The organism is Pyxidicoccus sp. MSG2 (genome assembly GCF_026626705.1).
Classification (GTDB): Bacteria; Myxococcota; Myxococcia; order Myxococcales; family Myxococcaceae; genus Myxococcus.
In genome coordinates, this window is record NZ_JAPNKC010000001.1 from 3214431 (window position 1) to 3329522 (window position 115092).

The following is a 115092-nucleotide window of genomic DNA, read 5'->3' on the forward strand; positions in this document are numbered from 1 at the left end:
CGCGGCGCGCAGCACGGCGTACTGGCTCGGGTTCAACGTCGGCTCCGAGCTCGTCACGCGGCGCTACCCGGAGCGCTCGCTGTTCCTGCGCTACGAGGACTTCATCGCCGAGCCGGCCGCCACCGTGGACAGCCTGCTGTCGCTCATCGGCGTGGAGCACTCGAAGAACCCGGTGCACGTGCGCACCGTCAACCTGGGGAAGAACCACACCGTCACCGGCAACCCGGACCGCTTCCTCAGCGGGCCCACGCTGCTCCGGGCCGGGGATGACACGTGGCGCAAGGAATTGTCCACGAGGGCGAAGGCCGTGGCCTCCGCGCTGGCGTGGCCGCTGATGGGGCGCTACCGCTATGGTCGCGCGTCGTCCCCATCGCTGCACGTCGTGCACCCCGAGCCGTCAGTGAACGCCGCAGACTCCAGGAGTGACACCTTTGGAACTGGGACTGGCCAATAAAGTCGCCCTCATCGCCGGCGGTTCGAGCGGGCTGGGGCTGGCCGTGGCGGAGGAGTTGGTGAAGGAAGGGGCCCACGTCGCCATCGGCGCGCGGGACGCGGAGAAGCTCGCCCGCGCGGAAGCGAGCCTCAAGGCGCTGTCGCGCGGCGGGAAGGTGCTCGCCACCCCCGTGGACCTGAAGGACCATGGCGCCGCGAAGGCGTGGGTGGAGGACGTCGCCAGCAAGCTGGGCGGCATCCACATCACCGTGACGAACAGCGCCGGGCCGCCGCCGGGACCGGCGACGAACTTCAGCATCCAGGCGTACCAGGACGCGATGAACGTGGTGACGCTGCCCGCCATCAACCTGGCCCTGGCGGCGCTGCCGTACATGAAGGCCGCACACTGGGGACGCCTGCTGCTCATCACCTCCGAGACGGTGGTGCGTCCGGTGGCCCGCTTCGCCCTCTCCGGCATGTCGCGCATGGGGCTCGTCGGCTTCGCGTCCGCGCTGGTGCAGGAGCTGGGCGACTGCGGCGTCACCGTCAACGTGCTGGCTCCGGGCTACACGCGCACGCCTCCGGTGGAGCGCTCCGCCGGGGCGGACGTGGAGGCCGGCCTGCGCGCCATGGCCGCGCACATCCCCATGCGCCGGGTGGGCCGGGCGGACGAGTTCGCCGCCGCGGCGGCCTTCCTCGCGAGCGAGCGCGCCTCGTTCATCACCGGCACGGTGCAGCTGGTGGATGGCGGCGCGAGTGTGATCGGATGAGCGCCACCTCGCAGCCGCACGGTGGGCGCCCCCCGTTGGTGGTGAAGATTGGCGGGGCCGCGGGCGTGGACCTCGACAACGTCTGCGCGGACGTGGCCGAGCTGGCCCGGCGCGGCGAGCGCGTCGTCGTGGTGAATGGCGGCTCGGAGGCGGGGGATGGGCTGCTCAAGGCCCTGTCCATGGAGCGCCCCGAGGCGATGACGGCGTCCGGCAACGTGGTGCGGCTCACCAACGCGGCCACCCTGCGCGTGCTGACGATGGCGTGGGTGGGTGACGTGAACAAGCGCGCCGTCGTGGCACTGCTGACGAAGGGCGTGTCCGGCCTGGGGCTGTGCGGCGCGGACGGGCGCGTGCTGCTCGCGCGGCGCCGGCCTCCCCTGAAGGTTCAGGACGGTGAGCGCACGCGCATCGACCGGGAGCACCTGGCCGGCGAAATCACCGAGGTGAACACGCGACTGCTCGGCCTGCTGCTGGAGCAGGGGCACGTGCCCGTCGTCTGCCCTCCGGCGGTGACGGAGGACGGGACGCTGGTGAATGTGGACGCGGACCAGGCCGCCGCGTCCGTCGCCACGGCGCTCGGAGCGCGGGCGCTGGTGATGCTCTCCAACGTGCCGGGGCTGCTGGAGGACCCGAAGAACCCGGCGACGCTGGTGCGCTGGAGTGATGACCTCGGGCGGGCCATGGAGCTGGCGGGCGGGCGCATGCGCTACAAGATGGAGGCGGCGCGGCGGGCGCTGACGGGCGGCGTGCCCGTCGTCCACGTGAGCGCGTCGCGCAATCCCCGGCCGGTGCTGTCCGCGCTGACGGGCGAGGCCGGCACGAAGCTCACCCTTCCCCAGGCGGTGGTCGATGCGGGCGCGTGAGCAGAGCCCGGACCTGCTCCGGTGGATGGTGGAACAGTACAGCCCCAGCCACCACGAGCAGGCCTTCTCGCGCGCGCTGGCGGGCCGCCTGGAGCAGCGCGGCTGGAGTGCCCACGTGGACGAGGTGGGCAACACGATTGCGAGCCTCGGTGACGGGGACACGTGCATCGCGCTGCTCGGCCACATCGACACGGTGCCTGGCGAGGTGCCCGTGCGGCTGGAGGGCTCACGCCTCTTCGGCCGTGGCGCCGTGGACGCGAAGGGGGCGCTCGGCGCCTTCATCGAGGCCGTCGAGTTGCTGGATGCGCAGGAGCGCGCCGGCAAGCGCTTCCTGCTGCTGGGCTGCGTGGAGGAGGAGGTCGCGATTACACGCGGCGCGCTGCACCTGCGCGAGCACTACCGGCCGGACTTCGTCGTCAACGGCGAGCCGAGCGGCGCGCATGCCGTCACGGTGGGCTACAAGGGGCTCACGCGTCTGGAATTGGAGCACCGCGCGAGCCGGCGTCACACGGCGAGCCGTGACTACCGTGCACCAGCCGAGCACGTCATCGAGGCGTGGAACGCGCTGCGCCGCCGCTGCGATGGGTGGAACGAAGGGCGCACCCTCTTCGAGCAGGACCTGCCGTCGCTGACGTCATTCCACACGGGCACGGAGGAAGCGGAGGAGTGGGCCAAGGCCAGCGTGAGCATCCGCACCGGACCGTCGTGCGAGAGAGACGCGCTGCTCGCGAGCCTGGCCGGAGTGCCGGACGTGAATGTGCATACCCTGTCGAGCAAGGGCGCGGTCAGCGCGGGGCAGAATGACGCCCTCACCCGGGCCTTCAAGCAGGCCCTGCGCGAGCGCGGCGTGCGTCCGACGTTGCGGCTGAAGACGGGCACGTCCGACTGGAACACGGTGGCGTCGGCGTGGCAGGTGCCCATCGTGGCCTACGGCCCCGGGGACTCCGCGCTGGACCACACGCCGAACGAGCACATCGACCTGGCGGAGTACGAGGAGGGCATCGCCGTGCTGTCGCGCGTGCTCGCCCTGCTGCCCACGAAAGACGGGACGCCGGGCTGAAGGCGCGCGTCCCGGCAGGCCTCACGTCTCCGGGACGCCCACCTCGCGAGGGCGCTGCGCGCGCAGCCCGACCACCACCACCAGGAACAGCACCGCGGCGGTCGCGGTGACGGGCCGCACGCCCAGCCGGTCCGCGAGCGCGCCCTGCATCCACACGCCCAGCGAGTAGCCGACGTTGAGCAGCACCGCGCCGAGGCCGCTCACCCGCGCCGCCATCCCGCGGGGAGCACGCTCCTGGCAACGGGTGCTCAGCCCGGCGATGGCCACCATGTACACCGCGCCCAGCACCAGGATGGCGGCCATCGCCAGGGGCAGCGTGGGGGACAGCCAGTACAGCGCCGCCGCCGGGCCCAGCACCAGCAGGGTGGTATCGAGCAGCCGCTGCCGGCCCCATCGCTCCGCCAGCGAGCCCACCATCACCGACGCCAGGAGCGCGCCCACGCCCTGCATGGACACGAGCACCGACGCCGCCGTGGCGTCCTGGCCGAACACCTTCAGCGCGAACACCGGGACCAGGGAGATGAACGGCGTTATCAGCGCCGCCATGGTGAACATGGCCACCATGGCAAGCCACAGGGCCGAGTCCCGCCGCGACACCCGAACCCCTTCCGCGATGTCCGCCCACAGCCCCCGAGAAGGAATGGTGGAGGCTGGACGGGCTTGCGGGCGCACCGTCATCACCGCCCAGAGCACCGCGAAGAAGGTCACCGCGTTGAACGCGAGCACCCAGCCCACTCCGCCCACTGCGAGCAGCGGTGCCGCCAGCATGGGCCCGAGGATGCGCCCCAGGTTGAACTGGGTCGACGTGAGGCTCATCGCACTGTGCAGGTCTTCAGACGGCACCAGCCCGGCAATCAGCGCCGTGTAGGCCGGCATGGACAGCACGTGCACGCACCCGTTGAAGAAGGAGATGACCGCCACCGCCAGCACGGAGAGGTGGCCGGTGAAGGCGAGCGTCGCCAGCGTGCCGGCCAGCACCGCCTGCGCCAGAGCGCACAGCGCGATGAAGATGCGGCGGTCGAACCGGTCCGCGATGGCGCCCCCCAGCGGCGAGAGCACCACGGAGGGCAGGTACGTCAGCGCGGCGATGCCGCCCGTCCACTCGGCCTTGCCCGTCACCGCCGTGACGTACACGCCGAGCGCGACGACCTCCATCCACGCGCCGATGTTGGAGACCAGCGCTCCACTCCACACGGCGACGAAGTCACGGTGCCCGAAGGCGCGGAACGAAGGCAGGCTCGACAGGCGGCGGGCAGTCACGAGAAGCACGTTCTACCAGGGATGACGGTACGGAATGAGTCCCTGGAGGGCGCCGCGAATCGCGTGAGGGACGATAGGCTCCCACAGGACTTCACCTCATGAGGGAGCAGCGCCATGCGCTCGTACACCTACGTGGCACTCCTGCTCCTGCTGTCAGCCTGCGCTGCCTCTACGCCGGCCCCAAGAGCGCTGGCGGTCAGGTCCCCGAGGCTCGCCAACCTCCAGAGAGCCGCGGCGCTACCCTGGAAGGACGAGGGGCGGTGCGTCGCCCAACAGGCTTCCCATTCATGGTCCCTGGTGGTGGAACGGTGCTTTCACGCGCTCGACACCCGGAAGATTCGCTTTCGCGATACCGAACGACGCTGCCCCGTGGCTTCCACGGACGCCGCCAGTCTGGAGATGTTGGTCGGCATCTGCCTCCTGACGCAGCCAGAGCTGGTCGTGGGCGCGGTGGTCATCATCGGCGCGGTGGTGGTGGCGGTGGCTATCGCGGAAGCACTGGATGCGTACGAACTGAGCGGTAGCCATCCCGAGGACGTGAGGCCCGTGGCTGAAACAGGGCCCGCCCCGCGAGAGCCAATGGCGGAGCGGCGGCCCAGACCGGAGCCATCAGGGCAGGAAGGGTTGCCCCCGGTGCCCCCCATGCCACCGGGGCGAGAGCGCAACGCGGATTGCACGCCCCAGCCCGTTCGACACCTGGGCGGCGATGCCCTGCACAATCAGTGCGCCGACAGGGTTCCGTGGAATGGCTTCCCAGGCTCGGATGTGCTCGTCAATGGGAAGCGCTTCGACGCGCTGCAAGTGCGCGCACGCGTACTGTGGGAGGTCAAGACCGACAATTTCGACACGTTCACACCCGCCCTTCAGAGAATTGTGATTCGAAACCAGGTTCCGGAGCTGCGACACGAGCGCAAGCTTGCAAACGCATGTGGCTTCGACTTCCTGGTCGGCGTGCGAAGTGCAGCGCACAAAACCGCGCTGGAAGAAGCGGATCGCAACTTGAACATCGTCGTCATGGACTGGTGCTGAAATGACAGCCATACCGAGATCGCTCATCCTCATCGTCTACGCGCCCGCGCTGGCAGCCAAAGATGAGCGCATTCCTGCAGTCGCCCGTGGGTTGGAATGTGCGCTACGGGGCTTGCGCTTGGAGTGGACCATTACTGACGAGGGGAAGATCATCCCGTTGCCGCGGCACGACTCGTGGATCGCCGAGGCAGGAGCACGAGAGATGCTCCCGATGCTCTGCAACGACGACGAAAATTACCTGGTGACGCTGTCTGGGTGGGAACAACCCGCAGGTATCTCTTCAGGTGGAAGGCCCCTGTTCGAATTTCATGCGGAACTGCCGCTAGAGGCCGCCGTCATCTCAGCGGCAATGGATGTACTGGAGGGCATTGGGGAGGGTGCGCGCGCCTTCTGGGGGCATGCTTCGCCGAATCTCCTGGCACAGGAGTTCGCACGGCAGACGCGTCACTCACCAAGCGACCCGGACGTTACGGAGCGGGGACTGCCCTCCATCAAGCTCTCCGAGGACATCCCCTCCCCCGAGCTTCCGCATTACCTCGGATGGCTCAACTACTGGTCGGCCGCCGCCGCACGGGCCATCCATTTCCCGGACCCGGCGCGCGATGCGGACCTGCTCTCACGGTCGCGGCGAACCGCGACGGGCGGGTGGGTGGTGCGGCTCACGGACGCGCCGCTCGACCTCGACAACCCCGCCCACCTCGACACGCTCAAGCGGGCCTACGAGCGCTTCCCGGAGATTGGCGGACGCGCGACGCCTTGAGCGGAACCAGCGCGCCTCAGACGCCCGACAGCTCCGACTTCGGCTGGCGCGTCATCAGGTCCACCACCGCGCTCTTCGCGTTCTTCCCCTCGTAGGCAATCAGGTACACCTGATGGCAGATGGGCAGCTCCACGCCCAGCTTGACCTCCAAATCCCTCGCGCTCTTCGCCGTCTTCACGCCCTCGGCCACTTCCTTCATCTCCGCGAGGATGTCCGGCAGCTTGCGGCCCTTGCCCAACTCCATGCCCACGTGCCGGTTGCGGCTCAGCTCGCCCGTGCACGTCAGCACCAGGTCCCCCATGCCGGACAGGCCGGAGAGCGTCAGCGGGTTGGCGCCCCTGCGCACCGCCAGGCGCGTAATCTCCGCCAGCCCCCGGGTGATGATGGCCGCGCGCGCGTTGTGGCCCATGCCCAACCCGTCCGCCATGCCCGCCGCAATCGCGATGACATTCTTCAGCGCGCCGCCGTACTGCACGCCCACCACGTCCGTGGACGTGTAGCTGCGGAACGTCTCCGTCTGCAGCGCCTTCTGGCAGCGCACCGCCACCTTGTCCCAGTGGGATGCAATCGTCACCACCGTGGGCATCCGCCTCGCCAGCTCCTTGGCGAAGCTGGGCCCGGAGAGCACCGCGATGTACGGCTGGAACTCCTCCGGAAGGCAGTCCTCCAGCAGCTCCGTCATCGTCAGCAGCGTCTCGTTCTCGATGCCCTTCGCCACCGTGATGATGGGCACGTGGCGCGGCAGGTACGGCTTCGCCTTCGCCACCACCTCGCGCGTCGCATGGCTGGGCGTGGCGAGCACCACCAACTCCGAGCCAGCGAGCGCCTCCTCGAGGCTGTTCGTGGCCCGCACCCGCTCCGAGATGGGGATGCCCTTCAGGTAGGTGGAGTTCTCGTGCTTCGTGTTGATGGCGTCCACCACGGAGGGCTCACGGCCCCACAGCCGCACCTCGTCGCAGTTGACCGCGAGCACGTTCGCCAGGGCCGTACCGAAGGAGCCGGAGCCGATGACACTGCCACGCATGCAGAACCTCGCTGGAGGGGGAGGCAGCCGGGGCGCCTCTAGAGACCGGTGACGATTCCGACGGAAATCACGGGCATGAAGTCCGCGTCGTCGGGGCGGGTGCGCACGTCTCCACCCACCGTCACAGAGTAGGACGTTTTCTCGGTCAGGGGCACTTCGGCACCGAAGCGGATGGGGAAGGCGTTGCCCGACACCACTGAAGGCGGCAGCCCGCCCAGTGGCGTGCGCTGAATCGGCTCGGTGTCCAGGGAGAGGTGGTAGCGCACGTCCAGGAACAGCCGCGACGCTTTCGCGCCCGTCCGCAGGCTGGCCACGAGGCCGGGCTGCACGTTCCAGTTGCGCCGTCCGCTCAGGTAGCGCGCGCCCTTCAACTCCACGCTCGCCGACCGGAGGAAGAAGGCATGGCTCCCCTCCACCACCAGCCCCAGGCTCCAGCGAGGGCCCCCATCCAGCACCATCCACCGCCCGCCCAGCCGCACCTCGTTCATCATCCCGTAGAGGCTGTCCACGCCGACCAGCGCATCCACGCGGGGAAGCACGCCGTAGGCCACCCGGGCGGACAGCGTGGGGAAGCCCAGCGAGAAGCTCGCGCCCAGGCCGCCCTTCCCCATCGTGCGCGCGCCCAGCACGCTCACGAGGTTGTTGATGGGCTGCGACTGCACCTGCGCACGGCGGGGACGGCCCGACGGCCTTCGCGACGGCGAGGCCACGGCGGCGTCGTCCACCGGCACCAGGGGCGGCACCTCCGGCAGCTTCGGCAGCGCCGCCGCGTCCTTCCCCTCCGGCACCGCCGTGGCGCCGGGGAAGTCCTCCCACGAGGCATCGTCCGGAGTGCTGTTGCGCCGGGGGGCCTCCACCTCGCCGGGCACCGCCCAGGACTCGTCCGCGGGCGGGTTGCGCGCGGGCGGCGCCACGGGGGACTGCGCCAGGGCGGGCACGGCCGGGACGAGCAACAGCAGGGACAGGAGGCGGGCGGGGACCATGGAAGCGGGCGGCAGCTTAGTCCACGGCGCCGGATGACACGAGCGAAGCCCGCCCGCTCCCCCGCCCGGCGGGAGAGCCGTCCGGAAGCAGGCACCCGCGCTCGGGAAACGTGGCCGCGCGGGCCCGGCTCCGGTCTACATTCCGCGCCGCGCACGGCGTGCGCCAGGGAGAGACCACGGGATGAGGGCAGGAGGGCGCGCGGCACTGGTGCTGGCACTGACGGTGGGCGCGTGTCGCTCCCGGAGCCCGGATGTCACCTCGGCGCCCGACGCGGGTGCCGGCATCAGGGCCCAGGCCGCGGACCTCCCGCTCCCGGGCTGTGACGTGCTGATGCCCTCCGACGTGCGGGACCTGATGCTCCCCGGCTTCACCATGAAGGAGGAGCGCGCGTGCCCGACGTGCGGGCCGCTGTGCACCTTCCGCTCCACGTCCGAGGCGGACACCTCCGCGTCGGTGGCCTGGGACTGCAACCCCCGCCACACGCAGGCGGACGTGAAGGCGCTGATGGCCCCCACCCTGCGGGCCGGCGGCGAGGAGGTCCCCGCGCTGGGCCGCGCCGCCGTCCGCCGCGCTCCCGCGCAGGGCATGCTCCAGGTGATGACGTGGGACGACGACACGCCCTGCGCCCTCGTCGTCACCTGGCTGGGCGCGGACGCGGACCGGGCCCTCGACGTCGCGCGCTCCGCCCTCGTCGCCACGACGCCGGGCGTGCTCGCCACGCCTCCGGCCCCGGTCGACGCCGGCGAGCCCTGAAACGACAGCGGGGGCCGGCCCCGCATGGCGCGGAAGCGGCCCCCGTTCCGAACATGCCCTCACGGGCCCCGCGCGCTCACAGCGTGCGCAGGTACTCCACGAGGTCGTCGACCTCCGCGTCGCTGAGCTGCGCCGTGGAGCCGTGCCGGTTCGTGTCACGCCCCTGCACCAGGCGGTCCTTCAGCGTCAGCGCGCTGCCGTCGTGCAGGTACGGCGCCGTGCGCGCCAGGCCCAGCAGGGACGGGGTGTTGAGGCCCACCTTGCGCACCTGCGCGTCATCCTGGATGGGGCCGTTGGTGATGAAGGTGCCCACGTCGGCCTGCTTGTTGTTCGTGAGCGTCTCGCCCTCGTGGCAGCTGTCGCAGGAGGCCTTCTTGAAGACGAGCGCGCCGCGGGCCTGCGCGTCGGTGAGGGCCTCGCGCTTGTGCGGGTTGTCCGGCGCGGGGATGACGTCGATGAAGGACGACAGCTGCGACACCATGACGCTGTCCAGCGCCGTGCCGCCCATGCGCCGGCGCACCGTGGCGTCCAGGAAGTCACGCAGCGTGGAGAACTCGCCGCTCCAGTGGAACGGGCCCGTCTTCGTCACCTTGCGGCCCGCGAGGCTGGGCGTCTGGCGCGGGCCGTCCGGGAAGCCCCACACGTGGCCGTCCTCGCGGCCGTCCAGGTGGCAGGACGCGCAGGACGCGCTCACCGAGGCGCTCGTCATGCGCGAGTCCAGCGCCGAGTAGAAGAGCTTGCGGCCGGCGACGGCCTGGGGCTCCAGCACGTCACCCACCAGCGCCAGCGGCGTCCCTTCCGCGCGCACGTTGGCCACACCCGAGGAGCCGTCGCTCACCAGCGTCGTCACCGTGTGGTCGAACGCGTTGTGGACGAACGCCTTGCGCCCGTCGCGCGTCATGGCGATGCCGCTGGGCCCGGAGCCGACGCGCACCAGCTGGCGCACGCTGCTGCCGGTGAAGTTCACGATGTCCGGCCCCGAGCGACGGTCCATGGGGATGATGGCCACGTTGTCCGTCTCGCGGTTCACCACGAAGACCCACAGCCCGGACGGGTCCACCACCGCCGCCACCGGGCCCTGGATGGCGTGCGTGGGCTCCGGGCTGACGATGGTGGACGGCGGGAAGTCCGGCGACTGCTCCGGGGGTGGGCGGCACTGGTCCAGGTCATCCACCACCGGCCTGCCGTCCTCGGTGTCGAAGGTGACGATGCCCGGGGCCACCACGCCGGCCGAGCTGCACGGGCTGCCGCCACCATAGAGCGAGCCATCACCGCCCCCGGGGTTGCCCGTCATGGGCCCGCCGATGGGGTCCTCGCGCGCCCACAGCACCGGCGCCAGCGCGCGCTCGCCGTTCGGCGTCAGCACCACGTCCGACATGCCGCGGGGCCGGAAGCGGATGTTCATCAGCGCCACGTCCGGCATGGGGGCATCCGACGAGCCGGAGCCGCCGCCATTGCTGGAGGAGTCGCTGACGTTGGCGCGCGCGTACAGGTCCGTGCGCTCGTGCTGCACGCGGGGCCGGCCGGAGTCAGCCAGGTCCACCGTCACCAAATCACTGTGCCGGAAGAGGCTGACGAGCGCGCGCTTGCCGTTGTCCACCAGCGCGATGCCGCGCGGCTCCTCGCCCACCGGCAGCTCCCAGCGGACCGTCAGGGAGCGCGTGTCCACGGCCATCAGCGTGCCGTGCTCGCTGGAGTCCAGCGCGGTGCTGTTCACCACGTACAGCGTGTCCCCGCCCGGGGCGACGGCCAGGCCCATGGGCTCCACGCCCACGGAGATGCGCGCCGCCTCGTTCCAGTCACCCCGGCGGATGACGGACACGCTGCGCTCGGCGCGGTTGGAGACGTAGACGGTGTCGTCCGGACCCACCACCACGCGCTCGGGGCCGCGGCCCACCTTCACCTCGCCCACCTTCTCGTTGCTCCCGGTGTCCACCACCGACAGCACGCCGTTGTCGGCGTCCACCACGTACAGGAAGGCGTCATCGCGGCTGAGCGCCACCGAGCCCGACGCGTTGTTCCACGTCGCCTCGGCCTGGCGGTCACCACACGCCGTCAGCCCCAGCATCGAAGCCAGCACCGCGGCAAGAACGTGCCGTCTCATCGGGAAGGTCCTCCTCACAAGCGCCCGGCCCCGTCACCCACGGCCCGAGCCAGACTCCGAGCGCCTGCGACATGTAGCGGTGGAAATGACGGCCGGCCCTGGTCGCTCGCCTCCCCCGCGGGCCCGCATGCTTGCACCAGAAGGCCCCGGAAGTCGATGTCTTACACACCCCGGGTGTGGGTGTTGGACAGTCTCCGGGCGGGCGTTCCCCTTGAAACGTCGCGAGCGTGTCAGCCCGGGTGGGAGTAAAGGAGGGGGGTCGTGTCGCGCTCTCCCCCCGTCATCCTCAACTTCCGGCGCACGTTCGCCCTGCTCATCGTCCTGGTGGTGGTGCCATCCGCCGGCCTGTCCGGCTTCGGCGTGGTGGCCATCATCAACGAGCGCGCCGCGGTGGAGAAGCGCCTGGAGTCCGCCTGGCGCGGCACGCTGGAGTCGCTGTCCTCCGAGCTGCCCAGGGCGCTGGCGTCCGCCCATCTGGAAGAGGAGGGAGGCGCGCTGCGCCTCGTCATGCCGGACGGGCGGGTGGTGTCCGAGCCGGACGGCACCTTCCAGGTGGAGGGCGGCCGCGTGCACACCAGCGACCCGCAACTGGTGGAGGCCTTCAACGCCGTGCTCCCGGAGACGGGCGCGGTGCCCACCGAGCCCACCGCCTTCTCCCTGTCCGCCGGGGGGCGCGCGGTGCTCGTGGCCGCCGCGCGCAAGGGCGACGTGGTGCGCGGCGTGCGCCTGTCGGTGCGGGCGCTGGAGTCACTGCTGGCCGAGCAGGTGGACCCCCGCGCGGTGTCCGGCGAGCCGGTGCGCTTCACGCTGCAGCCCGTGCCGCGCGAGGTCAACGAGGGCGGGCTGATGGGCCGGCTGGTGTCGGAGGTGGCGCAGGCCCGCGCCAGCGCCCTGGGCCCGGTGGGGCTCGCCGAGCGCGTGCTGCCCTCGCCGCTCCAGGACTTCCGGCTGGTGGTGCTGCCCACCGGCGAGGACCCGGTGGCGCGCGCCTCCACGCGCAACCGCGTGCTGTACGGCGTGCTGCTGGGCCTCTTCTACCTGACGCTCACCTTTGGCGTCGTCTACACCGGCCGCGCCCTCTACCGCGAAGCGCAGCTGTCCCGGATGAAGACGGACTTCGTGTCGCTGGTGAGCCACGAGCTGCGCACGCCGCTCACCTCCATCCGCATGTTCATCGAAACGCTCGCCCTGGGGCGGCTGAAGGACCCGGCGCAGATGCAGGAGGTGCTCACCCTGCTGACGCGCGAGACGGAGCGCCTGTCCATCTTCATCGAGCGCGTGCTGGACTGGGCGCGCATCGAAGGGGGCCGCAAGGTGTACCAGCGCGCGCCCCTGCCGGTGACGGACCTGGTGGAGTCGGCCGTGGCGGCCTTCCGCGCCCAGCGGCTGGAGGGCGGCGTGGACCTGAAGGTGGACGTGCAGGACGGCCTGCCGCGGCTGGACGTGGACAAGGACGCGATGGCCGGGGCCCTGCTCAACCTCCTGCAGAATGCCTACAAGTACAGCGGCCCCGAAGACAGGCGCGTCGTCCTCTCCGTGCGTGGGGGACACCGGCACGTGGACCTTTCCGTGGAGGACAACGGCGTGGGGATTGCCCCGAAAGAGCGCAAGCGCATCTTCGAGCGCTTCTACCGCGTGGATAACCTGCTGACACGGCGCACGGAGGGCAGCGGACTGGGGCTGGCCATCGCCCGGCGCATCGTCGAGGCTCACGGTGGACGCATCGGCGTGCACAGCGAGCTCGGCAAGGGCAGCCGGTTCACCATCCACCTGCCGGTGGGGAAGGCATGACGGAGACGACTCGGCGCATCCTGGTGGTGGAGGACGACCTGTCCATCCTCGCCGGCCTGTCCATGAACCTGCGCTTCGAGGGCTACGAGGTCCTCCAGGCCCAGGACGGGCGCACCGGGCTGGCGCGCGCGCTGGACGAAGCACCGGACCTGGTGGTGCTGGACCTCATGCTCCCGGAGCTCAACGGCTTCGAGCTCCTCAAGGAGCTGCGCCAGCGCGGCCGCGACACGCCCGTGGTGGTGCTGTCCGCCAAGGGCATGGAGACGGACAAGATTCTGGGCCTCAACCTGGGCGCGGACGACTACGTGGTGAAGCCGTTCGGCCTCCAGGAATTGCTGGCCCGCATCAAGGCCGTGCTGCGCCGGCGCTACCCCACCGCGGGCGCGGCGCCGCCGCCAGTGACGTTCGGCGACGTGAGCGTGGACATGGCCGCGCGCACGGTGGCCCGCAACGGCACGCCCGTGGAGCTGACGGCGCAGGAGTTCAAGCTGCTGGCCCACTTCCTCGGCCACCCGGGGCGCACCTTCACCCGTGACGAATTGCTGTCCGGCGCGTGGGGCTACCACTACGAGGGCAGCGCGCGCACCGTGGACAACTTCATGCGCCAGCTCCGCCTGAAGTTCGAGCCGGACCCCGAGGAGCCCCGCCACTTCCTCACCGTGCGCGGCCTGGGCTACCGCTTCGAGCGCTGAAGCGGCCTTCCGAGCCCGCTCAGGGGGGCCCGGCGATGCCGATGTGCCGCGAGTCCTCCAGGTCGAAGGGCTTGCCGTCGAAGCGGCCGTAGCGCTCGCGCGGGACGAGGCCCGCGGCGTTGAGGGCGGTGTCCAACTCCTCCGGGGAGAAGTGCCGCAGCTTGAGGCGGCGGATGGGGCTGGAGCCTCCGGGCTGCTTGCGCTCGCGCAGGTGCAGGGCGAACAGCGGGCGGCGCGGCTCCAGGCCGGCACCGGGCTCCTCGTCGTCGCGCGGGAGCACCGGCTCGCGGGGCGTGTTGAGCACGTCGTAGACGAAGGTGCCCCCGGGGGCCAGGTGGAAGCGCACCGTGGCCAGGAAGGCCTCCAGGTCATCATTGCCCGGCATCAGCCCCAGCGCGTGCTGCGGGGCCAGCACCAGCGGGAAGCGGTCCGGCAGGCGCAGGGAGCGCAGGTCCATCACCTGGAAGCGGGCGCGGTTGGACACCTCCGCGGACTCCGAGGCCCGGCGCTCCTCGGCGGAGCGAATCATCACCTCCGACGGGTCCACGCCCACGGTGGTGAAGCCGTGCTCGGCCAGGGCCCACACCACGCGGCCATTGGCGGCGCCCAGCACCAACACGGGCCCGCCATGCTCGCTTGCCTGCCGGGTGTAGAAGAGGAGGTCCGGCTCCTGCCCTACCAGTGAAAGCGGCGTCCGGCCCCGCGCGTCGTTTCCACCCATTCTCCCAGGAACTAGCACGTTTCCAGGGCTCTTCGGGACAGCCACGTGCACACGCTGGGAACCGCGTTGCCCACCGCCTGTCCGGGAGCGGACGGTGGCCCCCCTCCCAGGGACAGGCCGCGCTGGCACCCCGCTTGCGATGCGTCGGCGTGGACGCGGCTGCCCGTCATGGGACGGGGCCGGTTTCCTACGTAGGGGTGGGTGGCGGATATGACGCGCGGATGGCGTTGGGCGGGCGCGCTCTTCATGGCGGGCGCGATGTGGACGGCGGTGGGCTGCGACTCCAAGGGCACCGACGAGTCGGAGCGGGGCAACCCTGGGATGGACGACGCCCATCCCCCGGACGAGCGACCGGGAGACCCGCCGCCGACGCCGGACCCGCTCCCGGACGCCGGTGGGGTGCCGGACAGCGGCACGGTGGACCCGGAGCCCGACGCGGGCACTCCGCCTCCGGACGGGGGCATCCAGACTCCGCCGGATGGGGGGATTGAGCAGCCTCCCCCGGATGGTGGGACGACGCCTCCGCCCGATGGGGGAACAACGCCTCCGCCGGGCAAGAAGGTGGAGATTCCGCCCCTGCCCCCGCCGCAGCCGGGCTGGAGGTTCTACGGCGTGGAGCAGGGCGGCCCGCAGAAGGTGTACGGCGTCACGGCCGACGAGGGCGGCAACGTCTGGGTGGCCGGCGGCGAGGAGGGCCTGTTCCTGCTGAAGCCGGGCTCCGAGCGGCTGCAGCACTTCGGCCTGGAGGATGGCCTGCGGCCCTATGGCTTCATGCCGGACGGCAGCACGCCTCCGGGACCCAAGTACCTCAAGGTCATCTCCGTGTCCGGCGGCCCCGCGGGCACCGTCTTCGTGGGCTACGAGGGCATGCCCGGCACGGGCTCGAACCACTGCGAGAGCAACTGGGACGGCCCCAGCCCGGACCCGGCCCGCTACAAGAGCGGTGACGCGGACAAGGTGACGCTGCAGCGGGACGGCACGCTGAGCGTGGTCCACTACGACATCTTCTCCGGCCCCGGCGTGGTGCGCGACGAACAGCGTGGGCGAGAGAAGCTCTGCAACGTCCTTCGCATCCGCTACGACAAGAACACCCAGAGCGTCTGGTTCGGCGGCAACCACGGCTTCGCGCGCGGCGAGGCCGAGTTCAAGGGCGCGCCCATGTGCAACGGGCAGCTCGGCTGCTCGGGCGTGCTGGAGCACGTGCACCCGCACATCAATGCGCTCAACTCGCAGGGCAACGTGATTCTCCTCACTGACGCGTACTACGGCGTCGGCCTGGACCCCAACGGTGACGTCTGGTTTGGAGGCTCGGACCGCAGCACGCGCTTCCTCTACGGGACGAACAGCGGCAACTTCTGGCACGCCCAGACGGGCACGGAGAACAACGCCGCCAACAAGCTCGACCTCTGGCCGGACGCCAGGCCCGAGTACTCCAAGCCGAACGAGCGCGTGACGGACGGTGTCTCCGGCATGACGGTGGCGCGAGACGGCACGGTGTGGGCGAGCTCGTTCGGCAACGGCCTCGCGCACCTCGACTCGAGCGGCAACGTGACACGGCGCATGGGCAGGGAATCGGGCCTGGTGGACAAGCACCTGTCCGCCATCGCCACGGACCCGCTGGACGGCAGCATCTGGGTGGGCGCGTTCTGGGGCGGTGGCATCTCCCGTCTGAAGGGGGGAGAGGTCACCAACTACGGCCCGAACGTGTTCGGCGACAAGTACAGCATGCTGCGCATCACCGACATCCAGGTGGACCGCTCCGGCGGCAAGCGCCGCATGCTCGTGGGCTTCATCGACTATGAGGACGCCAGGCGCCCCACGTGGGTGGCGGGCGGCATCGGCATCTACTCGGGTGACTGACCCCACCCGAGTAGCCTGAAGGCACGGCGGCCGTCCTCTCTCACCGGGGGACGGCCGCCGTCTTCTTTCACGGCGCCCTACTTCGCCAGCGCCTTGTACTTGTCGAACAGGGCCTGCTGGCGGCTGGTGAGCGGCACCTGCTTCCCGGCCAGCCACATGCCCACCGGACGCGAGGACGACTCCAGCGGGTCACCGTTCCACAGCACCAGGTCCGCGGGGGCACCGGGCGCGATGCGGCCACCGTCGAGGCCGAACGCCTCCGCCACGTCCTGCGTCACCGCGCGCAGCGCGTCCGTGTGCGGCAGGCCCCACGCCACCGCGTTGCCCGCCTCCTGCGCCAGCGTGCGCACCATGGGGGGCTCGCCCAGCACGGAGATGAGCACCTTCACCCCGGCCGCGCGCAGAAGCGCCGCCGAGTCCAGCCGGCTGCTCAGCCGGTCGAAGTCCGCCGGCAGGTTCTGCGTCGGCTGGAGAATCACGGACACCTTCGCCGCCGCCAGCTCCCCGGCCACCATCCACGCCTCGCTGCCCCCGGCGATGATGGGCTTCAACCCGTACTCCTTCGACAGCGCCAGCGCCGCGCGGATGTCCGACACGCGGTCGGCCTTCACCACCACCGGCAGCCTTCCGGCCAGCACCGGCTGCAGGGCCTCCAAATCCAGGCGGCTCGCCGCCACGTCACGCATGCGGCGCTGCTCGAAGTCCGCCTTGCGCCGGCCGTACTCGCGCGCGTCGAACAGCAACTCACGCACCCGCTCCAGCACCAGCGCCCGCGAGCCGGACACCGCCTCCCGGCCCGCCCGGCCCAGGTTGAGGTGCATGGCCAGCGGCGTCTGGCGGACGGTGCCGTCCGTCGTGACGAAGGCGCTCTGCCCCGACACCAGCCCGCCCTTCGGCGCCGACACCGCGCCGGTGACACCGCCCAGCCGCGCCACCGGGAAGACGGCCGACGCGCTGTTGAGACTGTCCACCGCCTGGAGCGCCGCGCGCACGTCCTGCTTCGCCGCGTCCCCGCGCAGCACGTCGTCCTGTGTCGTCTCCTCCGCGCTCACCTCCACCAACCCCAACTCCGTCAGCGGGTCGATGAGCCCTGGCGTGAGCAGCCGTCCCTTCCCTTCCACCACCGCGCAGCCCCCGGGCACCGCCCCGGCCTGCAGGCCGCGCACCTTCCCGTCCGCCACCACCACCGTGGCGCCCTTCACCCACGCGGTGCCGGTGAAGGCCGTCACGCCCTGGAACACGGTGCACGCCTCCTTCGCCAGCGGCAGCGGCGTGGCGCACGCGCGGTCCTTCCCCGCGTCGCAGCGCGAGTCCAGGCCCAGGTCCTCCAGGGACGGCGTGGGCGCGGCGCTGGCCACCAACCTCGCGGCGTTGGCGACGCTGTCACCCACCTCGAAGTCGCTCGGCTCCACCGCGCCGGTGGCCGCGTCATAGGTGACGACGCCGTCGGACCACACGCGCTGCGCCCGCGCGTAGACGCTCAGCGGGTGCCCCTTCCACAGCACCACGTCCGCCATCTTCCCCGGCTCCAGCGAGCCGGTGACGCCCTCCACGCCCATCATCCACGCGGCGTTGAGCGTCACCCAGCGCAGCGCCTCCTCTTCGGCGACGGGGATGCCGGACTCGCGCGCCCGCCACATCGCCTTGCCCGCCTCCTGGTTCAGCCGCTGGATTCCGTACTCGGAATCGGAGTGGATGACGGCCTTGCCGCCCGCCTGCGACACCAGCGCGGCGTTCTCCGGAATGCCGTCCCACGCCTCCAGCTTGAAGCCCCACCAGTCCGCCCACGTGGCCACGCCCACGTTCTTCTCCGCGAGCCTGTCGCGCAGCTTGTAGGCCTCCAGCGCGTGGTGGAAGGCGCGAATCTGGTAGCCCGCTTCGTCCGCCACCTGGAGCATCACCGCCATCTCGTCCGCGCGGTAGCAGTGGTTCTGCACCAGGATGTTGCCGCGCATCACCTCGGCCAGCGTCTCCAGCTTCAAGTCGCGCAGCGGCTCGGGGCCCGCCTCGTCCGGCTTCTTCTCCTTCTTCGTGCGCCAGTCCTCCCACTTGTTCATGTACTCGCGCGCCTGCGCGAAGGCCTGCCGGTAGCCGGCCACGTTGCCCATGCGCGTGGCGGGCGCCATCTTCTTCGCCTCGCCGTAGACACGCCGCGGGTTCTCTCCGCAAGCCATCTTCAGGACGTCTTTCGCTCCCGGAAAGCGCATCTCCGCCGCCGAGCGGCCGAAGTGCAGCTTCGCCGGGTAGCCCCGCCCGCCAATCAGGTTGGCGCTGCCCGGCAGCACCAGCAGCGAGGTGATGCCGCCCGCCGCCGCGCGCCGCAGGCCCGGGTCCTGCGGCCAGAAGGCGTGCTCCGCGGACACCTCGGCCGTCACCGGCGCGGTGGCCTCGTTTCCATCGTCGTTTGAGAAGCTGGAAGGCGTGGCGTACACGCCCAGGTGGCTGTGCGCGTCGATGATGCCGGGTGTCACGTACAGGCCGGTGCCGTCCACCTCCTCTGCCCCCGGGGGCGAGGCCACATCCGCATTACGACCCACCGCGGCAAGCTTCCCGTCCACGAAGGCCACCGCGCCGTCTTCAATCGCCGGCCCGCTGGCGGGCATCACCGTGGCGTGCCGCACCACCACCGCGCTCGGCTGCTTCCAGACGCGGGAGGGCGCGGGGGCCGGAGCGGGCGTTTCCGAGGGGGGAGGCGCTTCGGGGACGGTGGCGCAGGCGGTGGCCAGCGCCAGCAGCAGGAGGGGGGTGCGCATGGGGTGGTCCTCGTAGCAGTTCACCCCGGGTCCGGCCACGCCTGGCTGCTCGCTCATCGGGCACTGCCCCCGAGGACAAAGTCACCATGCGTCGCGAAGCCGTCTACAATCCCCCGCCAGTCATGCCCGTCCTTCCGCCAGCCCCCATCCCCACCCACACCGTCGTCGGCGCCCGGGCCCAAGGGGAGCGGCTGTCCGCTCAGCACTTCCACCTCGTGCTTCTCGACACCGAGCGTGCCGGCACCGTCTTCCCCCTCGCCAACGAGCACCTCAGCGTGGGGAAGGCGCCGGACAACGACGTCGTCATCGACCACCCCACGGTGAGCCGCAACCACCTGGTGGTCCGCCGCCAGGGTGACCGCTTCCTCGTGCAGGACCTCGGCTCCACCAACGGCACCTTCCTCGACGGCGCCCAGGTGCGCGAGGCGTACCTGCGCCCCGGCGCCCTGCTGGAGGTGGGCGACGTGCGCCTGCGCTTCAGCCCGCAGGTGTCACCCGTCCAGGTCGAACCCACCGCCGAGGACCGCCTTGGGGACCTGGTGGGCCGCAGCCTGCCCATGCGGCAGATCTTCGCCCTGCTCCAGCGCATCGCCCCCACCGACTCCACCGTGCTGCTGGTGGGCGAGACGGGCTCCGGCAAGGGCGCCGCCGCCAAAGCCATCCACAAGCTCAGCCCCCGCTCCCCCGGGCCGCTCGTCGTCTTCGACTGCGCCAGCGTGTCCGACTCCCTCATCGAGAGCGAGCTGTTCGGCCACGAGAAGGGCGCCTTCACCGGCGCCGTCGGCCAGCGCATCGGCTGCCTGGAGCGCGCCAACGGCGGCACCCTCTTCCTGGACGAAATCGACGACCTGGCGCTGGACCTCCAGCCCAAGCTGCTGCGCGCCATCGAAGACCGCGAGTTCCGCCGGCTGGGCTCGTCCTCGCCCATCTCCTTCGACGCGCGCATCATCGTCGCCAGCAAGAAGGACCTGTGGGCGGAGACGCAGGCGGGCCGCTTCCGCGAGGACCTCTACTTCCGCCTCTCCGTCTTCACCTTCAGCCTGCCCGCCCTGAGAGACCGCAAGGAGGACATCCCCCTGCTGGTGGACGCCTTCGCGGGCGAGGGGCTGTGGACGCGGCTGCCGGAGAAGATTCGCGAGCAGTTCACCGGACACACCTGGCCGGGCAACGTGCGCGAATTGCGCAACGCGCTGGAGCGCGCGCGGCACATGGTGGACATCCCCGAGCTGGCCGGGGACACCCTGCTGCGCGAGTTCACCCGCGAGACTCCCGCCGCCGCCGGTGACTTCCTCCCGGTGGAATTCACGGGGCCCTTCAAGGTCTGCAAGGACGAGCTGATTCGCGCCTTCGAGCGCGAGTACCTCACCCGCCTGCTGGGCCGCGCCCGGGGCAACATCGCCCGCGCCGCCCGCGAGGCGGAGCTGGACCGCAAGCACCTGTACTCGCTGCTCCACAAGTACGGGCTGGTGCAGAGCGAGGGGGACTGAAGTCCCCTGGCGTCAGCGCGGCGCGCAGGCCGGGTCCAACAGCTCCGGCCGGTACTCGAAGTGCATCGTGTCGTAGTGGTACCAGCGCCCGCCCCAGATGAAGCCCTCCGCCTCGAAGGCCTCCACCACGGACGGGGGCACGGCGTTGCGCCATTTCAGCGGCGCCTTCGGTTGCTGCCACTCCCAGTAGTGCGCGCGCGCCGGGTTCAGGTCGATGGACACGCCGAAGGAGTGCGCGCTCCGCCGCTGCGTGTTGGCGATGGTGCGCCAGTTGAAGGTGCCGCCCAGGTTCGTGAGGAAGGGCTTCAGCGACGCGTCCTTCGCGAGCAGTGCCTCCAGCCGCACCCCCACGCGTTGGAAGGCGGGCGCCACCTTGCGGTGGACCTTCAGCCGCTGGCCGAGGATGCGGATGGGCACCACGTCCACCTCCGCCGCGGACGCGCCATAGGTGGCGTGGAAGAGCGGGTCGAAGCGGATGCGGCCCGGGTCGTCGTCTTCGCGCGTCACCGGGCGGAGCGGGCCGGTGCGGTAGGGAATGAAGAGCGTGTCCTCCAGGTCGGGGGACTCGAGCTTTCGCGCGAAGGACTTCGCCTGCCCGTCGTCGAACGGGTACGTGCGGCCGTCGGGGAGGCGGAAGCCCCAGCCGGACTCCAGCCGCACCGGCACCACGGCGGGGTACCACTTCGCCACGCACGCCAGCGACGCGGGCGGCGGGGCCGCTGTCGCGACGCCCGCCTCCGGGGACGCCGCGAGCAGCAACGCGATTGCAAAGCACACACTCACGCCACCCTCCCGTCATGCACGGGCAAATGCATCACAGCGGACGCAGTCACGAAGAGCGCGTGACAGCCGTGGAACACGTGGCATGTTGGCGCCGCACTCGCAGTCATGCCAACCCCTTGAGGAGGTTTCACGATGAAGCGTCCTTCCCCCTGGCTCGCCGTGCTGTGCGCGGGATTCATCTCCATGCACGCGACGGGCTGCTTCGGCCAGTTCAAGCTCACGCAGAACATCTGGCAGTTCAACAAGGGCATCTCCAGCCAGAAGTTCGTGCAGTGGCTGATGTTCCTCGTGCTCGTCATCGTCCCCGTCTACGAGATTGGCGCGCTCATCGACGCGCTCATCATCAACAGCATCGAGTTCTGGTCCGGCAGCAACCCCATGAGCAGCGCCGACGGCGCCGATGACGGCACGCGCGTCGTGAAGCTCAGCCCCACCGACACGCTGCGCATGTCGCGCGACGCAGAGACGGGCGTCATGCGCCTCGAGCTGGACCGCGAGGGCCAGGAGCCGGTGGTGCGCTTCTTCGAGCCGCTCGAGGACGGCATGGCGGCCCGCGACGAGGCCGGCAACCTGCTCGTCCAGGCCCGTGCGGCGGCCGACGGCGCGGTGGCCGTGACGGACGCGGCCGGCACCACCCTCACCGTCCACGCCAGCGAGGCGATGCAGCTCGCCCGCCGCGTGTACGAAGAGGGCGGCGCGGCGGCCCTCGCGAAGCACGCCGTGGAGCAGACCGCCGTGTCCCGCGGCCTCGCGCTCAACGCCTGCGTGGCCCCGTAGCCACTCCGGCAGCGCCCTGTTCGGAAATGTCGGGACTTTTCGCGGCGGGCGGTCTCAACCGGTGAACGCACCAGTCGGGATGCACGTCATAGTGGCGTGCATCCGGGGAGGTGTCCGGTGCAGAGGCGAGGCAAGCTCGGCAGGATGAGTGCAGAGGACTGGCTGGCGGTGCGGCGCTCGGTAGCTGCCGGGCAGACGCTGGAGGGGGCAGCGCGGGCGGCAGGGGTGAGTGAGCGCACGCTGCAGCGGCTGCGCCCTGGGGCGGGCAGCATGATGCAGAGGGCCCACGTGCGTTCCGCTTTGCGGCTGTCGGTGCAGGAGCGCGAGGAAATCTCGCGGGGGCTGCGGGCGGGCGACTCGCTGCGTGCCATCGCGAGGCGCCTGGGCCGGGCGGCCTCCACGCTCAGCCGTGAAGTGGCCCGTACCGGTGGGCGCAAGCGCTACCGGGCGTGGCGCGGCGAGCGGGGCGCAACGCACCGGGCACGGCGTCCCAAGCACACGAAGCTGCAGGAGTACCCACGGCTGCGCCAGGAGGTGGAGCGGCGGCTGGAGGAGTGCTGGAGTCCTCAGCAGGTTGCCGCCAGTCTCAAGCGAGACTTCCCGCACTGCCCCGAGCTGCACGTGTCCCACGAAACCCTTTACCGCAGCCTCTACGTCCAGACGCGCGGCGCCCTGCGCAAGGAGCTCACCGCGTGTCTGCGCACGGGCCGCACCCAGCGCCGGCCCCAGGGGCGCACGGACCTACGCGGCCAGTTGCCGGACAAGCTGATGCTGAGCGCGCGTCCACCCGAAGTCGAAGACAGGGCCGTGCCAGGCCATTGGGAGGGTGACCTCATCCTCGGTAAGCAAGGCAAGTCCGCGGTGGGCACGCTGGTGGAGCGCCACAGCCGCTACGTCATGCTGCTGCACCTGCCCGAGGGCCGCACCGCGGGCCACGTGCGCCAGGCCCTCACCCACAAGATTGGCCAGCTGCCTGACGCCCTGCGCCGCAGCCTCACCTGGGACCAGGGCAAGGAGATGTCCGAGCACGTGCGCTTCACCCTCGACACCGCCGTGCAAGTCTACTTCTGCGACCCGCACAGCCCCTGGCAGCGCGGCAGCAACGAGAACACCAACGGCCTGCTGCGCCAGTACATGCCCAAGGGCATGGACTTGAGCCACCTCTGCGCGCAGCAACTCGATGCTATCGCCGCCCAACTCAACAGCCGCCCGCGCCAGACACTCGACTGGCACACCCCGCCGAGGTATTCGCCCGAGCCGTTGCGATGACCGGTTGAGACCGCCCGCCAAAACCCCCGACATTTCCGAACAGCACGCCCCCGCCCCTGTTCTCGGGCCCGGAGGCTTCGCGCCGGCCCCGGTCCGCTCCCTTCGGGTGGCGGACAGGTGGAATGAAGCGTCTTTCCGCGCCCATCGGCTGCCGGGCGAGCTGTCTGTGAGCCGGCCCGCCGCCGCAGCCGAGGTGTCCTCCGAGACGAGCTTCCCGCGCCGGGTCCGGGCCCGCCGCCCGGGGTGGTTCCTGCCCCGTCCCCTCGGAGGCGCCTGATTTCAGCCGAGCACGGCCCGCCTGCTACCGTGCGGGCCATGTCGGCGCTGGTGCTCGGTGGTTCGGCGGTCGTCCCGTCGCTGTTGCTCTTCTGGTACGTCTACGCGCGGGACAAGCGGCCCGAGCCGCATGCCCTGCTGTTCAAGACCTTCCTCCTCGGCGCCGTCATCTGCGCGCCCGTGCTGCCCACGGCATTGGCACTCCAGAAGCTCGGCGCGCCCTTCGCCGACGGCGTCTGGGGCGCCGCGATGGTGCGGGCCTTCCTCGGCGCCGCCATCCCCGAGGAGCTCTTCAAGTTCCTCGTGCTGTACCTCTACGTCTGGCGCAAGCCCGCCTTCGACGAGCCGCTGGACGGCGTGGTGTATGGCGCTACCGCCTCGCTCGGCTTCGCCACGCTGGAGAACATCCTCTACGTGGGCGAGCACGGCCTGGGCGTGGCCGTCCTGCGCGCCCTCACCGCCGTGCCGGGCCATGCCTTCACCGGCGTGGTGATGGGCGCCTTCGTCGGCCGCGCGCGGCTCGCCCCGGAGGAGCAGCGCCTGGGCTTCCTGGCCTCGGGACTGGGTTGGGCCACCCTGCTGCACGGCTTCTACGACCTGTTCCTGATGACGGGCACGGGCTTCGCCGTGCTCTCGCTCGGCGTGCTCGCCATCGAGGTGCAGTGGGGCCGCAAGCTCTACCGTGCCCTGCAGACGGAGCAGCTCGCCCTCATGTCCGCGCCCGCGGGGCTGCTCGCGGCGGAGGGCGGACTGATGATGCAGGGGCCGGGTGGCCCGGTGTCCACCGCGAGCGTCGTCGTGATGGGCCCACCCTCCTGGTCGCCTCCGGCCGGACGGCCCGCGGAGCCCCCGCGCACGGTGGGCTCATGGCTGAAGCTCATCTTCGGCGGCCTGGGCCTGACGGCGAGCAGTCTGTGGCTGCTCGTCGTCATCGCCGTCCTGTTCGAAGAGAAGCTCGAGGACGCGGCGAGCTACGTCGCCTGGGGCATGCTGGCGGCCTTCTCCGTCGCCTTCACGCTTCTCTTCCTGTGGCTGTTCCGCTCGGGGCTGCGAGGACCGGAAGCCCGCCCCGAGCGGTAGGCCCTGGACGTCACGGAGGCGGAACGCCCGCGTCGAGCAACTCGCCCGGCTCCGGACCGAAGCTGGCATCCGTCGCCACCGCGTTGAACGCGCCCTCCAGGTTGCGGCCCGCGCCGAAGCCCTCGCCCTTCTGGAAGGACATGGAGAAGTCCCCGCGCGTGGCCTCGCCCGGGTTGCCGCCCGTGTCCAACTGGAGGTCGCCGTTCTCCACCGGCGCGAAGGCGCGCGCGGGCTCGCCCGCGTTGAGGTGCACCACCGTGGCGCGCGCCAGCCCCGAGGGTGTGGTGCCCGCCAGGTCCACCTTCGCACCGGGCCGCAGGTCGAGCCCCTCGGTGACCACCGTGAGGCGCGCCACCAGGTCCACGTCCAGCTCGTTGTTGCGGTAGTAACTCACCTGCAACGCCTCGGCGTTGCGCAGCACCTCCACGCGGGAGATGTCCCCCAGCGGGAAGAGCTCGGACACGCTGCCGGACAGCGAGTTGTCCTCCAGCCCGCAGCCCACCAGGCCCGCGCCGGACGCGAGGCCCGCGAGCCCGAAGGCCACCAGTGCTCGCGCCGCCCGGCTCATTTCTCCACCGCGAGCTTCAGGGTGCCGTTGTCCGCCGCCACCACGGGCGCCCGGTAGAGAATCACGCGCTTGCCGTTGGACAGGTACGCCAGCTTGGGAGACCAGCCGCCGCCCGCGTCCACCAGCGTCTCGCGCCAGATGCCGGAGATGCGCGTGGACACCACCAGCTCGTCGTCGTTCGGGTTGCAGCCCGTGTCGTTGCGACCCGACTCCAGCGCGCAGTTGTAGAAGGCGATGGACGGCTCGTGATTCACGGGGTCGAACGCCAGCGACGGGTACCAGCCCCCGGTGCCGGAGTTGAACACGGGGTCCGGCGAGGACCAGTCCCCGGCCACCGTGCACTTCGAGGCGGAGGTACCGTCGCACTCGATGTAGGTCAGCTTGTCGCCAATCTTCTCCAGCGTGGCGACGCCGAAGCCCACCGTCGCGTCGTACGCCACCGAGGGGCCCATCTGCGTGTTGCTCACCGCCTGCACGCGCGTCGGCGTGGACCAGGTGGTGCCGTCCGCGTTGCGCCGCTGGAACATGACGTCCGTCCCGCTGGCCAGCGCGGACTCGGGGGCCTTGTCGTAGATGATGGCCGGCTGCGTGCCCGCCATGAGGAGCTGGATGTGGCCGCCAAAGCCGAGCTTGTTGTCACCCGACGGCGCCACCATGCGCGGCTGCCACGCCGTGGGGCCACCCACGGCCATCTCCACGTCGCTCGACTCCCAGTCCTGGCGCCCGAAGTTGCCCTGGTGCCCGTCCCGGTAGGCAACCAGCGCCTGGCTGCCGGAGAAGACGATGGAGGGATTGAGCCCCACGAGGAAGCCGCTGTCGCTCACCGGGTTGCCCGCCGCCGCCTGGTTGGAGCGCGTCACGGGGATGCGCTCCGTCCAGGTGCCGTTGGCGGCGCGGTACGCCACCGCCAGGTCGCTCTGGTACCAGAACGTCGAGTCGTCGCGGCCACCGCCCAGGTACGTCACCGCCGGCTGCCCGTCCGCGCCGAAGGCCACGGACACGCCGTACACGCGCTGCACCTTGGCCACCACCTCCGCGGCCTTCAGCGAGCCGCCGTCGAACTCGCGGTAGCGCAGCTCGAAGTCGGGCGCGTTCTGCGTCTGGGTGCCCAGCTTGACGAAGTACGCCATGCCGATGCGGTCCTCGGGGCCCACCGCCATGGCGATGGAGGAAATCTGGTGGAACTCGCTCGGGTCCGAGTCCACCACCAGCCGGGTGAAGGGCGAGTTGGCGTTGGGGTCATCCGGCGGCTTGTTGCCCGCGTCCGGGTTGCCCGGATTGTCCTTGCCGCACCCCACCAGCGCGAGTGCCGTTCCCAATACCCAGGCGTGCCGTTTCATGTGCTTCTCCTTGCGTTGTCGGCCCTGTGCGTCGTTGCCCGCATCCTACGTCAGCGGCGCGTCCTGGGGAGCAGCCGAGCAGGTCTCATCTTCGCGGCGATACACGGGGGGCTGGGTTAGACTCGGCGTCCCATGCCCCGCGCACATTCCCCCCGGAACCGCCTGTCCCGGCGCTCCTTCATCCAGCGACTTTCCTTCCTCGGCGGTGGCGTGGTGCTGCTCGGCCCCGCCTGCAAGCGCTCCGAGGAAAAGGCCAAGGCACCGCCCGCGGACCCGGGGCCCCTTGGCGCCACCGTCAACGGCCGGGCGCTTCGCACCTTCTCGGCATTCGAGTACGCCGCGGTGGCCGCCGCCTGCGAGCGCATCCTTCCGCGTGACGAGGACGCGGGTGCGCTGGACGCGGACGTGCCCGTCTACATCGACCGCATCCTCCAGACACCGGCGCTGGAGACGATACGCGACGACTTCCTCACCGGCGTGGCCGCGCTGGAGCGCCGCGCGCAGCGCATGTTCCAGAAGGGCTTCTCCACCCTCACGCCCGAGCAACAGGACGAGTTGCTCGCCCTCTTCCGGGACAGCCCGCCGAAGAGCGGCGAGGCGCACTTCTTCGAGCTGCTCACCGTCATGACGCTGGAGGGCTACCTCGGGGACCCGTCCTACGGCGGCAACAAGGGGAAGGTGGGCTGGAGGCTGATGGGGTTCGACGCCGTGGGCACCGTGGCCATGGCCCCCCCGGAGGGCCATGACGGCCCGAAGTGCCTGCGCGAGTGCGGGCTCCCCCACGGAGGCGCCCACAAATGAGCCTGCCCGAGGTCGACGTCTGCATCATCGGCAGCGGCGCGGGCGGCGCGCCCATGGCGCTGGAGTTGGGCCGCGCGGGCTTCAAGGTGGTGGTGCTGGAGAAGGGCCGCCACTACCAGCCGAAGGACTTCGTCCACGACGAAATCCTGAACAGCCGCCGCAATTTCTTCATGCCGCTGCCGTGGGAGGAGCCGCACCTGGTGCGGCACGGCGCGCAGAGCCGCTACGAGCGCTCCAACGTCGCGTGGACGGCCAACTGCGTGGGCGGCGGCACCGTGCACATGAGCGGCTTCTTCTACCGGCTCAAGCCGGTGGACTTCCGGCTGCGCTCCACGCTGGGCGCGGTGTCGGGCAGCACGCTGGCGGACTGGCCCATCTCCTACGAGGAGCTGGCGCCCTTCTACGACAAGGCCGAGGCCGAGCTGGGCGTGTCCGGAGAGGCCGTGCCCCACCCCTTCGCGGAGCCGCGCTCGGGGCCCTACCCGCTGCCCCCACTGGACGTGCACCCGGTGGCGTCGGAAATCGACAAGGCCTGCAAGGCCATGGGCTGGCACTCGCTGCCCACCGCGCGCGGCATCATCAGCCGGCCGTACCGGGGCCGCGCGCAGTGCTCCTACTGCTCGCTGTGCGGAAGCTACGGCTGCGAGACGGGCGCCAAGAGCGGCACCAACGCCAGCCTCATCCCCGCCGCGCTGGCCACCGGCAACGTGGACCTGCGCCCCGGCTGCATGGCTCGCACCGTGGAGGTGGACAAGCAGGGTCGCGCGAAGAGCGTCATCTACCTGGATGAGAATGGCGAGGTCCAGGAGCAGCCCGCCAAGGTGGTGGTGGTGTCCTGCACCGCGGTGGAGAGCGCGCGCCTGTTGCTCAACTCCACCTCCGGCCGCTTCCCGCGCGGACTGGCCAATGGCAGCGGGCTGGTGGGGAAGAACCTTCTCTTCAGCTCCTTCGGCGAGTCGTTCGCGACGTTCCGCGTGTCCAAGCAGGGCGAGGCGCGGCCGTGGCTGAAGGACCCGGCGCCCTTCGTCAACCGCAGCGTGCAGGACTTCTACCTCCTGCCCGACAGCCGCTTCGGCTTCCGCAAGGGCGGCACGCTGGGCTTCATGTGGGCGCACCCCAATCCCATCCATGCGGCGGTGGAATTGGCTGGCGACGGGAAGAGCGCGCTCTTCGGCAAGGCGCTGAAGGACAAGATGCGGGAGTACCGTGACTCGCGCATCCTCCAGTTCGAGGTCTACGCGGAGTGGCTCCCCACGTCCGGCACCTACGTGAGCGTGTCCGACGACACGAAGGACAAGTACGGCATCCCCGTGGCGGCCATCACCGTGGAGCGCCACCCCATGGACTTCGCCGCCACGCGCTTCCTGGTGGAGCGCGGCGAAGAGGTGCTGCTGCGGCTGGACCCGGATGACGTGCAGCGCAAGGGCGTCATGGGCGAGACGACGATTCTGCAGCATGGCACCTGCCGCTTCGGCAACGACGCGGCGGCCTCGGTGCTGGACAAGAACTGCCGCGCGCACGAGGTGCCCAACCTCTACGTGGTGGACGGCAGCTTCATGCCCACCGGCGGCAGCGTGCCGTCCACGCTCACCATCGCCGCCAACAGCTTCCGCGTCGCGCACCACCTGGTGCGCGCGATGAAGGGCTGAGCCAGAGCGCGCTACCGGTTGCGAAGGGGCAGCACGTCCACCTTCACGATGTAGCGCGCCTGCATGTCGGACTCGAACTCGATGAGGTGGTCCCCCACACCGGTGAGGTCCGCCTCGCGGGTGAATTCACCGAACTTTTCCATGGTGTCGAGCACCGCGCGCCCGTCTGCCGCCTGGCGCGTGCGCGCGCGGCAGCCCTCCTCGTGGAAGAGGACCACTGTCTCCTCGCCCGAGGACGTCACGTCCTCCAGGTAGAAGCGCACCTTGACGGTGGCGGCCTCCGGCACCTGGACGATGAATTGTCCGCGGCCGGGGAAGCGGCCCTCCGCATAGCTCTCCGTGCCGAGGATGCAACCGGCCACGCGGCTGCACACGGGCCAGGACGCGTCACACGTGTCCTTCACACGCGGGCCGATGAAGTCCTCGCGCGAGCCCCCACACGCTCCCAGGAACACCGCGAAGAGCAGCATCGCGGCCACCTGTGCGTTGCGCTGAAACACTGTTACAAACGACATCATCATCTGACCCTCAATCCGAGGAGTGGACGTCCATGCAACTGCGTACCCGGTGGCTCCCCATATTCTTCTTCGCCCTGGCCGGCTGTGGAAACGAGACGGAGATTCCCAAGGAGCCGACGCTCTTCACCGACCGCGACGAGATGGCCTTCAATCGCGAGTTCGGCAGCGGCACCTTCGTCGGGCAGACGGGCTTCAACTCGCTCGTCCTGGAGAACCGCGGCGAGGGGACGCTGCAGATTACCGGCATCACCGTGTCCGCGCCGTCGCAGTTCAAGGTGACGCTCCCGGAGGGCCTCACCGCCGAAACCCCGCTCGCACTGGAGACGTACAAGCGCGCCTTCGTGCAGGTGGAGTTCCGGCCCACGGACAACATCGAGTACACGGGCACGCTCACCATCAAGTCCAACTCGGCCAACACGCCGGAGAAGGTCATCACCCTCAACGGCCTGGGCGTGGACCCCTGAGTCGGGGCGGGGCTCCCGCCCTCCGGGCGGGAGCTTCCATCCCCCTGGCGGGGGCGTCCAACCCCCTGCCGGGGGCGTCCAACCCCCTGCCGGGGGCTTGGGCTCCCGCCGTACCGCCACCGCGCTCATGGCTGGCGGGTGAAGACGCAGCCCCCGCTCCAGCCCATGGGTGCCGCGCCTCCGTCCGGCAGCGTCGTGCCGCCATCCTGCGTCGGCGCCGGGCAGGACACGCTGGCCCCACCGTCCACCGAGTAGCTCTGGGGGTAGGCGCCGTAGCCGGTGCGCAGCGTGTAGTTGACGCGCTCGTAGTCCAGGCGCTCGGACGCGGACACGTCCACCCGCATGGTGCCACCGTGGATGAAGCGCCGCTCCAGGCAGCCGCACGCGTACGGCGCCAGGGTGACGACGGTGGAGCCCGGACGCTCCTCCAGGGTGTATTGCGGTTGCAGGCTGCTCGAAGACGCGCCGCTCGGCGTGTGCCAGGCGCGCAGTGCGTCCGCGCGGTAGCCCAGCGTCAGCGAGCCGTTGCGGCTGCCCGTCGTCACCGGCGAGCAGCCGCCGACGCCGGCGTCCGCCGCGTCGCCGTCGCAGAAGGTGAGGTCCAGCGCCAGGCCGTGCGGCGTGCCACCGTCCGCCAGCTTCGCCACCTCCCACTGCACCAGCCACGCGCGGTCCTCGGGGGCCGCCACGGTGGGGAGCTGGAACTGGTACGAGTCCACGTCCGAGGGCACCGCGTCGTAGTCCGCCGGCCCGCGCACCCCCAGGCCGCTGAGCCGGTCATCGCCGCTGCGCAGCCGGCCATAGCCGGTTGACAGCTGGCCCGTCACGGAGAACTCGGCGGTGTCCGGCGGGGCCGGGTAGGCGGTGGTGGACGCCAGCGTGCGGGCCACCGGCACCTCCACGCCGCCGGTGTAGCGCGACAGCTCGTCCGCGTCCTCCACATCCCACGCCACGTCCACCCGGTAGTCGCGGTCATCCGCCCAGTTGGTGCCGTCGTCCTGGACGACGAGGTAGTACGTGACGGCGGCGGTGTGCGCGGGCACCGGAATGACGCCGCGGAAGTTGCTCAGGTTGGTGAAGCGCGGGTTGGCCGCCGCCTCCTCGCGGTACGAGTGCGTGCACATGGGCGCCGGCAAATCGCCGCGGGTGCAGTAGCCCTCCACCAGCTGCCGCGCGTCCGGGTTCTCCCCGTAGCCCTTGGGGCAGGCGGTGACGTCGCTGAGGCACGCGGTGCGCCACTCGCTGATGTTGGCGCCCTTGTTCACCAGGGTGAACACCTGCACCAGCCGGTCCGCCGTGTCCGGCAGCGGCGGGAAGCGCCCGCCCGTGCCCAGCGGCACCACGCGGTAGCTCAGCACCGTGGGCACGCTGGAGGCGGGCAGCCGCACCGAGTACCAGTCGCGGTCCGGCACATAGCCCAGGCGTCCGGTGAAGGACGTCGTCGCCTGGGGCGTGCCCGGCGAGGCGCTCTCCAGGCTGCGCGCCGTGGCGCCCTGCACGGTGTCGTTGCCGGTGCCGGTGCGGTCCTGCACGTCATCCTCGTCCATGACGCGCACCTCCACCTCGTAGCGCTGGTTCAGGTCGCCCTGGGCGGTCTCCTTGTCGTTGAGGCCGCGGTAGCCCTTCACCACCAGCATCCACGTGCCCGCGAGCTTCACCTTGCGCGCCGTGGCCAGTTCGCCGCCGCGCACCTGGGGCGGCACCTGGCCCTCGTCCTCCTTCTCCGCGAAGCCCGGGCGGCGCAGCTCGTAGGACAGGCGCCAGTTGGGGACGAACTCCTGGTTGGGCGCGACGATGCGCACGTACGCCACCTTCCCCACCGCGAGGTCGAAGGTGTAGTGGTCCACGTCGTTGTCCGTGGCGAGGTAGCCCGTCATCGTGCCCACCTGCTGGGCGCCTTCGGGGGCCAGCGCCAGCGGGGTGGGCGTGGCCTGGGTGTCGTTGGGCTCGTGCGTGTCCGGGTTGGTGGCAATCTCCACCTTCAGCCGGTACGGGCTCTTCGCGTCGTAGTTGGGCCGAGAGACCACGTCCGGCGAGTCCTGCACCAGCACCAGCAGCGTCTTGCTCTTCAAGTCATTGCGCAGCGGCAGCACCATGTCCACCGGACGCGGCGCGCCCTGGCCGTGCTTGTCCTCCTTCTTCACCAGCGCCGAGTCGCTCCCGTTGGGCAGCGTCTCCAGCACGGTGATGGACAGGTTCACCGCGGTGCTGGACGCGAGGTACGCGCCATTGACGTTGAGCAGGGTGCGCGCGCTGGTGTCAGCGGGAAGGACGATGCGGTACCAGTCCTGGTCTCCCGCCTTCGTCTCGCCCGCCTGCACGAGGAAGCGGTCCAGCGCCACCCCCGGCTTCAGCTCGCACTCGGCCAGCGTCAGCGCCTCCTCGCGGCTGTTGCAGAGGTCCTCCACGGGGTTGGTGCCCGCGTCCGTGTCCCCCTCGCCACCTCCGGACGAGCAGGCAACGAGGGCGAGCAGCGCGAGCGGAAGCAGTCGGACGTGGGTGGGCATGGCGTGGGTTCTCAAGGCGTGGGGGGCGACGCGGTGACCCGGCCGGGGCAGCCGTCGACGAAGTACTCGGGCTCCACGTGGATGACGCCGTCAGCGGGCGACTTGATGCCGCCCACCGGGTAGCGCACCGTGTCCACGCGGTAGGTGCGGACGAGGGTCCGCGCGGTGGGGTCGTCCGCGGGCACCATGGCCACGGACAGGGAGATGTCGTTGAAGCCCGCCCCGCGCACCACCACGCCCGCGTCGTCCGCGGCGGCGATGGTCGGCGCCAGGAGGACGTTGTCCACGCGCAGCTTGTAGCACTGGCGGCCCAGCGCATCCGGGGGCCCGTCCGCCTCGAAGGAGTACCGGTAGCCGTCCACCGACAGGCTCGCCGTGTCCACCTCGAGCGGGCGCGTGTGCAGGCGCAGCTCGGCGCGGCTCGTCAGCCCGTCGTTGTCCGGGTCCTCGTCCAAATCATTGCTGGCGCCCTGGGTGCCGCCGCGCCACTCCACGCCGTCCGGCACGCCGTCGCGGTCGCTGTCGGCCAGGTTGGCGTTGGTGCCGATGAACTGCTCGTCACAGTCCAGCAGCCGGTCGCAGTCCGTGTCCTCCGGGCGCAGCAGCGGCGGGCAGCCCTTGTCCAGCCCGCCGCCGTCCGGCAGCGCAATCTGGGTGGGGTTGAAGTCCACGCCACGGTCCCGGAAGTACACCTCCACGCCGTCGCTGAAGCCGTCCCCGTCCGTGTCCATGAGGTTGGGGTTGGTGCCCACCTCGGCCTCGCGCGCGTCCGTCAGGCCGTCGCCGTCCGTGTCCCCCACGTCCACCGGGCTGCCCGGAGGCGCGGAGAAGTTGGAGGCCACCACCTCCTTCACGATGAAGGAGCGGCGCACCTGGCCGAAGGTGAAGTCCAGGAAGTTGATGGGCTCGTTGTTGCGGAAGTCGCGGAAGTTGCCGCCGCCCAGCGTGGCCATCTGCTCCAATCGGTCCGCGTTCTGGTTGATGATGAGCAGCGGGCAGCCGCCGTCCCCGGCGATGTCACACGACGACACCGGCTGGGTGGGCAGGAAGACGTGCACGGTGTTGACGCGCACCTCCTCCACCAGGTCCCTGAGCTGGCGGATGCGCACCACCGCGTCACCCTGGATGAGCTCGTCGTCCTGGTCGTTGGTGGGCTTGCCGTCCGACAGGAAGATGACGGAGTAGCGCGCCTGCGCCAGCGCCTGGGAGCCGCCCGGCTCCAACCGGCTGCGGGCGATGTCCGTGTTGATGAGCGAGTAGATGTCCGACAGCGGCTTGACGAAGTCCGTCGAGTCGCGGTTCGGCGAGTTGTCCGGGTTGCGGAAGGTGAGCAGCTGCTCGGTGAGACGGCGGCGGGTCGCGTCGTCCATCGTGGACACCTGCACGAAGCCGTCCTGCGGCGGGTTGCCCGGCGTCTGGGTGAGGAAGGCCGTGGTGCTGCCCGCGAAGAGCATCACCGCGATGGAGACCTCGGGGTCCCTCGGCAGGTTCTCAATCAGCTGCACCAGCGCGGTGGCGCGCGTACCGTCCGGGTCGCTCACGCGCATGGACTGCGAGGCGTCCATGGCGACGACGAGCTTGATGGGGCGCACCACCTCGTTGCTGCCCACCGTGCAGAAGCGGCCGTCGAAGGACACGGCCCGGTCCACCGGGACTTCCGCATCGCGGCGCGGGTCGTACAGGTAGCTGTCCGTACAGGCCACCACCACCGCGAGCGCGGTCAGGCCGCACGCCAGCACGCGTCCGGCGCGGCTCACGGGTTGCCCCCCTGCGCGCCCGCGGGCGGAGTTCCGACACAGTCGTTCTGGTTGTTCCACGGGTTGCTCAGCTGGTCGGGACGGCGGAAGTTGGCGTCCGTGAAGGACAGCTCGGGGCCGGCGGGGACGCGCACGCTGGGCGGCGCGTACTGGGCCCAGGCGCAGGCGGCGCGCCACACGCCGTAGTCGGTGGAGACGCCGCTCTCCGGCGCCTCGGCGAACCACACCTTGAAGAGGTTGTGGCCCTGCTTCGCGCCCGCGCGGTCCGGCGGGGTGACGAGCTGCAGGTTGGACACGGTGAAGTCGTAGCAGATGCTGCCGTCCTGCCGGACCTCGGCGATGCGCGTCTCGTACTGGTAGCCGTAGCGCTCGTAGAAGGCGCGGTCCCGATTGGTGGGGTCCGTGCCCGCGCGCAGCTCCACGTCGTCCGGCAGCCCGTCTCCGTCCGTGTCCAGGCCCGACACGCTGGGCTCCAGCGGGTCCAGGCCCCAGCGCGCCTCCATGCGGTCCGGAGCGCCGTCGCCGTCGCTGTCCACGATGCCGGTGCGCGTGTGCAGATAGTCCTCGGCGAACTGCGACAGGCCGTCACCGTCCGTGTCGCGGCACACGCAGTTGCGGGTGAGCGGGGAGGCCGGGTCGCAGCCGCGCGCGTCCAGATCATTGCTCGCGCGGAAGCCCTGGTCCTCGCGGCGGAACTCGAAGCCGTCGTCCAGGCAGTCGCCGTCGCTGTCGGAGAGGAAGGTGTTGGTCTTCAGCGTGAAGGAGTTGTCCTCCGAGTCCGGCACGCCGTCCCCGTCGCTGTCCAGCACCCGCCCATCGTCACCACCCGGGCCGGAGCTGAGCGCCTCCACCACCAGCGACTTCATCACGTTGCGCGAGGCGAACGACGAGTAGTCCAGCGCGCCCAGGCCCAGGTTGGAGATTTCCGCCGTGTCGTTGAACTCCTGGTACACGCCGTTGCCCATCTCCGCGAAGCGCTTGAGCAGCCACGAGGCAATCTTCTTCGCGGCCTCCGGGTACTGGGCCTGCGGCACGCCCGGGTAGATGCCGTAGATTTCCTGGCAGATGGGGCCGCAGGCGCGCACCGCCTCCTGGTTGAAGAGCAGCACCGTGTGCATGCGCACGTCGCCCACGTTGTACTGGTCCTTCAGCTCCATCAGCCGGCGCACGTAGCTGAACAGCTGGTAGTTCTGGTTGCGGTCCGTGCCCACCTCGAAGCCATCAATGGCGTCGGTGGTGCTGGTGGCGTTGCAGAAGTCGACGATGGAATCCGCCCACGTCAGGTCCGGGTTGTCCGGGTTGGCGTAGACGCTGAGGTTGTCGGTGGCGGAGCAGCGCGGGTACGGGGTGCCGTCGGTGAGGAAGACGACGACGTAGCGCGTGCGCGGCAGCAGCTCCGGGTTGGACTGCGCCACCGCGTTGATGTCGCTGGCGATGACGCTGTACGCGTAGGACAGGGCGCCCTGGTAGTCGGTGCCCTTGCCCAGCTGGCTCTGCAGGCCGTCGATGTAGCTGTCGATGTTGTTGTCCGGCCGCGCGAAGCGGCTGCCCACCGTGGTGGGCGGCCACACGTTGCGCACGTTCGTCTCGAACGGGGCGACGGACACCTGCACGTTGCCGCCCTGGGCGTTGACCTGGCGGAACTGCTGCACCAGGCGCTTGAGGGCGCGCACGCGCGCGGGCTCGGTGACGCCCGGCGGGATGACGGCCTGCACCTCCGCGCGCTGGCAGAAGCCACTGTCCAGCTGCGCGCCCGGCGGGTCGGAGATGCACATGCTGCCCGACTCGTCGATGACGACGACCACCTTCACCGGGAAGCCGGAGGGGTTGGGCGGGCGGGTACACACCCGCCCCTGGAGCGTCAGCCGGTCATCGAGGTTGGACTGCACTTCCGCACGCGGCTCGAGCAGCGAGTCGGTGCAGGAGATGAGGCCAGCGGCCAGGAGGCCCGCCGCGAACAGCGGGAAACGAACGAGGCGGCGCATGCGGAACGGTCCTCCTGGCATGGGACTGTGAGTCTACTGCTGACGACGACGGCGGCGCATCAGCACGCTGAGCAGCGCGGCGCCCAGCGCGGTGATGCTGAAGCCCGCGGGCACCGAGCTGCAGTTGGGGCCGTCGCCCGAGCCCTTGCCCACCTTGATGATGAGGTTGGAGGTGGAGACGCGCTGGTCCGGGAAGACGCGGTCGGAGAAGGCCAGGCGCGCCGTCACCTGCAGCTCGTACTCGCCCTCCGCGTCCGGCGTGAAGGTCGGCACGCTGCCGTCCACGTAGGTGTACTGCCAGTCACGGCTGAGCGTCACGGCGCCCTGCGGGTTCTCCACCACCGCGTCGGAGCCCGAGGGGCGCTTGGTCACCGTCCACTTGTACTCCATGGCCGCGCCGTTGCGGTTGGCGAACAGCGGCGGGCGCAGGGCCGTGCCGGTCTCCTCCACCGCCATGGTCTTTCCACCGCTGACGGTGAAGGGCGCCTTCGGGTCCAGGCAGTCATCCGGGCGGCCCTCGTCCAGCACCAGGCAGTAGCGCGTGTCGCACGCGTCGCCGGAGCCGTCGCGGTCATCGTCGAGCTGCTCGCGGTTGGAGACGGCCACGCAGTTGTCCTGCGCGTTGAGGATGCTGTCGTTGTCGATGTCCGCGTCGCACGCGTCGCCCTGGTTGTCCGCGTCCGCGTCCGCCTGGTCCGGGTTGGCCAGGCCGGGGCAGTTGTCGCCGTTGTCGGAGATGTTGTCGCCGTCCGCGTCCACGCGGCACTGGCTGCCGTCCGTGGGCATCACCTGGCTGGGGTTGGAGATGCGCGGGCAGTTGTCCTGGCCGTCGGCGACGCCGTCGTTGTCGTCGTCGAGGTCGCAGACGTCACCGGCGCCGTCGGAGTCCAGGTCGCTCTGGTCCTTGTTGGGCACCAGCGCGCAGTTGTCCTTCGCGTTCTCGATGGTGTCGTCGTCCTGGTCGGCGTCGCAGTCGTCGCCCTTGCCGTCGCCGTCCGCGTCGCGCTGCTGGAAGTTGGAGAGCGCCGAGCAGTTGTCGCACGCGTTGCCCACCGCGTCGCCGTCCTCGTCCGTCTGGTCGCGGTTGGAGACGAAGGGGCAGTTGTCACGGTCGTCCGCCTTGCCGTCGCCGTCGGCGTCGTCCGTGTAGGCGAGCGTGTCGCCGTCATCCGTGTAGTTCACCCAGACGGAGCAGCCGCACCCACAGCCACACCCACCGCCCTCCTCCTGGGGCTTGCCGCAGCTATCGCCGAGGCACTCCGGATTGTCGGGGTTGTTGTTGGACTGCGCCTGAGCCGAGGACCCCAGGAAGAGGAAGGCCCCGAGCGTGAGAGCCGATGCAATGCGAACGAGTGACATGGTGACTCCTTTCAGCCCGTTGCTCCTAGCAAGGAGCGATCCGTAGCCAACACTCGGGCGAAACCCTGGAGAATCAAGTGGTTGGGGATGGGACGAGGATCCAGGCCGGGGGAGTGTGGGGGGTACTCCCCATTGAAGACGTGGGGCGGACTCCACACCAGGGGGATGGATCAGGTTCCGAGGATGAAGTCGTTGGGGTCGAGGGCGACGGTGCCCGCGGGGGTGCGGCCCGCCTCCTCGCTGTACTGGATGGGCTGGATGAAGAGCGAGCCGATGCCGGCACCGCGGGGGTCATTGTCCCGGCCGGCCTGGAGGTAGAGGTACACCTCGTTGGTGCCCGCTTTGATGACCTCGCCCGGGATGAAGGGGTGGGGCCGCTCGCGGGTGGGGACGACGGTGATGTTCTCCGCGCGCGTGGCGTAGCAGGTGCGGCCGTCGGCGGAGGGCTCGGACTGCACCAGGTTGTAGCCGTAGCCACGCTCGACGTGGAAGTCGAGGTCGGCGCTGAGCGGGTCGCCGTGCGCCTCCACCTCCGCGACGTTGGTGATGCCGTCGCGGTCCGAGTCCAGCAAGTCCTCGGGGACGAGCGGGTTGGTCATGGACAGGAGCTCCACCAGGTCCGGCAGCGCGTCCCCGTCCGTGTCGCCGATGCACGGGTCCGTGCCGAGCACGCGCTCCTCGCAGGTGTTGAGCCGGTCTCCGTCCTCGTCGAGGGACAGGTTGCAGCCGTTGATGACATTCGGCACGAGCGGGTCCAGGCCCATGCGGACCTCCAGGCCGTCCATCAACCCGTCCTGGTCCGAGTCCAGCACGAGCGCGTCCGTGCCGAGCGCGTCCTCGTCCCCGTCCGGCAGGCCGTCCCCGTCGCTGTCGGGGAGCACCTGGCCGGCGCGCACCACCACATTGCGGTTGAAGGCGATGAAGCGCTTGAGCTTGAGGGAGTTGGCCCGGGCGGCGTACTTGATGCTGGTGAGGGCGCCGGGCAGGCCGGCGAAGTCCACTTCGATGGGCTCGGTGCCCCCGGCGCTGGCGATGGCGGCCACCAGCTGGCGGGTGAGCGGGTCCGGCGCGGTGCCGCGCACGTAGATGGGCTGCACCACCACCTCGCCCGCGCCGAACTGCTCGGCCAGCGCCTTGATTTCGCCGGTGACGGCCGTCAGCTCGCAGCTGCCGCAGGAGGCGTCACAGGCGTCCCGCGACGGGGAGCCGGCGGGGCCACAGGTGGCCGTGGTGGACAGGGCGAGGCAGCGCGAGTCGAGCCCCACGCCGAAGTCGTCGTTGTCGCGAGCGCGGGCGCACGTCCTGTCCCCGGTGCGGACGATGACCACCACCATGTAACGCGTGCGGGCCACCTCGCCCCGGCAGGACGTCTGCATGTCGCCGGACAGCAGCGTCTTGGCGAGCCGCAGGGAGGCGCGGACACTCACCGGCCCCGACTCCTGGTACGACGCGTAGCGAGGCAGCGTGGCCTGGAACTCCGAGGCGTCGGAGAAGCCGCCCAGCAGGCCGGTGGCCACCGTGTGGTAGGCCACCAGCCCGAACTTCACGAAGGGGCCGGAGAAGCGGCTCGTCAGCGTGGACAGGCCGTCCGTGGCGTAGCCCACCATCTCCGCCTCCACGCCATCCCCTCCTTCAATGGCGAAGAGCACCTTGGTGGGAAAGGCGTCACCACCCGCGAGGGGCACGCAGACGTTGCCGGAGAAGCTGGCGCGGTCCTTTCCATGGGGGCCCCGGCCGTCCAGGGCATACAGGCCCGCGTCGGAGCACGACAGCAACAGCACGGGAACGAGGAGCCAGGCGGAACGCGAGAGGGCGCGCATCTGTCGGATTGTACACCGCAGTTCCCCGAACCGGCGCAAGTCACACCGACTCAGGTCACGGATTCAGGGTGAGAGTGGCACAGCGAGAGCCAAGATTTCGGCCCGCCGTGGAACATCCGTGCCGGGCTGGTTGCTCGCCTGGCACCGAAGGTGGATGGACGTGAGACATGTTTCACAGCGTCAGGAGGAACGCGAGCAGGTCATCACGCTCCTCCGGCGTGAGCGCCTGCGCGTCGCCATGCTTCGGCCCGGACGTCTCCAGCACCGCGCGCAGCGGGAAGCGCGTGCCCACCACCAGCCGGTCGTCCTTCACCGCGTAGCCCGCGGTGGCGCTCGTCAGCATGGGCCACACGTCCCAGGTGCCCACGAGTGACGGTGGCGCCGCGCCGGGCACCAGCGTCTGCTGCTCCAGCCGCAGCGGCAGCGCGATGGGCGTGCCCACGTCGAGGTATTTCCCGCGCGTCGCCGGGTCCTGGTCCAGCGTGTAGAGCGGCGCGGGGTGGCACTCCACACAGCGGCCCTTCCCCTCGAACAGCTCGCGCCCGTGCGCGGGCTTCCCCGTGCGGCCGTCCGGCAGCTCCACCGTCTCCAGTGGCGCGCCGTCCTCGCCACGGTAGGGGTTGGGCGGCGTGGTCATCAGCGCGTTGAAGAGGGTGAGTGCCTCCACCTCGTCGGGAGACGGGTCCGGGTTATGGAAGCGGTTGCGCGCGCCCACGAAGCTCGCCGTATCCGCGAGGCTGTGCTGGCTGGCCGGCGTGAAATACGGGGGCGTATCGCGGCTGCCCAGCACCGTGGTGGAGCGATAGATGCGATTGGGATGTGTCTTCTCGTAGAAGACGCCGCCGGTGTGCCCATCGATGTGGCAGCCGTCACAGGTGATGCCGGTGCGCCCCAGGTCCACGTAATAGAGGACCTGGCCCAGGCGGCGCTTGGCCTGCGCGCGCCCCGGCACCACCGGAAGCTGGCGCACCACGCGGGCCCGGCCTGCTCGCGCCTCGCGCACGTCCACCACCGCCACCGTCCGCGTGAAGCGGTTGAGCACGTAGAGCGTGTGCCCGTCCGGCGACAGCGCCAGCGAGCGCGGGCCGGAGTGGAGCTCCTCCCCTGCCCGTCCCTTCGTCCCGAAGTCCGCGGCCGGGCGGATGCGCGGCGTGCCGTCCGGCGGCGCCATCGCCACCTCCTGCAGCACCGCCCCGCGCGCCACCTGCTCCGCGCCCGCCAGTGCCCGCGCCTCCAGCACCCGCACCCGGCCGACCCCCACATCCGCCGCGTAGAGCAGGCCCGCGGCGTCATCCAGCGCCAGCCCCTCCGTCACACCCGCGCCGAAGCCCCGGTGCCGCACGTAGCCGCCCGTCGCCGGGTCCACCACCGCCACGCCGCTGTTGGCGCTCACCTCCATGCGCTTCGGGTTGGGGCCCACGTTGGGCCCCAGGCTGGCCATGAAGAGGCGACCGAGCCGCTCGCTCGCCACCAGCGCGCGCGGTGCCTTGCCGCCCATCACCTGCGCGCGGAACGGCTCCGTGTGGCCGCCCAGAATCGACACGCCCGGCCCCGGCACCACCGTGGCCACGGACGCACCGTCCTCCTGCCGCAGCAACTCCAACTGTCCCGTCTGGAGGCTGCCCACCGCGAGCAGGTCCTTCCATCGCGCCAGCGCACGGGGGTTGGGGTCCACCGCCGTGGACCAGCGCGTCTTCCCGTCGGCGAGCGACAGCGCGTGGACGCGGTCCTTCACGTGCTCCGCGATGAAGGCCACCCCGCGCGCGCCATCCACCTCCAGCCCGTGGGCGCCGAGCGGCGCGGGCAGCACCCTCGGCGCGCTCCCCGGCGAGTCCAGCGCGTACAATCTCAACTCCGGCTGGAAACGGTACACCACGCCCAGCCACGGCCGGCCCGCCGCATCCTTGAAGGTCGCGAGCGCGGAGGGCCCGTCGCCGGTGGCGAGCGGCTCCACGCGGCCCGACTCCACGTCGAGGGCGAACACCGTGTCCGTGGGCGACGAGGCGAGGAACAGCGTGCGCCCATCCGGAGACAGCGCCATCGCCGTGAGGTCCGCGAAGGCCGCGTCGTTCACCACGGTGAGGCGCGCGGAGCCCTCGGTGCTCGAGTCCCCCGCCAGCCGCGCCTCCACCACCACCTGGGGCACGTCCTCCGGCAGCGTCAGGCCCGACGGCAGGCGGGCGTAGGCGTGGCCCGCGTCCACCACCACCAGCGGCAGCTCGCGAGACAGCGGCGGGCCCAGCACCAGCCGCAGCCCGGGCACGAGCCGCTCACCATATATGGAAAGAGGCTGAGACGTCTCATTGCTGGTGAGGCGGGGCCCCACGGACACGAGCCGTGGGCCTGGAGCGGATTGCGCGGGCGTCGTGGCGACGGGGGCCGCCTTCTCCTCCGAGCCCTGGCGCAGCACCACCAGGCCCGCCGCGGCCAGCACCGCCGCGAGCGCTCCCCACCTTCGAGCCATGCGTGTCACGTGACCTCCTCGCGGCAGCATCCTTCATCCCCTGTCACACCGCGATGACTTCGAGCCCTGCCTGCTCGGCAGGACTCCCACTTCGGGGGCGGAAAATCACGCTCTCTCACGCCATCTTTCCAGCGAGCCGGCAACATCCGGGCCGTTTCGTGGAGCACGCGCCCCACATGGGGGGGAGTGCCCCCCACACATATGTGTGCTCGCATTCCTCACGGCCCCGGAGTGTGCGTTGACAGCTCGGTACACGCATCGCTTAACCTGTTGATGATGCGACGCTTCCTCCTCTGCATGGCCGTCGCCCAGCTCCTCGGAATCGGCACGATGCTCACCCCGAGTGACTCCTGGGCCCAGGGCCGCGGCCGTACGGCGCGCCCTGCGAAATCGAAGTCCAGCAAGAAGGCCAACAACAAGGCCCCGCCGAAGATTGAAACAAAGGGCTCCGCCGTGACGGATCCGGTGACGGGCGAGCCCGAGGCCAGCGCCTCGGCCGCACCGCCCCAGCGCGGACCCGCGCGCATCGACTTCGATGACCGGCTCATCCAGGGACAGACGAACAAGTCCGGAGCCGTCTATCTCTATGACCGCAAGGAGCTGAAGACGCGGTCGATGATCCGCGAGCGCGAGAGCTTCCGGTCCGAGACGCTCTCCACGGTGTACGACCAGTAGGGAAGCACCGCCCACCAGCCCTTGAAGGGAGCGTCACCGTTGAGCGGCCAGCCCAGCGTCCTGCAAGTCGTCATCCTCCGCGACGGCCTCCTCGTGGGGACGGAAGTCTTCGTCCCTGGTACCTACTCGCTCGGCTCGGACCCCGCGTCCGACCTGCGCCTGGATGACCCGTCCGTGGAGCCGCGCCATGCGCTGCTCTACTTCCAGAACGGACGCGCGGCCATCCAGGACGCGGGCTCCACCATCGGCCTCTTCGTCAACGGCCATCGCGTCTCCGCGTGTGAAATCCGCTCCGTGGACGAGGTGCTCTGCGGCCCCTTCGTCCTCAAGACTCGCGTGCTGGCCCAGAGGCCACAGGAAGCCAAGCCCCAGCCGCCGCCAGAGCTCGCTTCGCTGCTCGGCGCCGCGCAGCCTCCTCCTCCGGCCGTGGCCCCTGTCGCGGCGCAGCAGCAGCCTTCGCCCGTGCGACAGCTCCGCCCGGCGACGCAGGTGACCCCGCCCCAGCAGCCGCTCGCCACCACCGTCCCCGCCGTGCGCGCCGTGCCGCAAGCGCCCCAGCAGGCCCAGCCGCAGCTCCGGCCGGTGCCGCCGCAGCAGCCTCCCGCCGCGCGCATGGGCAGCGCCGCGGTGACGCAGGCCGCGTACCCGCCGCCCGCGGCCGTGCAGGCCGCCGCGCCCGCCATCGTCCCCATGCCGGCGCCGCCGCAGCAGGTCGTCTCGCCCATGCCGGTTCCGGGGGCGCACGCGCCGTGGCCCTCGCAGCAGCAGGCCCCCGTGGCCGTGCCGGCCGGCACGCTGCCCTCGGTGCGCCGCCGCGCCACGCAGGACCCACAGCCGAGCGTCAACCCGGGCATCCTGCTCGCGGACGACCTGATGGCGGACGTCGCGCTCGACGGCTTCCCGGAGCCTTCCGGCCCGCTGCTCCAGGAGCAGCGCGTGGCCACGCGGCCCACGCACGCGCCGAAGCTGGCCCCGGGCAAGGGCGCGGCCCAGCTCTACCTGGAGCTGTACTGGGGCGCCATCCGCCGCGACGCGCGCCGCTTCGCCCCGGACAAGAAGAAGCCGGTGCAGGCCTCGCTGGACCTCCCGGAGGCCATGCCCCTGTGGGGCTTCACGCTGCCGGAGACGGGCGCGCCCTTCACGCTGGCCGAGACGCTCAACGGCTCCTTCCGCCTCTTCGTGCCCCCGGGCACCGAGGTGGAGAAGAGCGGCAATGACGGCCGCTTCGCTCCCGTCACCGGCGCCGCGCTCGAGTCCGACGGCAGCCGCCGCTTCCTCACCCTGCGCGAGGGCACCGCCGCGCGGCTGACGCAGGGCCACATGTCGCTGGTGGCCTACGCCGCGCCCAAGCCCGAGCGCGTCTTCGTCAACCCGCTGCGCGGCATGCCGTGGCTGGCGCTGGCGAGCTTCGTCCTGTTCATCGGCGCCTTCGCGTCCTTCATCGTCCTCAAGCCGGAGAGCCCGGAGACGGCGGACTTCACGCAGAAGAACCTGCCGCCCGTGGCCCTGCGCCTCATCGCCCCCGAGCCGAAGAAGAAGGAGGAGGCGAAGAAGAAGCTGGAGGCCATCAAGCAGAAGGCGCCCAAGCCGGTGAAGGAGAAGGTGGCGGAGAAGGCCCCGCCCAAGCCGGTGGAGAAGACGCCCCCGCCGCCGCCCAACAAGGCCGTGGCCGCCGCGTCGGAGAACAAGGCGCTCAAGGCGCTGGCGAAGCTGTCCGCCGCCGGCCCCGCCACCAACGACTTGCTCGCCGCCGTGGACAAGCTGGGCAGTGGCCCTGGCAGCAAGAACGTGAAGAACAGCAACTACAAGCTGTCCGGCCTCATCGGGAAGGCGCCCATCGCCAACGCGGGCCTGGGCACCTTCGGCCTGGGCGGCGGCGGCAAGGGCGGCGGCGCCACGCTGGGCGCGGAGCTGCTTCGCGGCAAGGGCGGCGGCGGCATCGGCGCGCTGGGCGTGGGCGGCGTGGGCAAGGGCAAGGTGGGCGGCACCGTCACCCGCGCCACGGCCCGCAGCATCGCCTCCACCCAGGGCACCGTGGACCGCGAGGCGGTGGCCCGCGTCATCAACAGCCACCTCAACGAGGTGCACGGCTGCTACGAGCGCGCCCTGCTGAAGCAGCCCGGCCTGGCCGGCAAGGTGGTGCTGGAGTGGACCATCGGCGCCGCGGGCCGCGTCGTCGCCGCGAAGACCAAGTCCTCCACGCTCAGCAACGCCGCCGTCGAGGCCTGCATCCTCTCCAGCCTCAAGTCATGGACCTTCCCCGCCCCCAAGGGCGGCGTCGTCATCATCACCTATCCATTCCTCTTCAACTCGGTCGGCTACTGACGCGGGCACCCCCTTCCCGCGTCCGTTCCCTCCAACCTCCAGGAAGCCCCACCGTGCGATACGCCCTGCTCATCCTCCTGTTCCTGGCGCCCGGCCTCGCCCGCGCGCAGGCCGAGGCGCTGGAGAACCCCGGCGCCGTTTCCGCCATCCAGGAGCGTCAGTACCGGATGCACCACGAGCTCCTGCTCGGCGTCGGTGTGCTGCCGGATGACGCCTTCTACAAGGGGCTCGTCGGCACCGTCTCCTACACGTACCACTTCAGCGACACCTTCGCGTGGCAGGTGGGCCGCGGCACGTACAGCTACAACGTGCAGACGGCGCTGCGCACCCAGCTGGAGCGCGACTTCGAGGTGGCCCCCACGGCCTCCGCCTACGAGGAGCAGGTCCAGTGGATGGTGGGCTCGGACCTGATGTGGAGCCCGCTGTACGGGAAGATGGCCGTCCTCAACAACAAGGTGCTGCACTTCGAGGCCTTCCTGCTCGGCGGCGGCTCCGTGGTGAAGATCAACCGCGCGGACGGCTTCCGCCCCGCAGCCAACGTCGGACTCGGCCTGCGCCTCTTCAAGGGCGACACCGTGTCCTTCCGCCTCGACGTGACGAACAACGTCGTCTTCACCGGCACCCGCAACATCAACAACGTCCTCTCGGTCCAGCTCGGCACCGCGTTCAACTTCGGCGCCACGGAATGAATCCCCGCTCACTCGTCGCCGCGCTCGCCAGCGCCGCGCTCCTCGTGTCCCCGGCACCCGCCGCCGCGCAGTCCAGCGGCGCCGCGCTGCCCATGCCCCCGCCTCCCTCCGGTGCCCAGCGCCCGGCCGGCGGCACTGCTCCGTCCGCTCCCGCGGCCAGCGGCAAGCCCGCTGGCGCGCAGGCGGCCCCACCCGCTCCCGCGCCCGCCGCCAACAACGGCAAGCCGGCGGCAACTCCCGCCGAGGGCGACAAGCCCGCCGCGGAAGGCGAGGCCGCGCCGAAGACGCCGGACGCCGCCGCCGAGGCCGCGCCCGCCGCGCCGAAGAAGGTGGAAAACGCCGTCTTCGACAAGGCGCTGCAGGACTACTTCGACGGCGACCCGCGCGCCGCCGCCGGGCCGCTGTACGCCTGGCTGCAGCAGGCGCCCAAGACGGACGAGAACTACGCCTGGGGGCAGTACTTCCTCGCGCGCAGCCTCATCGACCTGGGCCTGTCGCACGCGGGCGCCACGTACCTGTCGCGCATCGCCCGCGAGCGCACCAACCCCAACGTGATTCCCCGCGCGCTGGACTCGCTCAAGCAGCTCACCGACCGGCCGCACGACGAGGTGATGATCGACGAGCAGGTCTTCGGCGCGCTGGACCTGGGCTTCCTCCCGGAAGAGACGGGTGCATACGCCCACTACCAGCAGGGCCTGGTGGACCTGCGCGTGGGCAACGAGCGCTGGGCCAACACGCACTTCGCCAAGCTGGCGGAGACCAGCGCCGAGGCGAGCCGCGCGAAGTTCGCGCTGCTCGTCACCCGCCTCAAGTCGGTGAAGGAGCCCTCCGAGGAGCTCATCGCCGACTTCCTCGGCCTGTCCAAGGACGAGAAGCTCACCCGCGAGGCGCGCAACGAGGCGGCGCTCGCGGTGGCCCGCCTGCGCTACGAGCGCAAGGACTACACGGGCGCGCTGGAGGCGTACAACCTCGTGAAGCTGCCCGAGCTGGACCCGGGCCGCGCCAGCCTCTACCTGGAAGAGGCGTGGACCCGCTACAAGCTGGGCGAGCTGCGCGCGTCCATGGGCATCCTCACCACGCTGGACGCCCCCGTCTTCCGCGACGAGTTCCTCCCGGACAAGTACCTCCTGCGCGCGCTCATCTACCGCGACCTCTGCCACTACCTGCCCGCCAAGCGCGCCGCCAAGGAGCTGACGCGCCGCTTCGCGGACTCGCTGGAGTCCGTGCGCAACCGCGAGGACCTCACCCAGGACGCGCGCCTGCGCCGCGCGGCCGACGCCCACGGCGGCACCCAGCGCGCCGCGCGCTTCATGGAGCTGCTGGAATCGGAGAGTGAGCGCCTGGGCCGCTACGCCGGCAGCTTCGGCGACCAGCTCTTCGCCCACCTCGTCAAGATGTATGCCTTGTCCCGTGCCGAGGCGGTCCGCGTCCACGACGCGCGGCTGGCCGAGGCGGTGCGGCAGGAGGCGGACACGCTGCTGCGCGCCGCCGAGCAGGTGCGCCTGATGGAGTACGAAGTGGGCCTGAAGCTGTATGAACGCGTGAAGAAGGGCGCGAAGGTGGTGCCGCCGGAGGACGCCCAGGAGATGTCCCCCGAGCAGGTCGCCTTCCGCTTCAGCGGGGAGTACTGGAACGACGAGCTGAAGTCGTACCGGGTCCGCATCGAGAGCCGCTGCATCGAGGAGACCCCATGACCGGCCACCTGACCGGCCTGATTGCCGCCGCCCTGCTGGCGGCCGCCCCTGGAGCGCCCGGACGTTTGGGCCCCAACGCCAACCCCATCGTCTCCAAGGCGAAGGAGCGCGACGAGCTCGTCGCCAAGCTCAAGCGCGACATCTTCAAGGTGGACCGCTCCATCGGCGAGACGGAGAAGCTCATCTCCAAGAGCCGCAATGCGCCGTACCTGCCGGACCTCCAGTTCCGGCTGGCCGAGCTGTACGTGGAGAAGAGCCGCTACGTGTACTACCTCCAGGCCGAGACGCGGCCCGAGGGTGCGTCGGGCGCCATCGTCTCTCCCGAGACGCGGCTGATGAAGCAGAAGGCCGTGCAGATGTACTACCGGCTGCTGCGCGAGTACCCGGACTTCAAGGACGGCGACCAGGTGACGTTCTACCTGGCGCACGAGCAGCGCGAGCTGGGCCAGTTCGACGAGATGCTCAAGACGCTCGGCGACCTGACGCGCAAGTTCCCCAACAGCCCGCTGCGGCTGGAGGCGGAGCAGATTCTGGGCGACCACTTCTTCGACAAGGCGGACCTCGTCGAGGCGGAGAAGCACTACCAGGCGATTCTCGAGGCGCCGCCCTCTCCCGTGCACGACCTGGCCCGCTACAAGCTGGGCTGGATTCGCGTCAACCAGGCCAAGCACGCGGAGGCGGTGACGTTCTTCGAGGCCGCCGCCGCCAGCGCGCCGCTGCCGGGCGTGGACGCGAAGAAGGCGCTCAACGTCAAGCGCGAGGCGCTGCTGGACCTCGTCTACAGCTACACCGAGGCCCGCCCGGCCAAGGGCGCGCTCAACTACTTCGAGAAGCTCAGCGACAGCCGCGCCACCTACGCGCTCGCGCTGGACAAGCTGGGCAACCGCTACTTCATCAAGCAGCAGTACGAGTGGGCCATCCCCGCGCTGCGCAAGCTGATGGAAATCCAGCACGACCCCGAGCTGGACATGGAGCGCGGCCAGAAGCTCTATGACGCCATCAAGGCGTCCAAGGGCAAGGTGCTCCCGGAGCCGGAGGACCTGCGCTTCCTCGTGCGCGCCGCGGTGGAGAGCAAGACGGACCCGGAGCTGCCCGACGCGGACCGCAAGAAGCACCTGGTGGAGCTGGAGGAGATGGCGCGAGACCTCTCCACCCAGCTGCACCTGGCCGCGCAGAAGAAGGAGGAGAAGGACCTCTACCTGCGCACGGCCGCGGCCTACGAGGCGTATCTCAGCCTCTTCAGGCCCGAGCAGTACGTGCGGCCCATCATGAAGAACCGCGCCGACGCGCTCTTCTCCGCCAACGCCTTCCCGGAGGCCGCGCGCCAGTTCGAGGAGCTGGCCCGCTACGAGTCCAAGGCGAAGGACGCCAAGGGCGAGGAGGAGGCCCTCAACGCGGCGCTGCTCGCGCACTTCGCGACGCTCAAGCCGGAGGAGGCACAGAAGCGCAACGCCTTCGAGGTGGCGGACGCACGCCAGGCCATGAAGCTGTTGGGCGCGCGGTTCGTGTCGAGCTACCCGCAGAGCGCCAACGCGCTGAACGTGAAGTTCAACATCGCCCGCGCCTACTACGAGGACGGCGAGTACCCGAAGGCGGCGGAGCTCTTCACCGCCTTCGCGCTGACGCACCCGCAGCACAAGGAGGCCGCCGTCGCCGGCAACCTCGCGCTGGACAGCCTGCGGCAGCAGAACGACTTCAAGGGCCTGGAGGAGACGGGCAAGAAGTTCCTCGCCGCGCCACTGCCGCAGAACTTCCGCGCGGACGTGCAGAAGATTCTCACCGAGAGCAAGGCCGAGGCGCTCGACGAGCTGGCGCTGCAGAGCGCCCAGGAGACGGGCGACGTCATCTCGGGCCTCGTGAAGGTCGCGGACCAGAACAAGAACACCGACATCGGCGAGAAGGCGCTGTACGGCGCCTTCACCGCGGCGCGCGAGAAGCGCGACATGCAGGCCGAGCGCGAGCTGGGCGCGAAGCTGGCGCAGGACTACCCGAAGAGCCAGTACCTGTCGGACGTGCTCCTCACGCTGGGCCGGCACGCGGCGGAGTCCGCGGCGTTCGGCGAGGCGGCGAGCTGGTTCGAGCAGGTGGGCCAGAAGCTCGGCGGAGACTTCGCCGCGGTGGACGGCTGGCTGGCCGGCGCTCGGCTGCGTTTGGCGCTGGGCGAGTACAAGGAAGCGGCGCGCAACCTGGAGGCCGCGTCCGAAGTGGCGGGCGCGCGCAAGGCCGAGGTGCTGGTGCTGCTGGCCGAGGCGCGGCTGAAGCAGAAGGACTACACCCGCGCGAAGACGGCGGCGGACGCCGCGCTGAAGCTGGACGGCACCAGCGCGGGCGCCGCGGCGGTGCTGGCCGAGGTGCAGGCGGCCACCGCGCCCACGGCCCCGGCCGACGCGCTCATCGCCAGCCTCACCAAGGCCGTGCAGGGCCCCAACGGGCAGACGGAAGAGGCCGCCAAGGGCCTGTGGTACCTCGGCGAGGTCCTCTACCGCGGCTACAAGGACCTGCCCGCGGACAAGGTGGAGGAGAAGGTCGCCGCGCTGCAGAGCCTGGAGGGCATCTACACGCAGGCCGCGCAGCTGGGCTACCCGGAGTGGGCGGTGGCCTCGCTGTGGAAGCTGGCGCTCGCGTACGGCCACATCGCCGACGTGGTGGAGGCGACGCCGGTGCCGGCGGGCCTGTCCGCCGCGGAGACGCAGCAGTTCCAGGCCGCGGTGAAGGAGCAGGTGGCGCCGCTGAAGCAGCGCTCGGAGGAGGCCTTCAAGGCGTGCCTGTCCCGCGCCGAGTCGCTGGAGGTCTTCAGCGCCGCGGTGCTGGGCTGCCGCACGCGCTCGGAGACGGCGGCGCTGCCGGTGCCGCAGCCGGCCGCGCCCACGCAGCCGGCCGCGCTGGAGGAGCTGCGCAAGAAGGCCGAGCGCACGCTCAGCGCGGAGTCCCTGGAAGCGCTGGGCCTGGCCTACCTGGACGCGCGGCAGTACGGCATGGCGCAGCTCACCCTGGGCCGTGTCACGGAGTTGCAGGACACGCGGGCCTCGGCGCACTCCGCGCTGGGTGTGGCGCTGCTCAACATGGGTGACGCCATGGGCGCGCGCGCCGCGTACGCGAAGGCCATGGACTCCGACCCCACCTTCGGCAAGGCCCGCCTCAACCTGGCCGCGCTGCGTTGCCGCTTCGGCGACGTGGACGGGGCCCGCCGCGAGCTGGCCGTCCTCAAGGACGTCAACACGCTCACCGGCGCCGACGTGGACGGAGGGTGGAAGGCGTGCAAGTGAGCCTGCCACTTCCGCGCGCGGCAGCACGGGCCCTGCTGCTCGGGGCCGCGCTCCTGGCCTCCAGCGGCTGCTCCCCCGAGGGCGGCGAGCTGGAGGGCAGCGCGGCCCCGCTCATGGACCTCCGCTACCAGCGGGCGGAGGCCCAGTGGTCCCCCGGCGAGCTGGCCATCAACTTCGTCACCCCGCAGGGCTCGGGGGTGAACACCGTGCTGAAGGTCAGCGCCTTCGTCGGCGACATGCTTCCGGAGGGCTATGACGGCCCCCTGGAAATCAACCTCGCGGAGCAGCTGGAGGGCGGCGTGCAGCGCGGCGCCATCGGCCGCAGCGTGCTGGACGAGCCGGTGCGGACCTTCCCGCAGCTCGAGGTCGGCACGCTGAAGGTGGACAGCACCTCCGTCGTCGCCAGCAGTCGCATCACCGGCGAGTTCCACGTCACGTTCGTCAACGGCACCGACGTCTTTTCAGGCCGCACCATCTTCGGAAGCTTCGAGGCTACGGTCCAACAATGAAGCGCATCGTCCTGCTCACCCTGCCCCTCCTCGCCGCCTGTGGTCCGCGCTACGGCATGCGCGTGCCCGACTCGATGGAGAAGAAGCTGCCCTACGAGGCGCGCATCGAGCTGCTGGAGGCGGAGAACGACCTGGCCCTCTCCATCGACAAGGTGGACGTGGCCGACAACGAGATTGGCCGCGCGCGCGACAACATCCGCCGCGCCCGCTCCCGCCAGGATGCGGCCGAGGACGAGGTGGACCGCGCCACCGACGAGGTCTCCCGCGAGGTGGCGAAGCTGGCCATCGCCGAGGCCGAGGCCCGCGTGGAGTACCTGCGCGCGAAGCAGCGGCTCAGCGTGGGCCAGCGCGAGGTGGAGAAGCTGGCCCTGCGCTGCGCCTTCGCGAAGTTCGAGCTCGCCCGCCTGACGGTGGCCCGCAAGGCCAAGGTGGAGGGCAGCGAGAAGCTGGAGCCGAAGGAGTTCGAGGAGCAGGTGTCCGAGTGCGAGGCGGAGGTGAAGGAGGAGCGCACCGGCCTGGCCGAGGACGAGAAGGAGGAGAAGGCGGCGCGCGAGGCGTGGGAGGCGAAGAAGGCCGCGCTCGCGAAGAAGACCTTCGACGCACGGGCCAGTCCCTACGTGGAGAACCTCTAAAATGTCGACGACCGCCGGCTTCCTCGTCCTCCAGCTGCTGACCGCGCAGGCCGCTGCTCCCAGCCCGGACGCGGCGGCCCTCGAGCGCGCCGCCGCCGTGGAGAGCGCGCGCCTGGAGCAGTCTCCCGAGGACGCGGACGCGCTCTACCGGTTGGGCACGGCCTTCCTCGCGCTCAACAAGCCGAAGAAGGCGGTGGAGCCGCTGACGAAGCTGGTGGAGCTGGAGCCGGACCTCGTGCCCCCCAAGCTCGCGCTGGCCCGCGCGCTGCGCCTGTCGGGTGACGCGGAGAAGGCGCGCACGGTGCTGGACACGTCCATCGCCGCCTTCCCGGAGGACTCCACGCTGCGCGCGGAGCGGGGCCTCTTGGCACGCGTGCTGGACGAGTCGGACGTGGCCATCAGCCAGTACTCGGTGGCCTCGGAATTGTCCCCGCAGGACGCGGAGCTGCGCTTCAACCTGGGCGAGGCCCTGCAGCGCGCCGGCCGCACCGACGACGCGATTGAGGCCTACCGCGAGGCGCTGAAGCTGGACGGCAAGCTCAACGTCGCCCGCGTCAACCTGGGCAAGGCGCTGGCGGAGAAGGGCCTCAACGGGGAGGCCAAGGAGACGCTGCGCGAGGCCACCCGCGAGAAGCCAGACGACGCGGAGGCGCACTACAACCTGGGCGTCATCCTCATGCGGGAGAACGACCTGGCCGGCGCCATCGCCGAGTACCAGAGCACGCTCGCCGCGGAGCCGAAGCACGCACGCGCGCACAACAACCTGGGCGTCGCGGTGAACGAGATGGGCGACCCGCGCAAGGCCACCGAGTCCTTCCTCAAGGCCATCGCCGCGGACCCGAAGTACGCCGAGGCGCACTTCAACCTGGGGCTCGCGTACTTCCAGCTCGGCGACAACGTGCGCGCCACCAAGTCCTTCGAGAAGGCGCTGGTGCTGGAGCCGCGCCGTGCCAGCGGGCCATACACGCAGCTGGGCCACCTGTACCTCGCGCAGGGCAAGAAGAAGCAGGCGGTGGTGGCCTTCCAGAAGGCGATTGAGAAGAGCACCGAGGACGGGAAGAAGACGCCGGAGGCGTACCAGGGCCTGGCGCGGGCGTACCTCGGGCTGGGCAAGGCCGACGAGGCGGTGGCCACGCTGAAGACGGCGGTGGAGGCCTTCCCCAAGGACGCGAGCGCCCGGGCGGCGTACGGCGACGCGCTCAAGGCGAAGGGCGATTTGGACGGCGCCATTGCCCAGTACGAGGCGGGCGTGGAGCTGTCGCCCACCGTGGAGTACCGGCTGGCGCTGGCGGACGCGTACGCGAAGAAGCGGGTGAGCGCGAAGGCGAAGCCGCTGTACGAGGCGCTGCTGAAGGAAGAGCCGGGCAACCGCGTGGCGCAGCTGGCGCTGGCGGATCTGCTGATGGCGATGGGCGACTACGTCACGGCGGAGGGCCTGCTCAAGCCGAAGGAGGGCGAGGAGCCCGACACGGCGGCGCTGGCGCGGCTGGGCATCGTCCACTCGCGGCGCGGGCGGCCGGACCTGGCGGTGACGGAGCTGGAGGCGGTGGTGGCGAAGGACCCGGCGCAGCTGGAGGCGCGGGCCGAGCTGGGCTTCCTCTACCTGCGCGGCGGCGACGGCGCGAAGGCGAAGAAGGTGCTGACGGCCGTGCTGGCGGTGGAGCCGCGCAACGCGCTGGGGCTGCTGTACCTGGGCCACGCGCTGTACCAGCAGGGCAACACGAAGGACGCGGAGAAGTCCTTCCGCGGCGCCACGCAGGTGGACCCCAACTTCGCCGAGCCCTACAACGCCCTGGGGCAGTTGCTGGAGACCGCGAAGCGCACGGACGAGGCGAAGCAGGCCTACGAGACGGCGCTGAAGCTGCAGCCGGACCACGAGGACGCGAAGGCCGCCCTCAAGCGGATGACGACGGCAGCGGCGGCGGCACCAGCGCCGTAGCACTCAGCCCGGCACGCCCAGCAGCACCGCGCCCACGGCGACGAGCCCCGCGCCCGCGAGCTGCCTCTGCTCCAGCCGTTCGCCCTGGAGCGCGGCGAGCCCCAGCGCGAAGGCGATGGAGGTGTTGCGCAGCGTCAGCACCACGCCCGCGCCGCTGCTTCCCAGCGCGGACAGCAGGAGCGCGAAGGACAGCGTACAGACGATGCCGGTGAAGACGACGAGCCCGGGACGCACCACCGCCTCCCGTTTGAGCGTGGCCCAGCCGAGCTTCCGCACCCGCTCCAGGACGAGCACCGGCAGCGCGACGAGGAGCCCCGTCGCGAACAGGGCCGGCGGCTGCGCGCCCTCGCCGAGCGCCAGCTTGTAGCTCAGGTGGTAGCCGGCGATGCACACCGCCGCCAGCACCGCCCACGCCACGCCCGTGGCCGCGAGGCCTTTGGGACGGGACAGGTTCATCACCACCAACCCCACCCCCAGCAGCGCGGCGCCGGACACCCTCCACGCGGACACAGCCTCGCCCAGCCACAGCACGGACACCGGCCAGACGAGCAACATGGCGCCGCCGCGCGACACCGTGTACGCGAGCCCCAGCGGCGCCTGCTTCAGCGCCCGGGAGAGTGCAGCCAGGTAGATGCTCTCGCAGGCCCCCGCGCCCAGCGCCCATGCGAGGCCGCGCACCGTGGGGAACGCCTCCCCCCGCATCCCCAGCGTCCACAGCCCGCCGCCCACCACCGCGACGGTGATGACGCTCACCACGCCCACCTCGGGATTCGGGTGCCGCTTGAGCAGCGCGTTCCACGAGGCATGGAGGAAGGCGGACGACAGCACCAGCACCAGCGCGACGGTCTCCAACGCGGCTCCTCCACGACGACGGAGGCCCGTGTCTAACCCGGATGTCTCGCGCGCGCAGGCTCCTCGCGACACCGCGAGCGCGAGGCCCGGCTGTGCTCCCGGATGCGGGCCGGGAGTGTGCTGTTCGGAAATGTCGGGGAGTTTGCGCGTCGGCGGTCTCAACCGGTGAACGCACCAGTCGGGATGCACGGCATAGCGGCGTGCATCCGGGGAGGTGTCCGGTGCAGAGGCGAGGCTCATCTCCTGCAGCGGGCCGATGGCCTCCGTCTCATCGAGCCGCGGTTGCTCCCGCTCAAGGCGACGGTTCGCCCGTGTTGGCGTCCTCCCCCATCATGAGCGCGGGGGACAGCGCGGGGCCGTCCGGCACGGGGCGCGGCCCGGCGGTGGGCACGCGTCCGAAGGCGTAGCGCTCCTCTGCGTGGGCACCGAAGGACGTGCCCTCGGCATGTGCCACCAGGACCAGGTCTTCCGTGGGCGGCGCTCCCGTGCCGAAGGTGACGACATACGCGACGGTGCGGACATCCCCTCCCGTGCCTGAAGGCACGGTGAAGTCCTCGGGCCCCTCGAGGAGCGCCGCCTCGCGCGGCAGCAATATGCGCACGGCCACCGGAGCCCCGAAGCCCATCCGCCGCTCCACCTCCGCGACGAGCCGCACGCGCCCGGCGGAAGACTCCACCACCGTCCAGCCCACCCGCATCGGCGCGGGGATGCGGGCGGTGAGCCCGGACAGCGGGGCACCGTGGGCGTGCGCCTCGGCGTGGTCGTCCGGGGCGACTGCATCTGGCGGCGGGACTTCCTCCCCGGCGCCTTCCCTCCACACGGCGTCGTGCCTCGCCCTCGCCTCCACGTGAGCCGCCTTCCGCTCGCTTCGAGCGACAGAGGAGACCTCGGCCACGGCGGCTGCCACCGGCTTCGAGGCCGTGGGTCGCGTCACCTCTGGAGTGGCTCGTGCCTCGGCATCCACGCGAGTCCGGGCCTTGTCCCTCTGGGAGAAGGGCGGCGGCGGCTCGGGCCGTTTCCGCGCCTTGCCCCGGACGCGCTCCACACCGGACGCCACTCCGGCGGACAGCGCTCCCGCGAGCGCCAGGGCGAGCACCACGCCCGCGATTCTCCGTCGCGTCAGGAGCACGTGAGGACCTCCAGCAGAGGACGCGGACGCAGCGGCGTTGTTCGCATCAGGAGCAGCACGAGACCTCACACGGGCGCAGCGGGGTGCGTCGCATCAGGAGCAGCACGAGACCTCACACGGGAAACACGGATGCATCACGCTCACCGGCACAGGGGCGCATGACTGGGGTATGGGAATGCCACGGCGGGCTCGGTGGCCAGGTCCATCACCGAGCGGGGGAAGCCGCGGCACATCAGCGCGTCCAGGAAGTCCGCGAGGCACGGCGCGGAATCGTCCGTCTCCTCCACGTCCACCATCTTCCCGTCCTCCATCCGCCAGCGGTGCCGCAGATAGCCCCGCGCCCACGGCGAGGCCTTCATCGCGGGTGCGGCGAGCGCCTCGTACAGTGGCTGCCGTGACGCCGTACCTCCCGCGAGCCTGTAGAGGATGGCGGCCACCTCGTTCTCGTCGATGCGCTGGAGCAGGCCGTCCCCGGGCTTCGGCCGCGTCCAGGTGCCCGTCGCGGGCGCGCGGGTCGCCAGGTCCACCCAGAACATCGTCCCACCCTGCCGGTCGTAGTAGCGCGAGCTGTTGCGTGTGTCCGAGCTGAACCACGTGGCCCAGCCCTCGCTCCACGCCTGCCCGGGGAAGGTGGGCACGCCGATGAAGTGGGGACCGCCCTCCTCCGGGCTGCTGCCGTGGCTGGCCATCACCCAGTGCCCCAATTCGTGAAGCACCATGGCCTCGGACCACCAAGCCGCGTCCGCATCGCCGGGCAGCCACACCTGGGCCTCCCATCTGCGCCCCGCCGCCGTCACCGGCCGGGGCGCGAAGCAGGCGCCGCAGGACCACGTGGTGCCGAAGCCGAGCCACGCCACCACGGGCAGGCCCGGGCTCCCATAGCGCTCCCGCGCGCGGAGCCACGCCAGGCGCAGCGAGTCGAACACCGCCGCGGCTCCCGAGCCATCCGACTCGTGGATGCTGAACACCGGTCGCTCCACCAGCGCCTGCGTGGAGCGAGACCAGCTCCAGATGCGCGCCGACGCGCCCGGCACCGCGGGCACGCGCTGCGCCCCGGACAGCGCGGGGTCCGCCACCGCGTAGTCCACCGTGACGGGACTGCCCCGCCCGGCCGCGTAGACGACGATGCGGTCCTGCGACTGCACCCCGGACGGCACGCGCACGGTGAAGTGCCCGTCGAAGTCCGCCACCTCCAGGTCCACCACCGTCTCACCCCGGTAGGACGCAATGAGGAAGCCGCCCGCCGGCACCCACTCCGCCTCCGGCGTCCAGTCGTGGAACGTGGCGTCGGGCCGGCGGCGCGCGTAGCGCACGGTGCCGCTCAGCGTGTTCCCCGGCGCGCCACACCAACCCCGGCGCCCCGCCTCCACGCAGCCCGCCGCGCACTCCCGCGAGCGCCAGCGCCCGTCCGCGCACGTCTCCAGCCCGCCGGACGCCGCGCACCGCGTGACGCCATCCACGCACGCCATGCCTTCCACGCAGCGGGCTCCGGCCTCCTCCTCCACGCACGCAGCTCCCACGGAGCAGTCCTCGCGCAGGAGCCTGCCCAGCAGGCACCGCTCCACCACGCGGGTCCCCATGCACCGGCCGCCCTCGGGCAGGGATGAGCAGTCGGTGGTGGCGCGCAGCGCCTCTTCCGGCGCATCGGCGCACGCCTGCTCAAGGCACGCGGCGTCATCCTCCGCGCACGAGGCCTCGCACGGCTCACCGCCCTGCCCCGGCCCGCAGGCCAGCATGAGCAGCACCAGGACCCAGGACGCCCGCCAATCGAAACGCAACGCCGTGGAACCTCCAACCCCGCCAATCCCCGTCAGGGCTCGCGCAGGACAGCACGCGCCGCGCGCCGGGCGGCAGGACCGGGGAGCCCACGGCTCTCCTGCCCGCTCGCTGCCGCCCCTCGGTGATGTCCTGCAACCGACACGCGACGGCCCCTGACGCCTGCCCGCCTGCTCTTCGCATCCCACGTTCGCGATGCGACGTGGGCGCCCCGGGTCAATGTCTGCCAGCGGGTAGCCGGGGACCCGTGGACTCGCGCTTCCGCCCTGTGTTGTTAGAGTCGGCAATTGATACGCCGTCAGGGAGGGGGCACATGACCAGGACCGACACACAGGCCTCGCGGGTGGACCCGCGGTTGGACCTCCCGAGCCTGGGCGTCCATGCGCTCTGGGCCGTGTGGCTGGTGACGACGGCCGTGCTCTGGAGCGGACTGGCCATGCCGGCGCGCGTGGGCGCCATGGTGCTCGGCTGGGCGGTGATGTTCTGGAACTACGCCGTGCTGCACAACCACATGCACGTGCCCATCGCGAAGCCCCGGGCGCTCAAGTGGGTGGTGTCGCGCACGCTGGGGCTGGCGTGTGGCTTTGCGTATCGCGGCTACTACCTCCACCACTTCAATCACCACCGCTTCAACGACGGCGACGGGGACTGGGGGCGGCGCCACCCGGGTGAGGGCGCGCTGCGCTACTGCGTGCGCTGGGCGCTGACGCCGTGGTTCTGGCCCTTCGACGCGGTGACCAGGGTGTGGGGCGCGTGCAAGACGCGCGGGCAGAAGGTGGAGTTGCTCATCGACTTCGCGGTGGTGGACGGCACGCTGCTGGCGCTGACGCTGTGGCAGCCGTCGCTCGGCCTGTCGCTGCTGGGCACGCTCATCTTCACGCAGACGTGCATCCACTACCTCAACCTCGCGGCGCACCTGGGCGCGGATGCACGGGAGCGCTCGCGGCTGGCGGTGACGTCCACGTCGCCCTTCTACAACCGCTGGTTCTTCAACGCCGGCTACCACCAGGCGCACCACCTGAAGCCGCAGACACCGTGGCGCGCGCTGCCCGAGGTGACGGAGGGACTGGAGCGCCAGGGACAGCTCCCCGCCGAGCTCCAGACGGACGTGTCGCCCATCAGCCCCGCCTGGGCCGCCCAGGTGGTCAGCAGCGTGGGCGCCGAGCCCCAGGCCACGCCCGGAGCGAGCACGTAGCCTACGGCGCCACCCGCGCGGTGAAGGCCGCGAGCAACTCACGCCGCTCCGCCTCGTCCGTCACGCTGTCGAGCGCCGGGAAGAAGTACGTCTCCTCCCGCAGCTCGTGGTGATGCGAGAGGTGCTTGAACGTGGTCTCCGCGTCCAGCAGCCGCAGCACGGCGCGCTTGAAGCCCGCGGACTCCGGCTCCAGGGCGCGCAGCTCCGCTCGGAAGCGCGCGAGGAACTCCAGCAGGCGCTGGTGCTCCCCGGTGAAGAGCTCCGGCGAGGCGCCCCGGATGCGGCCGGCCCGCGAGAAGACGGGCAGCAGCAGCGCTTCCTCGGCTTCGAGGTGCCGGCGCAGCGCCGCCTCGTAGCCGTCGAGCCGCTCCGCCGCCAGAGCCACGTCGGAGTCGAGCAGCGCGTCCTGGTGCTGGAGGAAGCGCTCCTCCAGCTCACGATGGAGGGAGGCCAGGCTGGCGAAGTCGGAGAACGGCGGAGTCACGGTGGAAGACCTTCGCCGGTGTCCCCCGGGCGCGCAACCCTCGCGGGCTCCAGCCTCCTCCGCCGGGCACTCCGCGTCCGACGCGCGCTCACGCCTGGAGGAACAGCAGGGACGCGGACAAGCGGGACGCGCGCAGCCGGCCCACGAACAGGTGCCACACCGTGAGGGCGACCACGCCCGTGGCGAAGAGGCCGAGGTACAGGCTGCCCAGGCCCGGGTAGCTCGCCGTCGTGAAGTTGGCGATCTGCTTCGTCCCCAGCAGCGCGGGCATGAAGGGCTCCACCTTCACGGGGGCCGTCGGCGAGAGGTCATGCCCGAAGACGTAGAGCTTGTACGCGAAGCGCCCCAGCCCGAAGAGGGACACGTAGGCGGTGAGGACCGTCAGGTCCAGCAGCGAGCGCACGCTGCCGAGCGCCGCCACGCGCAGGGCCAGCAGCGCCAGCGCGCCCACGGCGAAGGGGAGCCAGTCCAGGTCGGACAGCGCCGCGCGGTCGATGGCGTGCATGCCGATGTAGTGGTTGAGCGTGTTGATTTCCTGGATGTGCTGCCCGTCCCCGCCCCCCTCCAGCTTGTAGGACCAGATCTGCATGGACAGGCCCTCCGGGTACTGCGGGGCGCTCAGGTCGATTCGCCACAGCGGCGCCGTGAAGGTGAGCAGCAGGGGGACGACGAGCAGCGCCAGCACCAGGCGGGCCCGGTCGAAGAGGGGCTTGTCGAGGAAGGCATGGAACTTCGGTGTCATACGAGGTCACTCCTCTGGAAACGGCGCAGCGCATGGGCCCAGGCCCCGAGCCCCACCGCCACGGGCCAGAGCGTCCCCACCGCGAAGAGCCCGGCACTCCCCAGCCGGTTCGCGAGGAAGAAGCCCACGGGGCCGAGCACCGCCAGGTCCGGCGTCACGCCCGACAACAGCGCCATGCGCGCCGCCTGCACCGGGTTGAGGGAGGCCAGCAGGAACACCGTGCGCGGGTCCAGCCGCCACTGGAGCATCAGCCCCACCAGCCCGAAGTCGATGAGCGCCACACCCAGGGCCCACAGCGTGAGCAGCCAGATCATCGCCCGCGCCGGGCTACGCACCAGCGTGCTCACGGCGATTCCCAGTCCCACGAAGGCCAGCAGCAGCGCGGCGCTCACCGCCACCGCCCGCAGCAGGAAGCCCCACGGCACCTCCTGCCCGAAGGCGAGCCAGCCCAGCAGCGCCATGCCCGGCATCAGCACCGCCAGCGGCACCACCAGCGCCGCGTAGCGCACCGCGCTCACCGCGACGAAGAAAGCCCCCCGGCGCACGGGCAGGCTGAAGAGCAACTCCAGCGTGCCGTCCTCGCGCGCGCGGTTCACCACCTGCCCCGTCGCGGTGAGCGCCAGCAGCGGCAGCAGCAGCACCAGCGCGTGACAGAAGGACAGCAGCACCCGCCCCATGCCGGAGAAGCCCAGCAGCGAGGACTCCCGCAGCCCCACCAGCACGAAGGCCCCGGCCAGCAGCGCATACACCGCGCCGCAGAACACCATCCACCGCGAGCGCAGCACCTCCGCCACGTCCAGGCGCGCCACCGCGGCCACCTCCCGGAGGAGCGACGTCATGGCGTGCCCTCCCGCGCGTCCCGCTCACGGCGCAGCCCCGCGAGCACGTCGGCTGGCGCGCGCGCTCCGGGCACCCCCGCCTCCACCGCGCCCACGCCGTAGCCCATGGGCGTGGGGCCCACCGGCACGAAGGCCACCCCTCCGCCCGGAATCCACCGGTCCTCGCGCACGTGGTGGAACCACGCCGCGTGGACCCGGGGGTGCTCCTCGGCCTCGTAGCGCAGCAGACAGCCCGGGTCGTCGAAGTGGAGCACCCGCCCGTCCTGAAGCTGGAGCTGGGCGGCGAAGGCGGGCTCGCCCACGTGCATGCGGCAGTGCGCGCACGCCTCGCGGTCCCACGCCACCGGCGCCGGCCCCTCGGGCAGCCGCTCCGTCCACGACACCGCGAGCGCAAGCCCGCCCACCATTCCCAACACCACCCCGACACGCGGCAGCCACCGCCAGGGGTGCCTAGTCGCCGCCATGGGACACCTCCACCGTTTCCACGTCGCTCACGCGCAAGTCACTCATCCCGCGCCCCAGCGCGTGTGCCAGCTCGGGCACCAGCTCCCGCTTCTCCGCCTGCGACAGCGTGCGCACCCACCAGCCGCGCAGCCCCGCGCGGAAGCCCCGCGCCTGGAGCCAGCCGGCGGCCTCCACCGAGCCGGTGGCCACCTCCACCACCGCCAGCCCCCGGCCCGCGAGCAAGTCCTCCGCCGGCCCGTCGTACGTGACGCGCCCCTCGTCCAGGGACACCACGTGGCTGGCCAGGTGCCTCAGCTCCTCCAGCCGGTGCGAGCACAGCACGAGCGTCCTTCTCGAGGCCCGCTCCTCGCACAGCTCGAAGAAGCGCTCGCGCGCCCTCGCGTCGAGGCTGGCCGTGGGCTCGTCCATCACCAGCAGGCTCGCGTCCGACGCGAGCGCGACGGCGATGAGGAGCTTCTGCTTCATCCCCCCCGACAGCGCGCGGAAGGGCCGGCCCCGCAGCGCGTCCACGTCCAGCTCCAGCCGCGCGGCGAGCCGGACGATGGCCTCCCGGGCCAGCCCCCGCGTCCGCGCCACCAGGGCCACCACGTCCTCCACCGGCGCGCCCAGCTGCGGCGCCACCTGCGGCACGTAGGCCAGCCGGCGCGCCACCTCCAGCCGGTCCTCATAGGGTGAGCGCCCGTCGAGCCGCACCTCGCCCTCGCACTCCACCAGCCCCAGCAGCGAGCGCAGCAGCGTGGACTTCCCGCTGCCGTTGGGGCCGATGAGGGCCACCCACCGCCCGGAGGGCACCGACAGGTCGATGCCCTTGAGCACCTCCGCGCCACCGAAGCGCTTGCGCACCGCCTTCAGCTCAATCCGCATGGCCGGCCTCCAGTGACAGGGGCGCCATGCGCGGCGCCGCGTCCCGCAGCACCGGCTTCGGCGCGAAGAGGGGCAACAGCTCCCCCGCGGCGCGCACCAGCGACAGCGTGGGCGAACCCCGGAAGAAGGCGAGGTCCGGGTAGCGGGCCACCAGGTCGCCGGACAGGCTGCGCAGCTCGTAGGGCACGTCCCCCACACCGTCGGCGTCCCAGTCGTAGCCCGCGTAGTCGTCGAAGTCGTTGCCGCGCCACTCCACCTCCAGCGCGTCCCCGCCGCCCTCCACCTGCACCGGCGCGGCGTTGTCTCGGAAGCTGTTGCCGCGGAAGGCATTGCGCCGCTCACTGCCGTGGAACACCACGCCCACGTCCCCCAGGCGGAAGTGGTTGCCCTCGAAGACGTTGGCGTCCCCGTCCTGCAGCGGCGACGTGTCCAGGTACAGGCCCACCGTGTTGTGCACCAGCAGGTTGCCCACCGCGGTGACGTTGCCACTCTCCTTCAGGCCCAGGCCCATGCCGGCCGCGCCGGTGCCCCCCGCGAGCACGTTGCGCCGCAGCACGATTCCGCGGCTGTACATGACGAAGATGCCCACCTCGTTGCCGGCGTAGTGGTTGTCCTCCACCATGTTGTCGTGGCTGTACATGAAGTGGGTGCCGTAGCGCCCGCCGATGACGGTGTTGCGGCGCACGGTGTTGTGGCTGGAGTACCAGACCACCACGTCGCGCCCGGCCTCCACGAGGTTGTCTTCGACGAGCGAGCGCTGCGTCTCCCACAGCCGGATGGCGTCCCCGCGCATGCCCAGCGCCGGCCCGCCCGAGCCCACCACGTGGTTGCCGCGCACGGCGACGCCCTCCGTACGCTCCACCAGGATGCCGAACACCGCGTTGCGCACGGTGATGCCCTCCACCCGCGCACCGCGCCCGCGCACGTGCACGGCGGCGTCCAGCGTGTCGAACCGGCCGCCGCTGCCGTCCACGGTGAGCCCCAGCAGCCGCGCGCCCTCCCCCTCCAGCCGCACCGTGGTGCCCTCGCCGGAGGAGCGCACCACCGCCTCGCGGGGCCCCCACAGCGTGACGCCCGCAGGCAGGCGCAGCGGGCCCCGGTACGTCCCGGGCGCCAGGCAGAGCGCCTCGCCCGCGCGCGCGCCCTCCAGCAGGGACTTCACGTCGGCCCCTGCCTCCGCGGGCCGGCAGTCCGGTGGACGCGCGGGCGCGGCGGGGACGGAGCCCTGCCGCGACACCTGCGTGGAAGCGGGCCGCGCGCAGCCGGCGAGGACGAGCCCCGCGGCGAGCACGGCACCGGCGCTGCTGTGGAAGAGGAAGGGCATGGCGTGGGAGACGGAAGAAGAAGGTGTCCGGGGCGGGCGGGAGACGGACCCGCCCCGGACACCGGGGGCCCTCACTTCGGCTCGACGAGGAAGTAGCCCGCCATCTCGAGGTGCAGCGCCGAGCAGAACTCCGTGCAGTACATGGGGTACACGCCCGGCCTGTCGGCCACGAAGGTGACGTTGGCGTGCTTGCCCGGCTCCAGGCTCAGGTGGATGTTCTGCGAGCCGATGGTGAAGCCGTGCGTGGCGTCCTTCGCCTGCTCGATGTTCGTGATGTGCAGGTGGACGGTGTCCCCCTCCTTCACGCGGACGATGTCCGGCGTGAAGTGGCTGCGCACCGCCGTCATGTAGACGTGGACGCCGTCCTCCCTGCGCTCCACGCGCTCCTTGCCGCCCTCCACCGCGTGGTCGTCCTTCTGGTGCGTCAGCGCGTTGATGCCCGCGGGCTTGTAGATGTCGAGCGGCTTGATTTTGTCCGCCTTGATCATCTGCGCGTAGTGCGGCTCGCCCAGCGGGATGGGGCTGTCGTAGAGCAGCTGCATCTTCTGCCCGGTGGTGTCCACGAGCTGGAAGTTCTGCGGCAGCAACGGGCCCACGGGCGCGAAGCGGTCGATGGCCCACTTGTTCATCGCCACCAGGAACCTCCCGTCCGGAGAGACGGTGTCCCCTTCGGCGGCCGCGAGGTGGCCGATGTTGTAGTGCGTGGGAAGCTTGTCCACGAGCTTCAGGTCCTTGAGCGACCACTTCGCGACCTTCGACTCGATGAAGACGGACGTGTACGCGTAGCCCTCGTTGTCGAACTGCGTGTGCAGGGGCCCCAGGCCGATTTCGCACTGGCCGCGGATGGCGTCCTGGAACGGGAGGATGGGCACGCCGTACGGGTCCTTCCCCACCACCGTCGCGGCGGAGATGAGGGCCTTTATCTTCTCGATGCTGAAGACGGTGGCGTGCGTGTCCAGCTTGCCGCCGACGATGATGTCCTTCCCGTCCGGCGTGACGTCCACGCCGTGCGGGCTCTTGGGCTCGGGCACGAAGTGGAGCAGCCCCTCCGCCACCACCGTCTCCAGGGGAATGACGCGCATGCCGGCAATCGTCCGCGTCTTGCCCGCCTTCACCACCGCCTCCGCCTTCCGCCAGGGAATGACGTGGAGGTAGTCCATGTCGTTCTGCGACACGCCGGACTCCAGCGGCGGGTTGCCCTCCATGTTTCCGCCGTAGGCGCGCTCGGTGTTGATGGAGTTGATGAAGATGTAGCCATCACTGGCCAGCTTCCCCGCGTCCGCCAGGTCCTGCATGTACGGCGGCAGCTCCATGGCCCACGAGTCCTCGGGGACGATGCGGCCCTTCGCGCGGTCGAACTTCCAGAAGATGACCGCGCCCCGGTACTCGTCGTTGAAGCGCTTCACGTCCGCGTACCGGCCGCCCAGCGGCGTGGGGTACTGGCTCGTCTCGATGACGTAGTCGGTGTCGGGGGTGACGAAGGTGGAGCCGTGCTCGCTCTCGATGAGCTCGCTGGCGACAATCTGCGTGGTGGCGAAGTCCTTGAGGGACACCACGGCGATGCGCGGGTTGGCCTTGTCGTTGACGAAGATGTACTGGCCGTCGTAGTCGCCCGCCGACTCGGAGAGCGCCGGGTGGTGCATGTCACCCCAGGTGAGCATCTTCCCGTCGCGGCTGCCCTGCTTCAGCAGCGCGTTCGTCTGGTCGCCGTAGCCGTAGCCCTGCCACGGCTCGGGCGTGAAGACGCCGATGTACTTGAGGATGCGCATGCTCGGCACCCCCATGACGATGAGGTTGCCGCCGTGTCCGCCCGAGGCGAACAGGTAGTATTCGTCGTGCTTGCCCGAGGGCGTGTACGTCTTCAGCGCGGCCACCACGTCCGCCTCGGACAGCCCGCGCTTCTCCATCATGTCCCGCAGCCCGGTGCTGCCCAGGCTCGCGGAGGCCGTCCCCGGCGGGCTCGCGCCGCCGCCGTTGGAGCCGTTGCATGCCAGGGCCAGCAGCGCCGCGGCTCCGCACCTCCACTTCGCTCTCCAGGTCTTCATGGCCAGGTCCTCGCTCTCGCGTGGGGGTCCGCGGCTACTTCGCCGCGAGCCCCCGGATGTGCTCGCGCAGCCCGCGCACCACCGGCTTGTCCGCCAGGTCCGGGTTGGGTGGCATGGCGGGACTGCGGCCGACCGCGCCTCCGCCGTACGCGATGATTTTCTCGATGTGCTCGTCGCTCACCGCCGCCTGCCAGGCCTTGTCCTGGAAGTTGCGTGGCGGCGGCGTGAGGCCCGCGGACGCGGCCCCGTCTCCCCCGCCCCGGGGCCCGTGGCACACCGCACAGCGAGAGTTGAAGACCTCCTCCGCCTCCTGGCGGACGGCGGGCGTGAGCGCGGGCGCGGACGCCACGGCCGGCGGTGAGCTCGGGGACGATGCCCCCTGCTCGTTGCACGCCAGGGCGCCCCATGCGGCACCCGCGGCGACCACCCCGGCCCAACCTCTGCTTCGTGCGGCTTTGCCCCACATCGCGGACCTCCCGTTCCGAGCTGACTCGACGGTGGCCCCTGCTGCGACGGACGTGCCAGGGCGCCTTGCCCCTTGAAACAAGTATTCAGAATGCATGTTTTGCGCGACACCGGGGCACGCGGCGCACGGGCTGCGCGGCCGCGGGAGGCGAGCGTGGGTGCAGGGAACGGCGGCGCGCATGGAACACCGCTTGCTCTGGGGAGGGCTCGAAGCCGCATCGCCACACCCCTCCTTTGGAGCCGCCGTCATGAAACACAAGAAGCTCTGGGCGCTACTGGGCGCCGTCTTCTTCGCCTCGTTCTTCGTCCTTGGAAGAGAGGGCGTGCACATCTCCCGGACGCTGCCGCCCATCCCCGGCCGGGTGGTGACACCCGACGGCACCCTGCTCGTCGAGGGCGCGTCCATCCAGCGCGGCCAGAATGTGTGGCAGTCCATCGGCGGGCAGCAGGTGGGCTCCATCTGGGGGCACGGCGCGTACGTGGCGCCGGACTGGAGCGCGGACTGGCTCCACCGCGAGAGCGTCTTCCTCCTCGACACCTGGGCGCGCGCGGAGGGCCTCACCGGCTACGACGCCGCCCCGGCCGAGCGGCAGGCGGCCCTGCGCGCGCGGCTGCAGGGCGTCATCCGCACCAACACGTATGACGCCGTCACGGACACCGTGACGCTGGACGGCTTGCGCGCCGAGGCGTACCGCGCCAACGCCGCGCACTACGCGGACGTCTTCTCCCGGGGGCGGCAGGCCTACGCCATTCCGGAGGGCGCGCTGACGGACGCCGCGAAGCTGAAGGACCTGGGGGCCTTCTTCTGGTGGACGAGCTGGGTGACGTCCACCAACCGCCCCGGGGAGACGGTGAGCTACACGCAGAACTGGCCCCACGAGCCGCTGGTGGCCAACGTGCCCACGACGGGCGCGTACCTCTGGACGTACCTCTCGGTGGTGCTGCTGCTCGCGGCGGTGGGCGCGCTCGTCTGGTACGTGAGCCGCAGGCAGGAGGAGGGAGAGGAGGCGCCGCCCGCGAAGGACCCGTTCTCCGGCATGGTGTTGACGCCGAGCCAGCGCGCCACGGGCAAGTACTTCCTGGTGGTGGTGGCGTTGATGCTGGTGCAGGTGGCGCTGGGCGGCATCACCGCGCACTTCGGCGTGGAGGGCGAGGGCTTCTACGGCGTGCCGCTGGGGAAATACCTGCCCTATGCGGTGACGCGGAGCTGGCACACGCAGCTGGCCATCTTCTGGATTGCCACCGCGTGGCTGGCCACGGGCCTCTTCGTGGGCCCGGCGGTGAGCGGCGTGGAGCCGCGCTTCCAGCGGCTCGGCGTCAACTTCCTCTTCGTGTGCCTGGTCATCATCGTCGCGGGCGCCATGGTGGGCCAGTGGGCCAGCGTGCAGCAGCGGCTGGGCGGAGACCTCTGGTTCTGGTTCGGCCACCAGGGCTACGAGTACGTGGACCTGGGCCGCTTCTGGCAGCTCTTCCTCTTCGTGGGCCTCTTCGTCTGGCTGTTCCTCACCGCGCGCTCCATCTGGCCCGCGCTGAAGCGGCCGTCGGAGAGCCGTCCCCTCATCCTCCTGTTCGTCATCTCCTCGGTGGCCATCGCCGCCTTCTATGGCGCGGGGCTCATGTACGGGCAGAGGAGCCACCTGGGCATGGTGGAGTACTGGCGCTGGTGGGTGGTGCACCTGTGGGTGGAGGGCTTCTTCGAGGTGTTCGCCACGGTGGTGATGGCGTTCCTCTTCGTGCGGCTGGGCGTGCTGTCGGCGCGGGTGGCCACGCCAGCGGTGCTCTTCTCCACCATCATCTTCCTGGCGGGCGGCATCATCGGCACCTTCCATCACCTCTACTTCTCCGGCACGCCGTCCTCGGCGCTGGGGCTGGGGGCCACGTTCAGCGCGCTGGAAATCGTGCCGCTGGTGCTGGTGGGCCGCGAGGTGTGGAGCCACGTGCGCCTGTCGCGCGCCGGTGGGTGGATGGAGCGCTACCGCTGGCCCATCCTCTTCTTCATCGCGGTGGCCTTCTGGAACCTGGTGGGCGCGGGCGTGTTCGGCTTCCTCATCAACCCGCCGCTGGCGCTCTACTACATGCAGGGCCTCAACCTGACGCCCGTGCACGGGCACACCGCGCTCTTCGGTGTGTACGGCATGCTCGGCATCGCCCTGATGCTCTTCACGCTGCGCATGGCGGCGCCGGAGGCCCGGTGGCGCACGCGCACGCTGGCGTGGAGCTTCTACGCGCTCAACGGCGGACTGGTGTTGATGGTGGTGCTGTCCATGCTGCCCATCGGCATCCTCCAGACACAGGCGGCGATTGAGCAGGGCACGTGGTGGGCCCGCAGCGCGGAGTTCCTCCAGACGCCGCTGATGAACACGCTGCGCTGGCTGCGCGCCCCGGGAGACACCGTCTTCGCGCTCGGGGTCCTCTTCCTGGCCTGGTTCGTGGTGGGGCTGAAGACGGGCTGGTCGCTGGAGCCCGCCACCACGGCGAAGCCCGAGCCGCGCGAAGAAGGCGCCGGCCCCATGGGCATCGCCGCGCCGGCCCCCGCCGCGCTGCGGCGGCGCTGAGGGCACTCACGGTGGAAGGGACGCCCGTCCCGCCGGGAGCACCCAGGGTCCCGGCACTCCCGGCCACTCGGCGATGACCACGTCGAGGCCGAAGGTCTCCGCGATGAGGTCCGCGCGGAGCACCTGCGCGGGCGGCCCCTCTTCCACCAGGCGACCACCGGCCAGGAGCACCAGTCGGTGCGCGTGGCGCGCGGCGAGGTTCAGGTCATGCAGCACGGCGAGCACCGCACCGCCCTCACGGGCGAAGCGCCCCGCCGCTTCGAGGACGAGGTGCTGGTGGGCGAGGTCCAGGCTCGCGGTGGGCTCGTCGAGCAGGAGGTAGCGGTGCCCCTGCTCCAGCGGCGCGGAGAGCTGGGCCAGCACGCGCGCGAGCTGCACCCGCTGCTTCTCTCCACCCGACAGCGTGGGATACGGCCGCGAGACCAGGTGCCGCGTGTCGGTGGCATCCAGCGCCGCCAGGGCCGCCTCCACGTCCGCGCCCTCCGAGCCCCGGCGCGCGTGTGGACTGCGCCCGAGGAGCGCCACCTCCAGGGCCGTGAAGCCGAAGCCCAGGGAGGACTCCTGGGGCAGCACGGCGAGCCGCCGGGCCCGCTCGCGCGGGAGCCAGCGGTTCAGGGGAAGCCCCTCCAGCAGCACCTCCCCGGCCGCGAGGGGCAGCTCTCCCGCGAACGCCGACAGGAGCGTGGACTTGCCGGCGCCATTGGGCCCGACAACGGCGAGCATCTCTCCGGGCTGGAGCACCAGGTCGATGGGGCCGAGCGCCCTGCCCCGCCCACGCCACACCTCCACACCGCTCGCGGTGAGACTCATGCGGCCCCCTTGCGCGCCAGCAGGCCGATGAAGACGGGAACGCCCAGCACCGACGTCAGCGCACCGACGGGCAGCTCCGCGGGCGCCGCCGCCGTCCGGGCCAGCAGGTCCGCGGCCACGAGCAGCGCGGCACCGAGCAGCGCGGAGGCACCGAGCAGGCGCCGATGGTCCGGCCCCATCGCGAGGCGCAGCAGCGCCGGCACCAGCAGCCCCACGAAGCCGATGATGCCCGTGGCGGACACGGCGGCGCCCACGCCCAGGGCCGCGGCGAGGACGAGCCGGCGCTTGAGCCGCTCCACGTCCACGCCCAGGTGCCAGGCCTCGCGCTCGCCCAGCAGCAGCAGGTTGAGGGCGCGGGCCTCGCGCAGCAGCAGCGCCAGCGCCACACACAGCGGCACCGCGGCGGCTCCCACCACGTCCCAGGACGCGCCGCCCAGGCTGCCCCAGCTCCAGAAGGTGATGGAGCGCAGTTGCGCGTCCGTGGCCACCTGGGTGAGCAGGCCGATGCCCGCGCTCGCGCCCGCGCTCACCGCCACGCCCGCCAGGAGGATGCGCGCCGTCTCCGTGCGGCCGTCTCCCCGGCCCAGGCGCTGGGCCAGCAGGGTGGCACCCAGCGCGCCCAGGAAGGCCGCGCCCGGCACGGCCAGCAGGCGCAGCGTGCCGAGCCGCGTGCTCAGGGACACGTCGAGGACGATGGCCGCCACCGCGCCCAGCGCCGCGCCGCTGGAGGTACCGAGCAGCCCGGGCTCCACCAACGGATTGCGGAACAGCGCCTGGAGCGCGGCGCCGCACGTGGCCAGCACCGCGCCCACCAGGACGGCGAGCACCACCCGAGGCAGCCGGATGGAGAGCAGCACCGCCTCCTGCGCGGACGAGAGCCCGCTCCCGATGTCCACCCCCAGGGCACCGAGGACGCCACCCACCAGCGCCAGGGGTGGCACGTGCACCGCGCCCACGGCCAACGAGGCCAGCGCCACACCGACGAGCAACAGCGCCAGGAACATCCAGGGGCTCGGCGGAGACGGCAGCGAGGCGCGCCCCGGGTACGCGGCGGAGACGGGGGCGACGCCCGAGGCGCTCATCGCCCGCTCCACGCGGGCAGGCCCAGCCCATCCTGCAGCCGCCCCACCGCCTTGCCCAACGAGGACCCCACCGCCATGAAGTGGACGTCCTCCACGGTGACGAGCCGCCAGCCCTTCACCTGGGACAGGCCCGGCACGCGCCCAAGGCCCTCCGCGCCCCCCAGGGCCGTCGCCGAGCTGGCGGGAAGCAGGAGGATGTCGGGTGCGGCCTCGACCACCGCCTCCGCCGTCAGCGGCTTGTGGCCGACGAACCGGGAGACGGCATTCACGCCGCCCGCGAGGCGGATGAGCACGTCGGACGCCGTCTCCGCGCCGGCCACCATGAGGACGCCTCCGCCCCGCGAATAGAGCGCGAGGACGCGGAGCGGCTTCCCGTCCTTCCTCGCGGCCACGCGCTGTGAGGCACGCTCGAGGTCCTTCTCCAGCTCCGCGATGAGTGCGGCCCCCCGCGCGCTCCTGCCGAGCCGCTCGGCCAGGGTCCGGATGCGCTGCCGCGCCGCCTCCACCGTGGGCGCGTTGGGCAGCACCACCACCTCCACGCCAGACTTCTTCAGTTGCTCCAGCACACCCGGCGGGCCCGCCTCCTCGGACGCCAGCAATCGCGACGCCCCCGTCGCCAGCACCGCCTCCGCGGAGAGGGCGCGCTGGTAGCCCACCTTGGGTGTCCGCGCGGCGGCCTCGAGCGCGAGGCTGGTGTCATCCACGCCGACCACCTGCTCTCCGGCGCCCAGGGCGAACACCGTCTCCGTGACGGCCGGGCCCACCGTCACCAGTCGGGGCTCGGCGCCCGGGCCCTTCACGGGTGCGGCGGATGGCGTCGGAGCCTGGACGGCAGGCGCCTCCGGCGGAGCAGAGCCGGTCGCGTGAGCACTGGCCGACACCATCAGGGCAGCGAGAAACACGGACATGTTCCGTGCACCGCTCATGGCAGCACCTCCACCAATTCCCGCATCAGTGCCTGCCACGCGGGCAGCTCGGGGAGCCCCGGCTTCCGCTGCCCGAAGACGAGCGCGATGTTCTCCCCCTCCGCGTCGAACAACTCCAGCGACGTCACCACGCCATCGCGCGTGGGCTTGCGCACCACCCAGGCGGAATGGATGTGGTCCGCGCGCACGTGCAGGTTGAAGCCCGGGTCCAACACATTCAGCCACGGCCCCATCGTGCGCACCGTGCGCACCGGTCCGGTGTGAATCTGGATGCAGCCCGGGTTGCCGACGAAGACCATGATGGGCAACCCCGACGCGGCCACCCTGTCCAACACCCACGCCAGGGACATGGGAGCCACGGGAGTGGCCAGCTCCCGCCCCACCAATCTCAAGGCCTGCGTCCGCGCCACCTTCAACCGCAAGAGGAGCGGGAAGAAGTCATGCGTGTCCTGGAGCGCCTTCCAGCCGGCGCGGAGTCCCTCCACGTCCACCTCGCCATCCGGGCGCGGCGTCTCCACCGGCCTGGCCCGCTCCACGGGAAGGGCCTGGACCTGGTCCACATGGGTCAGCGTCTCCACCAGCGCGTCGAACGCCGCCGCGCCCCCCGCCTCCTCCAGGAAGACCTTGTGCACGGCCGTTCCCGTCGCATCGAAGAACTGGAGGCTGCGCCGCGGCCCGTCCGCCAGGCTCTCACGCAACGCGAGGCCGAAGCGCCAGCGCGACAGGAAGAGGCGCAGGTCGATGTCCGCGTCCAGCACCAGGGCCCGGAGCCCGTGCAGCTCCACGTTGCGCCAGGTGCCCCGCTTCTCGTGGACCGCGTACGCGTTGCGCGTGAGCGACATCACCCGCCCCAGTGACTCCATCCGGGGCAGGAGCACGTCGAAGAGCAGGTCGAGGCGGACGGCGTCCTCGCCAATCCCCGTGGCGAGGAGCTCCGCCTCGCTCACGCCGAGCACTTCCGCGGCATCACGGGTCCGCGTGCGGGGTTGGGATTGTTTCAGCGCCTGCCAGCGCTGGCGCAGGAGGGCGGGCCCGGTCGCCGCGCCCGTGACAGAAGGCTGTTGCACCATGAGGGGCACCTCGGTGTCGGTACGCATCAGCGGGAGCCAGGAGCCGCGTCGACGTGCCCACCCGAGACGGGGCCCGACACCTTTGCCCAGTGCAGCTTCAGCATCGCGGGCGTGCCCGCGTCGTCGTAGTAGGAGAGCAGCTCCACCTTGAAGTACGCGCCCGAGTCCGAGCGCACCACGTAGACGAGCGGCCGCGGACTGAGCTTGTGCGTCGCCGGGTCATAGGCGTACCAGCCGTCCCCCGCCTGGAAGACGGTGTCCGGGTCCGCGCCCACGTCGTCGCCATCCGCCGCGTCGGTGGTGTAGCCGCTCGATGGCGCCTGGGTCACCTGCGCGAACGTCTTGTCGGCGAGCACCGCCACCTGCACTCCGCCAGTGCCACTCACGCCGCCGCGCGAGCGGATGCCGAAGCGCTGGAAGGACAAATCCCAGACGGTGTCCTGCGCCGCATCCACCTGCTTGCCCAGGTCCAGGTCCAGGCCAATCCACGCCTCCTTGCTCGTCGCGTCCACGGTGGTGGTGAACGAGCCGTCACCGTTGTCCTGGTGGCGCACGTGGGTGCCGTTCTCCGGCAGTTCCTGCTCGTCACCGGGCGTGGGCTCGAGGTCATCACCACACGCAGTCAACAGCCCCGCCAGCAGCAGGCCTGCGGCACGACGGGAGACGCGAGAACGCGGGGAGAAGCGGGACATGAAGGCTCCTTCAGGTTTGGGTTGGAACATCACAGGCGGGCGGAGAGCCCGGCCTGGAAGGTGCGAGGGGGAATGGGCAGGTCCGTGGGATTGCCCGCATCCGCGAGGTTGGTGCCCATGACGAAGAGCTGGAGTTGCTCGCGAAGCCTCCAGCCGACACGGGCGTCCACGGTGACGTAGGGACGGGCGTCGTAGGGCTCCACCACTCCGTCGCCGTTGGCGTCCGGGTAGAAGGGCCGCGGGCCCACGAGCGCGCCGCGCGCCCAGGCCTCCACGCCCGACTCGCGGTGGCGCCAGGACACCTGCGCCGTGAGCCGGTGACGGGCCTGTCCCTCCAGCGAGAGCCCGGTGGACTCGGAGCGGCCGTCGGTGAGGGTGTAGGCCAGCTCGGCGCTGATGCGCCCCGGGAGGCCCTGGCGCACGCCCAGCTCGCCGCCGCGCAGCGTGGCCCGCGCCACGTTGACGTAGGTGAAGAGCGACTGCTCGCCCCCCTCCTGGAGCGAGACGCCAATCATGTCCCGCAGCGTGTGGTGGAAGGCGCCCACCCAGAGCAGCGACGTGCTGGCGGGCCGCAGCTCCCCAGACAGCGTCACGCTGCGCGAGCGCTCCGGCCGGAGGTCCGGGTTGCCTCGCACGGCGTAGCCGACGGAGGGGTTCTCGAAGTCGAGCAGCAGCTCCTGGAAGCCCGGAGCGCGGTAGCCAAAGCCGTAGCCGCCACGCAGCGTGAGCCAGGACAGCGGGTCCACGCGCAGCGCCAGCCGGGGCGTGACGACCGAGCCGAACTGCGTGTCCGTGTCCACGCGAGCGCTGGGGACGAGCACCAGCCCCGGGCCCGTCGCCACCGTCCAACTGTCCTGCGCGTACACGGAGCCTCGGGCCCGCCTTCCGCGCCCCGTCTCCAGCCGGTCCGACGACAGCCACTCGCCCAGCAGCTCCGCGCCCGCCACCATCACGTGGCGCGCATGGGGCCGGGCGTCGAGCTGCGCGCCCAGCCGTCCCTGCTGGTCGCGCGTGTCCTCCACCGTGTCCAGCGCGGACGAGCGCCGCTGGTCCCTCAGGTAGCGCCGGTCGAACCAGGCATACGCGGCGTCCGCGCGCAGCGTCGCGCCGCTGCCCAGGGTCCACGAGGGTGCCAGCCGCGCGGAGACGGAGTCATCCCGGCTCGCGCGGTCGAAGATGGCGCCCGCGACACCCAGGTCCACGCCCCGCTGCGTGCGCCGCGCGAAGGATGCGCTCCCCTCCAGCGCGCCGCCGCCGGTACGCAGGTCACCCTTCGCGGAGACGTCGAAGCCCTCAATGCTGCTGCCCGTGGTGCCCACGTCCGCGGGGTCCAAGTCGTAGGCGTCCGCCCGCTGCAGGCCGCCGCTGAGCCTCACGCCCCAGCCGTCGCCCCGTGCCTCGCCCGTGCCGTCCAGCTCCAGCCGGCTCAAGCTTCCGTAGGATGCGCGCAGCTCCGCGCCCAGGGGCCGCCGCGCGCGCCGGGTGATGAGATTCACGACGCCAGCCACCGCGTCGCTGCCGTAGAGCGCCGACGAGGGCCCCTTGACGATTTCCACCTGCTCGACGTCTTCCAGCGACAGCCGGGACAGGTCCACGCCGCCGGCCACGCGCCCGGCGACGCGCTCGCCATCCACCAGAACCAGCACGTACTCGGACCCGAGCCCCTGAATCTGGAGCGTCGCCCCGGAGAAGGAGTGCACCACCTCCAGGCCCGGGTGCGCCGCGAGCAGCTCCGCCGCGTTGCGCGCTCCGCTCAGCAGGATGTCCGCGCGGGTGATGACCTCCGTGGCCACCGGCGTCTCGCCCAGCCGCTCCGCCGTGCGCGAGGCCGTCACCACCGTCTGCTGCGCGGCGGGCCCGTCCGCCTCGACGTCGACCCCGGGCACGGGCACGGGCACGCCGCCATCCGCATCCGGCGGGGCCTCGCCCCACGCCGCCAGCGGCAGGACACACGTCAGGATGAGAAGACACCCGCGCCAGGACATACCGCGTCCTCCGGCTCACGGCCGGCGGGCCTCCCGTGGGAGACCCCGTAGGGCGCTGGGCTCAAGGGCCTCGGGCCTCAGGAAAGACACTGCTTCCGGGCCCGGGAGGCCCGGCTACCGCACGGACTCAGCGACCTTCGCCACGCCCGCCTTCCACCCCGCCCTCCGGCCCCCGCTCCAACGGCACCACGAGCGTGCGGTGGCACCGCCGGCACTTCAGCTCCACGCCCCCGGGCACCAGCCGCGCCAGGAGGCTGCCGCACAGACACCGCAGCTCCCCTTCTCCGCCCTCTGGCTGGCATCCCTCGCGCATCGCGGCTCCGTGGCTCGAAACGGCGCAGACGATATTGATACTGATTATCAGAGTCAACCACCAACCCACACCGGGCTCCTGGAGAACGGAGGCGGGGTGGATCAGTGCACCTTGGCGCGGGCCTGCGCTTCACGGGCCGCGCGGGACTTGCGCGTCACCATGCGGGCGATGCCGTAGTAGAGCTGGTCCTCGGTGTACACGCGGCGCACGCGGCGGTAGGTGCCGGGGACGTAGGCGGAGCCGGGACGCTCCAGCCACTGGAGGACGCGCACCTCGCCGGTGTGGGCCAGCTCGGTGAGCAGCTCCGGCGGGCACAGCTTGAGGTAGCGGCGCACCAGCGGCCCGAGCTTGCGCGAGAAGGCCTTGCCCAGCACCGCGTGGCGCCGGCCGGAGTGCAGCGTCCCGTCGAAGCGGCGCGACAGGTGGAAGAGCTCGTGCAGCACCGTCTCCACCCGGGCCTGCGCGGTGGAGGCGCGGAAGAAGAGGGGCCGCAGGGTGATGCAGTAGAGCATCCGCTTGCCGCGAATCCGGATGATGGGCTTGCGGCGACCGGTGCGGTCCACGCTCTTCCCACCCCGGAAGCACAGCGGCTTCACGGTGCCGCGGGAGGCCCGGCGCGCCTCGCCAGCCACCACCAGGATGCGGCCCGGCTTCACATGGCCGAACTCCGGCATCTTCGCCGCGATGTCCCGGATGAGGGTGCGGAGCGTCTTGTTGAAGTTGGGGCGGCGTCGGGCCACGAGTGGTGGACAGTCTAGCGGAAAAGTCCTTGGGTCGGTCCCCAGGGTGGCCACAATGTCTAACGTCATGCGCTCGACTTCGCCCCTCTTCCTGCTGTCCGCCCTGCTCACCCTGGGCCTGGGGTGTGCCTCGGCTCCCACGAAACCCTCGGGCCCGGCCGTGCTCACCTCCCAGGAGACCACCGTCCTCTCCCAGGGCCTCACCGAGGCCGCCGTGCGCTACCGCGCCCAGGTGGCCAGCCCCGCCCCCGCCGTGGTGGAGCGGGCGGACTACGAGCTCGTCTCGGACGGCCAGGTGGTGAAGACGGGCAGCGCGAAGCTGGACGTGCGGCTGGTGCCGGGCGTGCCCGCGGACGTCTCCTTCGACGAGCGCGCCCCCTATGTGAAGAGCCCCGAGGACCTCGCCCGGCTGAGCACCCAGGGCGGCACGCTGCTGCTCGCGCTGCGGGGCACGCTGGTGGTGCGCTCGGGAGACCAGGAGGAGAAGGTCCCCTTCGCCGCCAGCCGCGCGGCCCGCGTGCCCCGCCTGCCCACCGTGGTGGTGGCGGAGCTGGACGGCGCGCGCTACTCGCCCGAGGAGGTCCAGATCAACCTCCGTCTGGGTGTGCACAACCCCAATCCCTTCCCGCTGAAGTTGGAGGGACTGAGTTTCCAGGTCTCCGTGGCGGGGAAGAGCCTGGAGACGGGGACGCTCGCCCAGGCGGACAGTGTGGATGCGTCCGCCACGGGGGTGTACCCGGTAGAGGTGGCGGTGACGCGGGACACGTACGGCCCGGAGGTGAAGGCGCTCATCTCCAAGGGTGTGCTGCCCTATGGGGTGACGGGCGAGCTGACCGCGCCGCTGATGCGCGTGCCCTACTCGCTGTCCGGTGAGGTGAAGCTGAACGTGTCCCGGTAGAATGCCGCGCGCGTGCCCATCTACCTTCTGAGTGACGAGCACCCGGAGCTGTTCCCTCCTCCGGAGCGTGCCGACAAGAGCGGCGTGCTCGCGGTGGGAGGCGACTTGCGGCCGGAGCGGCTGCTCGCCGCGTACTCGCGCGGCATCTTCCCCTGGTACAGCGAGGGGGACCCCATCCTCTGGCACTCGCCGGACCCGCGCTTCGTGTTGGAGCCGGACCGGCTGCACGTGGGGCGCTCGCTGCGCAAGACGATGGCCCGCGGCGACTACGAGGTGCGCTACGACACGGCCTTCGCGCGCGTCATCGAGGAATGCGGCCGCGCGCCGCGCCCCGGCCAGAACGGCACGTGGATTACCGACGAGATGCTGCGCGCCTACGTCACGCTGCACGAGCTGGGCTTCGCGCACTCGGTGGAGGCGTGGGCGGAAGGCGAGCTGAAGGGCGGCCTGTACGGCGTGTCCCTGGGCGCGGTCTTCTACGGGGAGAGCATGTTCGCGCTGGCGCCGGACGCGTCGAAGGTGGCCTTCGTCGCGTCGGTGGAGCGCTTCAAGTCGTGGGGCTTCCAGCTCGTCGACTGCCAGGTGGAGACCGAGCACCTCGCGCGCTTCGGCGCGGAGCAGTGGCCGCGAAAGCGCTTCCTCGCGGCGCTCGCCCGCGCGCTGAAGGAGCCCACCCGCCGTGGGAAGTGGACGGACCCGGCGCCGACGCCGGCCTGAGCGCCGCCGCGCGCGGCCTCAGTGCCCGGACGCGGCGGACGCGGTGATTTCCTCGGTCATCTGCCAGGTGAAGGCGAAGGGGACCCTGGAGCGCGCCGCGCCGGGCGTCCCCACCGTGAGCCTGCGCGCCTGAGCAGCCCGCCAGCCGAGCACCCCCAGGGAAGCCAGCCCCAGGAGCACGGGGACGACGGTGCGCGCACGCAGGCCCCGCGGCCGGGGCGCACCCAGCCCACAGGCGGAGACCGTCAGCAGGAGGGGAACGGGGAGCCGGCTCGAACCGAGCCAGGCACGAAGCTTCGCGGGGAGGGAGAGGGGGCTCATGGCCCTCAACGGTAGGGCGTGTGCCTGGACCTGGCGGGCCCGGCACGCGAGCCCGGCCGTGGCCCATGCGGTGGAGCAGGCCGTCGCGAGGCCGCGAGCCCCGCGCCTCACCGCCGCCTGCACGGAGACAGCGTGCGCTTCGCCGTGAGGAGGTCCTCCTCGGAGGGGCTGCCGTAGCGCACGGACTTCGGCGCCGCCTTCAGCTTCGCCACGTCGTGCACGTAGACGACGCCCAGGTTGCGGCTGAGCACGGTGCGCAGGCCGGTGCTGTCGTACAGCGCGCCGAAGAAGGCGCCGCCGGACTTGAGTTGCATCGGCGCCATCGCGCCGGGCGGACGCAGCAGCAGAATCGAGAAGTCCTCCGTGTGCCAGTCACACGGGTTCTTCTTCCCCTTGCGCTCCATCCACGACACCGTGAGGTCCGTCACCGCGCTGCCGTCATCCCACCGGCTGCCGAAGCTCTCCCAGAGCCGCACGCACTCGGGGGCCTCGCAGTCGCGCGAGGGCACGAAGTCCATCACCTCCAGCGGCATCCCCACGCCCTGGCGCCCCGTCTCGTTGTCGTTCGCCCGGCGCAGCTTGCACCCGGTGGGCGCGTCCTTCTGGCGCACCGCCACCGGCGTGCCGGACAGCCGGCCCGGAGGCAGCAAATCGCACCCCACCTCCAGCTCCGCCATGAGGTACGTCTTGCGGTCCTCGTCCGTGCCCATGCGCACCGCCCACCACGTGGTGGGCACCGCGCGGCACGGCGCCGTGTCCGCCTTGCCGAACACCCACAGCGGCACGGCCGGGTCCGGCGCGCCCAGCTTGCGCACCTCCTCCGGCGGCACCAGCTTCACGCCGGCACGGTCGGCCTCGCCGCCCCGGAAGAAGGTGTCCTTCGCCGGGGGGATGACGGCCTGGTGTGCCAGCCAGCCCGAGCCGGCCAGCCCCACCAGCGTGCGCGAGGTGAAGGGCACCACGTCCGGCTTCGCCGGGCAGCCCCGCTCCGCCTCCTCCATGGGGACGACCCTCGCCTCGCCATCATCCTGCGCGAGCGCGCCCAGGGGCGTGAGTAGCGACAGGCCCAGCACCAGCGCCTGCGAAGTCAGCCGGACCACGGACATCATCGAGCTCCTTCCCTCGGAGTAGATGCCCGCCGTCATACCTCAAGATGACCACGCGCAAGCAGCGCGCGCACCGCGCTCACGGCTTGCTCTTCCGCTTTCGCGGTGGAGGCAGCACCTCCACCGGAATCGGAGCCTCCGCCTTCACCGCCGGCCCCGCATCCGGCGCCGCCGCGGGCGCTTCCGGGGCCTTCACCTCCACTTCGTCGTTCAGGGGCACGCGGCCCACGGAGCGGCGGAACAATTCCCACAGCGCGCGGTGGTGCACCTCCGGCGTCGCCGCGCCGGACAGCACGATGCCCGCGCCGCTGTAGCGCGCCTCCAACCCCAGGGGTTGGAGCCCCGCCTGCACCGACGCGAGCTGCTCCTGGAGCACGGGCACGTCGAAGGTCAGCTCCAGCTCGCGCGCCACGTACGCGTCCGTGCGCAGCAACTCCATCAGCGCCATGCGGCAGGCGGTGTCCTTCACCGTGGCGGACAGGCTGCGCTCCGCGCCCTCCGTCGTCTTCAAGTCGGGGCACGCCTTGCGCGCGGCGGCCAGCCGGGGCGCGGCGTCTTCCGGCGGAGGCTTCCCCACCGTGAGGCGCCACACCGCGAGGCGCCCCCCGGCATACAGGAGGAGGAGCGTCCGGCCCGTCGACTGCCCGGTGAGCAACAATTCATTGCTCCCGGGGAGCACCTCCGCGGTGGCGATGGAGGCATCCTCCACCTCCACCCAGTCCACGGTGGACAACTTGTGGAAGTGCTCCTTCCCGGGCTCCAGCGGGACGGCCAGGTCCACCGGCCAGGCGCCGGACAGGGCCGGGACGAGGAGGGCCAGGAGTGCTCCAACGGCGTACATGCGAGCGGGCATGGGGGCTCCGGCGGGGTGGTACGTACCCCTAGCACGGGATAAGAGAGAGGCTCTATGCCTACCTGGACCCTCTGGGTCGCCTGCCTGGCCTTGTGCTTCATCCGGGCCCTGGTCGCCGCCGCGGAGTCCGCGCTCTACGGAACGTCGGACCTGCGCGCCCAGGAGCTGGTGGAGACGCAGCCGGGCGCGGCGAGCCGCCGAGTCTATCGGCACAAGACCAACCGCGAGGCCACCGCCACCGCGCTGCGGCTGGGCACCCTGCTCAGCGGCTTCCTCGCCGCCGCCATTGGCGCCTTCGTCCCGCCCCGCATGCTGGACATGACCCAGTACGGCGAGGCCCCGTGGCTGCCCGTGGCCACCGTGGCCGCGGGCGCCCTCTTCGTGGGCGTGCTGGCCAGCCTCATGGAAGTCACCATGCGCGGCCTGGCCAACGCCAACCCGGAGCGCTGGGCGCTGCGGCTGTCCGGCGTGGTGTCGCTGCTGGTCTTCCTGCTCTACCCGCCCATGCGGCTGACGCTGAGCCTGCTCAACCTGGTGGCGCGGACGTTCGGCCGCACGCTGCGCTTCGAGCCCCCGCCCCCGCCGCTGGAGGAGCTGGAGAAGCTGCTGGCCGCGCAGGCCGCGAAGAACGAGGTGGACAAGAGCGCCCCGCAGCTCATCCGCTCCATCTTCGAGCTGTCCGACAAGCGCTGCCGCGACGTCATGGTGCCGCGCACCGACGTCGTCACGGTGGACATCACCGTCTCCACCGACGAGCTGCTGCGGCTGCTGGCCGAGGAGAACCACTCGCGAATCCCCGTCTACCGGGACGACGTGGACCACATCATCGGCGTGCTGCACGCGCGCGACATCATCCCCCTGCTCCAGCACCCGGAGCTCATCGTCCTCCAGGACATCATCCGCCCCGCCCACTTCGTGCCCTGGCTGAAGCCCGTGGGAGACCTCCTCCGGGACATGCAGAAGCGGAAGATCCACATGGCCATGGTCGTCGACGAGTACGGCGGCTTCATGGGCATCGTGACGCTGGAGGACATCCTCCGCGAAATCGTCGGCGACATCGGCGACGAGTTCGAGGTGGAGGAGAAGCAGGTGGAGAAGATGGCCGACGGCAGCTTCCTCGTGGAGGCCTCGCTGGAGGTGGATGCCTTCACCCAGGCCTTCGGCTTCCCCCTGCCCGAGGGCGACTTCGACACGCTCGGCGGCTACCTGTCGTCGCTCGCCGGCCACCTGCCGGACGTGGGCGAGCGCTTCACCTACAACGGCTGGCAGTTCGTCGTCGCCACCAAGGAGGGGCCGCGCATCGACCGCGTGCGCATGTCCCGCCTGAAGTCCGCCACCGGCAAGGACGCCCGGGACGGGAAGGACGGCCGCGAGCCCCGCGACGGCCCCCCGCGCGACGGCAAGGACGCCGGCTCCCGCGACGCGCGCGTGGAGTCCGTCTCCGCCAAGAACTGAGCGTCAGCCCCCTTCCGGGCCGTTCAGCGGCGGCACGTACGCCAGGGGCAGCACGCGCGTGTCGTCGAAGGGCGCGCGCCGCTCCGTGCCGCCGAAGCGCAGCACCACACCGCCGCTCACCCGCACCCGGCGCGCCACCGGCTCCGCGCCGCCCGTGGCGCTCTCGCTGGCCAGCGGGAAGAACACCCGCAGCGGCAGGCGCCCGTCCGAGGGCAGCGCCACGGCCACCTGCTGCACGCCCGCCGCCATGCGCCGCCCGTCCACCCGCAGCTCGAAGTCCACCGAGGACACGCTGGCCGCGTCCGAGGACGGGTTGGCCACCTCCAGCCCCAAATCCAGCACGCCCGAGCCGTCCGGCCGGAAGTCCACGGCGACGGAGTCCACGCGCACGGCCTCGTCATAGGCGCGCGGCCGGAAGGGCACCGAGCCCAGGCACCCGGACAGGACGCCGCCACACAGCAGCGCGACGACGGCGCGGCGCACGCGGCTCAGCCGCCCAGCAGAGGCTGGAGGGCCTCCACCGTCAGGGGCCAGCCCGCGCGTTTGGACAGCGCCTCGAGCGCCTTGAGGAACTCCGCGGCCGTCTGGAAGCGCCGCGCCCGGTCCGCGAAGAGCGCCTTGCGCGCCACCTGCACCGCGTAGTCCGGCAGGTCCGGCGCCACCGACGACAGGAGCGGCACCCGCGCGTCGCGCACCCGGTGCATCAGCTCCGCCTCGTTGTCCCCGGCGTGCAGGCGGCGGCTGGCCCACAACTCCCAGAGGATGACGCCCAGCGCGTACAAGTCGGTGCGCGCGTCCACCGCCTGGCCCAGCACCTGCTCCGGGCTCATGTACGGCAGCGTGCCGCGCAGCGCGCCCGCGTCGCCGCGCATCATCCCCTCCACCTCCGCCACGCCGAAGTCGGTGAGCTTCACGTCGCCGTTGATGCCCAGCAGCACGTTGGCCGGGTTCAAGTCGCGGTGGACGATGGTGGCGCCGTTCTCCCCCACCTTCGCCCGGTGGATGTAGTCGAGCGCCTTCGCCAGGCACCAGGCGATGTAGAGGGCGGACTCGGGCGGCATGGCCGCGCCGGCCTTGATGAGCAGCTCCTGCATGTAGCCGAGCGTCCGGCCACTGACGAGCTCCTGCACCATGAGGTAGTCCGGCCCCGCCTTGAAGAGGCGGTAGGTGCGGACGATGTGAGGGTGGCGCAGGCGCACCGTCAGCTTCGCCTCGTCGACGAACGCCTTGACGTACGCGGTGTCACTGCGGAACGAGGGGTGCAGTCGCTTGATGACGACTTCTTCCGGTTCGCCGGGCGAGCGCTGCGTGGTGACCCGGGCACGTGCCTGGTACACCTCCGCCATGCCGCCTACAGCCAACCGGCCGACCACCTCGTAACCGCCCAGGTCCGGAGCTTCCGCCACGCGACAAGACTACTGCGAATTTCCGTCCGCACCCACTATTCAGCCATGAGGGCGGCGTAGACGGCCTCGTATTTCCGGGCGGAAGCGCTCCAGGAGAAGTCCTTCTCCATGCCCCGGCGCCGGAACTCCTCCAGCCGGGGTGGGTCCGCGTAGAGGGCCAGGGCCCGGCGGATGGCCGCCAGGAGGGCGGCCGGGTGGAAGGCCTCGAAGAGGACGCCGGTGCCGTCCAGCCCGCCCTCCACGGTGTCCACCAGCCCCCCCGTGGCCCGGACGATGGGAACCGTCCCGTAACGCAGCGAATACATCTGGTTCAGCCCGCACGGCTCGTACCGGCTGGGCATGAGGAAGAAGTCCGCCCCGGCCTCCACCAGGTGCGACAGCGCCGCGTCGAACCCGAGGTGCACGGCCAGCTGCTTCGGGTAACGGGCCTGCAACGCGCGCAGGCCGTCCTCCAGCGGGCCCTCCCCGCTGCCGATGCCCACGAAGCGGATGTCCGCCTGGAGCGCGGTGGGCAGCACCTCCAGCAACAGGTCCATGCCCTTCTGCCACGCCAGCCGGCTGACGATGGCGAACACCGGCGCGTCCCCGTCCGGCAGCCCGAAGCGCGAGAGCAATTCGCGCTTGCACACCGCCTTGCCCTGCAAGTCACGCGGGCCGTAGCGGGCCGGGAGGACGGGGTCCGCCTGGGGGTCCCACTCGTGCGCGTCGATGCCGTTGAGGATGCCGTGCAGCCGGTGCGCGCGGCGGCGCAGCAGGCCGTCCAGCCCGTAGCCCTGCTCCGGCCCCTGGATTTCCCGCGCGTAGGTGGGCGACACGGTGGTGAGCGCGTCGGAGAAGACGAGCCCGCCCTTGAGGAAGTTGACCGCGTCGTAGAACTCGAGGCCGCCCTCGGAGGTGAACAAGTCCCAGGGCAACCCCAGCTCGTCCATGACGCCCTTGGGGAACTGCCCCTGGTAGGCCAGGTTGTGGATGGTGAAGACGCTCTTCGCTCGGGACAGCGCGGTGGAGCGGAAGCCGCGCTGGAGCGCCACCGGAACCAGGCCCGTCTGCCAGTCGTTGGCGTGGATGATGTCCGGGACGAAGCGCAGCCGCTGCGCGGCCTGGAGCGCGCCCACCGAGAGGTAGGCGAAGCGCCGCGCGTTGTCGCCGAACTCGCCCCAGGCGTCGCCGTAGAGGCCGTTGCGGTTCCCGTAGAAGAACTCGTTCTCCAGGAAGAGGACCTCCAGGTTCTCCGACAGGCGCGTGGAGAGGATGGGGCCGGACGCCTCGCCGGAGGGGAAGCGCACCACCAGGGACTGGCCGGTGGGGGTGAGCCGGGAAGCGTCGCGCACGTCGCGGTAGCGAGGGGTGACGACCTTCACGTCGTGGCCCAGCGAGGCGAGCGCGGCGGGCAGGGCCCCAGCCACGTCTCCCAGGCCTCCCGTCTTGGAGAAGGGCGTCACCTCCGAGGAGATGAAGAGAATCTTCATGGGCCCACATTGACGTGTGGCCCGCATGAGTCAACCGCGAACGTGCGCCCGGGGCGCCCGTCCCCTATGTTTCAAACGTGCATATTCCACCGGACCCCATCCAGCGTTTCGCGGACCTCTTCGAGCGGGCGAAGAAGGCCGTCCCCGTGGACCCCAACGCCATGGTGGTCGCCACCGTCGGCGATGACGGACGCCCCAGCGCTCGCGTGGTGCTGCTGAAGGACTTCGATGCGCGCGGCTTCGTCTTCTTCACCAACTACGAGAGCCGCAAGGGCCGCGAGTTGCTGGCACACCCCTTCGCAGCGCTGTGCTTCCACTGGGCCCCACTGGAGGAGCAGGTGAGGGTGGAGGGCCGGGTGGAGCGCGTGTCCGACGCGGAGGCGGACGCGTACTTCCGCAGCCGGGCGCACGGCAGCCAGGTGGGCGCGTGGGCCAGCCTCCAGAGCCGCCCCCTGCCCTCCCGCGAAGAGCTGGACGCGCGGGTGGCGGAGGTGGAGGCGCGCCACGCCGGCAAGGAGGTGCCCCGCCCGCCGAACTGGTCCGGCTTCCGCGTGGTGCCGGACCGCATCGAGTTCTGGCACTCCCGCCCCAGCCGGCTCCACGACAGGCACGTCTACCTGCGCGAGGGGGACGGCTGGCGCACGCAGATGCTGTACCCGTAGGCGCGCCGGGCCATGGCCGCTCGCCCCGCGCCCCGCGCCCTACCAGGGGACTTCCGCGCCCTGGTAGTCGAAGAAGCGGCCGGTGTGCTCCGGCCCCATGCCGTCGATGATGCGCAGCAGGCCGTGCACGGAGTCCGACGCCGGCAGGGGCGCCTGCGGCCCGCCCATGTCCGTCTGCACCCAGCCGGGGTGGAGCACCACGGTGGTGAAGCCCTCCGCGCGCAAGTCATTGGCCAGGGTGCGCACGCCCATGTTCAGCGCGGCCTTGGACATGCGGTACGCGTAGGCGCCACCCTCGGTGTTGTCGGCGACCGAGCCCATGCGCGAGCTGACATGGGCCACCTTGCGCGCTGCGCCGCGGCGCAGCGCGGGCAAGAGCGCGGAGGTGACGCGCAACGGCCCCAGGGCGTTGACGGCGAAGGTGCGTGCCATGTCCACGTAGTCCACGTCGGTGAGGGCGCACCACAGGCCGGGCACACCGGCGTTGTTGATGAGCACGTCCACCGGCGCGGCGCAGACGTCCGCGGCGAACGAGCGGATGCTGGCGGCGTCCTCCACGTCGAGCGCGTGGATGCGCAGGCGGTTGCCCACCTCGCGGGCCAGCGGCTCCAGCCGCTTCGCACCCTCGGGCGAGCGCACTCCCGCGTCGACGGTGTCCCCTCTTCGCAGGAGCTGATGGACGAACTCGAGACCGATTCCCCGGCTTGCTCCAGTGATGACGTAGCGCATGAAAGGCATTAACGCGCCGAATGGACCGCGCTGGCAAAACGCGGCTGTTGACGAGTGGGGAGTGTGAATGAGGAGTGCACGCTGGTCACCGGAAGCCCTGCTCACAGGTGAGGGTTGCGTGATGGTGTTTGAATGCACTGGGCATGGAAGGACAACCCGATGAGTGTCGTCGTCGTGGGAGGCGGGATTTCAGGACTTGTTGTAGCGCACCGGTTGCGCTCACGCGGTAGGGATTGCGTGCTCCTGGAGTCCTCGGGACGGCTGGGTGGCGCGGTGGGGACGCGTGCGCGAGGTGGATACCTCGTGGAGCAGGGGCCGAACAGCTTCCTGGACCGCGAGCCGGCCACGCGCGAGCTGGCGACGGCCCTCCACCTGGAAGGTCGCATCCGCGCGGCCGACGCGGCGGCGAAGCGTCGCTATGTGTACACGCGAGGTCGACTCAGGTCCGTACCGGCGTCCCCGCCCGCGTTCCTCGGCTCGGACATCCTTCCGCTCGGCGCGAAGCTGCGCGTCATGGGCGAGCTCTTCACGGGCCGCGCGCCCCAGGGCGTGGACGAGTCGCTGGCGGACTTCGGCCGCCGCCACCTGGGGCGCACGGCGACGCAGGTGCTGCTGGACGCGGTGCAGACGGGCATCTACGCGGGCGACGTGGAGCGGCTCAGCGTGGCCGCGACGTTTCCTCCCCTGGTGAAGCTGGAGCGAGAGCATCGCAGCCTCATCCTCGGCGCCATCCGCTCGCAGAAGGCGCAGAAGGCGCTGCCCGCGGGCACGGCGGGCGCGGCCCCGCCGCCGAAGCTGAGCGGCGCGCTGAGCACCTTCGACGGGGGCCTGCAGACGCTCATCGACGCGCTGGCCACGGCACTGGGCGACGCGACGCACGTGGGTGCCACGGTGGAGGGACTGGAGCGGCACGAGGACGGCTGGCGACTCCGGGTCCACGAGCACGGGCGGAGCGCGGAGCTGTCCGCGAAGCACGTGGTGCTGGCGGTGCCCTCGCACGTGGCCACGGGGCTCTTGCGGCCGCTGGACGCGACGCTCGCCGCGAAGGTGGCGGACATCGAATACGCGCCCATCGCCGTCGTGCACCTGGGCTTCGACGCGGGGACGACGCCCGCGCCGGACGGCTTCGGCTTCCTCGTGCCCTCGGGCGAGAAGCGGCGGCTGCTGGGCGCCATCCATGCGTCCACCACGTTCCCCTTCCGCGTGGAGGGCGGGCGGGTGCTCTACACATGCATGGTGGGCGGGGCGCGCCAGCCAGACCTGGTGAAGCAGGACGAGGAGGCCCTGGTGGCGCTGGCCCGCGAGGAGCTGAAGGCGCTCGCGGGGGTGACGGCGACCCCGTCCTTCAGGGAGGTCATCCGCTGGGAACGCGGCATTCCCCAGTACAACGTGGGACACCTGGAGCGCGTGTCCGCCATCGACGCGGCGCTCCAGCGCTGGCCGGGCCTCCACCTGACGGGCAACGCCTACAAGGGCGTGGGCCTCAACGACTGCATCCGCAACGGGGCTCTGCTCGCGGACGTGCTCGCCGGGGCCGTGTAGGCGTTACGGAAATAGCCCGGGCGACCCTTCGTTGTCCTCCAGCGACCGCTCGGGCCGGGGGCGTCAGCACAGCCAGGGAAGACACGTCAGACTGCAAAGGCATGCTTCCCGGAGTCAGGAGCCCCTCATGCTTGCCCTCCCCTCCCCCCTCCTCGTCCTCGCCGCCATCCTCCTCTTCCCCATCGTCCTCGCCGGCAGCATGGTGCTGGACGTCATGGAGACCGAGCTGGAGGAGGGCCCCGCGCGCTGAGCGCCCCGGCGGGGTAGGCTCCCGCTGGCGCATGTCGGAGAAGTCGGAAGCATCCATCGTCCGTGCCACGTGGCGGGCCCTCGTGGAGCCCCGGAGGCTGTTGCCCATCCTCCTGGTGGCCGCGCCGCTCGTGGCCGCCCAGGTGCGCTTCAGTCGCGAGCCGCTGGCCGTGTACCTGGGCGTGCTGATGTGCCTGATGTTCGTGGCCGTGGCGCCCGTCTCCTACCGCTTCCTCTTCCCGGAGGGGTTGGACCTGAGCCACGGCGGCATCCGCCTGCTGCTGTACTGCACCGTGGGCAGCGGCGTGGTGCTCACCTCCGGCTTCGTGCTGCCGAAGCTGCTCGGCATGGGGCCCACCTTCCTCACCCAGCGCCTCAACCTCGCGGTGTGCGGCGCCCTCTTCCTCGTGGGCGGCTGGGGCCTGGGCCGGGACATCGGCTTCGAGGAGAGCCTGGTGCGCGAGCGGGCCCGCGCCGCGCGCTTCGCGCTGGAGGCGGAGCAGGCGCAGTTGCTCGCGCTGCGCAGCCACCTGGACCCGCACTTCCTCTTCAACACCCTCAACGCCATCGCCGAGTGGTGCCGCGAGGACGGCGCCGTCGCCGAGGCCGCCGTGCTGCGGCTGTCCACCATGCTCCGCTCCGTGCTCGCCGGCGTGCGCAGCGCCACCTGGCCCCTGTCCCAGGAGTTGGAGCTCGTCCGCACCCTCTTCGATTTGCACCTGCTGAGAGACCCGGACCTCTTCCAGCTCGGAATGAACGTTCCTTCCGGCGCGGGGGACGTGCCCGTCCCGCCGCTGGTGCTGCTGCCGCTCGCGGAGAACGCCGTGAAGCACGGCCCCGCCGCCGGCCACCGGGGCCGCCTGTCGCTGGACATCACCGTGCGCGACGGCGAGGTGGAGGTGGCCATCGAAAACCCCGGCGCCTCCAAGGGCCCCCGCGAGGGCAGCGCCGGCCTGCCCACCGTGGAGCGCCGCCTGGCCCTGGCCTATGGCGGCAGGGCCCGCCTCACGCTCGAGAGCGCGCAAGAGCGCACCCGCGTCACCGTCATCCTGCCCCGCTCGGGCCCCCTGCCTGGAGTCGTCACGTGAGTCCGACACTGCGCGTCCTCGTCGCCGATGACGAGCTGCTCGCCCGCAAGCGCCTGTCCCGCCTGCTGGCCGCCTTTCCGGATGTGGAGCTGTGCGGCGAGGCCGCGGACGGAGAGGCCGTCCTCACCGCCGTGCGCGCCGGGGGCGTGGACGTGGTGCTGCTGGACATCCACATGCCCGGCCTCAGCGGCCTGGACGCGCTGGCCCTGATGCCGGAGGGGCGCCCTCGCGTCATCCTCTGCACCGCCCACGCCGAGCACGCGGTGGAGGCCTTCAACCACGGCGCCGTGGACTACGTCCTCAAGCCCGTCGAGCCCGCGCGCCTGCAGAAGGCGCTGGAGCGCGCCCGCGCCCGGCTGGAGGAGTCCGGGCGCGAGGCACCGGCCCCCGGCACCGAGAAGGCCCCGGCGTCACTCCCGGCCGCGCGCGGACTGGGGCGGCTGCCCATCCCCACGCGACAGGGCATCGTCCTGGTGGACCCGGAGACGATTTCGCACGCGGCGCTGGAGGACGAGCTGGTGACGGTGTTCACCGGGCAGGGCGACTTCCTCACCGACTTCACCCTCAACGAGCTGGCGGAGAAGCTGCCCGCGGAGCGCTTCCACCGCGTCCACCGCCGGGCGCTGCTGAATCTGTCCCACGTCACCCGGCTGGAGCCGCTGGACACGGGCGGCTACCTGGCGCGCACCGTCCGGGGCCACGCGGTGGAGGTGAGCCGCCAGTCCGCGCGCGAGCTGCGGCGCATGCTCGGCCTCCGCCGGGGCACCGAGGACGAGGGCTGAGGCCCGACCTTCCGGGCGCCCCGACGTCGCACGTGCCTCACGACGAGAGATGAAGCCGGCCGCGGCGAGGGAGGGCCTCCGTTGCCCCTCCCCACGGGCGCCTGCGCTCCGCTGCTTCCGCGCCGGCCCGCCTGCGGCCACTGCTCTTCATCCCACTGCATTGCTGCCCTGCTTCACATCTCCGCACGCGGCGGCGCTGCCTCGCGGCCCCGCGTCACTGCCACTCAGTCCACGCTGACTTCGATGGTGACGACCTGGCCGTTCACGTTGCGCTGGAAGACGACGGTGCCGTGGTCGGTCCACTTCGGCGCGTAGCCCACGCCCAGGCTGTACGCCTCCTCCACGTTGAGCGCGCGGTCGAAGCGGATGACGCGCACTTCGCTGTCGGTCAGGCTGGTGGTGGTGGTGTAGACGATGATGCGGCGGTCGGCATCCCACTCCACCGTCTCGCTCGAGAGCGGGTTGGGGATGTAGGAGGGGCTGTTCCTCGTGGAGCAGTCCTCGTTCGTCACCTGCTCCAGCGCGTTGCCGTTCTTCTTCACCTTCCAGAGCGACTCCATCCCCGAGCGCTTCTTGGACTGGAACAGCAGGCTCTTGCCGTCCGGCGTCCACACCGGCTCGGTGTCGTCATTGCCCTGCGTCAGCCGCTCGGTGTCGCCCGTGCGCGTGTTGTACACGTGCAGCTCCGCGCGCGTCACCGGGTCGCCCGCCCTCCACGAGTTCGGCAGCTTCGCGTACGCCACCTCGCGGCCATCCGGCGAGACCACCGGCGCGCCGCTGCGCTCCGCGAGCAGCTCGGTGTTGCCCTTCTTGTCCACCGCGTACAGCTGCAGCGTCGGGGTCTGGTACACGATGATGCGACGGTCGTTGGAGACACCCTCGTCACCGCTCTCGTCCAGCCGCTGCGACTCCGTCGCGTACGGCTCGGCACCGCCGGAGGCCTCCGCCCCGCCCGCCTCGCCGCACCCGGCAAACGCCAGGGAAGAAGCCATCCACAGCAGCGCGACGGTCCTTCGGGAAAGACGACTACGGACTTCGGTTGGATGCATACGGTCCTCTGGTTGGAAATGTCCTACGAGAGGGCGGGCTTGACACCACGTCAGGCCCGAACTCGTGGGTATTTCACGTCAGATTTCCTCAACAATCCACACAGTCCTGAATGACACCGGCGAGTCTCCGCCGGGCCGCTGACTTCTCAGTCTGACGCGAAGAGTTGAGGCACTCGCGCTGCGTCATCTCCGAGGACTTCGGAGAGAACACGGTAAGCAGGAGTGGGGAGCGCGGCACCGGCGCGTGCACACCGGGCGGCGTCGTCCAATGTGAGCGTGGGCGGGGCGCAGTAGGATTCGCGCCAGTGCTCCACGAGCCGCTGGGAGAAGACCCTCCCCAGCTGCGCGATGCGCTGCTCGAGCCAGGCGTGCGGGGGCGTGAAGGACACGTGCTGGGGCGACACGTTGGCGTCGGAGAAGGAGACGTCGTGCTCGTAGCCGGACTCGGAGAACTGGTCCTGTAGCACTGCCGTGAGGGGTCCGCGCCGCGCGTCGAGCATGCCGGAGGAGGACAGGGCCACGCGGTGGTCCACGGACAGGCGCAGCGCGTGGTACTCGAAGGTCCTCGCCACGTCGCGGTACTTCGTGACTTCCACGGTGAAGGTGCGGGTGTACGTGCGCGTCTTGGTGACGGTGCGCTTCTTCGTCTCGCCCTTCTCGTCCGTGTACTCCTCCTCCTCCGTATAGGGCTCCGTAATCGTCTCCGTGCGGTCCTCGTGGTCCGTGTATGGCACCTGCTCCGTGTACGGCGCGGTGAGCTCCACGGACTGGCTGTCGCGCTGCGTGGAGAACCGGCCCGCCAGCGTGAAGTCCGGCCGGGGCGTGGCGTTGGGAGAGAACCAGGGCGAGGACTCGAAGGCGCGCGTCAGGTGCTCGCGCAGCCGGTTCACCTGGGCCTCGTCCAGGCCGGAGATGTCGCCCTCGAACGAGGCGGGGCCGAACAGCTCCGGGGCCGCGGGCGGCTGGGGCGCGTACTCGCGCCAGTGGGCGCAGTAGCGGAACACCAGCTCCTTCCAGTGCGGGGTGTCCTCGGTGCTGACGGTGCGCAGCCGCTGGCAGGCGTCCTTGCCGCTCTGGAGCACCGCGTTCTCCATCTCCCGCTGGATGACGACCATCTCCCGGTGGGCCAGCAGCGGCCGCTTGCGAATCAGCGACTCCTCCGCCGTCAGCGCGTGGCCATTCTGGGCGGGAGCGCCGATGAGCGTGCGCAGGTGCTGGTGCGTCCCGCCCATCTCCTCCAGCAGCGAGCTCTCCAGCGCGCCATTGAGGTGCGAGTTCCACTGGACGCGGTGGTTGAGGAAGGTCAGGAGGTCTGCTTCCGCGTCCTCGTCGCGTCCCTCCAGCCGGTAGCGCCGGGCATTGCCCAACAGCTGCTCCAGCGCCTTCCAGCGCAGGTCATCGCGGGCGGAGACCAGCTCCGTCTCGTAGGGGCTCTTGCGGACGAGGTCGTCGTAGATGGCGGCGGCCTCGACGAACTGCCCCTTTCGGGCGAGGTCATCGGCACGGCCGCGCAGGGAGGTGCAGGCGCACAGCAACAGGAAGGGCAGCAGTCGGAGGAGTCGGACCATGAGCGGCCGGGAGGTGAGCGGAAGGCTGCGCGGGAGTACCGCCAGCCCGCTGACGTGGCAGGCGGGCGGATATTCACCGGCCCGTGCCCCTTCCTGCAATCCGCCCCCTGACGGAGGGCCCGGCCTACTCCACCGGCCAGGTATGCAGGGGCTCGCCCGAGTCGGCGTGGTGCAGGTAGCGCTCCAGCATCGCCGCCAGTGCGTCCGCGCGGGGCATCCGCGCCTCCAGCCGCGCCAGCTCCAGCCGCTGCCAGCGCGCGCCCGTGCGCCCGAGCGCCACGCGCCGCTCGATGATGCCCAGCATGGCGTCCGCGTCGGCCGCGTCCACACCGGCCCTCACCAATCCCTGGTGCGCCAGCGGCAGCAGCCGGGGCACCAGCTCCACCACCCGCACCGGCCTGGGACTGGGCGCCGCGTCCGCGGGCCAGAGCAGCTCCGCGTCCAGCCCCTGGCGCGCCGCCCGGATGAAGTTGCCGTACGCGTGGACGAAGGGCAGCGCGGGCAGCAGCGCGTCCACCCGCTCCGCCAGCGCCAGCGTCAGGCCCAGCAGGAAGGCGCCGTTGGCCACCATGTCCACCACGGTGGGGCCCGCCGGCAGGGCACGCAGCTCGATGCGCAGGTGGCCGGAGTCCTTGGGGTCATAGATGGCGCGGTTCCACGTCCACACCGTGCTCTGGTGCAGCCGCAGCTCGTCCAGCCCCGGCAGCCCTCCGGCCCTCACGCACTCCAGCGGCGACTCGCGCCCCACCACGGGCAGCAGCGGCGGGTGCAGGGCCACCGCCTCGGCGAACAGCTCGTGCGCCCCCTCGCGAGCCCAGCCGTGCCCGAAGGACACGCGCGCGTGCGGATGGAAGCCGCCCTCGCCCGGCTCGCCGCGGTCGTCCACCGCCTGCCGGAACAGCGCCACCCGCGTCTCGTCCCACAGCCGGTGCCCGAGGAAGAGCGGCGAGTTGCCGGACACCGCCAGCACCGGCGCCGTGGCCAGTTGTGCCGCGTTGTAGGCCCGCGCGAAGTCACCCGGCGCCACCCTCAGATGGTACTGGAGCGACGTGTTGGCGCCCTCCAGCGTCACGTCGTCCCAGGCGAGCGCCAGCGTGTCCTCGCCGCGGATGGACACGTGGAAGGGCGCGGCGCGGCGGTGGCGGATGGCCGCGGACAGCGCGCGGTAGCGGGCCACTCCCGTCATCGCGCCGCTGCCCAGGTCCGCCTCGCGCAGCGTGGGGAGGATGCCGATGACGGCCACCCGGGCGCCCTGCGTGGCCGCCGCGCGCCGCACCTCGCGCAGCGTGTCCTCGAACTCCGCCGCGAGCGCGGTGAAGGGCCTGCCGGCCAGCGGCCCCGGGCGCAGGTTGAGCTCCAGGTTGAAGCGGTCCATCTCCAGCGTCACCCGCGGGTCCACCGTCTGCGCCAGCACCTGACGGTTGATGGGCAGCGGGAAGCCCGCCGCGTCCACGAGGAACAGCTCCAGCTCCGCGCCGATGGTGCTCGGCCCCACCCCGAAGCCCGGACGCGCCAGCAGCGCGCGCAGCGCCTCCAGGCTCTCCTTCAGCCGCCGCGAGAAGCGCTCGTAGTCGTCCGGGCGGAACTCCTCCTGCTGGATGGCCAGACCCATATGGGTTCAAGGTGGACACGGCTTCATTCCCCGGCAGGCGGACGACGGGGCCCGCCAGCCCGCCCGCTCGGCGCTCCAGGCCCGGGCTCCGGGGCCCCGGCTCCGGGGCCCGGACTCCAAAACTCGCGACCGGCTGATGCCCCCCGCCGGGTGTGTTATCTCCGTCCATGGCCATGCCGTCCGACACGCCCACCAACCTGTACGACTTCACGCGCCCCGCGCTGGGTGAGCTGCTCTCCGGCTGGGGATTTGGCCCCTACTACCGCGACCTCGTGTGGACCGCGCTGTACCGCAAGCAGGTGCGCTCGCTGGACGAAGTGGAGGGGCTGCGCCCGGACCTCCAGGCCGCCCTGCGCGAGCGGGCCCGCCTGGGCCACCTCGCCACGCACACCGAGACGTTCAGCAGCGACGGCCACACCCACAAGCTGCTGCTCAAGCTCGACGACGGGCAGACGATTGAAACGGTGCTCATGCGTTTCAAGGGCCGCGCCACGGTGTGCATCAGCACGCAGGCCGGCTGCGCCATGGGGTGCGTCTTCTGCGCCACGGGACAGATGGGCCTGTCGCGCCACCTGACGCCCGGCGAAATCGTGGGCCAGGTGCTGCACGTCAACCGCATCCTCCGCGAGTCCAACGAGTCGCTGCGCAACGTCGTCCTCATGGGCATGGGCGAGCCCCTGCACAACTACGAGGGGACGATGGCCGCGGTGGACGTGCTGGTGGACGCGCTCGGGCTGGCCATGGGGCCGCGCTTCATCACCCTGAGCACCGTGGGCGTGGTGCCCGGCATCCGCCGGCTCGCGGACGAGGAGCGCCCCGTGCAGCTCGCCGTCAGCCTCCACGGCGCCACCGACGCCGAGCGCGCCGCGCTGGTGCCCGCCGGCCGCCGCTGGCCCCTGGACGAATTGATGGACGCGTGCCGCTACTACAGCGAGAAACGCAGGCGCCGCATCTTCTTCGAGTGGACGCTCATCTCCGGCCGCAATGACACGGCCGAGCACGCGCACACGCTGGGGAAGCTGCTGCACGGCATGGACGCGCACATCAACGTCATCCCCCTCAACCCCACCGTGGGCTACGACGGCGGGCCCAGCCGCCCGGAGTCCGTGCGCGCCTTCCAGGACGTCCTGACGTCCCATGCGGTGCCCAGCACGGTGCGTCAGCGCCGGGGCATCGACATCGACGCGGGCTGCGGCCAGCTCAAGTCCACCGTGGAGCGTCGCTCACGCCGTTCACTTCCGACCAGCCCTTGAGGGCAGGGTGGGAACGACGGGCGGGTGTCACCCGTGTCCGTTAACGTGCGCGGCCTTCTCTCCGCCCAACCCGCGAGGATTGCCTTGTCCACGACTCCCACCGCCGCCGCCGCAGGCACCTTCAAGCTGGGCGACCTCACCGTCAACCGCATGGGCTATGGCGCCATGCGCATCACCGGCGAGGGCATCTGGGGCGAGCCCAAGAACCCCACCGAGGCGAAGGCCGTGCTGCGCCGCGCCGTGGAAATGGGCGTGCAGCTCATCGACACCGCGGACTCGTACGGCCCCGACGTGTCCGAGCGCCTCATCGGCGAGACGCTCTACCCGTACCCCGCCGGCGTCGTCATCGCCACCAAGGGCGGCCTCACCCGCGCCGGGCCCGGCGACTGGCAGCGCGACTGCAGGCCCGAGCACCTCACCCGTGCGCTGGAGGGCAGCCTCAAGCGCCTGCGCGTGGAGCGCATCGACGTGTACCAGCTCCACACGGTGGACCCGCGCGTACCGCTGGAGGAGTCCGTGGGCACCCTCGCGCGCCTGCGCGAGCAGGGGAAGATCCGCCACGTCGCGCTGTCCAATGTGTCCGTGGAGCAGCTTCGCGCGGCGCGGAAGCTCGTCCCCATCGTCTCCGTGCAGAACCGCTACAACCTCACGGACCGGCAGAGCGACGACGTGCTGGCGGAGTGCGAGCGCGAGGGACTTGGCTTCCTCCCGTATTTCCCGCTCGCGGCCAACGCGCTGACGGGGAGCACCAGCCCGCTGGTGCAGGCGGCGAAGCGCCATGGCGTCACGCCGGGGCAGCTCGCGCTCGCATGGCTGCTGCACCGCTCGCCCGTCATGCTCCCGATTCCCGGCACCTCCTCCGTCAAGCACCTGGAGGAAAACGTCGCCGCCGCATCGGTCAAGCTCACCGCGGACGAGCTGCGCGCGCTGGAGCGCTTCTGACACATTCGAAGGTGCGGGCCCTGCCCCACACCCACGTGTGTGCGTCCTGTCGGTGACGGACACGCCCGGGGAAAGCGGCGGGGGGCCCTTGCACGCGACATGGACGTGGGCACATTCTTTCCATCGGCTTCCCCGGGGAGGTGGGCGATGCTTTCCATCCAGGAGCACGCAACGCTGGACGAGGCGAGCAGCGACTTGCTCGACTTCATCCTCGAGCCGTCCAACTGGTTGTCGGTGGCGCAACTGGACCCGGCCGCATGGCCCGGGCAGAACGCCGTCTACCAGCGCCGCGTAGGCACGCTGCGCGTCTGTGCCTCGGTGGACGTAGGCGCCACGCTGGACGTCTACCTGCACGTCGCCTTCCGCGCGCCCGGCCTCACACCCGTGAAGGCCGCGGACCACCTGGAGGGCTTCCTCAAGCAGCGCATGCCGCTGACGCCCAACTCCGAGTGGCAGGTGGAGGTGGACGAGCGCCGGTGGATCCACTTCTCCCGGCGCTACGCGGCCCCGCACCTCAAGGCCTGAGCCGCGACAGGCGCCCGGGCCGTCAGCTCACGGCTTGAGCGACTCCAGCTGGTAGTGGCGCAGCGGCTGCGCCACGTTCTTCACCGGCGTCTCCGTCAACGGACCGAAGCGCAGCCCCTGGAAGAAGGGCTCGCGCGACGTGCCCAGCACCTCGCGCACGCTCTCCATCACCAGCGTCTCGCGGAAGCCCGCCAGCGACTGCAGGCGCGCAGCCTGGTTCATCCCCTTGGAGAAGGCCGTGTACTGCCGGTTGGGGCCGAAGAGGCCGCAGTTGGCGTTGGCCAGGTTGACGCCCACGGCCACGCCCAGCCCGGGCAGCTTCACCCGCTGGCACAGCGCCGAGATCTCCTCGCGCGCGCCGAGTGACGCGGTGAAGGCCTGGATGTCACATGCGGCGCGCACCGCGGCCTGCGTGCGCTCCAGCCGCGAGGACTTGAAGAAGGGCGGGCCGAAGAGGCCGATGACGCAGTCGCCGACCATCTTGTCGAACACGCCGCCGTGCTCCCAGATGCAGCCCACGGCGCGCTCGCTCCACTCGTCCACGAAGCGGCCGATGTTGCGCGGGCTGTCGAAGCCCTGCTCGCAGATGCGGGTGAAGCCGTTGATGTCCGCGAAGAGGATGCCGACTTCCTGGTCCTGCGCGCGCAGGTGCTGGGCGTAGTTCGGGTCCTGCAACAGCGCGTCGATGACGGAGTTGGGGAAGAACTGCGACAGGTGGATGCGCTCGCGGTTGTAGTCCAGCAGCCGCTGGCTGAGCGTGGAAGCCAACACGCGGATGAGGTCCATGGAGTACGCGGAGAAGCCCGCGTCGCTCCAGATGACGATTTTTCCCAGCGGCTCGCTGGAGGCCGCGCCGGAGATGAGCACCGCCTCGGTGGTGCGGCCGCCGAAGAGCTGCCGCAGCGCGGACTCCTCGCTCGCGAGCAGGCGCGGGCCGTGCTGGCGGATGGCCTTCTCCAGCGCGGGGCTGGGCTGCTCGCCGCTCTCGAACTCCAGGTAGCCATTGCGGTAGGTGCGGTAGTGCAGCACCTGGGGCTGCACGGCGTCGCGGTACAGCAGGAGGAAGCCCGGCAGCCGCACGCGCTGCGCCAGCGTCAGCACCGCCTGGTCCATGCCCGCCTCGAAGACGGGGTTGGCCAGGTGCGCGTTGCACTGGATGATGAGCTGGTGCTTCTCCGACGCGGTGTGCACGAGGCACAACACGGTGTCGAGCTGCTCGGCGACGGTGTCCAGCACGCGCAGCGCGCGCGCCGAGGCCTCCAGCGCCGTGAGGTCCCCGGGGAAGAGCATGCCGAAGGTGCCCACGCGGGTGCCGGCCACGTCCAGCGCCTGGGTGACGAGCGTGTCGCCCTCCATGCGCCTCACGCCGGACGGGCCCTCCAGGAGCGAGCCGGGGAAGCGGTCTCCCCAGTCGCCCTCGCTCCAGGTCTGCTCCAGCAACTCCTCGTCGCGGGTGGTGATGGCCACGGCCCGCGCGCCGGTGAGCTTGAGGATGGGCGGGAAGCAGCGCCGGAAGGACTGGGTGAGCGTCTCCCGCTCGCGGAGGCTCTCCTCGAGGAGGTCATCCACGGCGCGCTGGAGGGTGCGCAGGGCCTTGTATTCTTCGAGGGTGAAATCGCTGGGCGAAGGCTGCGGGTGCGGCGCGTTCGGCATGGAACGGGTTTCTACCGCCGCTCGGCCGTGCTGTCACAGGGAGGGCGCATGCGGCTGTCCGCCCACCACTTTTCCGCCCGCGACTTCGATGACCCAGTAGCCCTCGTGGCCGGCCTCGGTGGAGGAGCCGGCGCCGAAGAGGTGGGGCCGGTCGGCGGTGGCCGGGTGGTGGTAGCGCTGGTGGATGTGGCCGTGGAGGACGGCGAAGCGCGGGCCGGGCAAGAGGCGCAGCAGGGCGTCCGCGTCCCGCAGGCCGTGGTTCCACCGGTCCGCGCCGCCCTTCCGGTTGCGCGGCGCATGGTGGACGACGACGAGCACGGCGCGGCCGTCCAGGCGAGCGTCCTTCAGCAGGGCCGCCAGGCCTTCGAGCTGGGCCTCGCCGATTTCACCGTAGGGGAAGGCAGGCAGGGGGGCGCGGCGGGTGGAGAGCAGGCCCACGACGGCGGCGTCGTCTCCGACGAGCCGGACGAAGGGGTACGGGCCCTCGCGCCGGTACTCGGGGAGGTCGCTGTGCAGCAGTTGGCCGAAGTGGCGGGCGAAGCGGTCGGTGCGGATGCTGCCCGGGGTGAAGACGTCGTGGTTGCCGGGGACGATGGTGCAGCGGCGCGGGTCCTCCGCCAGCGGGCCCAGGGCCTTGCGGGCTCCGGCGAACTCGCCGTCGAGCGCGTAGGCGGTGAGGTCTCCAGAAAGGATGAAGTGGTCGACCTTGTGGGCCTCTGCGTCACGGACGATGGCGGAGAGGACCTGGGGTGCGCGGACATAGCGCTTCGCGCGGCCTCCCAGGGAGAGCTCGAGCAGGGCGACCCAGCGCCGCCAGCCGAGCCGCAGCAGGGGGAGCGTGGTGTAGTCCTCGGTGATGTGGACGTCGGAGCAGTGAACGAAACGCATGAAGGTATCCCGCCTGGGGAACGGCTGGCCAGAGGGCGGCATTCTCACGGATGCCGGACCCGGGGAAGCGATTCGTCAGGTGCTCACCGCGAGCTGCGCGGCAGGGGCTGTTTCTCATCGTCCAGCCCCGAGCAGCGCCGCCGCGGACTGGCACCGAATGGCCGCGCCGGGGCTACGGCCGCGTCGACAACGACAGCGACCAGCAACACCAGCCATCCATGAAATGTCGCTCACTGAATGAATGGATTAGCTTTTCCCGACTTATCGACGGGGGAAAGCATGACGAGACAAGGCATCCGGAAATCGCTGTCGCTGGGGATGGTGGCGACCCTGGCGGTGGCCGTCGTAGGGCTCGCCACGGGGTGTCCACCGGAGAAGAAGGTCCAGGGGAGCTGGAAGCAAGCTGGCTCGCTGACGTACGACGTGCGGGAGCAGGACGCTCCGGGGGCGCCCCAGGCCCAGCCTCCGCGCGACTGGGAGCTGAAGCTGGAGTTCCAGGACACGGGCGTGCTGGTGACGGAGATGGGGGTGCCGTTCCCCGGGCGCATGGACCGCTCCGGGCGACTCACCGCGGAGGACCCCACGGCCTCGCCCGTGCTGTACGAGCTGCTGGCGCTGGCGGTCCTCCCGCCGGGAGACGGAGCCCTGAAGGAAGGCCAGACATGGCAGGTGACGCGGCCGGAGGACGCAGAGGCACTGGCCAGCAAGGCGCTGGTGGGCCAGGAGCAGTTCACCTACCGCATCCGGAAGATTGACGGGGGCCGGGTGGAGGTGGAGGTGAAGGGCCGGCTGCGCATCGCCCCCTCCGCGGGGCTGAAGGCGCTGCTCGAGAAGCACGGCTCGCTGCCGGCGGGCCTCACCGCCCCCATGGTGGCGCGCTACGCCCCCTACGCCGAGGGCACGGCCGTCTTCGATGCCGCCACCGGCATCGTGCTCGAGGCGAGGGGCCAGCGCGTGCCCTGGGCCTACATGGGCAACCAGGACGTGGCGGCCCGAGCGGACCACGTCCTCTACACCGTCACCCGCCGCGGAGGAGCGCACCCATGAGCACGATGATGCAGAGGATGGGAGTGCTGGCGGTGGCGCTCGCGCTGGCCTCGTGCGGTCAGATAGAGATTGACCCGGGAACGGAAGGCGGCCGCATCCTGGCGATGCGCTCGTGCCGGGCTGGAGAGAGCGCGGGCTACAAGAGCCTCACCACCGAGTGGCACTGCTGCAACAACGTCGTGTTCTCCGCCAACGGGGAGAATGCCATCCAGGCGGCGCGGCTGGGGGGCGCCGTCGGCTCGTTTCAGATGCAGCTCGCCGGCATGCTCACCGCGGAGCTCAAGGCCCAGAACTACGCCGTCGTCGGCGTGGACGTGAAGGTGGAGGAGATCTTCCTGGCGCAGCACTGGACGCGCGAGCACTGTGCGACCCACACGTCGGAAAGCGCGGGCGGGTGCGAGGGCAATGACTCGGTGGTGAAGCGCAAGTACGTGCTCCGGGGCTCGGTGTCGTTGGCGGAAAAGCTCAACGCAGTCGCCCAGCTCAAGCTGAAGGCCCTGTTCAAGGGCCTGGAGATGGCGGATGCGAACATCACCGTGGGCGAGGGAGGGACGTCCATCGACTCCGGCCGCATCGAGAAGTGCGATGACGAGCCGCACAAGTCGTGCCGAGTGAGCATCAATACCGACCCCTCCCGGAGCGGCGAGCGCAACGATGCGGGAGAGCCGCTCTGGCGCTTCGCCGGCAGCCCCGAGGGCGTCATTCCCCCGGACCGCTCCCAGCCGGACGGCGGCCTGCCTGGGCGGGACGGCGGCGTGGTGCCCCTGCCTGGGCGGGACGGCGGCGTCGTGGTGCCCCTGCCTCCACTGGACGGGGGCGTGGTGCCTCTGCCCGGGAAGGACGGAGGCGCGACCTGGGTGTGCGCGCCCACGGGCGAGGGGTGCCAGGACTGCGTAGGCTCGCGGTGCTGCGCCGAACTCACCGCCTGCCAGCAGGACGCCACCTGCCGGGGGGCCTACACGGAGCTCACCACCTGCCTGCAGCGCGCTCGGGAGGAGAGAACCCAGGAGGTCTGCTGGGAGCTCTTCGGCTCGGGTAACACGTCCCGGGCCCTGGCCCGCTGCGCGACCCAGGGCTGCGCGCAACGCTGCTTGTAGGGACGGGCCGGGGGCCCTGGCGCGCATGCCGCCAGGGCCCTCACGCCGTACAGCATTCCATCTGGCCCCACCGCGTCGGCTATTGTCTTCCCCGACGATGATTCGAACCGCGCTCCTACTCACCCTTCTCATCGGTGCCCTCCCAGTGGCCGCGAAGTCGGGCGCGCCCGGGAAGGCACGGGCCCAAGACGTGAAGGTCGCCGTCCTCTCGTTCCAGGCCGTCTCCGCCGACGTGCCCGCGCGCACCGGGCCTCGCCTCACCGCGCGCCTCGCCGCGGAGGTCCATGCCGCGGCGGGCCTCGCGCTGGCCGAGCTGCCCCGCGCCACGCAAAGCGACGCCGTGCAGGCGCCCACCACCGAGCCGCTCACCGTGGCGCGCGACGCCGTGAAGGAGGCCACCGCCGCGCGCGACTCCCGCGACTTCGCCCGCGCGGAGGCCGCGCTGGGCCGCGCGCTGGACGCCTATGCCGCCGGGGCCGCGCAGCTCACGGACGCCTCCGAGCTGGCCGACACGTATGCCCTGCGCGCCGCCGTGCGCTACGCCACCGGCCGTGACGCGGACGCCGCCGCCAGCCTCACCCAGGCGCTCGCGCTCGCACCCAACCGCCATCTTCCGCTCGCCGCCACCTCCCCCCTCTTCGCGAAGACGGTGGAGCGCGTGCGCGCCGCGCAGGAGTCCGGACCTCGCGGCGGCGTGCGCTTCGAGTCCGTTCCGTCGGGCCTCGCGGTGACGCTCGACGGCAGGCCCGTGGGCACCGCTCCCCTGCGTGTCACGGACGTGCCTCCCGGCGCGCACCTGTGGCGCTCGGTGCTGCCCTCGGGCGATGCGGTGGGCGGCGTGGTGGAGGTGGCTCCGGACAAGCAGGCCGTGGTGCAGGTGCGCCCCTCCGGCACCGGCCCCGACGCGGCGCTCGCCCTGGCCCTCGCGAGCAATCGACTGGACGCCGCCGCGCTCGAAGCGGCCTCGGCGCTGGGACGCGCCGCGGGCGCGGACCTCGTGGTGCTCGGCACGGTGACGCGCACGGTGACGGGGCTCGCGGTGGACGCGTTCGTCCTCGCTCCTGGAGACACGGCGCCGCGCCGCCTGGCCCGCCTGTCGGTCGACACGGAGTTGCTGGAGGCCAGCGCACCGCTGCGCGAAGGCATCGCCGCTGTCGCCACGCGCGGCGTGGAGGCCGGCGTGTCAGAAACCCTGCCCGTGGTGCCCGCGCCCGGCGAGGCCTTCGCACCCCCGCCCTCACAGGTGCCGTACCCCATGAGCGCGGAGCGCGCCCCGGAAGCACCGAAGCCCACCGCTCCGACACCTGACCGCAAGCCCCTGCAGCCCATCCGCAAGCCACTGGTCCGCCCGTGAGCCCGTCTCACGCAAGCTCCGGCCCTCAAGCTCCTGCTGCGCCCGTGAGCCCGTTCCGAGGCCGCTTCGCGCCCAGCCCCACGGGGCGCATGCACCTGGGCAACATCCGCAGCGCGCTGCTCGGTTGGCTCCAGGCGCGCGCCGCCGGAGGCCGCTTCCTCCTGCGCATCGAGGACCTGGACCGCGCGCGCTGCAAGCCACAGCACGTGGACGACCTGATGCGCGACCTGGAGTGGCTCGGCCTCACCTGGGACGAGACGCCCCTCTTCCAGAGCCAGCGCGACGACGTCTACCGCGACGCCCTCGCGAAGCTGGAGCGCGACGGCCTCGTCTACCCGTGCTTCTGCACGCGCGGAGAAATCGCCCGCGCCGCCAGCGCCCCGCATGGCCTCTCGGAAGAAGGCCCCCGCTACCCCGGCACCTGCGCGCACCTCACCGCCGCGCAGGCCGCCGAGCGCGCCCGGACCCGCGCTCCCGCGTACCGCTTCCGCGCCCGCCCCGGCGAGGTGCGCTTCGAGGACGCGCTGCTCGGCCCGTACGCGCAGGACGTGGACGCGGTGGTGGGGGACTTCGTGGTGCGCCGCAACGACGGCGTGGCCAGCTACCAGCTCGCGGTGGTGGTGGACGACGCGGCCACTGGCATCACCCACGTGCTGCGCGGGGACGACCTGCTGTCCTCCACGCCCCGGCAGCTCCAGCTGTACGCGGCGCTCGGCCTCCCCGCGCCGTCCTTCCTCCATGTCCCGCTGGTGCTCGGAGAAGACGGCAAGCGGCTCGCCAAGCGCGAGGGCGCCTTCGCCCTGGCGGAGCTGCGCGAACGGGGCCTTCCTCCCGAGCGCGTCCTGGGCCTGCTCGCCGCGTGGAGCGGGCTGGGCGAGGGCGACCCGGTGACGCTGGAGGAGCTGGTGGGCAGGTTCCGCCTCGAAGCGCTGCCTCGCACGCCCGTGGTGGCCCGCGAGTCGGTGCTCATCGAAGCACTCGGCCTGCGCTGAGCTCCCGCCCCGCCCTCCCCTCCGGATGGACATCCGGGCGACAGCGAAGCGTTGCGGCCCTTGTCACATGCCCATCTTTGCCTCGGACCCGAGCGTCCACCTCCCATGCGGGCGCTCCCTGAAGCAGGAGAGGCAACCATGGCAGCCATCGTGGAGAACGAAAGACCCACCGTCGTTCCAGCCGTCGCGGGAGCTCCCTCCAAGCTGAGCTGGAGCGCCATCTTCGGAGGTACCTTCGTCGCGCTCGGCGTGTGGATACTCCTCTACACGCTCGGCCTCGCGCTCGGACTGTCCGCGGTGGACCCGAGCGACCCGGGCAGCGCGAAGTCGGCGGGTATCGGCACCGGCATCTGGAGCCTCGTCGCGCCCCTCATCGCCCTCTTCGTCGGCGGCTTCGTGGCGGCACGCACCGCGGGCGGGTTGGACAAGGGCGGCGGCGCGCTGCACGGCGCCGTGCTCTGGGGCCTGACGACGCTGGCGGGCGTCATCCTCATGAGCATGGCCCTCTCGTCGCTGATGGGCGCGGCGTTCAGCGTCGGCAAGACGGCGGTGGGCGCGGCGGGCACGGCCGTGGTGGGCGCCGCCTCGCAGGGCGGTGAGGCCGCGAAGACCTTCGGGCTGGACGCCAACGACGCACTCGGCCTCATCAACAAGCGGCTGACCCAGGAGGGAAAGCCGACCATCACCGCCAACCAACTCCAGGCGGCCACCAGCGACGTCCTCAGCACCGCGCTGCGCACGGGCAAACTGGACCGGGAGGTGCTCGTCTCCTCCATCGCGGACAACACGAAGCTGTCCCGTCAGGACGCGGAGGACGTCGCAACGCGTGTTGAACAACAATTCAATCAGACCAAGGGGCAGGTCCAACAACAAGCAGGCCAGATTGGCCAGCAGGTACAGGCGGGCGCGCTCAAGGCCGCGGACACCACCGGCCGCGTCTTCTGGGGCATCTTCGGCGCCTTGCTGCTGGGCCTCGTCTCCTCTGTGCTGGGCGCCACGCTGGGCGTGAGCCGGCGCCAACGCATCCAGGCGGAAGGAGCCGTCCTGCCGGGCCCTCGCCGCGAAGTCTATCCATAGGCGCTCAACGCCAGACGCCTGCCAATTCCAGGCACCCTCCCGCGCCGTGACATGGCTTGGGCAGACATCCCAAATTGACATCCGAAATTCAGGATGTTCTGGTTTGCCCGCCGCATCCACGATGTCGGGAGGGGACATGCGTTCACGGATGAGCAGGCATCTGGAGTCGCTGCTGCGATTCGAGCCGCAGCCGGCGGCGCTCCGCGCGTTGGAGCCGAAGGCCCGGGGCGTGAAGCCCTTCTTCCGCAGCGAGCCGGAGCTGCCTCCCGAGTTCAACTGGCACGACTACTCCGTCCTCCTGCTCCACATCGCCGCGGAGGTGGAGCACGCGCTGATGGCGCAGTACCTGTACGCCGCCTATTCGCTGGGCGGGCCGCTGGTCCCCTCGAAGCACCGCGACAGGGTGCGGCACTGGCAGGAAGTCATCCTGGGCATCGCCAAGGAGGAGATGGGGCACCTCATCACCGTGCAGAACGTGCTGCGGCTCCTCGGCGCGCCGCTCAACCTGGACCGTGAGGACTACCCCTGGGGAAGCCAGTTCTACCCCTTCGACTTCACCCTGGAGCCGCTCACCAAGAACTCGCTGGCCCGCTACGTCTACGCGGAGATGCCGGCCGGCTGGGAGGGCGCGGAGGCGGAGGAGGTCAAGAAGCGCGCGCAGCAGGGCAACCCCTCGCAGCAGCCGCTGCACCGCGTGGGCGTGCTGTATGACCGGATGCAGAAGGTGCTCGCCAACCCCGAGTGGGTGAAGGACGCGGACTTCCAGGCGGCCACCACGACGTTCCAGGCCTCGTGGGACGAGTGGGGCCGAGGCTACATGCGCGGCGCGCGGGGGCAGTCCACGGGCGGGCCCCGCCAGGCCACGCCGGACGTCATCGTCCAGCCCGTCAGCAACCGGGACGAGGCCGTCGCCGCGCTGGCCGCCGTCGGCATCCAGGGCGAGGCGCTCTTCTTCGACGAGGACGCGGACGAGAAGTCCCACTTCCGCCGCTTCCTGGACATCTACCGCCAGTTCCCCGACGGCGAGTGGACGCCCACGCGGCCGGTGCCCATCAACCCGAAGACGGAGATGGACCTCAACGCCAACCGGGTGGTGCGGCTGTCCGCGGCGAAGGCGAAGACGGCGGCTCCCGTGAGCACCGTCATCACCCATCCGGAGTCCGTCACCTGGGCCCACCTGTTCAACGTGCGCTACCGCATGCTGCTGATGTACCTGTCGCACGCGTACCAGCTCGCCGGCGCCACGGGACAGGGGGACGCGCTCACCCCGCGCGGGCTGCTCATCAACCGCACCTTCGGTGAGATGTACAACGTGCGCGCCATCTCCAACATCCTGGTGGAGCTGCCGCTCGACGAGTCGGGCTCGGGCGCGGTGGCCGCGCCGCCCTTCGAGATGCCGTACACGCTGGACCTGCCGGACACGGAGCCGGACCGGTGGCGGCTGCACCGGGACCTCCTGGAGACGGCACTGCAGCTCAACAAATCGCTGCGCGAGCGCTTCCCGGGCCGGCACGCAGACTACCTCCGGGCCCTGGAGGACCTGGACGGAGCGGCGCTGCAGAGCGCCCTACGGATGATTCCGAAGCCCTGAGCCGCCTCACCGGAGGACCTGGCGTGACCATCAAGGAACTGCGAATCCTTCCCCCGCTGGCCATCGCGCGTCTCGGCGAGGCCCCGGACCCGCTGGACAACTACGAGCTGGAAGTCCCGGACGGGGACCCGCTCGGCTACCGGCGCCTGCGCGCCGCCCCCACCTTCCGCGTGGACCCGGCGACGGGCGCCATCTCCGAGGCCTTCCTCCCCACCGAAATCGCCTTCAAGTCCCCCGAGGGCCACATCCGCCCGGTGGCGCCCTTCCTGGAGGTCTGGGCCGTCACCGACAAGGACAGCCTGGTGCCGCTCACCGTCGAGCTGCTCGCCCAGCACGGGCTGCGGCCGTCGGACGTGAAGTGGGAGGTGCGGGTAGGCAACATCAAGATCTTCCGCCGCACGGGGAAGGAGCGGGACAAGATCATCGCCAGCACGGGGCGCTTCTCCGACCACGACGCCCACCCGCTAGACGGCCAGTGCCGCAACTTCCGCGAAGGCAAGGTGCTGCCATTGGGCACGGTGCGGTACATCCGCCCCACCGATGAGTTCCCGGAGATACGCCTGCGCTTCACCCCCGGGGCGGGCCACGTGTACGGCTCCAGCGCGGAGACGCCGGGCTCCGACGGCAAGCCCGTCCCCGACGAGAACCTCCAGCCCGAGCGCATCCTCTACGACCCGGAGAAGGGCGACTGGACGCGCTACCAGGAGAGCGCTGGCCCCGAGCTGACGATGCCGGCCCAAATCTACGCGGGCTATTCGTCAGACAAGAAGGGCGGGTTCGACCCGAGCGGCGCGTACTGGAAGAGCCGTGGGTACTTCGATGACGAGTGCGACGGACTGGTCCACGTCCAGCTCAAGCTCAAGGGCGCCGCCGAGCCGCTGAAGGCCTTCGCTCGCATCGGCGCCGGGCCGCCGGCCTTCGCGCCGGACAGCTTCCCGGTGCGCACCGTGGCGGATGACCTGGACCAGGCGCTGAACGGGCCCCAGACGCGCGAGCGGGACGCCACGCCGGAGGCAGCCGAGGACATCGTCCGCCGCGCCTTCGAAACCATCCGGCTGATGAACACCGCGGTGATGAACGGCAACACGGTGAATGGCCAGGTGGACGTGGCCAGCACCATGGTGCGGCAGGACACCGCGGACACCGGCCGACTCTTCGAGCCCATCATGGCCCCGTCGCTGGTGGACAACCTCACCATCAAGGCCCTGCACCAGAACGTCTTCACCGCGCTGCAGGGAGGGGCGGCGCCCTGGTTCTCGGACGTGCTGCGGCGCCACGACGAGGTGGGGGACTTGAGCAACAAGGGGCGCCGGAAGATGCCGGCGATGATGCGTGGCGCGGACGGGCGCACCCTGGCGCTCACGCGCCGGCAGGTGGACACCGTCAGCAAGGCCGCGCGCAGGGCGCTGTTCAAGCAGGGCAAGCCGGGCCGGAGCGGAGGGGACACGGAATGAAGAAGCTCGACCCGAAGAACCTGTCCGCGCAGCTTCACTACAGGGCCGCCGGCAACCCGCCGGGCACCCTGCCCTCGTCCGCCATCTCCAACTGCTTCCCCGGGCTGGAGTTCGACTTCCGCAACGTGTGGCGCCGCATCTTCGTCGGCATCGAAATGCACGAGGCGGACAACTACGTGATGAAGGTGGACCGGGGCCTGGAGCACCTGCTCCACCACCGGCTGCTGCGCGTGGACGGCCACCCGCTGGTGGTGCCCGTCATGGGCCCACAGCGCCCCGGCTCGGACCCCATCCAGCTCACCAACTCGGCCAATCCAGAGGGCATCACCTTCATGGAGTGGTCCAACGCCCTGGCGGAGGTGCTGCACGCCAAGGCGGGCAAGAAGGTCCGCTGCGAGTTCACCAAGGAGAAGTCCGACCTCCCCGCCGCCATCCCCACGGACAAGAAGCAGCTCCTCGTGGCGGACCTGGAGGTGCGGCACTTCTTCGCCCGGGGCCCGCAGGGGCAGCTCGCCGTCATCGCCGAGGAGCTGGCGCAGCCCGGCGAGCTGACACAGGGGCTGTGCTCGCCCTGGCAGAACGACTACCGCGAGTGCGCCTGCTACTACTGGGCCGCCAGTCGCCCGGACTACGTGAGCGTGGAGCAAGGGCCGCAGGGCACCAGCATCGGCATCAACTGGATGCAGAAGGAGCGCGGCCCCGAGGTGCCCCAGCAGTACATCCTCGACAACCGCTCGGACTCGCGGCTGGTCTCCTACGACGACCTCTTCCGCCACTGGCAGGAGTCGCTGCACTTCCAGATTGAAGGCCGGGACAGCGTCTCGGTGCCGCTGCCGGAGGGAGACGGGGAGCCCCCGGCATGAGCGGCCCGGACGCGGCCCAGGCACGCAGGCTCTTCGCGCTGTCCCTGCCCCACGTGCCAGACGTGCACCTCTACCAGACGCAGGTGGGCCAGCACCTGCTGGTCGTGAATGGCAGCCGCCTGTTCGACGTGGATGCCGAGGCCTCCGACGCGCTGGACCGCGCGCGGCGGGACCATGACGGAGCGGAGGTGCGGCGGCTGCTGGAGGCGCTGGGCGTCTCCGAAGCGCCGTTCATCGACGACACGCCCGTGCAGACCCCACCGGTGCGGGCGCTGTCGCTGGCGGTGGCCCAGAAGTGCAACCTGGGCTGCACGTACTGCTATGCGCAGCAGGGAGACTTCGGCGGTCCGGCGCGCAACATGCCGCTGCAGACGGCGCTGGAGGCAGTGGACCTGCTGCTGCGCGACGCCGGCCGGGGCGAGCGGGTGAACCTGTCGTTCCTCGGCGGAGAGCCTCTCTTCAACCGGGCCGTCATCCGCGCCGCGACGGAGCGGGCCGTGGAGGGCGCACGGGCGAAGGGTGTCTCGCTGACGCTGTCGCTCACCACCAACGGCACGCTGCTGACCGAGGACGATGCCGTCTTCCTGGAGGAGCACGGCTTCGCGGTGACGGTGAGCCTGGACGGGCTCCAGGAGACGCATGACCGGCTGCGCGCCTTCAAGGGAGGCCAGGGCAGCTTCGCGAAGGTGATGGCCCATGTGGCGCCGCTGCTGGCCCGCCAGCGCCAGATGCAGGTCACCGCGCGCGTCACCGTCACGCCGCGCAACCTGGAGCTGCGCCAGACGCTGGACGCCTTCGTGGAGCAGGGGTTCCACGCCGTCGGCTTCTCCCCGATGCTCAGCTCCCCCACGGGCCGCGACGAAATGGGGCACACGGAGCTGGAGCTGATGCTCGAGCAGATGGTGGACTGCGGCCAGGAGTTCGAACGGCGGGTCATCGCCGGGCGGCGCTACCCGTTCTCCAACATGGTCAACGCGATGCGCGAGCTGCACAAGGGCACCCACCGGCCCTATCCGTGCGGCGCGGGCGCGGGCTACCTCGGCGTCTCCGCCAGCGGCGAGCTGGCCGCGTGCCACCGCTTCGTGGGGGACGAGGAAGGCGCGATGGGCGACCTCGTCACCGGCGTGGACCGCGAGCGTCAGTCGAAATGGCTCACGGAGCGCCACGTGCACCGCCAGGAGCCGTGCCGCTCCTGCTGGGCGCGCTACCTGTGCGGCGGCGGCTGCCACCACGAGGTCATCCAGCGGGGACGGCCGGCCTGCGACTACATCCGGGGCTGGCTGCACTACTGCCTGGAGGCGTACAGCCGGCTCTCCCAGACCCGGCCCGACTACTTCGGCCTGCCTCCGGCGAGCGGGTGAGCGGGTTGGACGCGGGGCCGAGCACCGAGGTCTGCGTCATCGGCGGGGGGCCGGCGGGCTCCGCGCTGGCGCTGCGGCTCGCGCGCCTGGGCCATGAGGTGTACCTCGTGGAGCGCCATGCCTTCCCCCGGCCCCAGGTGGGCGAGGCCCTGACGCCGGGCGTGTGGCCGCAGCTCGAGGTGCTGGGCGTGGCCGAAGCCGTCCGGAGCGAGGGCTTCCTCCCGGCGCGGGAAGCGCTCGTGCGCTGGGAGGACACCACCGCGCGACCCGTGCGCGCGCGCATGGGCGCGGACGGGCTGCTGGTGGACCGGGGGCGCTTCGATGCGCTGCTGCTCGCCGCTGCGGCCTCCGCTGGCGTGCGGGTGCTCCAGCCCGCCACGGCCCGGCGCCCCGAGCGAACGGCGGGCGGCTGGGTGGTGCCCCTCCTCCATGAAGGGCGGGAGACGCGTCTTCGGGCGCGGTTCCTCGCGGACGCGGGCGGGCGGAGTGGCTGCCTGGGCGGACGGAAGGTGCCCGTCTCCGCGCCCACCCTGGCGCTCCACGGGTACTGGCGCGGGGAGCGGCGCCAGGGGCCGGAGACGCGCGTGGTGGCGGGGCCGGACGGCTGGTCCTGGGGCGCGCACCTGCCGGATGGCACCTTCAGCGCCATGGCCTTCGTGGACCCGGCGCTGCTGCGCGAGCGGGGCGTCGGACGGCGCTCGCTGGAGCCGCTCTACCGGGAGCTGATGGACGGCTCGGGACTGCTGGAGGCGTGGACGGCGCCCCGCCTCGTCGGCGGCGTGCGCGCCCGCGATGCGACGTGCTACCGGGACGAGGTGCCCATTGAAGAGGACTGCATCAAGGTGGGCGAGGCCAGCTTCTCCATCGACCCGCTCTCCTCCTCGGGCGTGCAGAAGGCCCTGCAGACCGCGCTGAGCGGTGCCGTGGCCGTGCATACGCTGCTCGTCCGGCCCGGCAACGCGGCCGCCGCGCTGCGCTTCTACCGGGAGGACCAGCGCGACTCGGTGGCGCGGCACGCGGCCTGGGCGGCCGGGTACTACGGGGAGCACCGTGCGCATGCGGACCGGCCCTTCTGGAAGCGCCGCGCCGCACGGAGCCCCATGCCGTCGCCCCCGGAGCCCCCGCCGCTGCCGCAGGACGCGCTGGCCCACCGCCGCTGGCGCCTGGCGAGCGACGCCGTCCTGGTGGACACGCCGTGCATCGTCGGAGACGTCATCGAGCTGCGCGGGGCGCTCAGCCATCCCCGGCTCGCGAGGCCCGTTGCCTGGCTGGATGGCGTCGAACTGGCCTCCCTCGTGGAGAGCCTCCGCGAGGGCCTCACGCTCCCGCAACTGGCGGCGGCCTGGGCACGGCGGGTGCCATGGCGCCAGGGCGTCAGCATCCTGGGCTGGCTCTACCGGCAGGGACTCCTCACCGAAGTCACTCCGAGCGGCTCGCGGTGAGCTTCGCGTATGTCGGCCCCGGACAGGAGGCACGGGGTTTTGCGCAACCACGGCAGAGCCATGCGCTAACGTCACGCGAAGCTGATGCGGCGAAGGGGCCGCTGGACCCGGCCGCCCGCGCGCGCCCAGGCCACGTCCCCTCCTGAAGACTCCCGACGGGGGACACGATGACCCGGAGCACCACCTCCCTGCTGTTCCTGGCCGCGCTCACCACGCTCGTGAGCGGCTGCTTCCTGCGGACGGACTATCTCCTGAGCGAGCTGAACAAGCCCTCGGAGCCCAAGTCCGCGCCGCTGCCCATTCCCGCCCGCGAGCGCGTGGCGCGCCTGACGCGCTCGCACCTCGTGGATGCATACGTGGACCCTCAGGAGGTGGCCCGCTGGATGTCGGCGATGGGCAACTCGCCGCAGGTCATCCTCGACCAGGTGGAGTGCCTCCGGAAGACCTCCGGCGGCACCAACCAGGTCTGCTTCCAGACCTTCATGGACAAGGCCGTGTCGGCGTCACTCTGGGGCCTGCCGCCGCCTCCGAAGTCGGTGGACCCCATCAACCCGGCCGCCGCGGAGGTGGACGCCGCGCGCTTCCTCGGCAATGCACTGGGCATCGCCCAGTCGCTGGTGTCCCTGCAGGACTCGCTGCAGGACCCGGTGAGCCCGCACGTGCTCGGCCGCGGCATCCTCGAGGGCGCCGAGTCCGCAGCGCAGTACATCAGCGCCCGCCGCTGGAGCCGCAAGCTGGGGCGCCCGTCCAACGCCGTCGTCCTCAGCGGCGGCGGTGCCAATGGTGCCTTCAGCGCCGGCATCATGTGGCGGCTGCTCGGCATCCTCGAGCAGTGCCGGGGCAAGCCCGCGCCCGAGGGCTGCGGGGATGCCCGCATCGACCTGGCCGCCGGCACCAGCACCGGCGCGCTCATCAGCACCCTCGTGGACCTGTTCCACACGCCCGGCCAGGAGGCGAAGGCCCGGCAGATGCTCCTCGACAACTACACCTGCTCGGTGGAGTCGGACCTGTACTGCGTCAACTCCACCTGGATATGGAAGATTGCCTCGGACCTGCGGGGCCTCGTCCGCTTCGACGGCGTCCAGGCCAAGCTGCGCGGCGCCGTCATCCCCGCGCAGCTCACCAACGACACGGAGCTGGTGACGGTCTCCGTGGACTTCAACACCGGCGACGTCTACGGCATCAGCGACCAGGACCCGCAGGACATCGACCCGAAGGCGTCCGAGCAGCAGCGCGTGGAGGGAGTCATCAACGCCGCGGTGGCCTCCATCGTCGAGCCCGTCCTCGCCGAGCCGGTGCCGTGGCTGCCCTCCAACGCCGGCCGCTTCCGGGGGACGTTCCTCGACGGCGGCGTGCGCTCCGGCCTGCCGCTGCTCCAGGCCGTCCAGCGCGGCGCCGAGCGCGTGCTCATCATCTCCACCGGCGGCCTCCAGGCGGAGACGGCCAACCCGCCGCCCCATGCCGTCAGCACGCTGATGCGCACCATCGACCTGTTCGTCACGCAGCCACGCGTGGGCGAGGTGCAGCAGGGAGAGCTGGCCGCCGTCGGCCGGCGCTTCGCCGAGTACAACGTCTGCGAGGAGCGACTGGCGGACGTGGACAACGAGGGCAACATCGGCCCGTTCTGCCGCCGCACCGGCCCGGGCTTCGTCCCCAAGGAGCCCGTCGCGCTCCAGGCGGCCACCAGCATGTGGCTGGGCTCGGCGCGCTTCGACCAGGTGGCGTCCAGCTGGCGCTCGGCGTGGATGTTCCGCCCGGAGTCCCAGCTGCAGACGGCCAGCGGCTACTCGTTCGCCCCGGCGGTCATGCGTCCGCTCTTCCAGGACGGCGTGAAGACCTTCCAGCAGCGGTGCACGGAGGTGCTGCGCCTCTTCGAAATCCGCGGCGACATCGCGAAGCGCGAGTGCGACAAGTCCGTGGACGCGGCGGTCGCCGAGGCCGAGGCTCGGTTCTCCCCGGTGGGCCAGTGCACGGACAAGAAGCCGGAGCAGCGCGAGTGCGACTGACGTCCGAGCAGATGCGGCGCGTGGTGCACGCCATCTCCGCCGGCACGGACCCGGCCCCGCCGCCCGTGGCCCGGATGGCCGTCCGCTCCGTGGCGACGCGGGAGGTGGCCCCCCTCCTCGCGAAGGAGCATGCGCGCTGGTGGACCGCGCCCAACGTGGTGGGCCTGTGCTTCGCGCCCAAGCTGAAGCGCGGGCGCGTGGACGACCTGGCCCTCCAGGTGCTGGTGCGCCTCAAGCGCCCGAAGAGCAAGGTGGCGGCGAGCCGCCGCATTCCCGACTCCGTGAACCTGGAGGCCCTGGGGCTGCGCGGCCGCGTGCCCACCGACGTGCGCGAGGTCGGCGCGCCATGGCTGGAGTCGCTCATCAGCGGCGACCGCCCGGTGCTGCCGGGCTTCAACATCAGCCACCGGCGGGGCGGCTCCGGCACGCTGGGGTGCGTGGTGCGCTCCGCCGACACGGACGAGTTGCTGGGCCTGTCCTGCGCGCACGTCATCGGCAACTACGGCCGCGGCGTCCCCGGGGACCGCGTGCTCGTCCCGTCGCAGGAGGAGGCGCGGGACCACGGGGGCCTCGCGGCCGCCCGGTTCGGCACGCTCGTGCGCATGGGGCCGCTCATCCCCGGCCGGGAGCAGGCCGCCACCAACGTGGACGCGGCGACGGTGCGCCCGGACAGGGCCGGCCTGCTCGGCACTTCCATCGCCGTGCTGGACCTGACGCCCACCACCCTGAGGGACGACGTCCCCCTGGACCTGCCGGTGCGAATGGTGGGCGCCACCAGCGAGAAGGTGTCCGGCACCATCGCGGCGCTGCACCTCACCATCGGCCTGCCCTACCCCATGGAGGACGGCGGCGAGCAGGTGCTCTGGTTCGCAGACCAGCTCGGCGTCACGCCCTGCACCCACCCGGGAGACTCGGGGGCGCTCGTGGTGGATGACGCGGGCGCGGCGGTGGGCCTCCACCAGGCGGGCGCCGAGGGCCTGAGCGTGTGCACGCCCATCCGCCGCGTGCTCGACAGCGTCGGGTGCACCCTGACGGTGGAGTGAGACTTATCCTTTGCGGTGGGCACCCCTCCCGGGCCCCGCGTGAGCGCATGTCCAACCCTTCCGTCATCCGCTGGGCCGTCATCCCCCTGGTGAGCCTGGGCATCCTGGTGCTCGCCGCCACGCTGTCCTGGTGGCTGCTACGGCCCGTGGAACCCCCGCCCCGAGAGGCCACGCCGCCCCCCGCCGAGGCCGAGCGCCCTCCCGACCCCTCGATTCCCCCCCTCGAAGCGCCCGCCGTCGTCCCGCCCCCGCCCTTCCCCTCCCACCCGACCCAGCTCCCCGCGACAGTGACCCCGACGCCGACGCCGCCCCCTACCGCCACCGGGACGATGCGTGTGGCGGAAGTCGACCCCGTCATCGAGGCCACCACCGGGCGCATCAGCCCCGACGACGTCCGGGGCGCCATCCGGGCCGTGACTCCGCTCGTGCAGCAATGTTTCGAGGACGCAGCACAGCGAAACCGGGGGCCCCAGACGGTGCGGCTGCGTTTCACGGTGGAGGGGAAGGACGCGGAGGGGCAGATGACGGGAGGGGAATTGATGGAGAGCACCATTCCGGACCCGATGGTGCAGGCGTGTGTGCTGGACTCGCTCCTGGACGCCCGGTTCCCCGCCCCGGCGGGTGGGGGGAAGGCAACGGTCGTCTACCCCTTCGAGTTCCGCATACCGGGGGAGGCTGGCCGGTAGGGCCGGGTTTTGCGTAAGGTGGCGCTCCCCCACCCTTCATGCCTGTCACCGTCGAACAGCTTGGGACCCAGGACGCGGAAGCCCTGCGGGCGCTGCTTTCGAAGGACCCGGTCCACAACCTCTACCTGCTGGGGTTGCTGGAGGAGTTCGGCATCGCCCCGCGCGGGCGGGTGCCCTTCGCCTTCTACGGGCGCTTCGACAACCAGGTCCTCACAGCCGCCGTCTTCGTGGGCGGCGAGGGCGGGCTGGTGGTGCCCAGCGCGAGCGACGCCACCGCCACCAGCGTCATCGCCGACGCGCTGGCCTCGTCGCTGAAGCTGCGCGGCACGGTGGGGGACAAGTCCTCGGTGGACGCGCTGGTGCGCAGCCTGTGCCAGGGCAAGCCGCGCCTGTCTCGCACGCAGCGGCTGTTCAGCGTGTCCGCGGATGATTTGGGTCCCTTCACCAACCCGCTGCTGCGGCTGGCGCGC

99 protein-coding genes (2 of these 99 running past the window's edge) are annotated in these 115092 nt (G+C 71.3%); 52 read left to right on the forward strand and 47 right to left on the reverse strand.

Annotated features, from left to right (window positions below; genetic code table 11):
* The 4 genes in view from OV427_RS11995 to OV427_RS12010 are tightly spaced (each overlapping or abutting the next) and all read left to right on the forward strand, a layout consistent with a single transcriptional unit that may run on beyond the window.
* A protein-coding gene (locus OV427_RS11995; RefSeq protein ID WP_267856215.1) for a sulfotransferase crosses the window boundary here: on the forward strand, positions 1-454 show its final stretch. The gene continues 545 nt to the left of window position 1, outside the view; 454 of the gene's 999 nt are visible here — the last part of the coding sequence; the start codon falls outside the window, past its left edge; its stop codon occupies positions 452-454.
* Positions 423-1202 (forward strand): SDR family oxidoreductase, encoded by a 780-nt coding sequence (locus OV427_RS12000; protein WP_267856216.1) that lies wholly within the window; start codon positions 423-425, stop codon positions 1200-1202. Before OV427_RS11995 ends, OV427_RS12000 begins: the two co-directional genes overlap by 32 nt.
* Entirely contained in the window at positions 1199-2065 is an 867-nt protein-coding gene (locus OV427_RS12005) for a [LysW]-aminoadipate kinase (protein ID WP_267856217.1), read from the forward strand. Before OV427_RS12000 ends, OV427_RS12005 begins: the two co-directional genes overlap by 4 nt.
* Entirely contained in the window at positions 2052-3125 is a 1074-nt protein-coding gene (locus OV427_RS12010; RefSeq protein ID WP_267856218.1) for a M20/M25/M40 family metallo-hydrolase, read from the forward strand. Before OV427_RS12005 ends, OV427_RS12010 begins: the two co-directional genes overlap by 14 nt.
* 21 nt (positions 3126-3146) lie before the next feature.
* On the opposite strand, the gene OV427_RS12015 is transcribed toward OV427_RS12010, so the two are convergent.
* Positions 3147-4385: an MFS transporter gene (locus tag OV427_RS12015; protein WP_267856219.1), complete on the reverse strand. Its 1239-nt coding sequence runs from the start codon at positions 4383-4385 to the stop codon at positions 3147-3149.
* Between the two features lie 369 nt (positions 4386-4754).
* Between OV427_RS12015 and OV427_RS12020 the strand changes: the two genes are divergently transcribed.
* Both OV427_RS12020 and OV427_RS12025 read left to right on the forward strand, forming a co-directional pair.
* Entirely contained in the window at positions 4755-5414 is a 660-nt protein-coding gene (locus OV427_RS12020) for a DUF6310 domain-containing protein (RefSeq protein ID WP_324289954.1), read from the forward strand.
* 1 nt (position 5415) lies between these two features.
* Positions 5416-6174, forward strand: a complete 759-nt coding sequence (locus OV427_RS12025; protein WP_267856221.1) for a DUF5953 family protein — start codon at positions 5416-5418, stop codon at positions 6172-6174.
* A 16-nt stretch (positions 6175-6190) separates the two neighbouring features.
* Here the strand turns inward: OV427_RS12025 and OV427_RS12030 are convergent, their stop codons facing one another.
* Positions 6191-7198, reverse strand: coding sequence for an NAD(P)H-dependent glycerol-3-phosphate dehydrogenase (locus OV427_RS12030; RefSeq protein ID WP_267856222.1), 1008 nt, complete (start codon positions 7196-7198; stop codon positions 6191-6193).
* A gap of 38 nt (positions 7199-7236) precedes the next feature.
* Positions 7237-8181, reverse strand: a complete 945-nt coding sequence (locus OV427_RS12035; RefSeq protein WP_267856223.1) for a hypothetical protein — start codon at positions 8179-8181, stop codon at positions 7237-7239.
* Positions 8182-8362: 181 nt separating this feature from the next.
* Here OV427_RS12035 and OV427_RS12040 point away from each other — a divergent pair, with 181 nt between their 5' ends.
* Positions 8363-8935, forward strand: a complete 573-nt coding sequence (locus OV427_RS12040) for a hypothetical protein (protein ID WP_267856224.1) — start codon at positions 8363-8365, stop codon at positions 8933-8935.
* Between the two features lie 76 nt (positions 8936-9011).
* On the opposite strand, the gene OV427_RS12045 is transcribed toward OV427_RS12040, so the two are convergent.
* Positions 9012-11039 carry a c-type cytochrome gene (locus OV427_RS12045; RefSeq protein WP_267856225.1) on the reverse strand — a complete coding sequence of 676 codons (2028 nt, stop codon included), beginning with the start codon at positions 11037-11039 and terminating at the stop codon, positions 9012-9014.
* Positions 11040-11300: 261 nt separating this feature from the next.
* Between OV427_RS12045 and OV427_RS12050 the strand changes: the two genes are divergently transcribed.
* Both OV427_RS12050 and OV427_RS12055 read left to right on the forward strand, forming a co-directional pair.
* A complete protein-coding gene (locus tag OV427_RS12050) occupies positions 11301-12830 on the forward strand; it encodes a sensor histidine kinase (protein WP_267856226.1) in 1530 nt (509 codons plus the stop codon).
* A complete protein-coding gene (locus tag OV427_RS12055; protein ID WP_267856227.1) occupies positions 12827-13522 on the forward strand; it encodes a response regulator transcription factor in 696 nt (231 codons plus the stop codon). The genes OV427_RS12050 and OV427_RS12055 overlap by 4 nt, the downstream gene beginning before the upstream one ends.
* 19 nt (positions 13523-13541) lie before the next feature.
* Here the strand turns inward: OV427_RS12055 and OV427_RS12060 are convergent, their stop codons facing one another.
* On the reverse strand, positions 13542-14243 hold the full coding sequence (locus OV427_RS12060; protein ID WP_267856228.1) for a class I SAM-dependent methyltransferase: 702 nt from the start codon (positions 14241-14243) through the stop codon (positions 13542-13544).
* Positions 14244-14453: 210 nt separating this feature from the next.
* Between OV427_RS12060 and OV427_RS12065 the strand changes: the two genes are divergently transcribed.
* A complete protein-coding gene (locus OV427_RS12065; protein ID WP_267856229.1) occupies positions 14454-16103 on the forward strand; it encodes a hypothetical protein in 1650 nt (549 codons plus the stop codon).
* A gap of 77 nt (positions 16104-16180) precedes the next feature.
* On the opposite strand, the gene OV427_RS12070 is transcribed toward OV427_RS12065, so the two are convergent.
* A complete protein-coding gene (locus OV427_RS12070; protein WP_267856230.1) occupies positions 16181-18856 on the reverse strand; it encodes an amidohydrolase family protein in 2676 nt (891 codons plus the stop codon).
* Between the two features lie 122 nt (positions 18857-18978).
* On the opposite strand from OV427_RS12070, the gene OV427_RS12075 reads away from it, so the two are divergent.
* Positions 18979-20343 carry a sigma 54-interacting transcriptional regulator gene (locus OV427_RS12075; protein ID WP_267863415.1) on the forward strand — a complete coding sequence of 455 codons (1365 nt, stop codon included), beginning with the start codon at positions 18979-18981 and terminating at the stop codon, positions 20341-20343.
* 12 nt (positions 20344-20355) lie between these two features.
* On the opposite strand, the gene OV427_RS12080 is transcribed toward OV427_RS12075, so the two are convergent.
* Positions 20356-21126: a M15 family metallopeptidase gene (locus OV427_RS12080; RefSeq protein WP_267856231.1), complete on the reverse strand. Its 771-nt coding sequence runs from the start codon at positions 21124-21126 to the stop codon at positions 20356-20358.
* Positions 21127-21258: 132 nt separating this feature from the next.
* On the opposite strand from OV427_RS12080, the gene OV427_RS12085 reads away from it, so the two are divergent.
* From OV427_RS12085 to OV427_RS12095, 3 genes are all read left to right on the forward strand, one after another.
* The gene (locus OV427_RS12085) at positions 21259-21903 is read left to right on the forward strand and encodes a DUF3332 domain-containing protein (protein ID WP_267856232.1); all 645 of its coding nucleotides are present in this window, start codon (positions 21259-21261) and stop codon (positions 21901-21903) included.
* 144 nt (positions 21904-22047) lie between these two features.
* Entirely contained in the window at positions 22048-23172 is a 1125-nt protein-coding gene (locus OV427_RS12090) for an IS30 family transposase (protein WP_267856233.1), read from the forward strand.
* 315 nt (positions 23173-23487) lie between these two features.
* Positions 23488-24528, forward strand: coding sequence for a PrsW family intramembrane metalloprotease (locus OV427_RS12095; protein WP_267856234.1), 1041 nt, complete (start codon positions 23488-23490; stop codon positions 24526-24528).
* Between the two features lie 10 nt (positions 24529-24538).
* Here the strand turns inward: OV427_RS12095 and OV427_RS12100 are convergent, their stop codons facing one another.
* Positions 24539-25096, reverse strand: a complete 558-nt coding sequence (locus OV427_RS12100; protein WP_267856235.1) for a hypothetical protein — start codon at positions 25094-25096, stop codon at positions 24539-24541.
* Positions 25093-26436, reverse strand: coding sequence for a hypothetical protein (locus OV427_RS12105; RefSeq protein WP_267856236.1), 1344 nt, complete (start codon positions 26434-26436; stop codon positions 25093-25095). Before OV427_RS12105 ends, OV427_RS12100 begins: the two co-directional genes overlap by 4 nt.
* A gap of 132 nt (positions 26437-26568) precedes the next feature.
* Between OV427_RS12105 and OV427_RS12110 the strand changes: the two genes are divergently transcribed.
* The gene (locus OV427_RS12110; protein WP_267856237.1) at positions 26569-27237 is read left to right on the forward strand and encodes a gluconate 2-dehydrogenase subunit 3 family protein; all 669 of its coding nucleotides are present in this window, start codon (positions 26569-26571) and stop codon (positions 27235-27237) included.
* Positions 27234-28886 carry a GMC family oxidoreductase gene (locus OV427_RS12115; RefSeq protein ID WP_267856238.1) on the forward strand — a complete coding sequence of 551 codons (1653 nt, stop codon included), beginning with the start codon at positions 27234-27236 and terminating at the stop codon, positions 28884-28886. The genes OV427_RS12110 and OV427_RS12115 overlap by 4 nt, the downstream gene beginning before the upstream one ends.
* A gap of 11 nt (positions 28887-28897) precedes the next feature.
* On the opposite strand, the gene OV427_RS12120 is transcribed toward OV427_RS12115, so the two are convergent.
* On the reverse strand, positions 28898-29386 hold the full coding sequence (locus tag OV427_RS12120; protein WP_267856239.1) for a hypothetical protein: 489 nt from the start codon (positions 29384-29386) through the stop codon (positions 28898-28900).
* Between the two features lie 50 nt (positions 29387-29436).
* Between OV427_RS12120 and OV427_RS12125 the strand changes: the two genes are divergently transcribed.
* The gene (locus OV427_RS12125; RefSeq protein ID WP_267856240.1) at positions 29437-29868 is read left to right on the forward strand and encodes a hypothetical protein; all 432 of its coding nucleotides are present in this window, start codon (positions 29437-29439) and stop codon (positions 29866-29868) included.
* A gap of 125 nt (positions 29869-29993) precedes the next feature.
* On the opposite strand, the gene OV427_RS12130 is transcribed toward OV427_RS12125, so the two are convergent.
* The 6 genes from OV427_RS12130 to OV427_RS12155 all read right to left on the reverse strand — a co-directional run bounded on the left by OV427_RS12130 (position 29994) and on the right by OV427_RS12155 (position 41760).
* Positions 29994-32375, reverse strand: coding sequence for a hypothetical protein (locus OV427_RS12130; RefSeq protein WP_267856241.1), 2382 nt, complete (start codon positions 32373-32375; stop codon positions 29994-29996).
* An 11-nt stretch (positions 32376-32386) separates the two neighbouring features.
* Positions 32387-34132, reverse strand: coding sequence for a vWA domain-containing protein (locus OV427_RS12135; RefSeq protein WP_267856242.1), 1746 nt, complete (start codon positions 34130-34132; stop codon positions 32387-32389).
* Positions 34129-36117, reverse strand: coding sequence for a cell-cell cohesion protein MtsD (gene mtsD / locus OV427_RS12140; protein WP_267856243.1), 1989 nt, complete (start codon positions 36115-36117; stop codon positions 34129-34131). The genes OV427_RS12135 and mtsD overlap by 4 nt, the downstream gene beginning before the upstream one ends.
* Before the next feature lie 33 nt (positions 36118-36150).
* Positions 36151-37476: a cell-cell cohesion MYXO-CTERM protein MtsC gene (mtsC, locus tag OV427_RS12145; protein WP_267856244.1), complete on the reverse strand. Its 1326-nt coding sequence runs from the start codon at positions 37474-37476 to the stop codon at positions 36151-36153.
* A gap of 170 nt (positions 37477-37646) precedes the next feature.
* Positions 37647-39296, reverse strand: coding sequence for a calcium-binding protein (locus OV427_RS12150; RefSeq protein ID WP_267856245.1), 1650 nt, complete (start codon positions 39294-39296; stop codon positions 37647-37649).
* A 172-nt stretch (positions 39297-39468) separates the two neighbouring features.
* Complete coding sequence (locus OV427_RS12155) at positions 39469-41760, reverse strand: PQQ-binding-like beta-propeller repeat protein (protein ID WP_267856246.1); 2292 nt, start codon at positions 41758-41760, stop codon at positions 39469-39471.
* Between the two features lie 273 nt (positions 41761-42033).
* Between OV427_RS12155 and OV427_RS12160 the strand changes: the two genes are divergently transcribed.
* From OV427_RS12160 to OV427_RS12195, 8 genes are read left to right on the forward strand one after another with little or no spacing between them, the layout of a single operon-like run.
* Positions 42034-42435: a hypothetical protein gene (locus OV427_RS12160; RefSeq protein WP_267856247.1), complete on the forward strand. Its 402-nt coding sequence runs from the start codon at positions 42034-42036 to the stop codon at positions 42433-42435.
* A 39-nt stretch (positions 42436-42474) separates the two neighbouring features.
* Entirely contained in the window at positions 42475-44760 is a 2286-nt protein-coding gene (locus OV427_RS12165; RefSeq protein ID WP_267856248.1) for an AgmX/PglI C-terminal domain-containing protein, read from the forward strand.
* A gap of 53 nt (positions 44761-44813) precedes the next feature.
* A complete protein-coding gene (locus OV427_RS12170; protein ID WP_267856249.1) occupies positions 44814-45449 on the forward strand; it encodes an outer membrane beta-barrel domain-containing protein in 636 nt (211 codons plus the stop codon).
* Positions 45446-47143, forward strand: a complete 1698-nt coding sequence (locus tag OV427_RS12175; RefSeq protein ID WP_267856250.1) for a hypothetical protein — start codon at positions 45446-45448, stop codon at positions 47141-47143. The genes OV427_RS12170 and OV427_RS12175 overlap by 4 nt, the downstream gene beginning before the upstream one ends.
* On the forward strand, positions 47140-50409 hold the full coding sequence (gene bamD / locus OV427_RS12180; RefSeq protein ID WP_267856251.1) for an outer membrane protein assembly factor BamD: 3270 nt from the start codon (positions 47140-47142) through the stop codon (positions 50407-50409). The genes OV427_RS12175 and bamD overlap by 4 nt, the downstream gene beginning before the upstream one ends.
* Positions 50406-50918 (forward strand): hypothetical protein, encoded by a 513-nt coding sequence (locus tag OV427_RS12185; RefSeq protein ID WP_267856252.1) that lies wholly within the window; start codon positions 50406-50408, stop codon positions 50916-50918. The genes bamD and OV427_RS12185 overlap by 4 nt, the downstream gene beginning before the upstream one ends.
* Positions 50915-51550: a hypothetical protein gene (locus OV427_RS12190; protein WP_267856253.1), complete on the forward strand. Its 636-nt coding sequence runs from the start codon at positions 50915-50917 to the stop codon at positions 51548-51550. Before OV427_RS12185 ends, OV427_RS12190 begins: the two co-directional genes overlap by 4 nt.
* A 1-nt stretch (position 51551) precedes the next feature.
* Positions 51552-53489: a tetratricopeptide repeat protein gene (locus OV427_RS12195; protein WP_267856254.1), complete on the forward strand. Its 1938-nt coding sequence runs from the start codon at positions 51552-51554 to the stop codon at positions 53487-53489.
* A gap of 3 nt (positions 53490-53492) precedes the next feature.
* Here OV427_RS12195 and OV427_RS12200 read toward each other — a convergent pair whose 3' ends face one another.
* From OV427_RS12200 to OV427_RS12210, 3 genes are all read right to left on the reverse strand, one after another.
* A complete protein-coding gene (locus tag OV427_RS12200; protein WP_267856255.1) occupies positions 53493-54341 on the reverse strand; it encodes an EamA family transporter in 849 nt (282 codons plus the stop codon).
* A gap of 292 nt (positions 54342-54633) precedes the next feature.
* Complete coding sequence (locus tag OV427_RS12205) at positions 54634-55470, reverse strand: hypothetical protein (RefSeq protein ID WP_267856256.1); 837 nt, start codon at positions 55468-55470, stop codon at positions 54634-54636.
* Positions 55471-55610: 140 nt separating this feature from the next.
* On the reverse strand, positions 55611-57248 hold the full coding sequence (locus OV427_RS12210; RefSeq protein ID WP_267856257.1) for a hypothetical protein: 1638 nt from the start codon (positions 57246-57248) through the stop codon (positions 55611-55613).
* Positions 57249-57559: 311 nt separating this feature from the next.
* On the opposite strand from OV427_RS12210, the gene OV427_RS12215 reads away from it, so the two are divergent.
* On the forward strand, positions 57560-58441 hold the full coding sequence (locus OV427_RS12215) for a fatty acid desaturase family protein (protein WP_267856258.1): 882 nt from the start codon (positions 57560-57562) through the stop codon (positions 58439-58441).
* Between the two features lies 1 nt (position 58442).
* Here OV427_RS12215 and OV427_RS12220 read toward each other — a convergent pair whose 3' ends face one another.
* The 8 genes from OV427_RS12220 to OV427_RS12255 all read right to left on the reverse strand — a co-directional run bounded on the left by OV427_RS12220 (position 58443) and on the right by OV427_RS12255 (position 65553).
* Entirely contained in the window at positions 58443-58925 is a 483-nt protein-coding gene (locus tag OV427_RS12220; RefSeq protein WP_267856259.1) for a hemerythrin domain-containing protein, read from the reverse strand.
* Positions 58926-59013: 88 nt separating this feature from the next.
* On the reverse strand, positions 59014-59667 hold the full coding sequence (locus tag OV427_RS12225) for a hypothetical protein (protein ID WP_267856260.1): 654 nt from the start codon (positions 59665-59667) through the stop codon (positions 59014-59016).
* Positions 59664-60506 carry an ABC transporter permease gene (locus OV427_RS12230; protein WP_267856261.1) on the reverse strand — a complete coding sequence of 281 codons (843 nt, stop codon included), beginning with the start codon at positions 60504-60506 and terminating at the stop codon, positions 59664-59666. Before OV427_RS12230 ends, OV427_RS12225 begins: the two co-directional genes overlap by 4 nt.
* Entirely contained in the window at positions 60503-60970 is a 468-nt protein-coding gene (locus OV427_RS12235; protein ID WP_267856262.1) for a hypothetical protein, read from the reverse strand. Before OV427_RS12235 ends, OV427_RS12230 begins: the two co-directional genes overlap by 4 nt.
* The gene (locus OV427_RS12240) at positions 60957-61835 is read right to left on the reverse strand and encodes an ABC transporter ATP-binding protein (protein ID WP_267856263.1); all 879 of its coding nucleotides are present in this window, start codon (positions 61833-61835) and stop codon (positions 60957-60959) included. Before OV427_RS12240 ends, OV427_RS12235 begins: the two co-directional genes overlap by 14 nt.
* Entirely contained in the window at positions 61825-63159 is a 1335-nt protein-coding gene (nosD, locus tag OV427_RS12245) for a nitrous oxide reductase family maturation protein NosD (protein ID WP_267856264.1), read from the reverse strand. Before nosD ends, OV427_RS12240 begins: the two co-directional genes overlap by 11 nt.
* 71 nt (positions 63160-63230) lie before the next feature.
* On the reverse strand, positions 63231-65204 hold the full coding sequence (gene nosZ, locus OV427_RS12250) for a Sec-dependent nitrous-oxide reductase (RefSeq protein ID WP_267856265.1): 1974 nt from the start codon (positions 65202-65204) through the stop codon (positions 63231-63233).
* Between the two features lie 34 nt (positions 65205-65238).
* Complete coding sequence (locus OV427_RS12255) at positions 65239-65553, reverse strand: c-type cytochrome (RefSeq protein ID WP_267856266.1); 315 nt, start codon at positions 65551-65553, stop codon at positions 65239-65241.
* A 364-nt stretch (positions 65554-65917) separates the two neighbouring features.
* Here OV427_RS12255 and OV427_RS12260 point away from each other — a divergent pair, with 364 nt between their 5' ends.
* Positions 65918-68224, forward strand: a complete 2307-nt coding sequence (locus OV427_RS12260; protein ID WP_267856267.1) for a nitric-oxide reductase large subunit — start codon at positions 65918-65920, stop codon at positions 68222-68224.
* A gap of 6 nt (positions 68225-68230) precedes the next feature.
* Here OV427_RS12260 and OV427_RS12265 read toward each other — a convergent pair whose 3' ends face one another.
* The 8 genes from OV427_RS12265 to OV427_RS12300 all read right to left on the reverse strand — a co-directional run bounded on the left by OV427_RS12265 (position 68231) and on the right by OV427_RS12300 (position 75842).
* The gene (locus OV427_RS12265; RefSeq protein WP_267856268.1) at positions 68231-69034 is read right to left on the reverse strand and encodes a heme ABC transporter ATP-binding protein; all 804 of its coding nucleotides are present in this window, start codon (positions 69032-69034) and stop codon (positions 68231-68233) included.
* Positions 69031-70116, reverse strand: a complete 1086-nt coding sequence (locus OV427_RS12270; protein WP_267856269.1) for a FecCD family ABC transporter permease — start codon at positions 70114-70116, stop codon at positions 69031-69033. Before OV427_RS12270 ends, OV427_RS12265 begins: the two co-directional genes overlap by 4 nt.
* Positions 70113-71042 (reverse strand): heme/hemin ABC transporter substrate-binding protein, encoded by a 930-nt coding sequence (locus tag OV427_RS12275; protein ID WP_267856270.1) that lies wholly within the window; start codon positions 71040-71042, stop codon positions 70113-70115. Before OV427_RS12275 ends, OV427_RS12270 begins: the two co-directional genes overlap by 4 nt.
* A complete protein-coding gene (locus OV427_RS12280) occupies positions 71039-72139 on the reverse strand; it encodes a hemin-degrading factor (RefSeq protein ID WP_267856271.1) in 1101 nt (366 codons plus the stop codon). The genes OV427_RS12275 and OV427_RS12280 overlap by 4 nt, the downstream gene beginning before the upstream one ends.
* Positions 72139-72804, reverse strand: coding sequence for an HmuY family protein (locus tag OV427_RS12285; RefSeq protein ID WP_267856272.1), 666 nt, complete (start codon positions 72802-72804; stop codon positions 72139-72141). The genes OV427_RS12280 and OV427_RS12285 overlap by 1 nt, the downstream gene beginning before the upstream one ends.
* Positions 72805-72833: 29 nt before the next feature.
* Positions 72834-74789, reverse strand: a complete 1956-nt coding sequence (locus OV427_RS12290) for a TonB-dependent receptor plug domain-containing protein (RefSeq protein ID WP_267856273.1) — start codon at positions 74787-74789, stop codon at positions 72834-72836.
* 127 nt (positions 74790-74916) lie between these two features.
* Positions 74917-75102 carry a hypothetical protein gene (locus OV427_RS12295; RefSeq protein ID WP_267856274.1) on the reverse strand — a complete coding sequence of 62 codons (186 nt, stop codon included), beginning with the start codon at positions 75100-75102 and terminating at the stop codon, positions 74917-74919.
* Between the two features lie 101 nt (positions 75103-75203).
* Positions 75204-75842 (reverse strand): hypothetical protein, encoded by a 639-nt coding sequence (locus OV427_RS12300; protein WP_267856275.1) that lies wholly within the window; start codon positions 75840-75842, stop codon positions 75204-75206.
* Positions 75843-75909: 67 nt separating this feature from the next.
* Between OV427_RS12300 and OV427_RS12305 the strand changes: the two genes are divergently transcribed.
* Both OV427_RS12305 and aat read left to right on the forward strand, forming a co-directional pair.
* The gene (locus OV427_RS12305) at positions 75910-76740 is read left to right on the forward strand and encodes an LEA type 2 family protein (protein WP_267856276.1); all 831 of its coding nucleotides are present in this window, start codon (positions 75910-75912) and stop codon (positions 76738-76740) included.
* Between the two features lie 12 nt (positions 76741-76752).
* Positions 76753-77457 (forward strand): leucyl/phenylalanyl-tRNA--protein transferase, encoded by a 705-nt coding sequence (aat, locus tag OV427_RS12310; protein WP_267856277.1) that lies wholly within the window; start codon positions 76753-76755, stop codon positions 77455-77457.
* An 18-nt stretch (positions 77458-77475) separates the two neighbouring features.
* On the opposite strand, the gene OV427_RS12315 is transcribed toward aat, so the two are convergent.
* From OV427_RS12315 to OV427_RS12325, 3 genes are all read right to left on the reverse strand, one after another.
* Positions 77476-77778, reverse strand: coding sequence for a hypothetical protein (locus OV427_RS12315; protein WP_267856278.1), 303 nt, complete (start codon positions 77776-77778; stop codon positions 77476-77478).
* A 107-nt stretch (positions 77779-77885) separates the two neighbouring features.
* Positions 77886-78887 carry a hypothetical protein gene (locus OV427_RS12320; RefSeq protein WP_267856279.1) on the reverse strand — a complete coding sequence of 334 codons (1002 nt, stop codon included), beginning with the start codon at positions 78885-78887 and terminating at the stop codon, positions 77886-77888.
* 76 nt (positions 78888-78963) lie between these two features.
* Positions 78964-79737, reverse strand: a complete 774-nt coding sequence (locus tag OV427_RS12325) for a hypothetical protein (RefSeq protein ID WP_267856280.1) — start codon at positions 79735-79737, stop codon at positions 78964-78966.
* A gap of 54 nt (positions 79738-79791) precedes the next feature.
* On the opposite strand from OV427_RS12325, the gene OV427_RS12330 reads away from it, so the two are divergent.
* Entirely contained in the window at positions 79792-81192 is a 1401-nt protein-coding gene (locus OV427_RS12330; RefSeq protein ID WP_267856281.1) for a hemolysin family protein, read from the forward strand.
* Between the two features lie 3 nt (positions 81193-81195).
* Here OV427_RS12330 and OV427_RS12335 read toward each other — a convergent pair whose 3' ends face one another.
* The 3 genes from OV427_RS12335 to glgA are packed head-to-tail and all read right to left on the reverse strand — an operon-like array spanning position 81196 to position 84067.
* A complete protein-coding gene (locus OV427_RS12335; protein ID WP_267856282.1) occupies positions 81196-81675 on the reverse strand; it encodes a hypothetical protein in 480 nt (159 codons plus the stop codon).
* 5 nt (positions 81676-81680) lie between these two features.
* The gene (locus OV427_RS12340) at positions 81681-82598 is read right to left on the reverse strand and encodes a serine/threonine protein kinase (RefSeq protein WP_267856283.1); all 918 of its coding nucleotides are present in this window, start codon (positions 82596-82598) and stop codon (positions 81681-81683) included.
* Positions 82599-82633: 35 nt separating this feature from the next.
* Complete coding sequence (glgA, locus tag OV427_RS12345; RefSeq protein ID WP_267856284.1) at positions 82634-84067, reverse strand: glycogen synthase GlgA; 1434 nt, start codon at positions 84065-84067, stop codon at positions 82634-82636.
* 77 nt (positions 84068-84144) lie between these two features.
* Here glgA and pdxH point away from each other — a divergent pair, with 77 nt between their 5' ends.
* Positions 84145-84729 carry a pyridoxamine 5'-phosphate oxidase gene (gene pdxH, locus OV427_RS12350; protein ID WP_267856285.1) on the forward strand — a complete coding sequence of 195 codons (585 nt, stop codon included), beginning with the start codon at positions 84145-84147 and terminating at the stop codon, positions 84727-84729.
* Positions 84730-84768: 39 nt separating this feature from the next.
* Here pdxH and OV427_RS12355 read toward each other — a convergent pair whose 3' ends face one another.
* Positions 84769-85458, reverse strand: coding sequence for an SDR family oxidoreductase (locus OV427_RS12355; RefSeq protein ID WP_267856286.1), 690 nt, complete (start codon positions 85456-85458; stop codon positions 84769-84771).
* Positions 85459-85617: 159 nt separating this feature from the next.
* Here OV427_RS12355 and hemG point away from each other — a divergent pair, with 159 nt between their 5' ends.
* From hemG to OV427_RS12375, 4 genes are all read left to right on the forward strand, one after another.
* Positions 85618-87000, forward strand: coding sequence for a protoporphyrinogen oxidase (gene hemG, locus OV427_RS12360; RefSeq protein WP_267856287.1), 1383 nt, complete (start codon positions 85618-85620; stop codon positions 86998-87000).
* A gap of 127 nt (positions 87001-87127) precedes the next feature.
* Positions 87128-87250: a hypothetical protein gene (locus OV427_RS12365; protein ID WP_267856288.1), complete on the forward strand. Its 123-nt coding sequence runs from the start codon at positions 87128-87130 to the stop codon at positions 87248-87250.
* A 31-nt stretch (positions 87251-87281) separates the two neighbouring features.
* On the forward strand, positions 87282-88337 hold the full coding sequence (locus OV427_RS12370) for a sensor histidine kinase (protein ID WP_267856289.1): 1056 nt from the start codon (positions 87282-87284) through the stop codon (positions 88335-88337).
* Positions 88334-89119, forward strand: a complete 786-nt coding sequence (locus OV427_RS12375; RefSeq protein WP_267856290.1) for a LytR/AlgR family response regulator transcription factor — start codon at positions 88334-88336, stop codon at positions 89117-89119. The genes OV427_RS12370 and OV427_RS12375 overlap by 4 nt, the downstream gene beginning before the upstream one ends.
* 224 nt (positions 89120-89343) lie before the next feature.
* On the opposite strand, the gene OV427_RS12380 is transcribed toward OV427_RS12375, so the two are convergent.
* The 3 genes from OV427_RS12380 to OV427_RS12390 all read right to left on the reverse strand — a co-directional run bounded on the left by OV427_RS12380 (position 89344) and on the right by OV427_RS12390 (position 93348).
* Positions 89344-90111, reverse strand: a complete 768-nt coding sequence (locus OV427_RS12380) for a TolB family protein (protein ID WP_267856291.1) — start codon at positions 90109-90111, stop codon at positions 89344-89346.
* Between the two features lie 203 nt (positions 90112-90314).
* Positions 90315-91736 carry a hypothetical protein gene (locus OV427_RS12385; protein ID WP_267856292.1) on the reverse strand — a complete coding sequence of 474 codons (1422 nt, stop codon included), beginning with the start codon at positions 91734-91736 and terminating at the stop codon, positions 90315-90317.
* A gap of 124 nt (positions 91737-91860) precedes the next feature.
* Positions 91861-93348 (reverse strand): glutamate--cysteine ligase, encoded by a 1488-nt coding sequence (locus OV427_RS12390; protein WP_267856293.1) that lies wholly within the window; start codon positions 93346-93348, stop codon positions 91861-91863.
* A gap of 173 nt (positions 93349-93521) precedes the next feature.
* Between OV427_RS12390 and rlmN the strand changes: the two genes are divergently transcribed.
* The 3 genes from rlmN (at position 93522) to OV427_RS12405 (ending at position 96068) form a co-directional block, all read left to right on the forward strand.
* Complete coding sequence (rlmN, locus tag OV427_RS12395) at positions 93522-94601, forward strand: 23S rRNA (adenine(2503)-C(2))-methyltransferase RlmN (protein WP_267863416.1); 1080 nt, start codon at positions 93522-93524, stop codon at positions 94599-94601.
* Positions 94602-94685: 84 nt separating this feature from the next.
* Positions 94686-95543 (forward strand): aldo/keto reductase, encoded by an 858-nt coding sequence (locus tag OV427_RS12400; RefSeq protein ID WP_267856294.1) that lies wholly within the window; start codon positions 94686-94688, stop codon positions 95541-95543.
* A 147-nt stretch (positions 95544-95690) separates the two neighbouring features.
* Entirely contained in the window at positions 95691-96068 is a 378-nt protein-coding gene (locus tag OV427_RS12405) for a hypothetical protein (RefSeq protein ID WP_267856295.1), read from the forward strand.
* A 27-nt stretch (positions 96069-96095) separates the two neighbouring features.
* Here the strand turns inward: OV427_RS12405 and OV427_RS12410 are convergent, their stop codons facing one another.
* Together OV427_RS12410 and OV427_RS12415 are read right to left on the reverse strand one after the other, a co-directional pair.
* On the reverse strand, positions 96096-97721 hold the full coding sequence (locus tag OV427_RS12410) for an adenylate/guanylate cyclase domain-containing protein (protein ID WP_267856296.1): 1626 nt from the start codon (positions 97719-97721) through the stop codon (positions 96096-96098).
* A gap of 33 nt (positions 97722-97754) precedes the next feature.
* The gene (locus OV427_RS12415) at positions 97755-98609 is read right to left on the reverse strand and encodes a metallophosphoesterase family protein (protein WP_267856297.1); all 855 of its coding nucleotides are present in this window, start codon (positions 98607-98609) and stop codon (positions 97755-97757) included.
* Positions 98610-98888: 279 nt separating this feature from the next.
* Between OV427_RS12415 and OV427_RS12420 the strand changes: the two genes are divergently transcribed.
* From OV427_RS12420 to OV427_RS12485, 14 genes are all read left to right on the forward strand, one after another.
* Positions 98889-99656, forward strand: a complete 768-nt coding sequence (locus tag OV427_RS12420) for a hypothetical protein (RefSeq protein WP_267856298.1) — start codon at positions 98889-98891, stop codon at positions 99654-99656.
* Positions 99653-100753, forward strand: coding sequence for a hypothetical protein (locus OV427_RS12425; RefSeq protein WP_267856299.1), 1101 nt, complete (start codon positions 99653-99655; stop codon positions 100751-100753). The genes OV427_RS12420 and OV427_RS12425 overlap by 4 nt, the downstream gene beginning before the upstream one ends.
* 190 nt (positions 100754-100943) lie before the next feature.
* The gene (locus tag OV427_RS12430; RefSeq protein ID WP_267856300.1) at positions 100944-102107 is read left to right on the forward strand and encodes a PEGA domain-containing protein; all 1164 of its coding nucleotides are present in this window, start codon (positions 100944-100946) and stop codon (positions 102105-102107) included.
* A gap of 44 nt (positions 102108-102151) precedes the next feature.
* A complete protein-coding gene (gene gluQRS, locus OV427_RS12435; protein ID WP_267856301.1) occupies positions 102152-103099 on the forward strand; it encodes a tRNA glutamyl-Q(34) synthetase GluQRS in 948 nt (315 codons plus the stop codon).
* 138 nt (positions 103100-103237) lie between these two features.
* The gene (locus OV427_RS12440; protein WP_267856302.1) at positions 103238-104176 is read left to right on the forward strand and encodes a hypothetical protein; all 939 of its coding nucleotides are present in this window, start codon (positions 103238-103240) and stop codon (positions 104174-104176) included.
* A gap of 136 nt (positions 104177-104312) precedes the next feature.
* Positions 104313-105767 (forward strand): ferritin-like domain-containing protein, encoded by a 1455-nt coding sequence (locus OV427_RS12445; protein ID WP_267856303.1) that lies wholly within the window; start codon positions 104313-104315, stop codon positions 105765-105767.
* A gap of 23 nt (positions 105768-105790) precedes the next feature.
* The gene (locus OV427_RS12450) at positions 105791-107221 is read left to right on the forward strand and encodes a hypothetical protein (protein WP_267856304.1); all 1431 of its coding nucleotides are present in this window, start codon (positions 105791-105793) and stop codon (positions 107219-107221) included.
* Entirely contained in the window at positions 107218-108084 is an 867-nt protein-coding gene (locus OV427_RS12455) for a hypothetical protein (RefSeq protein ID WP_267856305.1), read from the forward strand. Before OV427_RS12450 ends, OV427_RS12455 begins: the two co-directional genes overlap by 4 nt.
* On the forward strand, positions 108081-109445 hold the full coding sequence (locus tag OV427_RS12460) for a radical SAM/SPASM domain-containing protein (RefSeq protein WP_267856306.1): 1365 nt from the start codon (positions 108081-108083) through the stop codon (positions 109443-109445). The genes OV427_RS12455 and OV427_RS12460 overlap by 4 nt, the downstream gene beginning before the upstream one ends.
* Positions 109442-110887 (forward strand): NAD(P)/FAD-dependent oxidoreductase, encoded by a 1446-nt coding sequence (locus OV427_RS12465; protein WP_267856307.1) that lies wholly within the window; start codon positions 109442-109444, stop codon positions 110885-110887. The genes OV427_RS12460 and OV427_RS12465 overlap by 4 nt, the downstream gene beginning before the upstream one ends.
* A 167-nt stretch (positions 110888-111054) precedes the next feature.
* Positions 111055-112893, forward strand: coding sequence for a patatin-like phospholipase family protein (locus tag OV427_RS12470; protein ID WP_267856308.1), 1839 nt, complete (start codon positions 111055-111057; stop codon positions 112891-112893).
* On the forward strand, positions 112884-113936 hold the full coding sequence (locus OV427_RS12475; RefSeq protein WP_267856309.1) for a hypothetical protein: 1053 nt from the start codon (positions 112884-112886) through the stop codon (positions 113934-113936). Before OV427_RS12470 ends, OV427_RS12475 begins: the two co-directional genes overlap by 10 nt.
* A gap of 47 nt (positions 113937-113983) precedes the next feature.
* On the forward strand, positions 113984-114622 hold the full coding sequence (locus OV427_RS12480) for an AgmX/PglI C-terminal domain-containing protein (protein WP_267856310.1): 639 nt from the start codon (positions 113984-113986) through the stop codon (positions 114620-114622).
* 38 nt (positions 114623-114660) lie between these two features.
* Positions 114661-115092, forward strand: the 5' portion of a protein-coding gene (locus tag OV427_RS12485; RefSeq protein WP_267856311.1) for a GNAT family N-acetyltransferase. The gene runs 405 nt beyond the window's last position; the window shows 432 of its 837 coding nt (coding positions 1-432); it begins with the start codon at positions 114661-114663; its stop codon lies beyond the right edge, outside the window.

Coding starts and splice junctions, on each gene's coding strand:
- OV427_RS12270 (WP_267856269.1), bottom strand. CDS start 70,116: ATGAGCGCCTCGGGCGTCGCCCCCGTCTCCGCCGCGTACCCGGGGCGC.
- OV427_RS12090 (WP_267856233.1), top strand. CDS start 22,048: ATGAGTGCAGAGGACTGGCTGGCGGTGCGGCGCTCGGTAGCTGCCGGG.
- OV427_RS12040 (WP_267856224.1), top strand. CDS start 8,363: ATGAGGGCAGGAGGGCGCGCGGCACTGGTGCTGGCACTGACGGTGGGC.
- OV427_RS12425 (WP_267856299.1), top strand. CDS start 99,653: ATGAGCACGATGATGCAGAGGATGGGAGTGCTGGCGGTGGCGCTCGCG.
- OV427_RS12390 (WP_267856293.1), bottom strand. CDS start 93,348: ATGGGTCTGGCCATCCAGCAGGAGGAGTTCCGCCCGGACGACTACGAG.
- OV427_RS12055 (WP_267856227.1), top strand. CDS start 12,827: ATGACGGAGACGACTCGGCGCATCCTGGTGGTGGAGGACGACCTGTCC.
- OV427_RS12095 (WP_267856234.1), top strand. CDS start 23,488: ATGTCGGCGCTGGTGCTCGGTGGTTCGGCGGTCGTCCCGTCGCTGTTG.
- OV427_RS12190 (WP_267856253.1), top strand. CDS start 50,915: ATGAAGCGCATCGTCCTGCTCACCCTGCCCCTCCTCGCCGCCTGTGGT.
- OV427_RS12155 (WP_267856246.1), bottom strand. CDS start 41,760: ATGGCTCGAAGGTGGGGAGCGCTCGCGGCGGTGCTGGCCGCGGCGGGC.
- OV427_RS12410 (WP_267856296.1), bottom strand. CDS start 97,721: ATGCCGAACGCGCCGCACCCGCAGCCTTCGCCCAGCGATTTCACCCTC.
- OV427_RS12320 (WP_267856279.1), bottom strand. CDS start 78,887: ATGATGTCCGTGGTCCGGCTGACTTCGCAGGCGCTGGTGCTGGGCCTG.
- OV427_RS12285 (WP_267856272.1), bottom strand. CDS start 72,804: ATGTCCCGCTTCTCCCCGCGTTCTCGCGTCTCCCGTCGTGCCGCAGGC.
- OV427_RS12125 (WP_267856240.1), top strand. CDS start 29,437: ATGCAACTGCGTACCCGGTGGCTCCCCATATTCTTCTTCGCCCTGGCC.
- OV427_RS12295 (WP_267856274.1), bottom strand. CDS start 75,102: ATGCGCGAGGGATGCCAGCCAGAGGGCGGAGAAGGGGAGCTGCGGTGT.
- OV427_RS12385 (WP_267856292.1), bottom strand. CDS start 91,736: ATGGTCCGACTCCTCCGACTGCTGCCCTTCCTGTTGCTGTGCGCCTGC.
- OV427_RS12045 (WP_267856225.1), bottom strand. CDS start 11,039: ATGAGACGGCACGTTCTTGCCGCGGTGCTGGCTTCGATGCTGGGGCTG.
- nosZ (WP_267856265.1), bottom strand. CDS start 65,204: ATGAAGACCTGGAGAGCGAAGTGGAGGTGCGGAGCCGCGGCGCTGCTG.
- OV427_RS12420 (WP_267856298.1), top strand. CDS start 98,889: ATGACGAGACAAGGCATCCGGAAATCGCTGTCGCTGGGGATGGTGGCG.
- OV427_RS12370 (WP_267856289.1), top strand. CDS start 87,282: ATGTCGGAGAAGTCGGAAGCATCCATCGTCCGTGCCACGTGGCGGGCC.
- nosD (WP_267856264.1), bottom strand. CDS start 63,159: ATGCCCTTCCTCTTCCACAGCAGCGCCGGTGCCGTGCTCGCCGCGGGG.
- OV427_RS12075 (WP_267863415.1), top strand. CDS start 18,979: ATGCCCGTCCTTCCGCCAGCCCCCATCCCCACCCACACCGTCGTCGGC.
- OV427_RS12445 (WP_267856303.1), top strand. CDS start 104,313: ATGCGTTCACGGATGAGCAGGCATCTGGAGTCGCTGCTGCGATTCGAG.
- bamD (WP_267856251.1), top strand. CDS start 47,140: ATGACCGGCCACCTGACCGGCCTGATTGCCGCCGCCCTGCTGGCGGCC.
- OV427_RS12275 (WP_267856270.1), bottom strand. CDS start 71,042: ATGAGCGGTGCACGGAACATGTCCGTGTTTCTCGCTGCCCTGATGGTG.
- OV427_RS12035 (WP_267856223.1), bottom strand. CDS start 8,181: ATGGTCCCCGCCCGCCTCCTGTCCCTGCTGTTGCTCGTCCCGGCCGTG.
- OV427_RS12195 (WP_267856254.1), top strand. CDS start 51,552: ATGTCGACGACCGCCGGCTTCCTCGTCCTCCAGCTGCTGACCGCGCAG.
- OV427_RS12325 (WP_267856280.1), bottom strand. CDS start 79,737: ATGCCCGCTCGCATGTACGCCGTTGGAGCACTCCTGGCCCTCCTCGTC.
- OV427_RS12440 (WP_267856302.1), top strand. CDS start 103,238: ATGGCAGCCATCGTGGAGAACGAAAGACCCACCGTCGTTCCAGCCGTC.
- rlmN (WP_267863416.1), top strand. CDS start 93,522: ATGCCGTCCGACACGCCCACCAACCTGTACGACTTCACGCGCCCCGCG.
- OV427_RS12065 (WP_267856229.1), top strand. CDS start 14,454: ATGACGCGCGGATGGCGTTGGGCGGGCGCGCTCTTCATGGCGGGCGCG.
- OV427_RS12235 (WP_267856262.1), bottom strand. CDS start 60,970: ATGGCGGCGACTAGGCACCCCTGGCGGTGGCTGCCGCGTGTCGGGGTG.
- OV427_RS12405 (WP_267856295.1), top strand. CDS start 95,691: ATGCTTTCCATCCAGGAGCACGCAACGCTGGACGAGGCGAGCAGCGAC.
- OV427_RS12280 (WP_267856271.1), bottom strand. CDS start 72,139: ATGCGTACCGACACCGAGGTGCCCCTCATGGTGCAACAGCCTTCTGTC.
- OV427_RS12100 (WP_267856235.1), bottom strand. CDS start 25,096: ATGAGCCGGGCGGCGCGAGCACTGGTGGCCTTCGGGCTCGCGGGCCTC.
- OV427_RS12060 (WP_267856228.1), bottom strand. CDS start 14,243: ATGGGTGGAAACGACGCGCGGGGCCGGACGCCGCTTTCACTGGTAGGG.
- OV427_RS12315 (WP_267856278.1), bottom strand. CDS start 77,778: ATGAGCCCCCTCTCCCTCCCCGCGAAGCTTCGTGCCTGGCTCGGTTCG.
- OV427_RS12470 (WP_267856308.1), top strand. CDS start 111,055: ATGACCCGGAGCACCACCTCCCTGCTGTTCCTGGCCGCGCTCACCACG.
- OV427_RS12260 (WP_267856267.1), top strand. CDS start 65,918: ATGAAACACAAGAAGCTCTGGGCGCTACTGGGCGCCGTCTTCTTCGCC.
- mtsD (WP_267856243.1), bottom strand. CDS start 36,117: ATGCGCCGCCTCGTTCGTTTCCCGCTGTTCGCGGCGGGCCTCCTGGCC.
- OV427_RS12025 (WP_267856221.1), top strand. CDS start 5,416: ATGACAGCCATACCGAGATCGCTCATCCTCATCGTCTACGCGCCCGCG.
- glgA (WP_267856284.1), bottom strand. CDS start 84,067: ATGAAGATTCTCTTCATCTCCTCGGAGGTGACGCCCTTCTCCAAGACG.
- OV427_RS12460 (WP_267856306.1), top strand. CDS start 108,081: ATGAGCGGCCCGGACGCGGCCCAGGCACGCAGGCTCTTCGCGCTGTCC.
- OV427_RS12010 (WP_267856218.1), top strand. CDS start 2,052: ATGCGGGCGCGTGAGCAGAGCCCGGACCTGCTCCGGTGGATGGTGGAA.
- OV427_RS12330 (WP_267856281.1), top strand. CDS start 79,792: ATGCCTACCTGGACCCTCTGGGTCGCCTGCCTGGCCTTGTGCTTCATC.
- OV427_RS12355 (WP_267856286.1), bottom strand. CDS start 85,458: ATGCGCTACGTCATCACTGGAGCAAGCCGGGGAATCGGTCTCGAGTTC.
- OV427_RS12160 (WP_267856247.1), top strand. CDS start 42,034: ATGATGCGACGCTTCCTCCTCTGCATGGCCGTCGCCCAGCTCCTCGGA.
- OV427_RS12290 (WP_267856273.1), bottom strand. CDS start 74,789: ATGTCCTGGCGCGGGTGTCTTCTCATCCTGACGTGTGTCCTGCCGCTG.
- OV427_RS12105 (WP_267856236.1), bottom strand. CDS start 26,436: ATGAAACGGCACGCCTGGGTATTGGGAACGGCACTCGCGCTGGTGGGG.
- OV427_RS12130 (WP_267856241.1), bottom strand. CDS start 32,375: ATGCCCACCCACGTCCGACTGCTTCCGCTCGCGCTGCTCGCCCTCGTT.
- OV427_RS12225 (WP_267856260.1), bottom strand. CDS start 59,667: ATGACACCGAAGTTCCATGCCTTCCTCGACAAGCCCCTCTTCGACCGG.
- OV427_RS12030 (WP_267856222.1), bottom strand. CDS start 7,198: ATGCGTGGCAGTGTCATCGGCTCCGGCTCCTTCGGTACGGCCCTGGCG.
- OV427_RS12380 (WP_267856291.1), bottom strand. CDS start 90,111: ATGGCTTCTTCCCTGGCGTTTGCCGGGTGCGGCGAGGCGGGCGGGGCG.
- OV427_RS12240 (WP_267856263.1), bottom strand. CDS start 61,835: ATGCGGATTGAGCTGAAGGCGGTGCGCAAGCGCTTCGGTGGCGCGGAG.
- OV427_RS12265 (WP_267856268.1), bottom strand. CDS start 69,034: ATGAGTCTCACCGCGAGCGGTGTGGAGGTGTGGCGTGGGCGGGGCAGG.
- OV427_RS12480 (WP_267856310.1), top strand. CDS start 113,984: ATGTCCAACCCTTCCGTCATCCGCTGGGCCGTCATCCCCCTGGTGAGC.
- OV427_RS12215 (WP_267856258.1), top strand. CDS start 57,560: ATGACCAGGACCGACACACAGGCCTCGCGGGTGGACCCGCGGTTGGAC.
- OV427_RS12365 (WP_267856288.1), top strand. CDS start 87,128: ATGCTTGCCCTCCCCTCCCCCCTCCTCGTCCTCGCCGCCATCCTCCTC.
- OV427_RS12415 (WP_267856297.1), bottom strand. CDS start 98,609: ATGCGTTTCGTTCACTGCTCCGACGTCCACATCACCGAGGACTACACC.
- OV427_RS12230 (WP_267856261.1), bottom strand. CDS start 60,506: ATGACGTCGCTCCTCCGGGAGGTGGCCGCGGTGGCGCGCCTGGACGTG.
- OV427_RS12115 (WP_267856238.1), top strand. CDS start 27,234: ATGAGCCTGCCCGAGGTCGACGTCTGCATCATCGGCAGCGGCGCGGGC.
- mtsC (WP_267856244.1), bottom strand. CDS start 37,476: ATGTCACTCGTTCGCATTGCATCGGCTCTCACGCTCGGGGCCTTCCTC.
- OV427_RS12005 (WP_267856217.1), top strand. CDS start 1,199: ATGAGCGCCACCTCGCAGCCGCACGGTGGGCGCCCCCCGTTGGTGGTG.
- OV427_RS12455 (WP_267856305.1), top strand. CDS start 107,218: ATGAAGAAGCTCGACCCGAAGAACCTGTCCGCGCAGCTTCACTACAGG.
- OV427_RS12150 (WP_267856245.1), bottom strand. CDS start 39,296: ATGCGCGCCCTCTCGCGTTCCGCCTGGCTCCTCGTTCCCGTGCTGTTG.
- OV427_RS12175 (WP_267856250.1), top strand. CDS start 45,446: ATGAATCCCCGCTCACTCGTCGCCGCGCTCGCCAGCGCCGCGCTCCTC.
- OV427_RS12070 (WP_267856230.1), bottom strand. CDS start 18,856: ATGCGCACCCCCCTCCTGCTGCTGGCGCTGGCCACCGCCTGCGCCACC.
- OV427_RS12110 (WP_267856237.1), top strand. CDS start 26,569: ATGCCCCGCGCACATTCCCCCCGGAACCGCCTGTCCCGGCGCTCCTTC.
- OV427_RS12305 (WP_267856276.1), top strand. CDS start 75,910: ATGCGCTCGACTTCGCCCCTCTTCCTGCTGTCCGCCCTGCTCACCCTG.
- hemG (WP_267856287.1), top strand. CDS start 85,618: ATGAGTGTCGTCGTCGTGGGAGGCGGGATTTCAGGACTTGTTGTAGCG.
- OV427_RS12085 (WP_267856232.1), top strand. CDS start 21,259: ATGAAGCGTCCTTCCCCCTGGCTCGCCGTGCTGTGCGCGGGATTCATC.